The following is a 115343-nucleotide window of genomic DNA, read 5'->3' on the forward strand; positions in this document are numbered from 1 at the left end:
AATATTATTTTCTACAATAGCTTTGTCCTCTTTATAAGTCATACCAAACCATTTTGCATTGGTCGGTAAAACGGTAACAGCACTTTGATTTCGTGCAATTAAATTATTGATTACTGTAGGCAGGTAAAACTCCGATTTTAGTTCTGAACCACGATCCGCTAAAAAGGATTTGAAGTCGTTTTCAAAAGCTTGAAAAGTAGCCGGTGTTAATCCGAACATGTTCATAGACGCAATATCGTCAGCACTTAGAATGGTTTCTTTGTTGTCTTCAGTGAAAACGATAGTATCATTTTTCTTCTCTATTTGAGTACGTTCAGTAATTGAAGTTACTTGATGTTCTGAGTTTACTTTGCAAATCCCTCTCGAAACACTTCCATTGTCAGAAAGTGTATTAATCAATTTATAACCTACCATGCACTGATTTTGTAGCTCTGATGTTTTTAGCGTATTTAAATGCTTTGCAATTACTTTAAAGGATTCACTTCCGTAAAAATCATCGGCATTGATAACTGCAAAATTATCAGATATGTTTTTTCGACAACACCATATTGCATGTCCTGTTCCCCAAGGTTTTTCTCTATTGGGGTTTGTGTCAAAACCTCGAGGTAGATCTTTTGTGTTTTGGTACACAAAATCTACCTCAATATGATTTTTATATTTATGGGTGATTAAATTCTTAAAGTCATCTTCAAATTCTTTACGAATTACAAAAACAACCTTAGTAAACCCTGCACGTTTAGCATCGAAAACAGAGTAGTCAATAATAGTTTCATTAAAATTATTAATTGGGCTTAATTGTTTTAAGCCACCAAAACGACTACCCATACCAGCAGCCATTACTAAAAGTGTTAATCCCATTTGTTTTTCAATTTAAAAGTCTCTCATAATTTCAAGAGGGTTCTCCTTTTTCCACTGTCCATTGGTAAAATCAGGAACAGGAATAGACATACTTTTACTGGCAACAGAAATTTCTGATAAAGGCGTAATAGCACTCCACATAACACTGTCGTAAGCATTGATGTCAAGAGGTAACCCTAAGTTTAAACATCTTATTAATCGGTATATCATTACAAAATCCATACCACCATGCCCTTGCTTAAAACCTTGACTTATTTTTTTTAGTTTATTAATTATTGGATGTGTGTATTTACTTTGATAAGTTTTATAATCATCTTCAGTAAGCCATTTATGTCCCCAGAAAGCTAATTCCTCTTTGTCTATGTATAATCGACTAGGATACCCATCGTGTGTTGCTTTCGTTCCAACAACTTTATTTATTCTTGAATAGGGACGTCCAGTATGAACATCAAATTGTAACAAAATAGATTTCCCTTTAGCAGTTTTAATCATGGTTGAATTCATGTCGCCACATTTAAAATCTGTGTAAGGAGACCCAAGTCTTTTTGCCGTTTCACTTAAGTTGAGTTCTCTTGAACTCATAGAAGTTAAGTGATCAAAGGTATCGCCTCTACCAATATTCAGGTAAAAACTAATAGGACCTAAGCCGTGAGTTGTATAAAAGTTACCATCTCTTTCTACATGATGCTTTAACCTCCATTGATTTTCATAGTAATCATTGCTAAGCATATGTGCTCTTAAATCGTGAAGATAAGCTCCTTCTGTGTGCGTAATGTCTCCAAAAACACCATTTTCAATCATGTTTAGCACAAACAGCTCTTCTTCATTATAACAACAGTTTTCAATCATAATACAGTGCTTCTGATTTTTTTCTGCTGTTTCAATCAATTCCCAACATTCACTTAAGGTGTAGGCTAAAGGAACTTCGCAGGCAACATGTTTACCGTTGTTCATTCCGTAGATACACATTGGAGCATGATATTCCCATGGAGTTGTTATAAGAAGTAAATCAATGTCATCGTTTTGTGCAAGTTTTTTCCATTCAGAATCATTTCCAAAATATTGTTTTGGTTTCTTTTTTTGCCATTGCTTTAATCTTTCCGCGGCTTTTTGTACTTTTTTTTCTTGTAAATCCGAAAGTCCAACAATTTCGCAATGACCTTGTGCAACTAGCCATTCAAACATTTGAAGCAAAGTTGTCCCTCGATTACCTAAACCAATTATTCCAACTTTTACTTTTTTTACAGGAGAGGTTTTAAAACCGAATAAGTTTCCTTTGGTGGTTTTTGATGTCGACTTGATAGCTTCTGACAAAGCGTCGTGGTCGTTGGCATATGAAGAAAAGGGAAGCGAAATAAATGCAGAAGCCCCAAGTAAGGATTGTATAAAGTTCTTTCTATTCATAAATAGGTAGTTATTTATAACTTATTAATACTAACGTAAAAATTAGTATCAACAGTTATGCTATTAGTGTTTGTTTTTAAAGTTTGCCATTTCTGAGTAGGCTTAATTAATCTCTCATTTTTACCAATATAAATCTTTATAGGCATGTTAAAACCTTCAACCACATTTGTCCATCTATATTTTAACTGTCCTTTTTTTAGTTTATACTCAAAATTCGGAATTTTGATGGTTCTTAAATATTGGTCAAATATTTTCGATAGATCAATTCCAGACTCTTCAATCAAATAATTTTCTATTTGCTCTGTAGTTACGGTTTGATGATAAAAAGTTTTATTCAAACCTCTTAAAATCTGACGCCATTTTTCGTCATTATTAATTAATTGTCGAATGATATGAAGCATATTGGCTCCTTTATAATACATGTCTCCAGAACCTTCACTATTTACATTGTATTGACCAATGATAGGGATGTCGTTTTGAATGGATCTTCTGGTTCCAATAACATATTCAGCCGAAGCCTTTTTTCCATAATAATAATCTAAGAACAGATTTTCAGAATAGGCAGTAAAACTTTCATGAATCCACATGTCCGCAATATCTTTATTGGTAATATTGTTAGCAAACCATTCATGTCCGGCTTCGTGAATGATGATGAAGTCGAATTTTAACCCCCAGCCGGTTCCAGAAAGATCACTTCCTAAATATCCTTTTTTATATTGATTTCCATAGGTAACTGAACTTTGGTGCTCCATCCCTAAATAAGGAACTTCAACCAGTTTAAAGCTGTCTTCGTAAAAAGGATATTTTCCAAACCAATGCTCAAAAGCTTTCAACATTTTGGGAGCATCATTAAAATGTTCTTTAGCTTTCTCTAAATTATCTCTTAATACATAATATTCTAGATCCAATTCCCCGCCTTCACCTTTATATTTTTCAGAGAAATGTACATAATCACCAATATTTACGTTTACTCCGTAATTGTTAATAGGGTTATTTACGAACCAATGATATGTGGTTGTTTTATCAGAATGCTTTTCAATTTTTCGAAGTCTACCATTTGAAATATCCATAAGGTTACTAGGAACTCTAACACTTATTGCCATACTGTCAACTTCATCGTACATATGGTCTTTGTTTGGCCACCAAACGCTGGCTCCTAAACCTTGGCAAGAAGTAGCAACAAAGTGTTTTCCATTACTGTCTTTTTTCCAAGAAAATCCTCCGTCCCATGGAGCTCTGATTGCTTCTTTAGGATTCCCTTCATAATAAACATCAACGGAATTTATATCTCCTATTGCCTGAATTTCTTTCAATTCAATGAAATGAGCATTTCTTCCTGATTGGATATTTAACTCCTTACCATTTTGAATAGCTTTTGTGATTTTTAACGGAGGCTGCAGGTCTATTTGAAGTGTTGATGCAGCTTTTAAAACTTTATAATGAATGGTGTTTTTTCCTTTAATGAATTTTTTATCAGGATTTACAGATAGGTTTAAATGGTAGTAAGTTAGGTCCCACCACGATCTTTCGGGAGTGATTGATCCTCGGAGAGAGTCTTGTCGCGTAAACGTTTTCGTATGATTAAAAAGGGATGTTTGCGAAAAACCAGAAAGCCCAACAAACATTAAAAAACAAGTAGTAATAATTTTTTTTAACATAATTTTCAAGGTATCGGGACGCTAATATAAGTTTTTAAATGGGAATGATACTTGTTTGAAATAAATTGAAGAGTTAAAAAAGCTTGAAATTAATACCGAGTACATTACCAATATTTTCAATGAAATATAGAGGAATAAAGTCTTTTATTTTGACCTTAACTTTTAGATATTTGCTTAAAATTATTTAAAATGTCAAAGGTTGTATTTATTACAGGAGCGTCATCGGGAATAGGAAAATCTATTGCTAATTATTTACATGAGAGAAACTATAAAGTTTATGGAACGAGCAGAAACCCTAAGAATATTGAAGTTCCTTTTAGTATGGTTGCGTTAGATGTGACAAAGGAAGAAACCATAAAAACAGCCATTGAACAGGTGATCAAGATAGAAGGAAAGATTGATGTATTAATTAACAATGCGGGGAAAGGAATAACAGGACCAATTGAAGATACACCGACGAGCGAAATGCGAGACAATTTTGAAACTAATTTTTTTGGAGTCATCAATGTTATAAAAGAGGTTTTGCCGTACATGCGAAAGCAACATCAAGGGCTTATTATTAATACGACATCTATTGCCGCTTATATGGGATTGCCGTTTAGAGGAATTTATTCTGCTAGTAAGGGAGCCTTAGAATTGATTACAGAAAGTTTGAGCATGGAGGTTAAAGCTTTTGGAATTAATGTGGTAAATATTGCTCCTGGAGATTTTTCAACAAACATAGCCGCAGGAAGATATCATACCCCTGTTTTTGAAAATTCGGCTTACAAAGAAAAATATGCTGAGAATTTAGCTCTGATGGATAACCATGTTAATTCGGGTGCTGACCCTATTCAAATGGCTGAAAAAATACAAGCAATTATAGAGAATAAAAACCCAAGAATCCATTACAAGGTAGGAGCTTTTATGGAAAAATTTTCGATTGTTTTAAAGAGAATTTTACCAGATAAAGTTTACGAAAAACTCTTAATGAATCATTATAAATTGTAAATTCGCAGCGGATTATAAAGAATACTTTGTAACAAAACACAACATTATAAATAAAAACACATGAAATTTTTTATTGACACGGCTAATCTTGATCAAATTAAAGAAGCACAGGCTTTAGGTATTTTAGATGGAGTTACTACCAATCCGTCATTAATGGCAAAGGAAGGAATTACAGGAGAAGAAAATATTATAAATCATTATAAAGCAATTTGTGAAGTTGTTGAAGGTGATGTTTCTGCTGAGGTTATTTCGACTGATTTCGAAGGAATGGTGAAGGAAGGAGAAGCTTTGGCTGCATTAAACCCTCAGATTGTTGTTAAATTACCAATGATAGCAGATGGTATTAAAGCGTGTAAATATTTTTCTGATAAAGGAATTAAAACAAATGTAACTTTAGTGTTTTCTGCAGGACAGGCGTTGTTAGCTGCAAAAGCAGGTGCAACATATGTATCTCCTTTTATTGGACGTTTAGATGATATTTCAACAGATGGATTAAATTTAATCTCTGAAATTCGTCATATTTATGATAATTATATGTTCGAAACTCAAATTTTAGCAGCTTCTGTGCGTCATACGATGCACGTGATTGATTGTGCTAAGATTGGTGCTGATGTTATGACTGGACCTCTAAGTGCTATTTCTGGATTATTAAAGCACCCATTAACTGATAGCGGTTTAGAAAAGTTTTTAGCTGATTATAAAAAAGGAAATTAATTTCCTTTTAAACCATATTAAAAAGTCAGTAAGTTGAAAAGATTATCTTGGATACTTCTGACTTTTTCTGTTTAAAATTAACGTTATTAAATAATACCCTTTCCTGAAAATAAGCAATGTATCCCAAAAAAGAATTAGCACAACTAGTTATTGCAGCATGTGATTATTACGAGATCAGTACTGTGGTAATATCTCCTGGTTCAAGAAATGCGCCTTTAACGATTGGTTTTTCAAATCATTCAAAAATAAAGGCATATAGTATAGTAGATGAACGTTCTGCTGCTTTTTTTGCAATGGGAATAGCACAGCAAACAAAAAAACCGGTTGCTTTAGTATGTACATCGGGGTCCGCCTTACTTAACTATCATCCTGCTATTGCTGAGGCATTTTACAGTAAAATTCCATTGGTGATTATTTCGGCGGACAGACCAAAACACTTAATTGATATTGGTGATGGTCAAACAATAAGACAGGAATATGTGTTTAATAATCATATTCTTTTTTCAGCCAACTTAAAGGAAGGTGATGAAAAGAAAAATGAAAACATTCAACTTGCCAGTGAGGCAATAAAAAAAGCTATAGAAGGAAGAGGTCCCGTGCATATTAATGTTCCGTTTGATGAGCCATTGTATGAAACTGTGGATACAATTTCTGATTTTGATTTTCCTGAATTAACTGCGCATCAAGAGCTATTGAATTTACAATATGATGGAGCTGTTAATGTTTGGAATGCTTCAAAAAAAATCATGATTTTAATTGGAGAAAATTTTCCTTCTGAAGAAATAAATAATTCCTTAAAAGATTATTTGAACGATGAAAAGGTGATTGTTTTGACTGAAACAATTTCGAATATTTATCATCCGAACATAATCAATGCAATCGATAAAGTAATTACCCCTTTTACTGAAACAAATTTTGAATCATTGAAACCTGATCTCCTAATTACTCTTGGAGGAATGGTTGTTTCAAAGAGAATAAAGCAGTTTTTACGCAAATATTCTCCCGAACATCATTGGCATATTGGTGAGCATAAGGCAATGAATACTTATTTTTGTTTAACGGGGCATATTACACTTGAACCAGAAAAGTTTTTGACAGAACTTTATCAGAAAGTTAATAAGGAGAAAAATAAAAGTAGCTATCAGAAGGATTGGTTAAAGATTAAATCGGTAAGAAATACAAAACACTCTGAATTTTTAGCAAAAGTTGAGTATTCAGATTTAAAGGCTAGTGAGGCTATATTATCATCGATACCAAATAATTGTCAATTGCAGGTGAGCAATAGTTCTGTTATTCGATATACTCAATTGTTTGACTTAAACCCCACATTAAAAGTTTTTTGTAATAGAGGAACAAGTGGGATTGATGGGAGTACAAGCACCGCTATAGGAGCTTCTATTGAAGTTAAAGAGCAAACGGTTTTTGTAACTGGAGATATTAGCTTTTATTATGACAGCAATGCTTTATGGAATTCTTATATTCCTAAAAGTTTTAGGATAATTATTTTGAATAATTCTGGAGGAGGAATCTTTAAAATAATACCAGGACCAAAGTCTACAAATGCTTTGGATTATTTTGAAACTCCCCATAATTTAACTGCTGAGCATTTGGCAAAAACCTACGGGTTTGGATATAGTTCAGCTAAAAACATGGAGGAGTTAAAACATGGCTTAACTGATTTTTATAAAGAATCGGATCAGCCTAAAATTCTTGAAGTTTTCACACCTTCAGATATAAATGATGTAATTTTAAAGGAATATTTTAAAAATTTATAATGGATTTAAAAGTAGGAGATAAGGTAGATTTAGTTATTGGGGTACAAACGAATTTAGGGTTTACCGTTTTAATTAATGAGGAATATGAAGGGTTACTTTATAAGAATGAAGTGTTCACTGAGCTAGAAGAGGGAGTGGAGATAAAGGGATACATTAAAAAAATAAGAGAAGATGAAAGGATTGATGTGTCGTTGCAACCTCAAGGTTTTAAAAATGTAATTGATAAAGACGTTGAGATAGTTTATAATAAACTTAAGGAAAAAGGAACGTTAATGTTAACAGACAAGAGTTCACCTGAGTCTATAAAATTTCATTTACAAATGAGTAAAAAAGCTTTTAAAAGGGCTATTGGAAGTTTGTATAAACAAGAGTTAATAGAGCTTAAAGAAGATAGGATTGAATTAAAATAGGAATTTTATTTTCTGAAAAGACAAGAGGCCTCTATCAAAAATGATAGAGGCTTTTTAGTTGCAATTTTTAGGATGTTCTTATAAAAGAAGCCCGAAATGAGGTCATGAAAGAAATTAAAAAACCTCCTGAAATTAATCAGGAGGCTTGGTATTATATATTTTCTTGAGAAGTTATAAAAAATTAGTTGTCTTCATTATCATCGTTTTCCTCCTCTTGTTCTTCTTCTTCTTCTTGCTCCTCTTCTTCAATCGGGGTGTCTTCTTCTAATTTTTGATTTTCTAATAAGTCGTTTACACGTTTAATATTCTCATAAAAAGCATTGGTGTTAGGGTCGGAAAGGTTCATTTTACCATAGGCCGCTTTATAGTAAAAATCGGCTTTTTCATAATCTTTACCTAGCTCATAATATTTTCCAACATAATAATCTCCTAAATGGAGGTCTGGATATTTAATAGATACAAAATCACCTAGAACTCTAAGGTAATCCCCGTCTTGTTTGTCCATGACAATTCCTTCAATTGCATAAACATCATCCAAACGAACATTTAAATTAGAACCATAAAGGTATTGTATGTCAAGATATTTATTTTCAAGGTATTTAATTGCTTCTAAAGGCTCTAATTCCTTAATGTTTTTTTCAAACTCAGATTTCGAAATTTTAGAATAAAGAGCGAAAATTTGTGTCATTGCTCTAGGGATAGTTTCAGCAATGGTTGATAAAAAACCAGGTGAATTTTCAAACTTGTCAAAAGTAAAATTTAAATTTTCAGCCTCAAACGAAGTTAAATAGGTTCCTATTTCACTAAATCTACCGAATAAATCACTTGTAGTTTGTTCCTTAGTGTTACTGGCATAAATAAAATAAGTATTGTCAATAGTTTCCAACCTTTTAAGAGAGTACGACTTTATAATTTCAGGAGAGTAATTCGCAAATTCAGGAGTAGCACAAATATAAGCGTTAAAAACAGGCTCAGGCTCCTTTAAGAAGTGAGTGGCAAAATTGGCTCCTTTTCCTTCACCAATAATGGTCATAAAAGGAGAAGTTTTAAAACTTCCTTCTAAGTAAGGTATTAACTCATGTTTAATAAAATTATAAAAATGAATTCCATTTGTAGTTAACAAATTAGTGGCAGGAACAATTGAGATGTCCTTTACAAAGGTCGATTTCATATCAATTCCAACAACAATTTGCTTAGGAGCTTTGTCAGCATTGGCAAAAAGCTTCGCGTTACCAACACATAAGTCAAATAAATATTCATCTCCTAAAACAATGGCAACTGGATAGTTCGTGTTTAAATCTTTATCATAATTTTTAGGTAGGTATACCTTAATGTTTCTGTTTTTCTTTAACTCTTTAGAATCAATGGATTTTGTGATGATTTTTTGAGAAAAAGCTGATAATGATAAACAAAATACAAGGAAAATTGATAGATGTCTCATAGGGAATAATTTATAACGGTCAAATATAAAAAGAAAATAAAGTTAATATGTTATTTTTGCTTCTTATATAACGACAATAGTATAAAATTATGATACAACCCGAGTGGAAAACTTCGAAGGAATACGACGATATTACCTACAGGAAATCTAATGGAGTAGCAAGAATTGCATTTAATAGACCAAATGTTAGAAATGCTTTTAGACCAAAAACAACAAGTGAATTGTTAGATGCTTTTAAAGATGCACATGAAGATACGTCTATAGGGGTTGTGTTACTTTCCGCAGAAGGGCCTTCAACTAAAGATGGAATATGGAGTTTTTGTTCAGGAGGAGATCAAAAAGCAAGAGGTCATCAAGGATATGTTGGAGAAGATGGATATCATAGACTAAATATTTTAGAAGTTCAACGTTTAATACGTTTTATACCTAAAGCAGTAATTTGCGTTGTCCCTGGATGGGCAGTAGGAGGAGGGCATAGCTTGCATGTGGTTTGTGATTTAACTTTAGCAAGTAAAGAGCATGCTATTTTTAAGCAAACGGATGCTGATGTTACTTCATTTGATGCTGGTTATGGTTCTGCTTATTTAGCTAAAATGGTTGGACAAAAAAAAGCTCGTGAGATTTTCTTTTTAGGAAGAAATTATTCGGCACAAGAAGCTTATGAAATGGGAATGGTAAACGCAGTAATTCCTCATAATGAGTTAGAGTCTACCGCTTATGAATGGGCTCAAGAAATACTAGAAAAATCTCCAACGTCAATAAAAATGTTAAAGTTTGCAATGAATTTAACGGATGACGGAATGGTTGGACAGCAGGTTTTTGCAGGAGAAGCTACCAGATTAGCATATATGACTGATGAAGCAAAAGAAGGAAGAGATGCGTTTTTAGAAAAACGTAAACCAAATTTTGAGAAAAAGTGGATTCCATAGCAGTCGGTCGGTTATGAATTTGTAGCTTCGAGTTTTATGTTATCAAATAAAAATTCCTTGAAGCCGATTACTAAAAAGAATCTTTTAGAATTAATAATTTAAATAGAGTGTGAAAATAATTTGTATTGGGCGAAATTATGCCAAGCATATTGAAGAGTTGGCTAATGAGAAGCCTGAGAGTCCAGTTGTATTTTTAAAACCTGATTCGGCTATTTTACCAAAGAAAATGCCCTTTTTTATACCATCGTTTTCTAATGATATTCATTATGAAGTGGAAGTTTTGGTAAAAATCAACAAAGTAGGAAAACATATTTCTCCTAAGTTTGCTCATAAATATTATGATGAAGTTGGGTTGGGGATCGATTTTACGGCTCGTGATGTACAAACGGAGTGCAAAGAAAAAGGATTGCCTTGGGAAAAAGCGAAAGCTTTTGACGGAAGTGCGATAATAGGCCAATTCTTCGCTAAAGAAGAGTTTGATGTTAATAATATTTCTTTTCAACTAAAGAAAAACGATCAATTGGTACAAGATGGCAATACCCAGTCGATGTTATGGAAAGTAGACGAATTAATTGGCTATGTATCGCAGTATTTTACTCTAAAAAAGGGAGATGTCATTTTTACAGGAACTCCAGCTGGAGTTGGTAGAGTTGAAGAAAATGATATTCTTACAGGAATAATTGAAAACAAAGAAGCTTTTCAGATTAAGATAAAATAGACAATGCTCGTACTAATATTAATTTTTGTAGTTGGTCAAAAATTTTACGAATTAGCGGCCAGCTATAACAAAAGCAAATGGAGCTATGCTATAGCAGGAGCGTTGAGTTATTATGTTGGCGCTTTTATTCTGGGATTAGTACTAGGTGGTATATTGTTGATTTTTGAATCAGATTTCTTAGAAAACGCAAGCAATTTAGTATTAACCTTAATAACGATACCTGTGGGTGTTTTAAGTTGTTACTTGTTTTATGTTTTCTTGGAAAGAAAATGGAAAAAAGAAACTCCAGATAAAGGCAAACTTATCGACCAAATAGGAAACTCATAAATTAATGAAAGCAGAAATTATTACGATAGGAGATGAAATCCTAATCGGTCAAATAGTAGATACTAATTCTCAATGGATTGGTCAAGAGTTAAATAAAATTGGAGTTTCTGTACATCAGATATCTTCTATTCAGGATGAACGAAATCATATTTTAGACGCTTTAAAAGAGGCTGAGGATAGAGCCGATATCGTTGTTGTGACTGGTGGTTTAGGTCCAACAAAAGATGATATTACAAAGAAAACGATTGCTCATTACTTTAATGACAATGAACTTGTTGAATACCCTCAAGTAGTTGAGCATATAAAGAAATTGTTTCAAAAAGTGAATCACCCTTTTAACGAAGTTCAAAGGTATCAAGCACAATTACCATCTAAGGCAACGTTGTTAATGAATAGTTTTGGGACGGCTCCAGGAATGTGGTTTGAAGAAAATAATACTGTTTTTATTTCTATGCCTGGTGTTCCTTATGAAATGAAAGGTCTTATGAAAGAGGAAGTGCTGCCAAAACTTCAAGAGAAATTTGAGCTCCCACATATTATCCACAAGACAATTATGACTTATGGAACAGGGGAGAGTATTATAGCAGAAAGAATTGAAGACTGGGAAAACAATTTACCTTCATGTATTAAATTGGCGTATTTGCCTTCTTTTGGAAGAGTCAGATTGAGACTTTCTGGAAAGGGCCCCGATAGAAGTCAATTAGAAGAAGCCTTGGCTACTCAGGTAAGTCAATTACAAGAATTGATTTTTGATATTATAGCTGGAATTGATGATGATTCTTCTCTTGAAAAGCAGGTGGGAGAATTATTGAAAAGCAAAGGAGAAACTATCAGTACAGCAGAAAGCTTAACAGGAGGGAAAATAGCCTCTACTATGGTTTCTGTTCCAGGATCGTCCTCGTATTACAAAGGAAGTTTTGTAACCTATACCGCTGAGTTAAAACAAGAGTTATTAGGAGTTTCTGAGGACACTATAAATGCATATAGTGTTGTGAGTGCAGAGGTAGCCAAAGAGATGGTTCAAGGTACAATCAGGAATTTAAAAACTGATTATGCAATTGCTGTTACAGGAAATGCAGGGCCAACACAAGATAATAATGATAAAAGCGTTGGAATCGTGTATATTGCACTAGCGTATGGTGATGAGGTTGATGTTCAGGAGTTTAATTTTGGACAACCTAGAGAAAAGGTGATAAATAGAACGGTCACAAAGGCTTTAGAATTATTGCAAAAAAAGATTCTAAAAAATTAATACAGAATATTTTGTTTAATTCTGTCAAAAACTCGTATATTTGCACCTCGTTTAGAAATAACACTATAAAACTGTCAAGAAGATGTCTAGAGTTTGTGAATTAACAGGAAAAAAAGCGATGGTGGGTAACAACGTATCGCATGCCTTAAATAGAACTAAAAGAAAGTTTAACGCTAATTTAATGACTAAGCGTTTTTATATTCCAGAAGAAGATAAGTGGATTACATTGAAAGTATCAGCTTCTGCATTAAAAAATATTAATAAAAAAGGAATCTCTGCTGTTCTTAAAGAAGCTAGAGAAAAAGGTTTCTTAACGAAGTAATTCCTTTCCAGATAAAAATTTTATAGAGATGGCAAAAAAAGGAAACAGAGTTCAGGTTATATTAGAATGTACTGAGCACAAAGCTACAGGACAACCTGGAACTTCACGTTATATCACTACGAAAAACAAGAAAAATACTCCAGACAGAATGGAATTAAAGAAATTTAATTCAGTCTTAAAGAGAATGACAGTTCATAAAGAAATTAAATAATTAGCTACGGCATAAATTTTATATAAAATGGCAAAGAAATCAGTAGCAACGTTACAAACAGGTTCTAAAAGATTAACTAAAGCAATCAAAATGGTAAAATCTCCAAAGAGTGGAGCTTATACTTTTGTTGAAGCAATTATGGATCCTACACAAGTAAACGGCTTTTTAGCGAAAAAGTAATTCTTGTATACAGTTTTAAAAAAAGCTACTTTCAATATTGAAAGTAGCTTTTTTTGTATAAAAAAATGAGTATTTTTGAATTCGATAGCTCACTTTATGTAATTTTTTTAATGTGAAGTATTTCGAATTAATGACAATATGACTCTAAAGTGAATTTGGTATGGTTTTTACCATTACTTGAGTGATTATAAAATTTAACCATGAGTTTTTTTAAGAAAATATTCTCCAAAGAGAAAAAAGAAACATTAGATAAAGGCTTAGAAAAAACTAAATCCAGCTTTTTTTCGAAACTATCGAAGGCTGTTGCAGGAAAATCGAAAGTAGATGATGATGTATTAGATAATTTAGAGGAAGTTTTAGTCTCTTCAGATGTTGGAGTGGATACCACATTAAAAATTATTGAAAGAATTGAAGAAAGAGTCTCTCGTGATAAATATTTAGGTACTGAAGAGCTTAATCAAATATTAAGAGAAGAAATTGCAGCTTTACTCTCAGAAACAAATTCTGGAGATGATTCTGATTTTAACGTACCTAAAAACACCAAACCTTATGTTTTAATGGTTGTTGGTGTAAACGGTGTGGGAAAAACAACTACAATTGGAAAATTAGCTTCTCAGTTTAAAAAGAAAGGATTGAAAGTGGTTCTTGGAGCTGCCGATACTTTTAGGGCTGCTGCCATTGATCAATTGCAAGTATGGGCAGATAGAACAGATGTTCCAATAATTCGTCAAGAAATGGGGTCTGATCCAGCGTCAGTGGCATATGACACGGTAAAATCAGGGATGAACCAAGATGCTGATGTTATTATTATTGATACGGCAGGTCGTTTACATAATAAAGTAAATTTGATGAACGAGTTATCAAAAATCAAGCGAGTAATGCAAAAGGTAGTACCCGATTCACCGCATGATGTGTTATTGGTTTTAGATGGTTCAACTGGACAAAATGCTTTTGAACAAGCGAAGCAATTTACAAAAGCAACAGAAGTAACATCTTTAGCAGTGACAAAATTAGATGGAACGGCTAAAGGAGGAGTTGTTATAGGTATTTCAGATCAGTTTCAAATTCCAGTGAAGTATATAGGAGTTGGAGAAGGAATTGATGATTTACAAGTGTTTAATAAATTCGAATTTATAGATAGTTTTTTTAAATAAAAAACACAAATTTTATAGCATTGAGAACCTTTCTTTTTAGAGAGGTTTTTTTTATGGATATGATTTAATATAAATATTTGTAAATAAGATACTTTGTGTTAGCTTTGGTTTGAAATCCATAGTATTGATTGGGACTTCGCTATGAGTATTGAAAGCGCAATTAAGCTAAATACTTTCTTGCTTCCTGAAGGGCACTTCTACGGGGAAAGCGAAGATACTAGTCTTATAATATTCTGAAGTATGTTCCATTTGAAATAAACTTTGTACTGAGCACTGTGGGGTAAACTAATCAAAATGTTTTCTAAATGAAAAAAATATATTATTTATTAGCTGTTGTCTTTATAATAGGCTGTAAGAAAAAAGTTCAAAAAACTAGTTATTTTAAAAAGTATATCGAAGATTCTGAAATATTAAATCAACAAGATCATGAGAATCCAAGAATGAAGTTTAAGCTGTTGCAATCCAAGTATCTCGATTTGAATAAGGAGTTTGAACCATTCCGGGAAGATTTAATTGAATTTTCTGATGAAGAATATGGTTCCTTGAAAACTTTGATATTGGAGCAGGATATTCCATCGATACAGAATAACATCAAGAAGGGCTTATTAACCTATGAAAAATTGACATTATTCTATTTATATAGAATTTTAAAGTTTGAGAGTGACAGTACAAAACATCTAAATGCCATTATTAGTTTAAATCCGAACGTATTGAATGAAGCCAGGCAAATGGATGAATCTAAAGAGCATGAGTTTACCGAATTTTCTTTATATGGAATGCCTATTCTTTTAAAAGATAACATAAATACCAAAAATATGTTTACAACAGCTGGGGCTGCTGTATTGAAAAATAACCTTCCTTCGGAAGATGCTCATATTGTTGAAAGATTGAAAGAATCTGGTGCTTTAATTTTGGGTAAAGCTAATTTAAGTGAATGGGCGTATTTTTTCTGTAATGGATGCCCTTTAGGCTATAGTGCTATTGGAGGTCAAACATTAAATCCATACGGACGTAAAATATTTGAAACAGGAGGATCTAGCTCAGGAAGTGGAGTTGCCATAGCGTCTAATTACGCCGTAGCCGCAATTGGAACTGAGACAGCAGGATCGATAACTTCACCTTCCAGTAAGAATTCACTTGTTGGTTTAAAACCTACTACTGGAGTATTAAGTAGATCAGGAATTGTTCCCATTTCTGGTTATTTAGATACACCCGGTCCCATGACAAAAAATGTAATAGATAACGCCATATTATTTAAGGCTATGGTTCATAAAGATGATAAAGATTCGTCTACTGAGATAATAAATAAATTGCCCATGGATTATTTCAATTATACTTGGGATTCTTCTTATTTTAAAAACAAGAATATAGGAGTTCTTAAGGCCTTACTTGAGGATCCTATTTATAAAAAAACTGTTGAAGATATTGAAAAGGAAGGGGGAAATTTAGTTTACTTAACACCTGAAGAAATGGATTATAATGGTTTTCTAAATTTATTAACTACTGAAATGAAACATGATTTACCTAAGTATTTGAAATCATATACTAGTGATTCAATAACTGTAAAATCGGTAAAAGAAGTGGTTGATTTTAATACAAAGGATAGTGTAAAAAGAGCTCCTTATGGACAAGAATTATTCGAGAATATTGCTAGAGATACGACTTCTGTTGAAAAGTTAGCAGAATTAAAAAAAGGATTAAAAAGGGAAGGTGAAAATTTTTTAAAAGCTTTAGATAATAGTATGGTAGATGTTATTTTGTCTATCGATAATTATCATTCTGCTGTTGCCGCAGTAGCTCATTACCCAACTATAACAGTTCCTATGGGGTATAAAAACTCTGGAGAGCCAACTGGGTTAACTTTTGTAGGAAAGCCTTTGTCGGAAAAGAAGTTGTTGGAGTTTGCATATGCCTTTGAGAAATTAATTAAAGCTAGAAGAACACCTAAGAATTATCAATAAGAAGTGTTTTAAAAATCTAAAGTTTGCGTACCATTAAATTATAGACTATAAAAATTATTATTCTTTATAAAACGCTTATTATTTGAGAGTCTATATAGGGGATCACAATTAAAAAAGCTTTATTTTTGCCAATCGAATTTTTTTAAGATGCGCACAAAAACAATAAAGCAAAACAAGATTAATGTTGTTACCTTAGGCTGTTCTAAGAATGTATATGACAGTGAGGTTTTAATGGGACAATTAAAAGCCAATGGTAAAAACGTTGTTCATGAGGATGAAAATGATGAAGGAAACATCGTAGTAATTAATACTTGTGGGTTTATTGGCAAGGCAAAAGAGGAGAGTGTTGATACTATATTACATTATGCTCAGAAAAAAGAGGCTGGCGAGGTTGATCAGGTTTTTGTAACAGGTTGTTTAAGTGAACGCTATAAGCCAGATTTAGAAAAAGAGATAACGAACGTAGATCAATATTTTGGAACACACGATTTACCGAATCTACTAAAAGTTTTAGAGGCAAACTATAAACATGAATTAATTGGAGAGCGATTAACGACAACTCCTAAACATTATGCTTATTTAAAAATAGCTGAAGGATGCGATAGACCTTGCTCTTTTTGCGCTATTCCTTTAATGAGAGGAAAACATAAATCCACTCCTATAGAGAATTTAGTAATTGAGGCTCAAAAATTGGCGGCTAATGGGATTAAAGAAATTATGCTAATTGCTCAAGATTTAACGTATTATGGGTTAGATATTTATAAAAAAAGAGCATTGGCTGATTTATTGAGAGAATTGGTGAAAGTGGAAGGAATAGAATGGATTCGTTTGCATTATGCATTTCCAACTGGGTTTCCAATAGATGTACTTGAAGTTATGAGAAATGAACCGAAAGTATGTAACTACCTTGATATTCCTCTTCAGCATATAAATACCGAGATACTAAAATCTATGAAGCGAGGAACGACTCACGAGAAAACTACTGATTTAATCAGAAAGTTCAGGGAGTATGTTCCAAATATGGCAATCAGAACAACTTTAATTGTTGGTTATCCAGGAGAAACTGAAGAACAATTCCAAGAGTTAAAAGATTGGGTAGAAGAAATGCGTTTTGAAAGGTTAGGGGCGTTTGAGTATTCACATGAAGAAAATACTGGAGCTTATGACTTAGAGGATAATGTTCCTGATGATGTTAAATTCCGAAGAGTAAACGAAATTATGGAAGTTCAATCACAAATTTCATGGGAATTAAATCAGCAAAAAATTGGGAATACATATCGTTGTCTTTTCGATAGAAAGGATGGTGAATATTATTATGGTAGAACAGAGTTTGATTCACCTGATGTAGATAACGATGTAATTGTAAATGCGAAAGATCATTATGTTAAACTTGGCGAGTTTATAGATATTGAGATATTCGAGGCTGGTGATTTCGATTTATATGGAAAGCCAGTAAATCAGTAATTGTATTTTTTGAAGTGAAACCTTTAATGGATAAACTAACTACCTATATTAATAAATATATTTCTTTAGATCAGGATGAGTTGAATGAGATTTTACCTTTTTTTGAAAGAAAGGTTTTTTCCAAAAATAAATTCTTGATTAAAAAAGAACAAGTAGTAACACATTATTATTTTATAGCTTCAGGAGGTGTAATGATTTATGATATTGTGGACGATATTCAATATACACGATACTTTGCTTTCGAAAATGAATTTATAGCCGACATAACCAAAATTAAAAGTAAACAACGTTCCACTTCTTTTATAAAAACTATTGAAGAAACAGAAGTGTTTACAATATCTTATGAAGATATGGAGCATTTATATGATAAACTCCCAAAGTGGCAGAAATTTGGACGATTAATTTGGGAGGATGCCTTTACAAGCGTATTATATGGAATTCATAATTTTCAATCTTTAACAGCTAAAGAGCGGTATTTAGATTTGTTAAATAGGTCAGATTTAATTTTCCGAGTACCTTTAAAAGATTTATCCGTATTTCTTGGAATTACGCCCCAATCCCTAAGTCGAATTAGAAAAGAAATTAGTACAGATAAGACATCAGCAAAAAACTAACAGATGTCGCGATTTTATGTCGTCTACTAATTGAAATCATCGTGATAAAACACTTTTTTAGCCTATGCTTCTTCTTTTGAAAAAGAAATAAGTAGCTAAGGTTAGGCTTTGTTTTTAAAATCGAATAAAGAGAAAAACCATTGTTTTCTTTTACAGTAATTTTCAAATTGTAACTAGTGTTATTTTAATAAACTCTTAACATAGTTTGAAATGCTAATTATCATTTGGTAATTTCAACAAAGCTATTTAAACCAATATTTGTATCGAAATAATAATACAAATATCATGGTCAGAAAAACAACCACTTTAATTTTATTTTTGTTCATAGCCAATATCTATGGTCAAGTAACTGGTGACGTCTTTGTAGTTAATAAAGATAGGGATGCCTTTTACGTACATTATACGCCCGAAGTTAATAATTCCGATGCATTCGATTATCAAAGAGTCAGTTCAAAGCTGAGTTTTCCTTTGATGAAAAAAAGGCTTTCTTTATTTAATACTATTGGAATGGATTATCATTCTTTTTCGTTCGGGGCGCAGAAACAACCTTCTATTTTAGATTCTAGAGAAGAGTATTTTAATATAAATTATAGTTTACTCGCAAATTACAAAATCTCTAAAAACTGGTCATTAAATGCCTTATTGATGCCACATGCGAATGGAAGCTTTAATAGAGGTTTAGAGTCAGATGATTTCCACTTTAACGGAATATTATTTGCAGAAAAAAGGTTTACTAGTAAAAACAAACAAAACACTTATCTCTTAAGTTTTGGTGTTGGATACCTTACGTTATCTGGAGAGAAAAGGGTGAATCCGGTAGTCAATTTTATGGGGTCTATTGGTCATAAATTGACTTTTGCAGTTGGATTACCAAATACTTATGTGAAATATGATTTCAACAGAAAACATTCTATCAAAGTTTTGGGAGATTTAAATGATTTTTCTTTGCAATTAACCAATGAAAGAGATAATGGTCAGTATGCAAATGTATCGCAATCCATTTTTACAACTGTATCAGCTGGATTAGAATATAATTATTGGTTTTCAAAATCTATCGGGGTTTTAGTGAGAGGAACACATTCGGTTTTTGAGAAGTATGAATTTCAAGACAGCAATGAAGAGGTAATTTATGATATGGACATTCCCTTGAAAGCATATATTTCTGTAGGTTTAAAAGTAAATCCATTTAGAGGTAGAAAACCAAGGATTCAGAAATAGTAAAGTTTTAAATATCAATAAAGTGAAGTCTCTTCAACTTGTAACTAATTATTATTTAGCGAAGAGGTATTACAATGACCAAATAAATTTATAAGAAGCACATGAAAAACAAAGAGATCGTAACAAATGCTTTTTCATTGAAGTCAATGATGTTAATGGCGTTACCATCATATTTTTTTCCAGGAGTTACAGCTTGGTTATCGGGTTGGTTTTTGCAAAAGGTCGATTTAATGAATGCTAGTTTTGTGAGTATTGCTATTCCATCTTTAATAGCAACTATAATAACATATAGTTTCTTTTGGGGTACCAAGAATAGATTTAAATTAGAAAATAAGCTAATAAGAATTTTATTAATGCTTTTTCTTAATCTATTCTTAGCATATTTTTTAATCGTCTTTCTTAAACTGAATAAATATCAATTTGATATCATGCTATCGACTGTAATTGGAACTGTAATAACCGCATGGAAAGTACCAACTCAAAAAAGTAACAATGAAATTAGATAAACCGACTATAATTGTTTTTGGCGCAACAGGAACTGTTGGAGCTGAAGTGTTAAAATTAATAAGTAAGAAACACTGTTTTGTTAGGGGGGTACTTAGGGTTCCAGAAAGAAAGCCTCCGATTACATTGGGTACTTTTAATCAGAATATTTCCTACGTATCGGCCGATTTAAACTCAAAAGATCAATTAAGAGCCATTTGTAAAAGAGGAGATGCAATTTTTCTATTAACAGCTACATCTCCCAGTCAAATTATTTATGAAACAAATATTATTGAAGTAGCTGAGGAATTAGGTATTAAAAGGGTTGTTAAACTTTCAGCACCAGTAGTTCCGAATTCAATTTTTGTTGAAGTAAGTGACTGGCATAGAAGAATAGAAAGAGTGTTGCAAAAAAGTACTTTAGATTACTGCCTTTTACAACCTCATTCATTCATGCAAAACTGGGAGCGAAATACATTTACGATAAAGTATTTGGGGAAAATATTTGGAGTTATGGGGGACGCAGAAAGAAATTATGTAGATGCTAGAGATGTAGCTGAAGTAGCAGTAAAGTATTTACTTAAAGAGGAAATTTTGCATGGAGAGGCTATTGTTATTACAGGTCCTGAAGCCTTGTCGAATGCTTCTATGGCTGAAAGAATATCATATGTAATTGGTAAAAAGGTGATGTATGAAGATATTTCAAGAGAAGAATTTCTGAAACAGTTAACTAAAAAGGCTAGAATGCCAGAATGGTTAGCGAGGCATTTGGTTGAAATTGATTTACTTGCACAGAAACATCCTGAGCCAAAATCCGATACGATAGAAAGTATATTGAATAGAAAGCCGAGAATTATGAATGCCTATTTACAAGAGTCTAGAGAAAAGTTCCTTCCTAAAAAATGGATGTTTTTTAGATAACTTAAACCAATGTTCTTAAAAACTTACAAAAATTGCTTTTGTAAGTTTTTACTTTGATAACCTTTTAGGTTGATTTAAATCGAAATTAATGTCTATATTTTTAAGTAAAAAATTGTTTTCACCAACTTTAGAATTTTTTGAAGGGATAAAAAGAGTATAAAATTGAAATGATTTGCGCATTTTTGTATTCATCAAAATACTTCTAAGAGATAACATATTAGAAAAACATACAAATGAAAAAAGCATATTTTAATTGGAGTACAGGCAAGGATTCTGCTTTAGCCTTGTACAAGGTATTAAATGAAGGAAACTATAAAGTTGAAAGGTTAATAACTAATATTAATGAGGAATACAAGCGTGTTTCTATGCACGGACTGCATGAAAGCTTGTTAGAAGATCAAATAGATAGTATTGGTATTCCTCTTGAAAAGATTCAATTTCCAGCTGATGTTACTATGTCTATGTATGATGAAAAGATGAAAGAAAAGACAGGGAGGCTTAAAAATAAAGGATTTCATCATGCCATTTTTGGAGACATTTTTTTGGAAGATTTAAGAAAGTATAGAGATACGAAACTAGGCGAAGTTGGAATTTCAGGAGTGTATCCGTTATGGAAACAAAATACCAAGGATTTATTGAAAGAATTTCTAGATCTAGGATTTAAAACAATAACTGTTTGTGTAAATGCTGATTTATTGGGGAAGGAGTTTGTAGGGAGAATTATTGATGAAGATTTTATTAAAGAACTACCAGAAAATGTTGATGTTTGTGGAGAAAACGGTGAGTTTCATACATTCTGTTTTGATGGGCCAATTTTTTCAAAACCTATAGAGTTTGAAATAGGAGAGAAGGTTTTAAGGTCATATAAACTTCATGACGATAATGAGGATAATTGTCATCAAAAATCAGAAAAACAAAGAAGTAAAAATTATAGTTCTAGTTTTTGGTATTGCGATTTAAAAAAGAAATAATGCTACTTTGATAGTGTAAAAAAGAAAGTAGTTCCTTTTTTAAGCTCTGAGGTTAACCAGATTTTCCCTCCGTAGTTATTTATTATTTTTTCTACAATTGAAAGTCCTATTCCAGTGGAGTTTTTGTTACTCTCTAGTTTTTGGAAAACATTGAATATCTTAGTGTGATATTTTTCCTCGATACCCTTACCGTTATCTTTTACGTAATAAACAATTGTCTTTCCTTCTTTTTTGAATCCAACATCGATCTTACCTATTTCCTTATCATTATATTTAACAGCATTACTCATTAGGTTTTGAAATAACTGTTGTAATCGGTAGGTGTCTCCTTTTATGGTTGGGAAATTCTTTGAGAGAGTTATATGAATGTGTTTTGGGATGTAAATATGACTAACAATATCTTTTAAAATAATGTTTAAATCTATAAATGAATTCCTGAAGTCTTTAAGTCCTATGGTTGAGTATTCCAGTATGCCGCTAATAAGAGATTCCATTCTTGAGATGTTTTCTCCGACTAAATCCACGTAGTTTGAGGCATCTTCGGAAAAATCTTTTCCATGATCTTCTTTTAACCAAGTAACGAGAGCGTCCATATTCCTTAAAGGAGATTTCAAATCATGAGAAACAATATGAGCGTAGTTGTTCAATTCTTCATTACGTTCTTCTAGTCTTTGAAGCAGAATATTTTGATTCTCGTTGGCTTTGCAAGCTTCTAGAGTAATAGAAAACTTACTAATTACCGGAAGTAATTGGTTTAAATCTTTGTGGGATAAGTTTTTCTCTATTGAATACAAAAATAGAAAGCTGCTTTTATCTAATCGGATGATTGCCAATATTCCATTATTAATAGATATGGTAGATAGTTCATCGAACAAATTATTATATTCTTCAAGGGAGTATTTATCTATGGCATTTAAATAATCATATGCCCAAGTAGAAATTTCTTGTTTAGTGTTATTGTCGCCAAAAGGAATAGAATATTCCGTGATTAAATTATTCTGATCTAGTCTGAGAATCCAGCAAGCATTTAAATTTTTCCTTTTTAGTAAAAGTTTTAGGAAGTTGTCACAATTACTATTGTAGTCAAGTGATTTTCCTATACTCATTGAATATTCATATAACCTAAGAATATCAAGTATTTGATTTCCACTTTCCATTATTCAAGTAAACCTACAACAATTGTTCTATTATAAAATTCGATATATCCATTTCCATATGAGGAAATTTCTCCTAGAGTGAGCGCTCCGTTAACTTGAATGTCAGGATATTTTTCCTGAATGGTTTTATAAACGTTTTCAAGTTCGTATTTAAAATCATCCTTTAACTTAAATACTCTGGTAATACAATCGATAACCATAGCATTCTTGGCATTCTTTGCTTTAGATACAATTTCTTCAGTCGCAACTTTCGCTGCATTAATAAGGGCATCATTCTCACCTTTCATAATATTAATCATGGTGTTTTCTTCGATATGTCCAATGCAAACGATTGCATTATTGTTTTCCACTGTTAATGGGTCTCGAACAATATGGTGGTCAACACCATCCTTAATAATTCCTATTGGATAACATCCAGAGTAATCTAAAAAGTTGTCATTCGTAATAGTACCGCCAGCATCTTTCTCGACAATACTTTTATATATATTAAATGGGTTTTCCCAATTTATTTCTTCTATGGTATTATGATGTGCTTTTGTAACTATAAAAGGCCCATCAAGTTTTTTCCATCCATGCTTTACTCCAATATTTGATTTGGTTTCGGTTAAACATACAACAGCAGCGTCTTGAAAGAATCCATCTTTAGAAAAAACACAAGGAGCTTGTTTTAGGCTTAAGCTTCCTGCTCCTCCACCAATGTAATTAGTGTTCATTCCGTAATTTTCATAGAGATTGCTTAAAAAAACGGAAATATTAGAAGTTAGTCCATCGACATAAGTAATTAAACTATAGTTTGATTCAGGTTTGAAATCAACAGAAGGAATTGTATAATCTTCTTTACTGATGTTTTTTATCATAGATAAATAAACAACGTTACTTAACTTATGAATAACAATCCCTTTTTTACTAGTATGATCATTGTGAATGATCATAGGAAAGATGGCTCCTATAAAGCTAACACCTTCTTTATTAAGTGAATTTATTAATTCGTCAATATTGGTTTGTGTTTCTTCACCAACACTAATTAGAGCAATATCATTTTCAACAAATTTTTTTATGGACAGAGCAACTTCACTTGGGGTTTCGGTGGTTAATAGCATAAAAGGATTTTTTGTTATCGTAATATACTAAAATTACCTAAAAAACCTATTTAAAAAATTGAAAAATAAGGTGTTATGTTTTTTGAAGAGTTACCAAAATAAAGAATGCCATGGTTCACATGGCATTTTTTTATAAAGCTATTTTTTCCAGAGCTAAAAAGTGAGTTGTTGTATCACTCTTTAAAGGAAATATTTTGACTTCGCATTTATAAGTCGATTTGTCTTTTTTATGATTGATGATAATCTCTTTGAAAGGAGTACCTATTAATAATTTTTTCTGGATTCTTTTTCTAACCTCATTGGAGGTTTTTTCGCCTTGAAGAAAACTAGGAGTTCTGTTAACTGCAAATTTTTTAGAGTAACCAGTCATTTCTGTGAAACCTGAATTTACCCATAATATTTTTCTGGATATGTCAGTCAGTACAAGTGCTTCAAAGTTGTTTTCGTTGAATATTTCATCAAAATCATTCGACCATTTAAATATTTGTGACATTTCTTTAATTGCTTCGATATCCTTGTTTTGAGATATTTCCGAACCTATTTGATGAAATTTTTGTAAATAAATATCAAATGACATTAATTCAGAATTAACGAAGTCATTTGGTTGGATTTCATGCTGAACTTCCTTTAACCTCTTATTTGTTAATGAAGAAAGATAAAAATCTAGGCTCTTCATGTTGAATAAATTGCTTTTCATAGTTTAATATTTTGCAGCTCCAATATTTTTAGAACTATTATTTATAAAATGGCGCAAATCCTCATTTGATTTTTGCAAGTCTTCTTTGCGCAAGTACATCATATGACCACCGCGATATGCCTTAAACGAAAAACGATCTTTCATTTTTCCACTTGGGTCAATTTTACTCATAGTATACTTTGCTGCTGAGTATGTAGTAGCACCATCATAATACCCTGATTGAACTAATACTTTTAAGTAAGGGTTTTGTGCCATAGCTTTGCGTAAATTTTCTCTAGCACTATTTTTTGTAAAATCCCATGGGTGAACAGAACCAAACATATTATATTTTACATCAGTTTTAAATTTTAAAACATTTTTTATATAATAGTTCATTGCAGGTGTAAAGGAATGAACCCATGACACCAGTTCAGGACTGTAATCCGGTCTATCTCCTGATTCCTTTCTATCAATACCTAAATACCTACTATCAAGCCTTCCGATAGTTTTTCCTGATTTTTCTCTCAGTAACTCTTTCCAAAAGAAACTATTTGGAACTTCTAAATTATGTTGAAGAATTACCTCTTTTTTAAGACCAGAATAGTAGGCCATTTTTTCGGCAATCGTTTGTCTTTCACTATCAGAAATAAATCCTCCTTTTGCTATTGCAGGTAAAAGCTTGTTAATTGAAAAATTTTCAGATTCAGGTAAAATAGCCTCTAAATCTTGCTGTTGCAGTTGTTTCGGAAGCATTTGATGATACCAAGCGGCAGCTGTAAAATAAGGGAAGTTGATAGCAAAATCCTCAGAGCTCTTTGTTCTTAATAATTGATAATCTGCAGGAGATACCATAATAACTCCATTTAAATATATCCATTGGCTACTTTGTAGTTCATGAGCAAGTTGCATAACACGTGTTCCTCCATAACTTTCACCAATAATATATTTTGGAGATTTCCATCGATTATGTCTCGAAATAAAAGTGTTTAACCAACTAGCTAAGTATTTCGCATCAGCATTAATACCAAAAAAATACTTATGATCTAATTTTTCATCTTTTTTTAATACAGGTCGAGAGTAACCAGTATTCACAGGGTTTACAAATACAATATCTGCAACATCTAAAACTGAGTATGGATTATCTTTAATTCCATATGGTTGAATAGGGTTGCCTTCATCATCAATCTTTAAAACTTTAGGACCAGTATATCCAATATGCATCCAAACAGAAGCGGAACCAGGACCACCATTGAATGACATCAATAAAGGTCTGTTTTCTTTATTCGAAACATCCGTTCTGTAATAGTATGTGTAATAAAGAGTGGCTTTTATCTTTCCGTTTTTATCAAAAACAGGTTGAGTACCAGTCTGGGCGTTGTATTTAATTGATTTTCCTTTAATCGATAAAGAGCCAGAGGTAACGACCGTAGTGTCAATTGGGATTTTTAAATCTTGAGCGCTTAAATAAATACTGAATAATAACGCTGTAAATGAAAATAATTTTTTCATTTTTGGGTACAGTTTTTGGTTGTTTGTTTAATTTATAAAAATACTAAAACTTTCGGAACCAATAATTGATGCGATCGTGTTTTTTTGTTTTTTAAAATTTTTCAAAAACTCCCAATCCAAATAAGGCAAAGTCATATTTAACAGGGTCGTTCGGATCGAATTTTCGTAAGGTAGTATCAAGTTCAATTAAAGCTTTCCAGTCGTTTTGCTTACGTTTTAGTATTCCGAGTTTTCTAGCGACATTTCCGGAGTGAACATCTAGAGGACAATGTAAGTTAGCAGACGAATGAGATTTCCAAATACCCAAATCTACGCCCGATTTATCATTTCTCACCATCCAACGTAAAAACATGTTAATTCGTTTAGATGCTGAGTTCTTTAACGGATCAGAAACATGTTTAAGTGTTCTAGTTTCATGTGGAATTTCAAAAAAAGTCTTTTTGAATTCATGTATCGCGTGTTGATAATTATCAATTCCATCTTTAGGTTTTAAAACATTCTCCAAACCTTGATGATTCGTGTAAATGTTTTTTAAAGATTTTATGAAGAAAGTAATATCCACATTGTTAAATGTTCTATGTACAAAACTTTCAAATCGTTCCAAGTCATCTTCGTTGTGATTCATTACAAAATCGAAAGGAGCGTTCCCCATTAGCTCAACAATTCGTTGTGCATTTTTAATAATCATTTTTCTATTTCCCCAAGCAATAGTCGCGGCTAAAAAACCAGCAATCTCTTGATCTTCTTTTTGATTAAAAGATATAGGTATTTGTACAGGGTCACTATCAATAAAGTTGGTGTTGTTGTATTCAATTACTTTTTCGTCTAAAAAGGCTTTTAATTCTTCTTTTTTCACAGATAGATATATTTGAAAATTATTTATGATTAGGCTACAAAAGTAATAAACATAAAAAAAGCATTATAGCATGCATGTAAAAGAATACTCCATATAAGTCCGAAACGGACTCTTATAAAGCCAAGATACGTTCCTAAGATAAACTGAGGAGCAATTAAAATAGGGGTAAGTAAAATTACGTTAGTAGATACTTCATAGTTTGTAATGTGCACCAATCCAAATAAAAAGGAAAAAGAATAAAATATAAAGCTGAAGTAGCGCGGAGTTTTAAACAATGTAAGTGGAGCTCTAAAAATTAACTCCTCCATAATTGGAGCCATTATAACCACAATAGAAAAAATGGTCAATTTAGATTTGGATTCCAATAATTTTTCAATGGCATGATTCTCTAGATTGATTAGCTCAAATTTTTCAATCAATCCGAAAATTGGACTTAAAATCATTCCAGTGAGAATTGAAATGATAAGCAAGTGTGCTAGTTTCTGTATTCTATAGTTTAAGTCTTGATTGGAGTCTTTTTTTAACGAAGGCGACTTTAAATAAAACAAAAGTTCTCGAAGAGTAGTGTTCATTTAGTAGAAGATATTTCTTACAATTAAATTATAACACCATCTTTCATAACTAACTTTCTGTCTGCCATCGTCGCTAATTCGTTATTATGTGTAACAATTACAAATGTTTGTCCAAATGAATCTCTTAGTTTAAAAAAAAGTTCGTGCAGGTTTTCGGCAGAGCTAGAGTCAAGGTTACCGCTAGGTTCATCAGCAAGAATAACAGCAGGATCATTGATAAGCGCTCGAGCAACCGCTACTCTTTGTTGTTCTCCTCCTGATAATTCATTCGGTTTATGATTTTCCCTATGAGACAAACCTAAAAAATTCAATAGTTCTTTTGCCTTTTTTTCAGTTTCTGCTTTTCCTTTTTTTGCAATAAAAGCAGGAATGCAAACATTTTCAAGAGCTGTGAACTCGGGAAGTAGCTGGTGAAATTGAAAAATGAAGCCAATGTGTTTATTTCTAAATAATGAGATTTCCTTATCTTTTAGGTTTTTTACTGATTTTTCATTTATTGTTAGAGAAAAATCTTTTTGATCATCAGGCGAATCAAGAGTACCTAAAATTTGAAGTAGTGTCGTTTTTCCAGCTCCTGAGGGACCAACAATTGCAATGACTTCCCCTTTTTCAATATGCAGATTTACTCCTTTTAAAATCTCTACACTATCGTAACTTTTATGAATGTTTTCAGCACTGATCATAACAAAAATCTTATAAGACGAATGTATAAAAAAGAAAGGAGATATAGTCTATCATCAGCGTATATCTCCTTTAATAATTTCTTTAAATAATTTTACAATATATTTTTTAGGTTGTTATAATCTATAAAGTAAACAAGTCTGAGTGAAAAAGTATGTTGCATGTCTTGTTCAAATAATCTGCTTAAATTATCGGCAAACCCAATATCCGCTGGAGCGAAATTATCACTTGGGTTAATTGAATTTCTGTAAAAAGCAATTAACTGACTACCAGGGGCAAATTGCCAAACATAGTTTAAATCAATATTCCAGCTATTAAAATTACGGTTATGGTCTTCATTATAAATACTGGTAACTAGGTTTCCGTTGGTTTCATCTAAGCTATAAAAATTATTATTATAATAAGGAACCTTACTCCAATTATGCCTAAAACTTAGAGATAAAGAAGAAAGTGCACTAAAACTATATTTTCCCGTAAGTGTATTATTGTATGTTGTCCAGTCTCTTTCTCCGAAAATAATATCATCTTTTATAGATGTGTATTGAGGGTTGTCATCAACATAACTCTCACTGATTTTTCTGACATAACCTTGATCTCTATTAGTTTGGCTGTATCTAAAGCCATATACTAATGAGAAACGATTATTAAAGCGATATCTTGGTGCAAATCGGAATCCGTATCCTTCTTTAGGATTGTCTCTAAAGAAATTGTAAAACCAATTATAGTCGACTGCAAACTTTTTTCTGTAGTCAGTCGATCCCCAGTGATTAATATTGATTCTTTGTGGGGCTTTGAAGTAAATTCCACTTAGAGTGCCTTGTCTTGGCTCAAAGAAGTCTTTTCTTTCGGTGCTAAAATTTAAGTTTCCTCCGAAACCAAATCTTTTTTTGGTTTGAGACCAAAAGGATAATCCTCCATTAGCGCCAACATAGGTTCCTGGATTGTGTAAAAAGTTTACATTATAATAGAAGTTTACACCATAGTTATTAAAAATTCCTTTGGGTTGTAATAATCGATAGCCTAAAAAACCATAAATTCTTTGTCGATTATTTCTAAAAAATATACCGAAGTCATTTGGGTCGAAGTCTTTATTTTCAAAATTATATCCTATTTCTCCTCTCCAATTCCCAGCATGTTTACCAATACTTGTATCAAAAGTATAACCTGCACTTGGCTTTGTGTCGTCATCGGAGAGATGACTCATGCGAAATGAACCATCAATATTATAGGTACTTTTCTTATCTTCAATGTGCCATAAAACTCCTGATGTATTTGCATCTCTAAATTCACCAACTCGAGTTACATTTGTGTTTATTAATGTTACTGAAGAGTTTTGATTGAATTGTTGATCCAATACAATAATATTATAATTTGAAAATGGATTTGTTACCAGAGTTCTGGTTTCATTCGTAACTTTATTTTTGACTGTAGCTTCTGTTTTGTCAGTAATGGCATTAAAAAAACCGATACCAAGTCCTTTTTTGGTTCGCCCAGATATTTTTACAGCGTTCAGCATGTCAACCTTGTTAGGAGAATCAATGATTTCTTCATCATCGGTTATTTGATCCTTAACTTTGAATTGATCTATAGGACTACCTCCAATTCTCCTTGAATAGAATAAACCTCCTTTCGTAAAAAGTTCTGTCCCTTCTGTGAAAAATTGACGTTGTTCAGTGAATTGTTGCTCAAAAGGACCAAGATTTAAAACAACATTGTCAAAGGCAGCTTGCCCGAAATCAGGTATAAGAGTTGCATCTAATGTGAAGTTTTCGGTAATACCATATTTAATATCCATTCCTACGCTCCAATCAAAACTATTTTCGCTTTTGTTACTTATCACTGTAGAAGACGCGTAAGGATACAATGTTAAACGGGTAGGTGGTTTTATATCTTTTAAATTTTCAAGAAGGCCATCATATTGAGTCCATCTCCCAACTTGATTATCCACATGGTTCCAAGTAAATTGGGCATTTAAGTTTTGAACTCGTCTGTGAAAGTTAATTCCCCAAGACTGAACTGGTTCATTAGCAAACCTAAGTGCTCTATATGGAATTTTCATTTCAACAATCCATGCATTTTCGGTAAAGCGAACACTACTGTCCCAAACAGCACTCCAATTAAAGTCTTCATTTCCGTTCGAAACTTTTGCATCCGCCTGCACTCCTGAACTAGTTACAATAAATTGAAAAGGATTTTGACCGTCATCATTTGGGTTAATAGTCATCAAGAAGAAATCGGCATTTCCAATATTATCTCTATTTGTAAACTCTGCAGGAATTTTACTTGGATCGGGAGCTTCCATTTCAGCACTAACATAAATTGCTTTATCGTCATAGACGAGTTTTACCTTAGTTTTGTGAGTATTAGGTTCGGGCTTACCATTGTCTGGACGCCACATGATAAAGTCAGAGGCTTTTTCGGCCTTATTCCAGGCATCATCATCGATTTTTCCATCTATTTTCGGAGCTTTAGAAACTCTAATAGCGGAAATTTTTTTCCGATCAGCATTTAATGTCTGCGCTTTTGATAGGCGTGGTATAACCAAAAACACTAGCGACAGAAATACAAAATTGTTACGCATAGTTGATTGAATGTAGTGAAATGCTAAATTATTTATGAATTCCTCAATGGATTCATAAAATGTTGTTAATTACTGTAAAGACACGTTAAAAATTGCATCGTTACGATTAAAGTGTTAAAAAAATGTGAAAAAATAAAACACTGAACAGAATATTAATTGTTATAAATCCAGTAAAATAAACTGTAATTTATGATGTTTTACAAATTGAATTTGTATTTTTGTTCGACTTTAAAAACATTCTTATCTAATGAACTTACACGAATATCAAGGTAAAGAAATTTTAAGCAGTTTTGGCGTTCGTACGCAACGCGGAATTGTAGTAAATACTCCAGAAGAAGCTGTTGAAGCAGCAAAGAAACTGACTGAAGAAACAGGAACTGGTTGGCATGTAATAAAAGCTCAAATTCACGCCGGTGGACGTGGAAAAGGAGGTGGAGTGAAGTTAGCAAAGAACTTAGATGAGGTAAATAGTATTTCTAATGATATTTTAGGAATGATGTTGATTACTCCTCAAACTTCAGCAGAAGGAAAATTGGTAAATCAAGTTTTAATTGCTGAGGATGTTTATTATCCTGGTGATAGTGAACCTAATGAGTTTTATATGTCGGTTTTATTAAACCGTGCTTCAGGTAAGAATATGATTATGTATTCTACAGAAGGAGGTATGGATATTGAAGCGGTAGCAGAAGAAACTCCACACTTAATATTTACAGAGGAAGTTGATCCAACAACTGGATTATTGCCTTTCCAAGCTCGTAAGATTGCCTTTAATTTAGGATTATCGGGAGCTGCATTTAAGGATATGACTAAATTTGTAACAGCTTTATACACTGCTTACGTAAAATCAGATTCTTCTTTATTCGAAATTAACCCAGTATTAAAAACATCTGATGATAAAATTTTAGCAGTTGATGCTAAAGTTTCTTTAGATGAAAATGCTTTGTATCGTCATAAAGATTATGCTGAAATGCGTGATTTACGTGAGGAAAATCCAATTGAAGTGGAAGCAAAAGCTGCTGGATTAAACTACGTTGATTTAGACGGAAATGTTGGATGTATGGTAAACGGTGCTGGTTTAGCAATGGGTACTATGGATTTAATTAAGCAAGCAGGAGGAGAGCCAGCTAACTTTTTAGATGTAGGAGGTACTGCAGATGCTCAACGTGTTGAAACTGCATTTGGTATTATTCTAAAAGACCCTAATGTAAAAGCTATTTTAGTAAACATTTTTGGTGGTATTGTGCGTTGTGATCGCGTTGCCCAAGGTGTTGTTGATGCTTACAAAAGCATGGGAGATAAAATAAACGTGCCAATTATTTGTCGTTTACAAGGAACGAATGCAAAAGAAGCAAAAGAATTAATAGATAACAGTGGAATGGAAATTATCTCAGCAACTGAGTTCCAAGAAGCTGCTGATAAAGTACAAGAAGTACTTCAAGTAAAGGCTTAATTGCCGCAATTAATTCTTAGTTAGATAAATAGAATCCCCTCATTGTAAAATGAGGGGATTTGTGTTTTAATCGATATAGGCACTTTCAGAAAACAGTCTATTTTTTAAAATACATTGAAAATAGAGGATAAAATTATATAAATTCTATCCTCTATTTCTGTTTAAAAGAGGTTTTATTGATTGAATCTCCTAAAAACGTACCTACAAGACGTAGCTCTCCCATGAAAAAAATACTAAGATTTTATTTTAGGCTATTTGTTGGTCTGTTTGAGCTATTTTTCTTCGACCAATTTCTAATGCATTTCCTGTGTGTATACCAAAGAATATCCATAGAATTTCATTCTTTTTTGTTTTGGCTTTTATTTTCCGTAGGTGATAATGTTCTTTATCCTTACCAAAAGAGCCTTCTAATCTTGTTGCTCTTTCTTTAGCAATGATAGCCCTAAGTTGCTTTTTCTCTTTATGATTTTTAGGTTTTCTACCCTTGGGGATAAAGTCTGTCTGTATGGTTTTTGAGCTACTATATGTTCTGTTTTTATTGGTAGCATAAATTTTATCTCCACCGGCTACTTTTACCTTTTTTCGAGTTAACCCTTGCGCTTTTTGAACTGTTTGTATAAAACGGTTTCCTTCGTGAAACGCATTAAAATTAATATGTTCTATAAAGCTAATTCCATCAATTTGAACTTTGTTAACTTTTGCTCCAAACTCAACAGGCTTTACTTCTTTTCCGCGAACAATAGGACGGATATAATCCTTATGAATACTTACAATTCTATCTTTGATTTTTTCTCCTGTATCAAAATGATCTTTTTGTTGTTTGTAAATTCTTTGGATTGTGTCGATTCGCTTATAATACAAGGGCTTAAACTCGATATTGTAGGCCTTGGATAATTCCTTTTCAAAATCGATAAACTTACTTAATAGCTTCAGTAAAGCTCGGGTTAATGAAGTACGTTTAGACTTGGTTTTTCTTCGCATTTTACTAAATCCTTGGTAACGTTTTTTCCACTTGTTATATCTACTTCTGATCATCTTAGTTCCTAAGATGGAGCAAGTTTTACGTAATTGATTGTACAACCAGTGAACAGATTCCCAAAGTAATTTCTGGATGGTAGGATAACGAACTTCACTTTCGTAACAAGTAGCATCCATTACGATTTGGTCGGTACTATCAATATGATTTTTCCAAGAATTAAAAAGAACTTTTTCTACTAAATTAATATCTAGTTTCTCTGCTAATTCACAACGTATTTGACTTATTATTTTATAGTTTGTTAAACGTTCAAAACCTAATTCTATATCGCAGAAAAATTGATAGTCTAAATTTGAGTTGAGTTGTTCAATCATTTTCCTATCCGAACAATTGGCATAATGCTTTAAAAACATCAAGCCAAGTCTTCCTTTAGGGCTAAAAAGATAGTTACGCCCTTTTTTTTGTTCAGTAATATTTAAAGTAGTAACCAAGTCATCCCAATCAATAGCAGAATAGATTTTGCCCAAATCTCCCTCTAAAAAACGTGTGTAATGAGCATCATAATTCTCACTGAGGGGAAAAAATTGAAATGCGGTGTTGCATTTCAGAAATTCTTCGTATTTTCATAATTACACAAATGGAAACCCCGTTTTTTACCTTTTTTGGTGATTTTCGGGGTTTATTATGAATATAAGATACAACAAAACCCTCGTAAAAACAAGGGTTTAGCTATTTTATGACAGTGCCGATATAAATAATTATTTCAAGTTTCTTTTCAATAAATCTATCTCATCCCTCAACTGCGCAGCAACAATAAAATCAAGAGCTTTGGCAGCTTCTTCCATTTGTTTACGTTTGTTCCTTATGCGTTTTTCAATTTCTTCCTTTGGTAAATATTCTAAGTCTTGTTCTGCCGCTTTTTGTGCTGCATTATCATATTGATATGTAGTAATGGACTTTTTAGATAGTGTGTCGTCTATTTTTTTCTTAATTTGTGTAGGAGTAATATTGTTTTTGGTATTGTAATTAATTTGCTTTTCTCTTCGACGATTGGTTTCATCAATAGTCAATTGCATACTTTTGGTTACTTTGTCAGCATACATAATTGCTTTACCATTTACATTTCTTGCAGCTCTACCCACAGTTTGAGTTAGTGAACGATGACTACGAAGGAAGCCTTCTTTGTCGGCATCTAAAATTGTTACTAAAGAAACTTCTGGAAGGTCAAGTCCTTCACGCAGTAGGTTGACTCCAATTAAAACATCGAACAATCCTTTTCTCAAATCTTGCATGATCTCAACTCTTTCTAAAGTGTCTACATCGGAATGTATATAACGACAACGGATTTGAATTCTTGTTAAGTATTTGGCAAGTTCTTCTGCCATTCTTTTAGTTAGAGTTGTCACTAAAGTTCGTTCGTCTTTTTCTACACGAATCTGAATTTCTTCTATAAGATCGTCTATTTGATTTTGACTTGGTCTTATTTCTATTTCTGGGTCAAGTAAACCGGTAGGTCGTATAACTTGTTCTACAAACAAGCCTTCCGTTTTTTGTAATTCATAGTCTGCAGGAGTAGCAGAAACGTAAATTACTTGGTTTTGTAAAACCTCAAATTCTTCAAATTTCAAAGGGCGGTTGTCCATTGCCGCAGGTAATCTGAATCCATATTCCACTAGGTTTTCCTTTCTGCTTCGGTCACCTCCATACATGGCATGAACTTGTGGTACAGTAACATGACTTTCATCAATAACCATAATGTAGTCTTCAGGGAAATAATCTAATAAGCAGAAGGGTCTAGTTCCTGCCTCTCGACCATCTAAATAGCGAGAATAGTTTTCAATACCAGAGCAATACCCCAATTCTCGAATCATTTCCAAGTCAAATTCAGTTCGTTCTTTAAGACGCTTGGCTTCAAGATGCTTTCCTATTTCTTTAAAATAATCAAATTGCTTTACTAAGTCATCTTGAATTTGATGAATTGCATTTTGTAAAACATCAGGAGATGTTACAAACAGGTTCGCTGGATAGATATTTAAACTATCCAATCGAGAAATTGTGTCATTACTTTCAATGTCAAAAGTTTCAATTTCTTCAATTTCATCACCAAAAAAGTGAATTCGATATCCACTATCACCATAAGAAGGGTAAATTGTAACAACATCACCTTTTACCTTAAAAGTTCCACTTTTAATTTCTACTTCTGTTCTAGCGTACAAACTAGTAACTAACTGATGTAAGAATTTAGTTCTTGAAATAGGTTGGTCAACTTCAATCGTAATAACATTTTTCTTAAATTCTATTGGATTTCCAATACCATATAAACAGGAAACAGAAGCAACAACTAAAACATCTCTTCTCCCAGATAAAAGAGAAGAGGAGGTGCTAATTCTTAACCTTTCAATTTCATCATTAATAGAAAGATCTTTTTCTATATACGTCCCAGTGACAGGAATATAGGCTTCCGGTTGATAATAATCATAATATGAAACGAAATATTCAACTGCATTATTAGGAAAGAATTGTTTGAACTCTGAGTACAACTGCGCTGCTAAAGTTTTATTATGAGCCAATACCAAAGTGGGTCTGTTAACTTCTGCAATTACATTTGCTACTGAAAAAGTTTTCCCTGATCCAGTAACACCTAGTAGGGTTTGATATTTCTCATCGTTAACAATTCCTTGAGCTAATTGTTTTATTGCTTGAGGTTGATCCCCCGTAGGTTTAAAATCAGATTGTAGTTCGAAATTCATATAACAAAAATACGGATAGTTTTACTTCAAAACTATCCGTATTTTTTAAACTTTTTATTAGAGTTTACTTTCTTAGTAAAGAGAAATGACCATTATGGAAATAGTCTTTTCCTTTTTTATCAGTTAAGTGAATCTTAAACCAATAATCTCCTGAGGAAAGTGTGTTCCCGTTGAAGGTACCATCCCAACCGTCACCATCAACAGGTATGGTGGCAACTGGCTTTCCGTATCTATCGAATATATAAATATTACTAGTTGGATAAAAGCTAGAATTAGCACCCTTTACTTTCCAAGTATCATTGTAGCCATCATTATTTGGTGTCAAGAACTTTGGATATTGAATAACGGATATCGTAAGACTAGCATCCGGTGAACAACCATTTTTATCATTAACAATTACAGTGTAAATTCCACCTGTAATATCAGTGAATAAAGATTCATCCTGAAAAGAGTTTTGATTTCCTGTTTCATCTAGTAAAGAGAATTGATAGTCTCCAATACCTAAATTATTATTTTCTGTAACTATTTTAATTGAGTAGGTGTCTAGACCATTATTGTTGGTATCGTCAACAACGACAATATCATCCTCATTTAGAGTTGGGTTTATCGATTCGTTAACTGTGATTTCGATATTTCTTTCACAATTAGTTCCGTCTTTCATGATCGCCTTAACAACATAAATACCTCCTTCGGTAACATCCAAATAAGACTCATTACTTAAAATAGTATTATTCCCTTTCAGTCTCCATTCATAATCGTAATCGGCCATTGGGTTTAAAGACTCTAATCGAGTTTGAGGATTGTTCAAACAAACAATTACAGGTGAATCAACGGTGAAATTAGGTAATGGATTTATGATAATATTAAAACTCAAATTATCATTTACACATCCAGTTTGATTGTTTACAACACGAACGAAAATTTCTTGATTGTTATTTAAATTTTCATAAGTACTACTGTTGATTGTGTTACTACCTGATTGAGCATCTTCTGAATTTGCATGAAATGTAACGGAATAGTTGGCATGATCTGAAGTAGTGTAATTCGCTAAAATTTCGGGAATTTTAGTTTGAAGTGAGACATCGCCATTAATACCATTTGCGTCATCATTACTGCTATCCGTAGTATTATCGCAATCTACGTAGTTGTTTATATTTAAAGGGATATTGGGTTCTGGGTAAATAACCAGTTGCAAAGTTGAAATACCATACCTACACCCTGATGTTGTATTTAAAATACTAATATATATGATTTCAGTTGCGGGATCATCACTGGTTAAATTTGCAGGGAAGTTGGTAGTTAATGGATCGTTGGAATAATTTGTTTTAGATAGAGGATTGGTTCCATCAAGGGCATCTTGCGCTGTTTTGTGATAACTAACTTCAAATTGACTGGCGTCTCTACCATTTAAAACATCTAAATCTCTATCGCCTAGTGATATGTTTTGAGCAAGTCTATTTCTAGGATCACTATCACTCGATGTAGGAATGTCACATACATCCAAATTGGGTATAGAATTAGAAATTGTGGGTAACGGGTGAATAACGATCTTAAAAGATACATGGTCGTTAAAACAGCCTGTATTATTGTTTTCAATTCTTACATATATTGTTTGGTTGTCTCTAACTGTATTTGTGAAATTTGTATCATTGGCGATGGCGTTGTTGTTAGCGTTTGCATCAGCAGGGCTTGTGTGAAAAGATACTGTATAGTCTAAAGGTGACAAAGATCCAAGAATAGAGTTCACCTGACCTCTAAGGTTAATTCCAATATTTATTCCATCATCAAAAGCTCCACTAAGGAAATCATCACAAAATTCTAAGTCGTTAACATTATTGGCAGAAGGAACAGCGTCTACGTTAAGGGTAATATGGTGTCCTAAACCTAGGCAATCATTATCCAAATCACTATCGACACGGACATAAATTAATTGGGTGTTTGGAGAATTTATATTCCTGAAATTAGAAATGTCTTGAATAGCATTTTGTTCAGCAAGAGCATCTGTTTCATTTTCATAATAGGTGACATTAATCTGTTGCCCTGTAGCCGTAAACATACTTCTTATTTCGGTATCTACTGAGCTAAAATTAAAACTCGTTATACCATCAGTATCACTGTTCGTAGCAGAATTATTTCCGTTAACATCTAAATAATCATCACATGCGTTAAAAGTTCTTTGAAAAGTAGAAGGGATTCCTGTTGTGGAAACGGTTAAGTTTACTTCTGAAATTTTCATACATCCGTTAACGGTTGTTACCGTTGCCCAAACTTTATCGGAGGTAGCTGTTGTGTTTCTATAAACCGTAGGATTGGAAATAGGAGAAATGTTGTTTTGAGCATTGTTTAATGATTCGTAGAAAACAAAAGTCTCATTTTGAAAGTTACTTGAAATATCACTTCTAGCTTCTTCCAAATTAAAATCAGCAAAAGCATCAGTATTATCATCACATTGTTTTAATTCAACAATAGTATTGATGTTTGGAACAGCATTTACAATTAAATTGAAAGAAACAGATGAGTCATTGCAGGCCACATTGGTGTTATTTTCCACTCTGACATAAATCGTTTGTGTATTCGCCATTTCATTCCTGAAAGGAGTGTTCTTGTCAATAATATCAGTTGTATTATCAGTTTGTGCTCCAATTAAGGTCCTATGATAAGTGATGGAGTATAATGTAGCGTTCAAACTTCCTAATATTTCTGAATCTTTAGTGTTTAGAATAAAGTTGTTGTAAAAACCATCCATGTCTCCACCATTGACTATGTCATCACAAACTTCATAATTTGTAGGACTTTGAGGAGTAGGACTTCCAGTAATACTTAGGTTGAATGTTTTTATATCGTAACATGCGCCTGGAGCAATTATATTATGCATTCTTGCATATATTGTTTGATTGCTAAATGCTATTTGATTTGTATAAGGATTTGCCAAAGCATTCGTATTATTGTCAGCATCATTTTGGTTTAGAAAATAGGCTACTTCGAATATTGTGTTACTCTGACCATTTAAAACTTGCGGAGTGACATCATTTTGAAGATCAAAAGAATTAAATCCATCATTGTCAAGATCACAAAAGTTTATATCGTTGGGTTGTGAAGCAGCTGTTGCTTCGTAAACTTCAATTTTAAAAACACCTTCTTGCTCAATAGTATTACCACAGTCATCGGTGCGGGTTACAATCAACTTATATTCACCAGCATCATTCGTTGTTAATGGTCCTAAATTGAGTGCAATATTATTAGAAATGGTAGATGTTGTAGTGCCATTGTTAAAAATCCATTCGTAAGTAACATTTGTTCCAGATACAGGATCGGGAGCTATGGTTTTAGAGTCTCCAATACAAAATTGTAAATCTTGATTGTTAACAGTAGTACCAGTAGTCTCATCTTTGATTTCGATCGGAAGTAATAACGAAGAAATAAAAGGAGGTAACCCTTGAGTAGATTTTCTTCCATTTAAATCAATCGCATCAATTGTGAAAATTACATCATCTGCATCAGAGTCGGGATTCTCTATAACATCAAGGTGAGTTGTAAAACCAGCAGGAGTACTATAAGTTTGAGGTATGGTAGCGTATATTTTTCCATCAGGTCCTAATTGCAAGGCTCCTCTAAAACCATTTTGTTGATGAATTAATTCTTTGGTACCAACAACATTCGTTTGAGTTAAATCAAATTGAAAAAGTTTATAAGTACTCGGAGTATTAATATCATCAGTAAAGAAAGCTGTAGTCGAAATATAGAGTTTTTGAGAGTTTCTAGAAAATTCAACACCATAAGGTTCGCTATCAATAAAGTTCGTAAGAGATGTTCCATCACTAGCTACTTGTCCTGTAGTATTGTTAAATGAGAACAGTAATGATTGATTGTTTCCTTGGTTTGCTACAGCTAATTTTGTTCCATCCGGAGACAGCTTTAGGTAACCTCTTCGAGAAAGGTTAGTAGTTATATTCGAAACAACTGGAGTTAAATCAATTCCATTTTCGGTTATTTTATATGCATAAAATTGAGTGCTTGTTGAAGATACTACCCAAAAAGTATTACACTCTGTACTCCTTACAGCAGCAACTTTTTCAGTCCAATCGTCTTGATTTCCTTGCGATAAGTTTAGAAAAAAGCCACCATTTCCGTTTTCATCAATTAGCTCTCCAAGCCCTGAATTTAATGACATATCAATGGTATACACATTGAATCCTTGTGCAGGCTCAATAATATTACCATTGAGATCCCTGTCTGGACCATCATCAACTGTAAATAGATAATAAATACTGGTTGAATTTGGTTTAGGAATAATCATTCCCGATTGGCTACTCGAAGGGTTACCCTTTAAATTATTTGCAAGGTTACCATTCGAGTATTTCATTACGTTGTGGTTTTTATCCCAAACAGTAATACCATCTGAATAAAATAATAGGTTACCATTAGCATTGGAGAAAGATGAGCAGCCTTCGAGGGTGTTTAAAACACCGTTTGTAATTCCCGTTGGAGGTACTGTATTAAAGTCGATTCCTGCATTTTCTCCAAAGTACCAAATATTAGCTTCTTTTTGAGCGTAGGTAAAAAATGATATAAATAAAGTTAGTGTTAGTAATTGTAGTTTTCTCATTGTTAGTATATCTTCCCAAGATGTATAACAGCTAAACTACTTAAAACCCTTTATAAATCTCTCTTTTTTAACAAAAAATAGGATAAATAGATAAAAATAGCGGTCCAAATTGACACAATTATAATATTTGAGAAACTAACTGAATAGTCTTTCGAGAATTCTGTTCCAATTTGATTCGCTATAGATTTGACGGCGCCTAATCTCGATCCTGGCTCTATTATTAGGTTTTGCATTGCTTCCAAAGGAAGGAGGTTTTTAATACTTTGAGCGGTATCCCAATTTTCGACTACTTTCCATCCAAGTATCCCGTAAATAAGCCATTCAATACAATACCATACTATCATCGCTCCAACGGCAAAAGCAGAACGTTTAATAAGTATTCCTAAAAATAGTCCAAATGAGAAAAAACCAACAAGTTTTACAAAAAATGCTAGGAGGTAATCTAAATCCGATAAAATGATAGATAGTTCATTAAAGTCTGAATAGATAAGTCCTAAAATTAAAGATGTCACAAATACAAATACCATTGAAACAAAGGCAAATGCAACTACAGTATAAAATTTTGAAAGTATAAACTCTTTTTTACTTAAACCATCTATTAGGTTTTGCTTAAGTGTTTTATAGCTATATTCATTGGCCATCATTGATACGATTACTAAAAGTAAAAAGAATTTAAAAATAGCAGCGACATAAGTATTAAAATGCCAGATGTAAGGGAAGTTAAAAATACCTTGTTCGGCCAGGTGGAATTTTATCGGTCCGACATCAAATTTAATTGCCGCAATGAGCGCAATTGATGTTAAAAGAGCAAAGTATATAATTGAAAGAACTTTACTGGCTCTGTTATGTTTTAGTTTATGAAATTCTATAGTTAAAAGTCGAAACATGTGTAATAGTAGTTTAGTTGTTGTTTGTTAAATCCAAAAATTGTTGCTCTAATGTTGGTTTTCTTTTCACTAAATGAGAAACAGCTATATCCTTTTCAAAAAGATATTTGTTCAAAGTTGCTGCTGAAATATCATTTTCAAGTTGAACAATGATAAGATTTCCATCAATGTTAACACTAGCAGTTTCTTCATAATTTTTTAATACATTAACAACATTTTCTGTGTCACCTTCTGTTTTTATTTCAATAATACCATTTGATGCTACCATTGTTTCAACTCTACCGCTGTAAAGCTTTTCTCCTTTTCTAAGAACGATAACATGTGAACAAACTTTTTCAACTTCGTCCAATAAATGAGATGCTAATAAAATAGTAGTTCCGTTTTTAGCAATCGTTTTAATGATTTGACGAATTTCGTGAATTCCTTGAGGATCTAAACCATTTGTCGGTTCATCTAATATTAAAATTTCGGGATCATTTAATAAGGCTGAAGCAATAGCTAAACGCTGTTTCATACCTAAAGAATACGTTCTAAACTTATCATTTTTTCTTTCGAATAAATTTACAGTTTTTAGTTTTTCGTCAATTTTATCATTAGAAACTCCTTTTATTTTACAAATCAATTCTAAGTTTTGCGTTGCTGTCATAAAAGGATAAAAGTTAGGACGTTCAATAATTGCTCCCACTTTTTTTAAAGCTTGATGAGTTGATACGTTCCCGTTAAACCAGCTAAACGAGCCCGAAGTTCTATTTACCACATTTAGTATAATTCCTAGAGTTGTGGATTTTCCGCTCCCATTTGGCCCCAGAATACCATAAATATTACCTTTTTGTATGTCAAAAGTTAAATCTTTTACAGCTTGAATTCGGCCATAATTTTTATTTAGGTTTTTAATTGATAGTATAGTTTCCAAGCTTATGTTTTTATGTTATGTAATTTAGACGACTTATCTCTTTTTTTGTTACAATAAAAAAGCTTCCCGAATATAAGGAAGCTTTTTCAATATGTAGTAGGTAAATAATTTTGAATTAAGATTTTTCGATTAATCTAAAACCTTCTCCGTGGATGTTTAATATTTCAACACCCTCATCGCTTTTCAAGTATTTTCTCAATTTTGCAATGTAAACATCCATACTTCGAGAGGTAAAATAATTATCATCTCTCCATATTTTAGTTAACGCAAGTTCTCGAGGCATTAAGTCGTTTTTGTGAACTGCTAACATTCTCAATAATTTACTTTCTTTTGGAGAAAGTTTTTGAGCTTCAGCTCCATCAAAACTTAAATGACGTAGTTTCGAGTTAAAGTCGAATTTCCCTATTTTAAATTCAAACTCTTCGTTATCTGTTGACTTCTCGCTTTCTTTACGTTGTAAAATTGCTTTTATTTTGTGCAATAATACTTCAGAATCGAAAGGTTTGTTTAAGTAATCATCAGCCCCTACTTGGTATCCTCTTAAAACATCTTCTTTTAATGTTTTTGCAGTTAAGAAAATAATAGGGATTTCTTTATTTGTTGTACGGATGTCCTCTGCTAGAGAGAATCCATCTTTTCTAGGCATCATTACATCTAAAATACATAAGTCATACTCTGTGTTTTTAAACATAATTAATCCATCAATCCCGTCTTTCGCATGTGTTACATTGTAATCGTTGAGGGCTAGATAATCTTTGAGGACGGTTCCAAAATTTGGATCGTCTTCTACTAATAGAATTTTTTTACTTCCCATTGTATCCTTTCATTTTATATTAATGGTAATTTAACTGTAAATGTACTTCCTTTACTTTTTTCACTTTCAACATAAACGGTTCCTTGGTGGCTATCAACAATTTCTTTTACATATGCTAATCCCAAACCATGACCTTTTACATTGTGTATATTTCCTTTATGCTCTCTATAAAATTTATTGAAAACATATTTTTGAGCATTTCTACTCATTCCAATTCCTTCGTCTTTTATCTTTAAAATAAAGTATTTATTGGTACTCTCCGTAAATACATCAATTTTAGGCTCTTCTTCAGAGTATTTGACGGCGTTTTCGAGTATGTTAACAACAACATTGGTTAGGTGAAATTTATTACCTAAGGCTTCATTAGAAATGGCTTCAAAATGAGTTGAGATTGTACCATTTTTATTGGCGACAAGTAATTTGACATGCTCGATAGCTTCAGTAATAATGTCGTGCATATCAATAGCATCCTTACTCATTTCTATTTGATTTTTTTCTAATTTCGATATTCTTAGTACGTTTTCTACCTGTCCATGCATTCGCTTATTTTCATCACGAATCATTTGAACATATCGTTTTACTTTATCTTCATCGGAAATTATTTTAGGATTTTTTATTGCATCTAACGCTAAATTAATTGTAGCTATAGGGGTTTTAAACTCATGAGTCATGTTGTTTATAAAATCCGTTTTAATCTCCGATATCTTTTTTTGTTGCACTAGTTGATAAAGAGATGTAGAAAAAGCTGCAATAATTATACCAATGAATAATAGCGATAACAGCAAAATTTTCATCATTCCTGAAAGAAGGTTTTCATGCCTATTCGGAAATTTTATATATAGTTTGTATTTGCTATTACCATTTCCGTCTTCGAATAAAGGATAATATAAATCTTTGCTTGGCTCAATATTAAAATAACCAGATTTCAAAGGAGTTGCAAAGCCATCATCATAAACGGCATATTTAAAATCTTGCGTGATATTTCTTTTTGCTAACTCTTCTTTTAGTATTGCATAGAGATTATTGTTGGTTATCCTTTTGTGAATAGGATTGAATTTTTGCATTTCCTGATATGCCTTTTCTAATTCTAACCTATTTAAATTATTGTATGAATCATAAGATGAATAGCTTGTTTTTTTTAGTAAAGAAGTTCGAAACTCTTCATTAGACGGGGTAAATGTTCTGGAAATATGGACATCATTCTTTCCAGAAATTTGTCTTATTAGTATTGTATCGTTATTAATGAATTTTGACGGTATCTTGAAGTTTTCTTCTAAAATGGTAGATGAAAAAGTTAGTTTTGATTTCGCAAAAGTATCAATTTGTTGAAAAAAGAAGTTTTTAAATACACTCTCTACCTCAGACTGCTCGTTGTTTACAAACGGTTTAATATAAACTTTAAGGTTATTTAATTCTTTTTCCTTAATTCGTTCCGAGCTTCCGTTCAAAGCAACAGTAACATCATTCTCAAATTGCTTTTGTTTATTACTGATAGCATCTTTAATCCAGTACACTTGTACTGATATTATTCCTACCAATGAGATGCTCATTAAAACAACAATTATAATGAAGATTTTTTTGCCCATTTTTCAAAAATAAATCAATAAACCCAAGTGTAATTTTGTTTTAACTTAGATTAACAAATATTATATAAAATTAAGAAAAAATTAAGAAATATTGTAAACAATGGTTAAATTAATACAAAGTGTTTGTTAAAATATTATGGATTTTAAAAACCTGCTGCTCAGTATCTTCTAGGTTTACGTTGTGAATAACATAGTGAGATTGTAGAGTTTTGAGATTGTCATTCCACTGATTTGTAATTCTGTTTTTAACAGCATTTTTCGTGGTACCATCTCTGTTTATCACACGATCTATCCTTGTTTTTAGAGGGGCGGTAACCGTAATAATTTTATCACAAAACGTATCACTTTTGTTTTCAAAGAGTATCGCATTTTCATAAAGAATATAAGATTTATCTTTATTTTTAGCAATGAAGTTGTTGAGGTGTTTATAAACTTCTGGATGAACAATACCATTGAGTATTTTAAGTTTCGATGGATCTTTAAAAACTATATTGGCTAAATAGGGGCGATTAAGTTCCTTATTTAAATAGGTTTCTTTACCAAATTGATCGATTAAATTTCGTTTAATGGTTTCTGAAGAAGTCATCAATTTCTTCGCTTCAATATCGGCATAGTAAACGACTACATTTCTATAGGATGCAAACATTTTAGCTACTGTTGTTTTTCCACTACCAATTCCACCTGTTAAACCTACAACCATTTTATTTATGAATTAGGAAATCTATTTTATTAGGAACTATTCTTACTGAGGAAGCTATATTAGCTTTTGATTTTAATTTAGGGACTAAATAAGGAAGCTTGTTTTTTAAAGATTCGTTATAATCACAATAAACTTCAAAAAAATTAGAATCTATCTTATTGAAATTCTTAAGCCCTACTTTATAAATTATTGTAACCGTTTTAGGATAAACACTTACTGATTTGTCTTTAGGTAAGTTGGTAATGGAAACAGGAATTTCCATTTTTCCTTCGGTAAACTTATCTACTTTAAATTCCAAAGAAGCTTTTTTGTATTTAGCCTTAATCTTATTAGGTATTAAGATTTCAATTTTGGTATTTACATTGTTAGAAACATTGCTTAACTCTATCTCCTTGGTTTTTACTTTTTCAATAGTGTTTAATAATGTTTGTGCTCCTGAAATTACGATGGAGTCGGGGACAAGAGTAATAGCTGATGCTAGATCAAATCCTTTTTTATAATTTATGTTGATGTTAGGTTCAATAGCAACCTTTTTTGAGTATAGCTTATTAATGCTGAAAAATATAGTATCTGCTTTTACTTTATTCAGAGTCAAACCAGACTTTAATTGGTTTTGAATTTCTGGCATTAAGTTTTTACTAAGAAGATAATATGTAGAGTCCGTTTTTCTGGCAAGATTTTTTAAATCAATAATTATAGGTTTGTGCACAAAGCTTGTTCCCATAAGTTTGAAACCACTAGCTTTTACGGATAAACTGATTTCTTTTGGAGGTTCATTTAATATTAATTTGTCTTGTTCAATGTTTTGATAGGAAACATCCAAGCTAATATCAGTTACATATTCTTTAGAAAGATTCATAAGTAACCAAAAAAGAAGAGAAGCTATTAAAAAGCCCAAGAATGCTTTTGGAATTGTAATGGCTTTAGACAAAACAAAAGTGTGTTAAAGAAAAAGTGAGCAAATTTGCTCACTTTTTGTATTATTTTTTTATTTGAGGGTCGTATTTTTTAGAAAGTTCCATAGAAATGGCCGATCGCTCAAATTTAATTTTTCCAGCTCCAGTTTCAATAGATACTGTATTGTCGTTATCATTTATTTCGACAATTTTTCCGTGAATACCACTTGATGTGATAACTTTGGCTCCTTTTTTAATTGAAGATTGAAACTGCTTTTCTTTTTTTTGTTTGCTCATTTGAGGGCGAATCATAAAAAAGTATAAGACTCCTATCATTAAAATGAAAGGAAGCATACTCATGATACCACCACCTTCAGCTTGTAAAAAAATTACGTTTGTTAACATTATGAGTTGTTTTTTTGTTTTGGTGTAACCATCCCTGTTACTTTCACAACCTCTGTTCCTTTTTCAGTGTTTGTGTAAAGAGTAACAGACTTAGATTGTTTGTTAGGTTTTCCGTTCGTATTAAAGCTTACTTTAATATTTCCTGTAGTTCCTGGAGCGATAGGTTCTTTTGGCCATACTGGTACCGTACAACCACAAGTAGCCTTTGCATCAGTGATAACTAAATCAGATTTTCCATTATTGGTAATTACGAAAGTAGTTTGTACTACTTCTCCTTCAGCAACAGTTCCAAAATCAAAAGTTTCTTTATCGAATAAAGCTATAGGAGCTCCTTTGCTAATTTCACTATCTCTTTTGGTAGCGTTGGCTACATTTTCTTTATTAACTTTTGACTTAGCATTTCCTTTTGTACAAGAAACAAAAGCTAAAGTTGACATTGCAATTGTTAGAGTTACAACTAGTTTTTTCATGATTAAAAATAAATTTAATAAGTGTAAAAATAATAATTTCTTATAACAATCCTCTTCCAATTTTTACCATAGCGTTGGAAGCCAAATATTCTTTAGCTAATTTGTCTAAAACACCATTGATAAAATGCCCACTTTTATTGGTAGAATAATCTTTTGCTAACTCAATATATTCATTAATAGTTACCCTACTAGGAATTGAAGCGAAGTGCAAGAACTCTGTAACGGCCATTTTTATCAGTATCATATCAACATCAGCTATTCTATCGGTTTCCCAATTTGGAGTTTTTTCCTTAATGTCATTTTCATACTTATGATGATTTAAGACTGTTTTATTAAAAAGTTGAGAAACAAATTGTTTGTCATCATCATCTTTATAAAGACTTCCAAGTATAAATGGGTTTTTCGGAGATTGTTTGTTTAATGTTTTTAAAATCCAAGTATTAACAAAAGGCATGTCGTCGACCCAAGAAATCATTTTATCTTCAAAATAGTCTGCTATTTTTTCATTCGGAGCAACAATGTCTCTAAAAAAATTAATAACAAAACTGCGATCAACATTATAGGAATCTTCAACAGTGTCCATGTATTTTTTATAAAGATCACTTTTTAATAATTGATCTAAAATAATATTTACATACTCATTATCTAGCTCCCAGTAGCTTAATTTGTTTAATTCAATATAACCTTCCAGGCTTACACTTTCTGCTAAAATGCTTAATAAGCGGTTATTAATAAATTTTGTGTTTGGATTTAAATCTTCTTCAGTGGCAAGAATTTTCTTTTTTGAAAGCTCTATTCTTTTCCGAGCTAATTTCTGTACTTCAACAAGTAACTGTAAATTTAAAACATACAAATCAAACATTTTTTGAATGCTATGCTTTAAAAATTTTTCTTCTCTAATTAGGTCTTGACTGTTTGATTGCTGCATTGCATAAACAGATTGCATTACCTTAACTCGAATATGTCTTCTATTTATCATTTTAAAGAACTTTAAAAAAAAGAGAGCGATAGATTAATTTCTAACGCTCTGCAAAAGTAAAAATTTTATTTTTTTAAATTAGCTATTTAACTGTTTTTTACGTGCATCAATTCTAGATTGAGCAATGTTAAATGCAGCTTTATGAGTTGTAATGTTTTCTTTTTCGGCAAGATTAAATATTTCTAATGTTGTATTGTAAATATTTTCAGTTCTTTTTAAACTTTCTTCTTTACCATAACCAGCTACTTCAGCATAAACGTTAATAATACCACCAGCGTTAATTAAAAAGTCAGGAGCATAGGCAATTCCTTTTTCTTGTAACAACTTTCCGTGTCTTACTTCGTCTTCTAATTGATTGTTAGCAGCACCAGCAACAACCTTTGCATTTAACTGATGTATACTCTTGTCATTTAAGGTTGCGCCTAAAGCACAAGGAGCATAAATATCAATGTCTAAACCGTAAACATCATCACCTAAAACAACATTAGCATTGTATTTTTTACTTAGTTCCTCTAAACGAGCTTCGTTAATATCGTTAAGGATAACTTGAGCACCTTCTTCAGTTATATGTTTAACTAATGTTTCACCAACATGGCCAACACCTTGAACTAAAACTTTTTTACCATCTAAGTTCTCTGAACCAAATTTATATTTAGCAGCTGCCTTCATACCAACATATACTCCATATGCAGTAACAGGTGATGGATTACCAGAACCACCAATAGATTCAGAAACTCCAGTTACATGAGGAGTTACTTCTCTCATAATGTCCATATCACGAGTTTCCATTCCTACGTCTTCAGCAGTGATATATTTTCCACTTAAAGAATGAACAAATTCACCAAAACGCTTCATTAATTTGTCGTTCTTTTGAGTTTTGGCATCACCAATAATAACAGCTTTTCCTCCACCAAGGTTCAAACCACTAATAGCAGACTTATAAGTCATACCACGAGACAAACGTAAAACATCATTTAAAGCTTCCCATTCGTTTTTATATTGCCACATTCTAGTCCCTCCTAAAGCAGGTCCTAAAGTTGTGTTGTGAATACCAATTATTGCTTTTAAACCTGTATCTTCGTCGTTACAAAAAACGATTTGCTCATGATTGTCGAAAGATAATTGACCGAAGACTGGGTCGTTTTTAAGATCTTTAGTATCAATGATTTCTGATGTCATTTGTTATAAGTTTAGTTTTGAGTTTATTTTGATAATCTCAAAAAATTAGGGGTCAAAAATATGAAATCGTCAAAACATAATCAAAAAAAGGTGAGGTAATTATTAAATCTTTAACGGATTGAAGCCTTTTTTTAAGAAAAAAAGATAGAGTTTGAAAGCATTACAATATTTAAATAAATATTTTTTTAAGTATAAATGGAGGTTATTGGGAGGTGTTGTTATTACCATCTTGTCTAAGTTCTTAGCATTAAAAATTCCAGTAATAATTAGAAACTCACTAAACTCAGTTGAGGACTATTTAAATGGAACAATTACGGATTTAGCTATTGTTAAAAAAGAATTGTTGTATGACGTATTGCTTATTATTGGAGTTACTTTAGTCGCTGGTTTTTTTACGTTTATCATGCGTCAAACTATTATTGTAGTGTCACGGTTGATTGAATTTGATTTGAAAAATGAAATATATCAACAGTATCAAAGACTATCGATCAATTTTTATAAAAAGAATAGGACTGGTGATTTGATGAATCGTATTAGTGAAGACGTAACGAAGGTTCGTATGTATTTTGGACCAGCTATAATGTATAGTTTGAATATGATTTTATCATTTATTGTTGGGTTTACTCAAATGTATAGCATTTCATCCAAGTTAGCTTTGTATACAATGATTCCTTTTCCTGTATTATCTATTTCAATTTTTATTTTAAGCAAGCAAATTAATAAGAGGAGTACCATAGTTCAGCAATATTTGTCTAAACTCACAACATATAATCAAGAATTTTTTTCAGGTATTAATGTTGTAAAATCCTATGCGATAGAAAAAGCTGTGATTGCTAATTTTGATCAACTAGCAGATGTAAGTAAGGAAAGAAATATTGAATTACACAAGGTTCAGGCATTGTTCTTCCCATTAATGATTCTTTTAATTGGAATAAGTAATATTATTGTTTTATATGTTGGAGGACAACTTTACATTGATGGAGAAATTAAAATTGGAGTTGTCGCTGAGTTTTTCTTATATGTTAATATTTTAACTTGGCCAGTGGCAATAGTTGGCTGGGTTACATCAATTGTTCAACAGGCCGAAGCTTCTCAACACAGAATTAATGAATTTTTAGAGCAGGTACCTGAGATTCAAAATACTGTTGAAAAATCAACACCGATTGATGGTCGTATTGAATTTAAGAATGTTTCCTTAACCTATGATGATACAAATATTGAAGCTCTTAAAGATGTGAGTTTCGTTGCTGAAAAGGGGGAGACATTGGCAATTTTAGGGAAAACTGGTAGTGGGAAGTCAACATTGGTAAATTTAATATCGAGGTTATATGATACTTCTCAAGGAGAGGTTTTAGTTGATGGAGTTGATATTAAAAAGTGCAATTTAAACGATATTCGAAGCCAGATTGGTTTTGTACCTCAAGATCCGTTTTTGTTTTCTGATACTATTGAAAACAACATAAAATTTGGAAAGTCTGATGCTAGTCAAGAAGATATAATAGAAGCCGCGAAAAGTGCCGTTATTAATGAGAATATCCTTGGATTTAAGGAAGGGTATCAAACAATCCTAGGAGAGAGAGGGGTAACCTTGTCTGGTGGTCAAAAACAACGTACTTCCATTGCTCGTGCGATTATTAAGGAGCCTAAGATTTTAATTTTTGATGATTGTTTATCGGCTGTAGATACCGAAACTGAAGAAAAAATATTATCGAACTTAGAAAAAGTATCCAAAGAGAAAACTACGTTCATAATTAGTCATAGAATTTCATCCGCTAAAAATGCTGATAAGATTATTGTTTTAGATGGTGGAAGCGTAGTTCAGAAAGGTGCTCATAATCAGTTGATAGAAGCCGAAGGGTACTACAAAGAACTATATGAACAACAACTTTTAGAAAAAGAAATATAGCGAATCGCATTGTCAAGTGAAATATTTTGCTAGATTTGTTGAGCAATTCTAAACAAAACAACTATTATTTATATCACTTAAGATAAAGAATTATGAGCGAGAGAGTAGAACAAGAAGAGATTTTTTCACAGGTTTTAAGAGCAGGAAGAAGAACATATTTTTTTGATGTGAGAGCTACAAAAGCAGACGATTACTACTTAACAATAACTGAGAGTAAAAAATTTACTCATGATGATGGATCTTTCCATTATCAAAAGCATAAAATTTACCTTTATAAAGAAGATTTTACAGATTTTAGAGACATGCTTGAGAAAGCAACTGGATACATTGTAAAAGAAAAAGGTGAAGAGGTTATTAGTGAACGACATCAAAAAGATTACAGGAAAGAAGAAGTAGTAGAGGCTACTGCTGAGAGCTTTACTGATGTTTCTTTTGAAGATATTTAGTAACTATTTACTTAGTTAATACTTACGAAATAGGTCGAAATAACTTCGACTGAAAATTCAATTCAATTTCAATTTACACAATAAAATCACCTTGTGACCATGTCGCTTGGGTGATTTTTTTTATATAATTCTTTTCATAACCATTGCTTTCTCTGTAGTTTCTTCCCATTCTCTATCGGAAATACTATTTTTTGTTATTCCTCCCCCAACATAAATTAAGGCTTCAGAATTTTTTATTTCCATACATCGAAGGTTTACAAAAAGTTCGGTAACATTGTTCATATTTAATTCTCCTAAAAAACCTGTATAAAATGAACGATTGTAGTTTTCGTTTTTGATAATAAATTGCTTAGAAGAATCTTTTGGTAATCCGCAAACTGCAGGTGTTGGGTGCAATGTTTTTATTAACTCTGAATTAGAAACGGCTAGTTTACCTTCAATTTTTGTTTTTAAATGTAATAATGTTCCAGCTTTTATGGTTTCTGTTTTATCTGTATTTAATGTTTTACATAGAGGAGCTAATTTTTCAACGATGTAATCTGTAACAAATTGTTGTTCTTCAATTTCCTTAGAAGTCCATTTAGGAATCGTATTTTCAATATAGGGTAGTGTTCCAGCTAAAGACATGGTTTCGAAATAATCATTATTAATTTTAACCAAAGTTTCTGGAGTAGCTCCTAACCAAAGTCCAATTTTTGGGTGAAACCAAATATATACAAGTGCATTAGAATATGTATTTAATAAAGTTTCAAATAGCTTTATACTATTGAACCCATCTTTGAGATTAACAATTTCTTTTCGAGATAATACAACTTTTTTGAAGTTCTTATTAAGAATAGCATCAATACCTTTGTCAACCAAGTTTACATGAAATTCTCTAGAATCATAATCTTTAGAATTTGTTGTTTTTGTAATGTTAATATTACTTTTTGAAAAGGTTTCTTGTAAGAATGTAGAACTTTCTTTCGGAATGATAATAGTATCATTTCTATCATCAAATGGAGCAAAAACGAAACCACTTGAGTCCAAATTATTATTGGTATGTATGTTGTCGTTATTTTGAAATAACGCTGAAATAATGGTGTCATTAGGTTTTCTATAGCAAACAAAGGAGTGTTTCTTAATCAAAGATTTTTCAATATTCTTAAATATACTCAATATTAAAGGTTTAAAAGTTGTTGTTTTATTTGTGAAAATTGACTCCAAATCAAATCGTGCCCAGCATCTTTTAACGTAATTAGTTGGAATCGTTCTTTAGGGAAATGATGCAATAAATATTCGGAGTTGCTATACGGTACTATCCAATCTGCATCTCCATGGATACTAATTATGGTATTCTGGTTTATCTCCCAATTATTTTCAAAATTAATCAAGTCTTGTTGGTGCGACATTTTCTCTTTTGAAGCTTCTTTCCAAATATCTGGAACTAACCATCTAGTTAATCCCCATTTGTAAAAGTTGAGCATCCACGGCATGGGTTCCACCTTGCTGTAAACTGCAGGTGCAAGTAAAACGAGATTTGTTATTTTTTTATGGCTAGCTAATGCTATGGGGCCACCATACGAATATCCAGTTAGTATTATGGAATTACTGGCGGTTTGCGCGATTAAATCATCTAATAAATCTCTTTCGAAGGCAATACTTTCTTGAACGGAGTTTTGATCGTTATAGTTGTAGCCAATTCTATCATACGAGATCATATTGTAATTTTTAATAAGATCTTCATCCATCATATATCGTGAAAAATCCAAACACGAACCAATAGTTCCATGAACAAATATAATTGTTGGTAAATTCCTGTCGGAAATTACACTAAGAACACGATACGAAAAGTTTTTATAAGTTTTATATGCTAAAATAGGTTTTATTGGAGCTTCGTTAAAACGCTGAATTACTTTTTCATCAGATTTGGGAGCGGTCATGGAAACAAACAATACATACACTCCTACAATTAAAAGTAATAAAACAATACCTGAAATTTTAAAAACTTTTTTTATAGTCTTCATGCCGATTATATTACGTTACAAAAAATACAGTACGTATGTTATTTTTTATCAAGTACAATATTTGTTAGTTTACAAATAGAAATAAGATTCTCATTTTCATCCACAATTTTAATTTCCCATAAATGTGTGGTTCTACCTTTATGAATAGGTTTAGCTGTAGCAAATACAGTTCCTTCTTTTTTACTCTTAATATGATTAATGCTTAATTCTAAGCCTTTAACAACTTGAGTTTTTGTGTCTGCAAATAAAAAACCAGAGGCGCAACTACCAACAGTTTCCGCTAATGCAGCGGTGGCTCCTCCATGAAGTAAACCAAATGGTTGATGTACTTTTGAACTAACTGACATTTTTGCCGTTAAGAAGTTATCTCCTACGTTGGTAAACTCAATTTCTAAGGTTTCCATTAGAGTATTTCTGTTTAAACCATTTAACTTGTCGAGAATTTTTTGCTTATCCATATAACTTGAGAAATATCGTTCAAAAATACGTATTTTTGTAGCTATAAAAAATTACCAACATGTATAAAGTTCGAGCGATATTAGATACGGAGGAAGATGTGATTAGAACCTTGACAATTAATGAAAACGGATCTTTGGAAGATTTGCATTTTTCTTTAGCAAAATCTTTCGGTTTCGACGGTCAAGAAATGGCCTCGTTTTATGTTGCTGATGCCGAATGGAATCAAGGGGAGGAAATACCCTTGTTTAATATGGCAGAAGTAGGAGAGGGAGTATCAATGGCTACTTGTGTTTTAAAAGATACATTGCCAAATAAAAATGATAAACTGATTTATGTTTATGATTTTTTCAATATGTGGACATTTTATATTGAAGTAGTTGATTTCTCAAATGAAACAATAGAAGAATCGAAAGTGATTTTAACTGTTGGCGAAATGCCAAAAGAAAACGAAAATAATACATTTGATATTCAAGATCTTTCAAAAGACTCGGATGATAATTTTAACGATGACTTTGATGATTTTAGTAATTTTCAAAGTTTAGATGATATAGATTTAGATAAATATTAATGGCACAATTTATAAAGCTTTATAACGAGAATCCTAATCCAAAGGAAATAAATAAAATAGTAAAAGTTTTACAACGTGGTGGTATTATAATCTATCCAACGGATACTGTTTATGGATTAGGTTGTGATATTACAAATACAAAAGCTTTAGAAAGGATCGCCAAAATAAAAGGAGTTAAATTAGAAAAAACTAGTTTCTCGTTTGTGTGTAACGATTTAAGTCATTTATCTGACTATGTGAAGCAAATTGATACACCAACGTATAAAATTTTAAAAAGATCTTTACCAGGCCCTTATACTTTTGTTTTGCCTGGAAGTAATTCATTACCAAGAGTGTTCAAGAAAAGAAAAACTGTTGGAATAAGAGTGCCTGACAATAATATTGCGAGAGCAATTGTGAAGGCTCTAGGAAATCCTATTGTTTCAAGTTCAATTCATGATGAAGATGAAATTATAGAATATACCACAGACCCAGAATTGATTTTTGAAAAGTGGCAAAATATAGTAGATGTTGTTGTAGACGGTGGATATGGAGATAACTACCCTTCTACAGTAATAGATTTAACAACGGATGAACCAGAAGTGATTAGAGAGGGAAAAGGTAGTTTAAATGTTTTATAACTTTCCGATAAGGTTTCCAAATGATAGCGGCCCCATTTATCAGGAAACGTTACAGGGGCGTTTACCAGTTGAGCCTTTCAATACGTTTAGTAATCTTATATTTATAGCTATTTTAATTTACTTCGGAAATAAGATTCGTAAAAATCCAAAAAAGCACCCATTTTTTTTATTTGCAATCCCAGTGATATTCTCTAGTTGGATTGGAGGTACCATCTATCATGGAACACGAAGTCATGAATTCTGGTTGGTATTAGACTGGTTACCTATTATGCTCGTTTGTCTTGGAGGTATTGTTTATTTTATTGGGAAGATTAAGAAGAAATGGTGGCAAAGGTTGTTATTGTTTGTAGGTTTTTTAACCCTTTTAATTGTTCCTAGAATGTTACCACTTCCAAAGGAATATAGAATTTCTTTTGGATATTTGGTTACTGCTTTTTCAGTAATCACTCCTTTTTTATGGTATGCTTATTTAACACATTGGAAAAACAGCAGAGACATATTTTTAGGTATTTTAATTTTTGGAATTGCCATTGTTTTTAGAACTCTTGATAATTTAATAGAAATTTTACCGATGGGAACACATTGGTTGTGGCATACCTTTGGTGGTATTGCTGTGTTTTTTATGCTTAATTATGTATATAAAGATAAAGAGTCGGTAGAGTCAATTATTTAAGATCTTCGTATTTTTTTCTACCTAAAATAAAGTGCTGCCAAACTACAGATGAGTGTAAGTTATAATTTGATTTCTTTTGAAGTTTTCTTCTTTTACTTAAAAATTTGAAAAAGTTTTTATAAAAGCTTAAATGCGCTTTTAAAATAGCGAGAGTATGAACAGGACGTAACTCTACAATGAATTTAATTCCTGCAATTCCGTCCAAGATAAGTCTAGAAAAAATCACAAACAAAAACCAACGTTTAGGCACATTTTTAACAACATTTAGTAGACTGTTTCTAAAGTTTAAAAACGTTTTATGCGGATTACTTTCTTGCAAAGTAGCACCACCAACATGATATACGGTAGAACTTCCAACGTATTTTACTTTATGACCTTCATTTTGAGCACGCCAACATAAATCTATTTCTTCTTGATGAGCGAAATAATCTTCGTCAAAACCACCTAATTTGCGATATACTTCTGATCTAATAAACATGCAAGCTCCTGAAGCCCAAAATATCTCGTTAGTATCATTGAATTGACCCGTATCGGTTTCTAAGAAGTTAAACACTCTTCCACGGCAATAAGGATATCCATATAGATCAATAAATCCTCCACCTGCCCCGGCGTATTCAAATTTGGTTTTGTCTTTAAAATCTAAAAGTTTTGGTTGAACTATAGCCGTATTTACTTCGTTTTTAAAAGTGTTAGCAATAGGTGTGAGCCAATTTTCAGTAACCTCTATGTCTGAATTTATTAAACAATATATATCTGCTTGAATATGTTGTAAGGCGTCATTATACCCTTTGGCATAACCTCCGTTAACTTTATTTTGAACAATTTCTACAGATGGAAAGTGTTCTTCTATATAAGTAATGGAAGTATCAGTAGAAGCATTATCTGCCACATAAACTTGAGCCTCTTTCGAGCTGAAATTCACAATGCTAGGTAAAAATTGCTCTAACAATTTTCTACCGTTCCAGTTTAATATGACAATGGCTATTTTCAAGTTGCCAAAAATACATTTTTAAAGTGAGTTATAATCAGAATTAAAGGTTAATTTACTAAAGCTCGTTTTTTGGATGCAACTATTTGTTAGTTACGTTTTTCAATTAAGAGTACTCAGGAATATCTCTTAAAAAAACATAGCGTTCATTTTCTGTATCTAGCATGCAATAAAAATGTTCTAAACCATTGGTTACAACTAAAAAATCAGCATTGAGTTTTAAGTTATATCGGGCAATTTGATCAAAAGTTGCTTGTGTTATTTTAACCTTTGGAGCTTTACATTCTACAATGATGTTGGGAGTACCTTGTTTATCGAAAATCACAATATCCGTCCTTTTTTTCAATTGATTAATAGTCAATTGTTTTTCTACGGCAATTAGTGAAGCGGGATATTTTTTAACCTCCATTAAATACATAACAAAATGCTGTCTTACCCATTCTTCAGGAGTTAATACCAAATATTTTTTTCTTAAGCAATCAAAAATAAGCGTCTTATTTTCGTTACTTTTGAGCTTGAAATTAAAGGTGGGTAGGTTTAATTTTTGCATTGTTCAAAAATACATGAATTTTTCTACTTAACAGTTTTCTTACTTAATGGTATTTATAATATATGAATGAAGTAACGCATCTTATCAACGATATAAAAAATGGCAATTACAAACCTATTTATTTTTTAATGGGAGAGGAGCCTTATTATATCGATAAAATTTCAGAGTATATTGAGAGTAATGTTTTGGATGAATCTGAAAAAGGTTTTAATCAAGTGGTAATGTATGGTCGTGATGTTTCTATCGAAGAAATAGTATCTTCAGCTAAACGATTTCCAATGATGGCGGAGCATCAAGTAATTATTGTGAAAGAAGCGCAAGATTTAAGCAGAACTATTGATAAAATTGAATCCTATGCAAATCAACCTCAGCCTTCAACTATTCTAGTTTTTAACTATAAATACAAAAAGCTAGATAAACGTAAAAAAGCGTATAAAGCAATTTCCAAAAATGGAGTATTGTTTGAAAGCAAAAAATTGTATGAAAACCAAGTGGCCGACTGGATACGTAAGGTTTTAGGTGGTAAGAAGTACAATATAGAGCCTAAAGCATCGCAAATGCTTGTGGAGTTTTTAGGAACTGACTTGAGTAAAATTAGTAACGAATTGGAAAAGTTGGTTTCTGTATTACCAGCTGAAACCATAATCAGTGCTCAACATATTGAAGAGAATATTGGGATTTCGAAAGACTTCAATAATTTTGAATTACGCAAAGCGGTAGGGGAAAAGGATATTGTAAAAGCAAATCGAATTATTACATATTTCGCTCAAAACCCTAAGAATAACCCTTTAGTGATGACAATTTCGTTGCTGAATAGCTTTTTCACACAATTGTTAATGTACCATGGTTTAAAAGATAAATCAAAGGCTTCTGTAGCTAAAAACTTGGGAGTGAATCCTTATTTCGTCGATGATTATGTTACTGCTGCTCGAAATTATCCAATGAGAAAAGTATCACAAGTAATAGCATTATTAAGAGATGCTGATATGAAAAGTAAAGGAGTAGGAGGAAATGCACTATCGCAATCCGATATTTTAAAAGAATTACTTTTTATGATTTTACATTAAGCGAAGTTTTACAGGAAACTTCTTTTAAAAAGTAAGCTCAACTCTTTAAAGATTTTTTAAGAATTGAGCTGAAATACTTTCTCCTGAAACTAGTTTAACCAGTTGTGTTTTTCAAAAATTTCAACGCCTTTGTTTAGTAAGTAACTATAATGATTTAAAGGCCTATTGAAAAGTCCTATGTAGGTAATGTCGTGTTTCGGTAAATATACATGAAAAGCTCTAAAACCTCCTTGAGATCCTGTATGCATTATATATTTAGTATTCACATTGATATGTTTATACTTAAAAGTATTTCCAAGAAACCAGCTATATCCAATTTTGGGATCTTCTTCACTTTTCCAGTTTACTGGTGAGAAAATAGTTCTAGATTCATTTGTCAATTCTTTACTAAGAAAAACATTGTTTTGAATAGCCTTTTCATATTTAACCAAATCTAAAACCGAACACCATATTCCTCCGTTTCCTGCAGCGGCGAATGTTGGGACTTCACCGTAGTCGTATTCTTGAAATACTCCTTTCCTTCCTTCATAATAACCATGTGCCACATTAGAATCAGGGAACGATCCATTGGTAATTTTGCTATGATCCATTCCAGAAGGTTTAAAAATGTTTTCGATAACAAAATCTTGCCAAGGTTGTTTTGTAACCGATTCAATAATTAAAGCTAAACCATTATAAGCAGGATTTGAATAGGTGTATTTTTCTCCTGGTTGAAACAACAGGCTATCCACTTTTTTTAAAGGTTCAAAGTTAGCGGTGTCTTTGGCCGTTATATAAAAGTCTTGATTGTTATAAACATCTCTAGCATCTGGAATTCCAGAGGTATGAGTTAAAAAATGCTTTATTTTTATATCTTTAACAAGTGATTTGTTTTTGAAATCAGGGAAATATTTTAAAATATGATCATTAATATCTAGCTGTTTCCTTTCATGTAAAATTAAGATGGCATTAGATACAAATGTTTTGGAAATAGAACCCGTATTGAATATAGTGTTTTCCGAATTTTTTTCTCCAGATTCTATATCTGAAACTCCATAGCTTTTTGAGAAAATAGTATTCTCTCCTTTTTTTATTATAATGGATCCTCCTGGTTCGTTTTCTAAAAAGAACTCTTTAGTAAATAAGTTCTCCAATTCAGTAGTAATAGTCTTCTTAGATTTTTCTTTATTGCATGAAACTAAAATGAGTAATGCTAGTATTAATAGATTGTGTTTTTTCATTATTAAGTAGGTTAGTAATATTTATTCTCATGGTAAATATAGAAATTTACTGATGTAAAGGACATAAAAAAGGGAACATAGTCTTGTAATTTTTAATTAATAAAAAACTCTGGACTTATGTGTATAAGTCCAGAGTTCTTTGAAGGGGAGAGTTTTGAGTTAGTTTTTTATTTTCCAAAATTATACTTCAGTCTAACCGAAATATATGGAGCTATATCAAAGAAATATGAGTGTTTATAGTCAAAAATAGTACTTAGTTTACGTTCTCTGAATTGGGCATTTCTTCTACCACTAAAACCAATAACAACAGGTATGCTTAACCCTTTACCTATTTTAAATTCTGGTACTAATCCGAAGATTGAGTATTGATGTGAAAACATCATGTTTTTACCCTCTTTTTTTAGGAATGCTCCTTGTCCTTTATTTTCTGCAAGTATGCCGATATTGAATGTTTTATCAATATTGTATTTGATATTTAACTCGGCTCCCCTCAACAACGATAAATCAATTGATAATTTTTTCTGTGTAGTAAGCCACTTTATATATATAACGGGAAGTATCATTGGAAACCCAAAGGTATTGTTAATGGCTACTCCCAGGCCAGCCTTAAAGTTTGGATTAACTTGTTTAACAATAATGGCTGCTAAATTAATTAATGTATTATCGAAATTGATTTGATTTATATTTGAATGTGCCATATTAAGACTTCCACCGAGCACTGCTATCAAAGATAATCGTTCGTTAAGCGGTCTATTGTGGATTAAGCTTAAACTAACGTTTGTAATTTCAGGGATTACTAATTGTTCTGAAAAGTTATAATTGGTCAAGTTGGTATATGCACCTCCAACATTAATTGCCCATAATTTAGGACTACCATTTTTATTAATTGTTAAAGAAAGAGGAAGTGTAATATTGGCTTGGTAAACCGTACTTTTTCCCTGACTATTACCAACTCTATTTTTTTCGCTGGTACCAAAAAAACTTGGTTTTACTTCGTGCATATAATTAGATGTTCCAAAATGTTCAATTTTAAAATCAATTTGTGAGCATACTTTCTGATAGGTTAGTAGAATAAATAATACAAGAACCGTTTTTTTGGTTTGTAAGGTAAATTTGTTGGCCGTGGTAAAAATCATTATTGTTCGTTTTTTAGGCAAACAAATCATAATTAGAGCGAGTAAAAAAAGTATAGTTGTTAGTGGATAAGTTATGTGGTAAATAAACCGTGTTTGGGATGAATTGAATAGATAAATGGGACTAATTGAATAGAGGTTTTACGGTTTTATAAGAAGCTCTTGAAATAGGAATAGTCTCTTCAATACTAGTTAAAGTAAGTGTTGCTTTTTGTGAATTCCCTTGTAGCTTAAATGAATGTTCAGGATTTATTAAATAAGAACGATGGGGCTGGATTAAAAAAGGAGCTTGAGATAAAATATCGCCCAAACGAGCTCGTAATATTTTGCTTTCAATGTTTTTATTTTTGTAGTTAACAACAACGTAATTATCTAATGATTTAACATAGAGTAAATCTTCTTTAAAGAGGGTTAATTCTTCATTGTTATTTTGGCCTTTAAGGGTCAGCTTTTCTTGTTGTTCCTTTATTATAAGTGTCTTTTCTTCCGAGTTTAGTGTGCTGTCTTTAATTAGTAAATAACGGAGAACAACTTTAGGAAAAACTACTAAAGGAAATAGTGGAAGCCCGATATAATAAAAAAATAGAGCTAATCTATTAAAAGAAAGTGGGTGCTTTTCAAAAACAAGATCAAGATAAATATAACTAAAAATCATCCCCATTAAAGAAGAGAGAAGTAGAAAAACTATTTCATTCCATACTGTCCAAGTATTTAATTTTCGATATAAATCATTAGCGATAAAATGACTCGTCAAATAACTAATGAATTTTAAGAATCCAAATCCTACTAGTAAAAGAGCTTTATGCTCTCTGCTGGCAATACTTAAATTGAATGGCTGTAAAGCAATTAAAATAAAACTTAATAAAATACCCAAAACTGCAGCTATTAAAAAGTGCTGTTTAAAAGTTGGGTTATAAGGAAAAGGATTATTTAAATTCATTGATTAAAATCTCGATTTCTTGGTGAACAAATTTAACCCAAATTTTTGTTTGAGTTAGAAGAGAAATTAATGTGTAAATATTTTTAGGAAATATTTATGGTTTTACATCGTATAGACAAGTGTTTTTTACAACTATTTATTAATAGTTTAGTTGTGTAGTTTGTTGTTTTATAGGGGTGAAGGTGTTTTAGTGTTGTTTTTGTTTAATTTTTTATTAAATTTGTTAAACATAAAACATACTTATTATGAAATCAATTCTATTCAAATCTAGTTTTCTTCTGTTGTTTACATTATTATCCTTTAAAACGAGTGTTCAACAGTTTAGAGGACAAGCGATATATTTTTCTAAATCAAAAATGGAATTGGGGCGATGGGGAGCTAGAATGAGTGAAACCCAAAAGAAGCAAATTCAAGCGAGGTTGAAAAATAGACTTGAAAAAACGTATGTTCTAAATTTTAACAAGAAAGAATCGTTTTTTGAAGAAGAAGAAAAATTGGATGCGATATCTGGTGCAACGGATACTTGGGGAAAAAACTTTACTCAAGGTGATCAATACAAAAATGTTCAGGAAAATTCTTTGGTCCAAAGTCAAGAGTTCTACGGTAAAAGGTTTTTGGTTAAGGATCAGCTTCAAAAGATAGAATGGATAATAGGAAAAGAAACGAAGCAGATTGGAAAATATTTATGTTTTAAAGCAACCGCTTCAGTGCCAACTTCAGAATTAAAATGGTATAATTTTTCATGGAGTGATCTCAGAAAAGAAAATCCAAAGAAAACAGATTCATTAGCAACTAAAAATACGGAATCTAAAATAAAAGTGACGGAAATCGAAGCTTGGTATACTCTTCAAATCCCTGTAAGTCATGGCCCTGCTGAATATTGGGGGCTTCCGGGTTTAATATTAGAAGTAAGTGCTGGAAATACGGTTATATTATGTTCTAAAGTTATCATAAATCCTAAAGAAGAAATAGTTATTCAAGCTCCTTCAAAAGGAAAAGAAATAACTAAGGTAGAGTATCAGAAAACCATTCGAGGTAAAATGATAGAAATGAGAAATAATAGAGGACGAAGAAGAGAGTAATAGCTATGGTTATCAATTTACAAGAGATAGGTTGATAGGCTTTTTGAGTTCTTTAAAGAATAAAATCTAATTTATAGTTCAAATAATTATTTATGAAATCATAGTTTATGCTGAAAATACTAACATTTATTTGCTTATTATTTGCAACAAAATTTTACGCCCAATTAAGCATAACTGGTGTTGTAAAAGATAGTTTAAATACACCTCTAGAATTAGCAAATGTAATAGCCATTGATAAGACGACGAATCTCTTAGAATCGTATGCTATTACTGATGAAAAAGGATCGTTTAAATTAAATCTAAAGAAAAATCAAACTTATAATATTCAAATAAGTTATGTTGGGATGAAAACTTATGAAGAACAAATTAAGATTGAAGAGAAGGATATTGTCAAGGATTTTGTGTTGCAAGTTGATAATACTTTAGATGAAGTAGAGGTAACATATGAAATGCCTGTAGTCATAAAAGGAGATACTTTAGTGTATAACGCGGATTCTTTTAAAAATGGAACTGAACGAAAGTTAGAGGATGTTTTGGAAAAGTTACCTGGTATTGAAATTAATGAAGAAGGACAGGTGGAAGTAGAAGGAAAAGTAGTCAATAAATTAATGGTTAATGGGAAAGATTTTTTCGATGGAGATACAAAGTTAGCAACAAAAAATATTCCTTCAAAGGCAGTGGATAAAATTCAAGTATTGAGAAATTATTCTGAGGTTGGTCAACTAAGTAGCGTGAGAAATAACCAAGATAATGTAGCGTTAAATATAAAATTGAAAGAAGGGAAAGAAAATTTTTGGTTTGGTAATGTAACTGTTGGTGCGGGTGCCGCTCCAGAAGATGAGTTATATTTGGTTCAACCCAAATTATTTTATTACGATCCAGCTTACAGTATTAATTTTATAGGCGATTTTAATAATATAGGTGAGTTATCATTAAATAGAAGAGATATTCGAGGTTTTGGAGGAGGATTTCGAACTCCAAGTAAAAGCAGTGGAACGGATATTAATATAGGAGATAATGGACTTAGTTTTTTAACCAATCAAAGCGATGCCTTAAAAATAGAAAACCAACTAGCAACGGCCAATTTCAGTTACTCTCCTAAGAAAACATTGGATTTTAGTGGTTTTTTAGTTTTTAATAGCAGCAAAATAGTGTCTCAAGAATCAAGATTTATTCGATATACCAATGAAGAGTTAGGAGTTCCTGATGAGTCCATAGGGCAGAATGGAGAAGAAAGATCAAATCAAGGAGTTCTAAAGTTGAGTACTTCATATAAACCGAACTATAACAATCAGCTTGATTATAATTTCATAGGTAAATTGTCGAATGATCGTCAGAATCAAAACATATTTTCAAATGTTGTAGGAGGAACAAATCAGGACGAGGAAGCCACACCATATAGTATAAATCAAAATTTGAACTATTATTATACCTTAAATGAAGATAATATTTTTGCTTTTGAAGCTCAGCATTTAATAAGGAATGAAGATCCCTTTTATAGCGCAGTTTTGCAAAACACTACAAGTTTGAATGATCCATTCGACACTACAGCGAACCAGTTAGGGTTGGATGATTCATTAGACAATTATAATTTAGCTCAAAACAGAAGAATTCATTCTAATCAATTAGATACTAAACTTGATTATTATAACATAATAAATACGAAAAGTAATTTAAATTTAACATTAGGTTTCATAGCAAGTTATCAAGAGTTTAATTCTAACATTTTTCAATTTTTAAATAATGGAGCTATTTTTAATCCGACGCCTTTATTTAATAATGGGAAGGCAATGAATGATGTAGAATATCAGTTCAATGATGTTTATTTTGGGGCACATTATCGATTTAGAAAAGGGAAACTTACCATTACTCCTGGGTTTTCCGTACATTCTTATGGTAATAGAAACAGTCAGTTTGGTGTTACTAAAGAAGATAATTTTTTTAGAATACTACCAGATTTTGAAACAAGAATTCAATTCAAAAAAAGTGAAGCACTAACGTTGAGGTATGAGATGCGTAACCAATTTACTGATGTAACACGATTGGCCCAAGGCTTGGTTTTAAATAATTACAATAATATACAATTTGGAGACCCTGAACTACAGAATGCCTTATCTCATAATTTGAGTTTGTTATACAGTAGCTTCAACTTGTTTAATTATACGAATGTTTTTGCAAGAATAAGTTATTCCAGTAATATTGATCAGATAAGAAATCTAACCAATTTTGAAAATGTAATCAGAACAAGTACTTTTTTCAATTCGAATTTTTCGGATGAAAATTTCAATGCTTTTGGTAGAGTTCAAAGAACCTTTGGGAAAATAAGAGCTAGTTTAAATACACGTTTTAATTATAGTAAAATAAATCAGTTCATTCAAGGAGTGCAGTCACTAAATCAAAACTATACTCAGGTTTATGTTCCAGGGATTCGTACCAATTATCTGAAAGCTCCAAATATTAACTTAAGATATAGTTATAGTATTTCGAATAATAACCAAGGGAGTCGAAAAACAACGTTTATTACTAATGCTCCTTCTATTGAAATAGATGCTTATATATGGAATTCAGTAACACTTGTATCTAACTACACTTATACGAATCAAGATTTTGGAGATGGAAATTCTCAATCTTTTCGAAATCTCGAAGCTACCATTTCTTACAGGAAGAACAAAGACGCTAAGTGGGAGTACCAAATTAAAGGAACCAATTTATTAAATATAAATACTCAGGTGAGAAATAGTACAAATGATATTTCTGTTTTTTCTGCAGAAACTTTTATACAACCTCGTTTTATAACTTTCCGTTTTATTTATAATTTGTAGTTTATACTTTCATTATTATTCATCTGTAAAACTTGGGATCTCTAATCAAAATAGTATTTTCGCAAAAAAATAATTTATATGATTACTGTAGATCAGTTGACTGTTGAATTTAGCGGGAAGTCGTTGTTTAGCGATGTTTCTTATGTTATTAATGAAAATGATAAAATTGCCTTAATGGGTAAAAATGGAGCTGGTAAATCTACAATGATGAAAATTATTGCTGGCTTAACAAAACCTACTAAAGGAGGTGTTCGCACACCTAAAGATACCGTTATAGCTTATTTACCTCAGCATTTACTCATGGAGGATGATTGCACTGTTAAAGAAGAGGCAGCTAAAGCTTTCGATACCATTTTCAAAATGAAAACGGAAATGGATTCGTTAAATAAACAGTTGGAAACGAGAACTGATTATGAATCCGATGAGTATATGAAACTCATTGAGCGAGTATCGGATTTAGGAGAAAGCTATTATGCTTTGGAAGAGATTAATTATGAAGCCGAGGTTGAAAAAGCGCTGAAAGGATTGGGTTTTAAGCAAGAAGATTTAAATAGACAAACTTCTGAGTTTAGCGGAGGATGGAGAATGCGCATTGAATTGGCTAAAATTTTATTGCAAAAGCCAGATCTGATTTTGCTAGATGAACCCACAAATCATGTAGATATAGAATCTGTTATTTGGTTAGAAAATTTTTTAAAGAATAAAGCCAAAGCGGTAGTTGTAATTTCACATGATAGAGCTTTTATCGATAATATAACGAACAGAACTATCGAGGTTACGATGGGAACAATTTACGATTACAAAGCGAATTATTCTCATTATTTAGAATTGAGAAAGGAGAGACGAGAGCAACAGTTAAAGGCATACGAAGAGCAGCAAAAGTTTATTGCAGAAACCAGGTCATTTATTGAACGCTTTAAAGGAACTTATTCTAAAACGAACCAAGTAGCTTCTCGTGAGCGCATGCTTGAAAAATTAGTATTAGTTGAAATTGATGAATTAGACAACTCTTCGCTAAAACTTCGTTTCCCTCCATCGCCAAGGTCAGGTGATTACCCCGTTCGTGTGGAAGGACTTACAAAAAAGTATGGTGATTTGACCGTTTTTGAAGACGCTAGCTTTTCTATTTCTAGAGGAGAAAAAGTTGCTTTCGTAGGAAGAAATGGTGAAGGTAAATCAACTATGATTAAAGCAATTATGGGAGAAATAGATTTTGATGGCGAGTGTGGATTAGGGCATAACGCTAAAGTCGGGTATTTTGCTCAAAATCAAGCCTCATTATTAGATCCTGAACTAACTGTATTTGAAACAGTAGACGAAGTTGCAGAGGGAGATGTAAGAACTCAGATAAAGAATATCCTTGGAAGATTTATGTTTGGAGGAGATGATATTGACAAAAAGGTAAAGGTACTTTCAGGAGGAGAAAGAACACGATTGGCAATGGTTAAATTATTGCTTGAGCCCGTTAATTTATTAATTCTCGATGAGCCGACAAACCATTTAGATTTACGATCAAAAGATGTGATTAAAGAGGCTTTAAAACATTTTGACGGTACTCTTATTTTGGTTTCTCATGATAGAGATTTCTTACAAGGACTTTCGCAAAAAGTATTTGAATTTAGAGATAAGCGCGTTATTGAACATTTCGAAACTATCGATGTTTTTTTAGAACGAAATAATATTAAAGCCCTAAAGGAGATAGATTTGTAGTGAGTTTGGAAAATTACTACTATACTAATTTTCAAAAACTACCTCGAGGCTAGGGTGATTGTTTACATGATAGTATGTTTTAATACGTTGATTTTTGGTTAACTCGGAAATGTCATTATGTATAAAAGGAATGGTAAGGCCACTTTCGTTATAATTGAGAATTATATTATCAAATATTTGTATTTCGGTAAGTATGGCAAAATTTTTATAATGGTAAATTTCGTTAGGATCTATTGTAACTGTTTGTAAGGGAAACTTATATTCATTGTTATTGCTAAAGTCTTTAGAATACGTAGTTATGAGTTTTTTATTTAAATCAAATACAGTATCAATAATTTGATATGGTTGCTTTTCTTTTTGAGAGTTATCAAAAGAAGTGATAAGAGCCGCATGAAGCTTAATACTTTGAGGAATCATGATGGTGTCTTTTTTCATTTGACTTAGAATATTCATCATAACAGCAACCTGTTGCTCTTTTTCGAGAGCTCGTTGCATGGTTTCACTAATAACAATGTCAGATTGCTGATTTTTATTGAATTTATATGTAGAAGCATCGGCTTGGATAAATTCTTGCACATAGTTGTCAAAACCTAAAGAACTAATTATCTTTTTCAAGTACAAAGAAGTTTCTTTATTAACTTCTATTAAGATAACGTTCAGTTGTTTTGATGAAAATAAAGGGAGAAGGGGTAGTATTAGAGTGGCAAAAGGTCCAGTACCAGCGTATAAGATTTTTACAGTCTCCTTTTCGTTTAGCTTTTCTTGGATGGCTTTATATATTCCTTGAATAAACTTTTTAGTTCTTAATAAATCATCAAGGCATAAGGCGGCCCATTTTGTACCCAAAGCTTTACCTTTATCAAAAAATAAGTCATTGTTTCCATCCATATCAGAAATGTCTAATTCTGACAGTTCGTAAACTAAAGATTTGAAATTTTCAATTGTACGTTTTAGTTCTGCGAAATCAACTTCCTCTTTAATAAGAACTTCTGCAATTTTCTTTAAATTTTCCATAATTAGTAGTTTATTTCACTAAATATACAAAACCAATATGATTATTTATACAGGTGACTGCTGATCCTTTAAAATTACACAAGTTTCCTTGTATTATATCAAATGAATTTTAAAATGCTGCAAAAAATACGACGTTGCTTTTTTCTTTTTCAAAACTGTAAAACCCTTACATAACATAAGCTACGGGATTGTTTTTCAATGAAGAAAAAGGGAGAATGAACAAGTATTTATGTGGAATTTTATGGGGCGTTTGGTATCAGAATGCTTTACTAGCCCATTGAGTTCTCATTTCGGTTCCAATTTCGATAAACTCATCATCAAAATCATTAATTCGGAAAGAGCCGAAACAAACATCAGGTAAAATAGAATCTACTCGTATATGGAAGTCTTCGAATTTTGTTGAAAATGAAACCCCTTTTTTAATTCCATCTTTTGCTCCTTTATTCAATTTAATTCTCCAAAAAGCGTATTGCTGAAATTTACTGTTTTTTAATTCTTTTTCAGTATCAATAATATTTGCCGAAATAGGTTTGGTTAAAAAGTAGGTTCTCCATTGCTGAGGTATTTGTTCAATATTAAAAGAGGTTTTAACACTATCAGTAGGTTTATAAGTTCTTTTAAAATAATAACCTCCTTCGCTAGGCTCTATTCCTGAATTGAAAAAATAAGCAAAGCGTTGAAAGTCATTTTTTTCGTCATGATTGGAGATGGAATTAAACTGATCAGAAAGTAAATATTCTTTATCATTCCACTTAACGATATAATACCTAGTGTTAATTTTAGAGTCATTTTGTTCATAAGAATATATATTTGATTCTTTTACGTTTTCAAAACGTTTAACAAGAAGAGTCATTTCAGTCTCTTTTGGTTCAAGAGTAATAACGTTGCTTGTTTTTTGGAAAGTACCGTAATGTTTTTTTATAGTAGTATCACCGTTAACTCTATTAATATTTTCGGTAATTACGAATCTATTATCTTTTAAAAGGTTAATGTTTTTCGCATAGTTAATAGCATTAAAAGAATAGTTTGTAACAATTTCGTTATTTTTCGATTTATTGTTAATCTGCGAACTATTCGAGTTCCTGTTAAAAGAACAGGAACTATAGAGCACGGCAGTAGTAAATAAAACTATTGCGGTTAAAGTTTTCATAATCCTTTCGTTATTCCGGTTATCACTTAATATTTATGGATGGAATTCAAAATATTTGCTAGCATTCGTCTTAACTTTAATATAAAAGTTTCGATTTATTTTAAATGGTTATACTAGCAAGTCCCCCTTTGAATTAGATACAAATATATAGTTAAAGTCACGAATATGAGAGTTTTAGTAAGTAAAATCGAGCGTGCAAATGAAAATAGCAGGAAATATAGGTGGTTCTGGAAGAAATAGTATTTAAGATTAATACTTTAATAATTAAAAGCTTATCTAAGAATTTAACCTTATCGGCAAACTAACAAAAAACATTTTTTTAAAATATTTAACCATTGTTAGAGAGGTGGTTACGGTTGGTGAAGGAGCTAATTTATTCTCAAAATGAATAAACTAGCTCCTTTATTTTTTGTTATCTGATATGTTTTAGAAGGTTCTTGGCAATAATATTGGCAGTAACTTTAGAACCTTTTAAAGAAGGGTGGAAACCGTCTTTTCCATAATAATTAAACTTGTTAAAATCGTCAAAGTATTCTTTCCATTCTTTTCCAACAGGTAATAAAATGGCATCATTGATTTTTGCAGCTTCAGAATAGTTTTTGATCACGTTATCAAAACTTTGAAAATGATGGCGTGATGGCCAAACCATGAAATAACAAAGTTTAGAGTTATTTTTCATACAAAGATCTTTAAATTTTTTACCAGTATCGATGAGCATTTTTCTTCCATTAGCTCTTGAAGAAGGTCCTTGTTGAATAATTACAAAATCGAATTTTTTACTCGAAATTAGCCTTTGTACCTTTCCTCCATTCCAATGATCAATTATAGCATAATTTGGATATGCTACCATTTCAACAAACATTTTTACTTTGCTTTGATTGGCAGCTCGTTTTACAAGCTTTGGCAAATTATTATAATAGGTTAAGCTATTACCAATAAATAAAACAGATATTTCTTTTTTCTCGTTGGGATTGTTCTCGGTAGTTTGAGAGAAACCATAGGTGCTTATAAACAGTAATACATAGAGTAAGTTTTTCATAAAATAGGGGAATATAAATAGTGTTATTCGGTAAATTTTTCTTTCAATAGATTCCATAATTCTGGATATCCATGATCATAACCAAGCGCCCAAATTCCAGCACCAGCTAATTGTTTCTCTTTAATCCAGTTATATTTTAAAGAAAGTGATTTTACATCCTCAAACCATAGTTCTTTATAAGCTGAATTTTCGTTGAGAGTAATGTAGGTCGACTCGCTGTTAGTGTTGAATTGAATAGGTGCATTGAGCCCGTCAATATAGTTACTTTTAATAATTCTATATGGAGGATTCGCGATAAATTTAGAAACTTTTGAAGGAATAGTTTTGGTAGTTGTCAACCATTCGGCTCCATAATAAGGAACGCCAACAATTAGTTTATCTGGTTTTACTCCTTTTGAAAGATAATAATTGACAGAGTATTCCATACCATTACCAAACTCCTTACTCGTTTTTAAAGGACTAACCGGTCCGGCTACCTTGCTAAAGCTGCCATAATAGTCGTAAGCCATTAGAGTATAAAAATCAATACTATTATTTATTTTAGGAATGTCAAATACATCATGCCAGTCTTCTGCATATAAGCATAATGAAACCATATATTTAGGGTTTTTAAGTTTTAGTTTTTCCGATATTTTAACAATAAAATCATTAAACTCAGATTTTGAATTGCTGGAAACCTCCTCGAAATCGATGTTAATTCCATCAGCATTTCTGAAGTCTAATAAATCTATGACATTTTGGATTAAATTTTCTTGTGCTGAAGAATTTTTTAAAAATTCCATATTATTTGAAGCACCAAAGTTTGAAATACTTAAAAACACCTTACAGTTATGAGCCTTTGCGCTATCAATTAAAGCCGTAGTTTTCCATTGATGAATGCTTTTATAATCTCCGTTCTCTGGGTTTACAGAGTAGGAGAAATAAGAAATACCCCAGAGGATATCGAAATTATATGCAGTATAGGCTGTTCCGCTGCTGTAAAGATGCCAACCGAAAGTTTTGTATCGTGGGTTTCTCTTTTGATTTTTATACTTGATGGTTAATGAAGTTCTTTTTTTTAAGCTATCCCATTGACTTTCTTTAGTGAAATTGAATTTTTGATGAAGTTTTTCTTGAGAGCTTCTATGACTTTCAAATGGTTTATTTGGCTTGGTTTTACTACAAGAAGCAATAATTAGTACCAAAAAAACGGCATATAATATATTATTTTTCATCTGTTAAGTTTTATACTTACCAGTCGTCATGTACAAATTTTAGAAATGAGTTGTAATAGTTTTGAAGTAACACAATTCATATCCATTTAGTTTAAGGAAGACGTTATAAGTTTTTATTTTATTGTTTGGCTTACAGCTAAAATACATGAAATTTAATTAAAAGTGAGACCTAATTCCTCCCACAGCATTTTTTATATTTTTTTCCACTATTACATGGACAAGAATCATTTCTGCCAACATCGGTTCTAGGGATGAAAAGATTTCGATCATCCATGTCTTGCTTGAAAATCAATTCTAACTTATTATAAAGCCTTGGATGTTTTTTTGCTAGTAATTTCGGTCTTTCGAAAAAATATTCGCCAACAACTGAAAAGAACTCGGCTTTATTGGTGCCTCCATAAGGATTTATATCAGATTCTTCTTCATATATTTCCTCCATTTTATGAGTCATTAAATCTATCCAAGGGAGCACATATTGCTTTTCAAGTAATACTTCAGGTATGCCGTCTATTTTTCCATCCAATTTATCTATTAAATGAATAAATTCATGAATCGCTGTATTTTGTTTATCTGATTCATTTTTGAAGCCAAGATGTAAGGCGTTTTTTGATAGAATCATTTTATTTTCCAGAAAACCATTTCCAACCATGCCTAAAACATTTCTATCAGGCCCAGTTCTTTCCAGGTCTCTATTGAACATACATGGATATAGGAAAATTTCTGAGATATTTGGATAGTTCCAATCAGGAAAGTTAAAAATAGGGATAATAGCACTTGCAGCGATTAAAACTTTATCTATGTTTTCAACCGAAGTATCAACACCTACAATAGAACAATTTAATAGAAATTCTTGAATTTTAAATTCGAATTGATCTTTTTCGTCGAAAGCAAGGGCGTTATAAAAAGCAACGTTTTCAACAAGATACGGTCTCCATTCTGGAGGGAAAGCTACTTGCGGAGTACGATGTTTATCAACTTTTTTTTTAGATTTTTGCCTGTAAATAAGCAATCCAATGAAAAGTACAGCAATTGTAGATGTTAGCATTTTTTCTGTTTAAAAGCCAAAAATAAAGGATTTCTGCCGTTTAGGGTAATTTGCTTAAATCTGATTAAAATCAATATCAATTTCCCATATAAAAAAAACTCACCAGGAGGTGAGCTTTTGAACTATTAATTTAAAACTTGAAGTTCCTAAGTTTTATGGAGTCTTATCTACTTTAATGCGATCGGTTCTATTTGCCACTTCCCAAGCAGTATGAAAAACTAAGCGAGTTCTTGTTTCAAGCATTTCGTAGTTAATTTTATCAGGAGTATCCGTAGACTTATGATAATCAGCATGTGTACCATTGAAATAAAAGATAATAGGAATGTTATGCTTCGCAAAATTATAGTGATCAGATCTGTAATAAAAACGATTAGGATCGTTTTCATCATTGTATTTATAATCTAAATCTATTTGAGTGTATTTTATATTAATAGCTTCTGAAATACTATGTAATTCAGAGCTTAGTTTATCAGAACCAATTAAATACACGTAGTTAGGGTTTCCCTTATGTCGATCGTCAACTCTTCCAATCATATCAATGTTTAAATTAGTAACGGTGTTCGCTAAAGGGAAAATTGGGTTTTCAGTATAGTATTTAGAGCCTAATAAACCTTTTTCTTCTCCTGTAACATGTAAGAATAAGATTGATCGTTTTGGACCTTTTCCGGCATCTGACGCTTTTTTAAAAGCTTCAGCAATTTCCAAAACAGCTACAGTACCTGACCCGTCATCATCAGCCCCATTATATATTTTTCCATTCTTGGTACCAATATGATCTAAGTGTGCTGATATTACAATAATTTCTTCAGGTTTTTCAGTCCCTTCAATAAAAGCAAGAACGTTTTCCGAATCTTTTAAAGCTTTTCTTCCGAAAACATTTTTAGTAAAAAATCGAGAAGGAATTTCTTGAAGATAATCACCTTCACTTATAGGTGATTTAATGCCACTTTTTATATAAAAATCTTTCAAGTATTGAACAGCTTTTTTCTGTCCAGGCTCACCAGTATCTCTTCCTTCAAACTCATCAGAAGCATAAACAAATAAATGTTTTCCTAAATCTTTGGCAGTAATTGTTTCAGCATATTTTAAGGAATGATCGATATTGGATTCGTTTTCAATACCTGTAGCTTCCTTACTTGTACTGCATGCTGCCAAGGCCACAGCACCAGCTATAAGTAGTTTTCTCATCAATAATTGTTAATTTACATGGGTTCGAAAAGCTTAATTTTAAAAATTAAACTGGCTAGCAAAGTTACTTTTTCCTTATGACGAATTGTTCTAATGTTTTGTTAAAACTTATTAATTCCATAGGAAATAGGGAGTTAAAGGCATTTTGATCAATAAGTTTTTTTGCAGATCCTTGGTATAATTGGTCTTTGGTGAGTAAAATAAGTTCATCGGCCAATTGAATAGCAAGGTTTACTTCATGTGTTGAAATAATAATAGTTTTATTGGTAGTCTCAACAAGCTTTTGCAATAATGAAAATACTTTAAATGTGTGGTGAATATCTAAGTGAGCGGTCGGCTCATCAAGGATAATTACTTCGGTATCCTGAGCTAACGCCCGAGCAATTAATACACGTTGTAATTGACCATCGCTAAGTTCGTAAAAAGGTTTGTCCTTTAAATGGGTAATTTCCGTTTGTTCAATTGCCCAAGAAATTTTTTTTAAATGTTTCGAAGATAGCTTATCAATCCAGTTAGTGTAGGGTTGTCTTCCTAAAGCAACAAGTTCAAAAACGGTTAGCTGGCTTAAAGGAAGTCGTTCGGTCAATACCAAGCTTAATTTAGTAGCGAGTTCCTGATGAGAGTATTGTTCAATATCTTTTCCATTAAGATTAATACTACCATCTAATGGCTTTTGAACTTTTGAAATTGAACGTAATAAAGTTGATTTACCTATTCCGTTTCTTCCTAAAAGAGCAATGAATTTTCCTTTTTTAAGTTTTAAATTGATATTAGAAGCAATAATAGTTCGTTTCTTTTTAGAAGAATATCCAATAGATAGGTCTTTGGTTTCTAGTATGTTATTTTTTTTTGTGTTACACATAAATCTTCTTTTTTCTGACTAGTAACCAAATAACAATAGGTGCTCCAAATAATGAGGTAATTGCATTAATTGGTAATATAAAAGAACTATTAGGTAATTGAGCGATACTATCACAAATGAGTAGTATTATTGCTCCAATAATAGCTGTTGAAGGTATTAATATTTTATGGTTTGAACTCATGAAGAAAATTTTAGCTAAATGCGGTACTGCCAAACCAATAAAGGCAATGGGGCCTGAAAAAGCTGTAATAACTCCTGTCAACAAACTCGTTATTAACAAAATAATGTTTCTGCTTTTTTTGATATTCACACCTAAACTTATTGCATAGTTTTCACCTAACAACAAGCTGTTTAAAGGTTTTATAACAAGGGAAGTAGCAGATATGCCGACTAGATAAATAACAAAGAAAATTAGGATTTCATTCCAAGTTAAATTACCTAAACTACCGAAACTCCAGAATTGATATTGCTGAATTTGCTCAGCTTCACTAAAATAAGATAAAACGCTAATAACCGCAGAGGTTAAAGAACCAAACATCAAACCTATAATTAGTATTGACATTGTGTTTCGAATTTTATTAGCAGCGACAATAATAGCTGAAAGAACGATAAACGAACCAATGCTTGCAGCAAATGCCATGGACCAATTAGAGACGATTAAAGATCCAAACAAACCTCCAAACAAACCCGAACCTAATATAAACAAAGCGACACCAAGGCTGGCTCCTGATGATATCCCTAAAACAAAAGGTCCAGCTAAGGGATTTCTAAATAATGTTTGCATCAAAAGGCCACTTATAGATAAACCAGATCCTACCATGATAGCAGTCATTGCTTTGGGAAGTCGATAATTGATGACAATAATGTCCCAACTACTTTTAACGGATTCTCCTCCAGTTAAAATAGAAATGATTTCAGAAATAGGAATACGAACAGAGCCTAAACTAATGTTGATTATTAAAAAACACATCAACAGAGAAATAAGTAGAATAAAATGTTTCGTATATGTTTTAGTAATGCTCAAGAGTTTATGCTAATGATGTTAAGAATGCGACCAATTTTTGAATGGCCAATCCTCGATGACTTATTTTGTTTTTTTCTTCAGAAGACATTTGAGCGAAAGATATTTGATGACCTTCGGGTTTAAAAACTGGATCATATCCAAATCCCTTTTCTCCTTGTTTTTCTTTTAAAATATCTCCTTTACAAACACCATCGAAGAAATGTTGTTTTCCATTTAAATTTAAACAAATGGACGTTCGGAAATGTGCTTGTCTGTTATTTGTGTTTTTTAGTTCATTTAACAGTTTTTGCATGTTGTTTTCTGCATTAGCGGGTTCTCCTGCATATCGAGCGGAATACACTCCAGGGGCTCCATTTAAGGCCGCAACTTCCAATCCAGTGTCGTCAGCAAAACAGTTATACTGATAATTATCGCTAATATGGTTCGCTTTAATTTGAGCATTTCCTTCTAAAGTACTAGAAGTTTCAGCTATATCTTCAAAACAATGAATGTCTTTTAACGATAATAATTCGATGGAGTTGGGTAACATTTTTTGTACTTCAGCTAATTTGTTCAAATTATTGGTAGCAAAAACGAGTTTCATATTTTTCAGTTATTACCTAGTTAAGTGTCGTTGAATTTTTAAAAATGTATCAATTTCCTACTCAAAAAACAGTAGTCAGAACATTTTGTTGTGTTAACAAAAGTAATCTTTTTTATGATGATAGTAGCTTTTTGATAAATATTATGCGTTCTTTACAAATCTCGGGAAGTACTGAAAACAAAGGAATGTCGCCTAAATGTCGGGTAAAATACAGTCTAATTTTTTTATCAATTTAAAAATCGAAATTAACATTGCATGAAAAACGAAAAAATATACATCATGAAACAACCAGATTTAGGCAAGAAGATTTTTGAATTAAGAAAGCAAAAGGGATTTACTCAAGAAGAATTGGTAGAAAAATGCAATATTAATGTACGAACTATTCAACGAATAGAGGCAGGAGAAACTACACCAAGAAGTGTTACGATAAAACTAATATTAGAAGCACTGGATGTAGAAAACGATGAAATTATTAAAGAGAATTATGCAGGAGGAAGGTTTGATAAGTTATTTGGATTTAATTCAGATAATTTTAAAAGTGTATTGAATTTAGCATGGATTTTTGGAGTTGTTTATTTCTTATTTGGATTTGCGGAGGTTGCTGCTGAAACTAATTATTACTTAGATGGTGAAAATTATTTTAACGATTTTAGTTATATTCTTATCAAAATAACTACCGTAGTTTCTTTCACCTTTTTTATGCGAGGATTTGTATTTGTAGGGAGTTATTACAAAAATGGATTGTTAGAGTTCATGTCATTTCTTTTAATTCTTTTAAATTTTGTTTTTGGAATTTCCGATATCCTTTCTTTGTACATTGACGAGAGTTATACGTACTATTTTATGGTAGCAAAGGTTATGACCTTCGGATGTGTAGGTGTGATTTTCGGAATAGGAATTATACGATTAAGAAAATATATTGGTGACTTAGCCATTGCAACGGGTGTTTTAGAAATAGTGACGGGCGTTTTTTTTGCCACTGTAATTTTAGCCATTGTTGGGGTTTTTGCTTTAATTCCATTGGAGTTATTGGAGATTGTAATTCTATACAAAATTGCATCCAAGTTAAATCAATAATTAATCATTGATAATTGTGATTAGTTAAAAAATTATTCATGATGATATGGCTCATTTCTTAAAATGGTAAATCCACGATAAACTTGTTCAACAATAAATAAACGAATCATCTGATGGGAAAATGTCATTTTTGATAATGATAGTTTCCCATTTGCTTTATTATAAACAGCTTCGGAAAAACCGTATGGACCGCCAATAACAAAAACGAGTTGTTTAATACCAGAATTCATTTTTTTCTGTAGATAATGAGAAAATTCTATAGAGGTGTGCTGCTTCCCTTTATCATCTAATAATATTAATTGGTCTGTAGGTTGAAGTTTCCCTAAAATCAAACTACCTTCTTTTTCTTTTTGTTGTTGCTCACTTAGGTTCTTAACGTTTTTTATATCAGGAATAACCTCAAGTTCAAACTTTACATAATGTTTTAATCTATTTTGATATTCGTCTATTAGCTGTTGAAGTTGCTTATTATCGGTTTTCCCTATAGCGAGTAATTTTATTTTCATGGAATTAATTTAGATATAAATGCATGGTTGTATTCATTATGACTGTAATGAACTATTTAACCGAAACCCTCAATGAGAGTTTTATATGGTAAAATTACAAATGTTTTGAGTTTTGTATCCGAGTTTATTTTAAAAACTTAAGACCATTATTTTAGGAATGAATTAATTCATAAGTCTCAATTTCTCCGTAAGTTTTAAAATCGAATTTTAGATATATAGGTTCTCCCATAGCCGATGCATTTAGCACCGCATAATTAGCGTTCTGATTTTTAGCTTCTTGAAGTAATGTTTTTGTAATACTTTTTCCAATACCTTTACCTCTTCCTTCGGGCAGAGTTCCTATCATATGAAGTCCGGCATTATTTTTAGAATCAAAAAAAACGATACCACAACCTAAAGTGTCTTCATTATTTTGAAATAAAAAGAGTTGCGATTTTGTTGATTTATTAGCAAGAGTAAAAATAATATTAGAGTCAATATTGTATCCAAAAGATTTTGAAGCAGTTGTAGCAAAATTAATGGCATCTTGTTTAGAGGTAACTCTTTTAATATTATTGTTTATTGAAGAAGTTTCTGGGAATAGAGATAAATCAAGAGCCATGTTTTTTTGACTCATAGCAAAAGCTACTTTTGAGTTACGATCTAATGAATTGGGTTTCTGAACAGTTATACCTAATAACAACCTAGTTTTGTTGATTTCACATTATCTCTAAAAGTAAAATAGGATTGACTACTTATTAAAGTGATCGATTTTAAAAAGAAAGTTTACATCAATATCTGAGTATTGTTCTTGTCATATAGTTTTTAAAGTAACTATTCTCCGAACATCTTCGACCAGAAGTTTCTTTTTTTGTCTTCTTTAATTTCAGGTCGCTCTTGGGGAACTATTTTTTGTATTTCGAGTAGTTTTTCTTCTAAATCGTAAAACCACTCTTCATATTCAGAATAATCTATTTTGTTTTTATTAAGCACTTTAAATTCACTATTCAATAAATTAATTTGAAAAGAAAGATTTTTTTGGATGTAATCTTTATAAAAAGTGATTTTAGTATTGTCGTCTTTCTCTACATAATATTCTAGAATATCAGAAGTAATTGTATCCCAGTCGTTCATATAATCGTGTTTGATTAAGAGAGAACTTTTATAGGCAACGGATAACTTTTTAAAATTTGGTTTTTCAATATGTGTTAAAACAACTCGAGAATCAATATGTTCTTTAAACATATTGAAATATGCTTTTTCTGCCAGTTCGTAATTCTGATATGATTTTATATGTGAAGTTTTGTTAGGGTCTACTTCCAGAATGAAATAAGGATTTTCATGCGGATTCACAGAAAGCCAGTCATTTCTGAGCTTCATGTAGTTTTTTATAAAAACGTCATTTAGTTTTTTATAGATTTCATATTTAGAGTCAATTTCAATTAGTTGTTCTTTTTGAGAAATGGAAAGATGAGGCTTGTCAGCTAGTAATGATAAGAAGTTTTCAAAATCTGGTTGTTTTTGCTCTTCTTTTATGTTTGTGTTGAAAACGGTATCTATTATTTCAATCAAAGATACCCACTTATGATTTTGAACGGTTTTTATTTGAATTTCTATTATTTTGTCTGTATTAACAGGGCTTTCTATATATATGAAATAACCACCAGCGTCCACTCCTTTATTTTTTTTTAGACAATCATTAGCATGTTTTACCTTAAATGTAGAAGTTAGCGTATCAATGAGTTTTTTAATTGCCGATGAATGATGTACTAAAATTCTGCACCCAGCAATATCTTCCATAGCATCTAAATCAAGGGCAGGCTTTCTTTTAATTTTGGAAAGTATGGATTCGATACCTTTAATACGAAAGCAAATGATACTATCTTTTCTAATGGATTTAGCAATGTTTGAAATGTTTTCAAACACTTCCGATACATCATTTTGAAAAGAAGTTCTATAGATTTGTAAATTATTAAGTAAGGTATTGGAGGGTGTTTCCGAATGTTTTAATTCCTCACGAATCAATTTTCCTAATTTATTTGCTTGCGATTTTGTCATTCTCAAATATATAGCAATATGAAGCATGATGCTTGATATAGGGGTTGACTGGTAGTTATGAGCCGATAAAATGCAGATTTAAGCAATTAGATAGGATTCAATAATACTTAAATTAGGATTATTGTAATTTATAATGTTTTACTGGGATTTATGATTTGACCTAAATCATTTCACGAGTTTTAGGATTTTAATTACAGCGTTGTTAAGTGTTTTATTTTTTGAAGCTTGTTTTGATAATTAAAATGATGATTTCGATAAATACCTTGTATACTTGTATCAAGGTAATTCATTTTTTTCTTATTTGTAGTATAAGGAGTAAAATAGATTATTTTTTGGATAATTTTAGTTTCAAAAATTTAAATTTTGAAGGCCATTTATTATAGCTTAAATTGATATAGAAAATGTTTTGTTTTTCAAATACATCTAGTACTTCCCAATCAGAGCAATGAAAGCCAAAATAAAGATCTTGTTCAATATGATATATTTCAAATTGTGCTTTTTTTAATCTTTTACTAAAAGAGTACATGGTGTTTTCATTCAAAAGGATGGGATAGTTTAGAGAGTAAAAGTGTAATTTAGTTTCAGGATTGTAGCCAATATAAGTGTGTTTTCCGTTATTAAACTCTTTAAAAACTAAATAGTCACCCTGTATCTCTTGTAAATTAAAACTACTTCGTTTTCTGCTATATTTATCCTTTAAGTTACATAATTTAATGTCTTTGTCAATTGCTTTGAGAGTGCAGCAAGAATCTTCAATTATTATGGATTTAGGAAATTCGGTAATTTTTTGTTGTAAGGTAGAAGTAGGATTCCAATCAAGAGGTTCTTCAGTTGGTGGTGGAGGAGCATATATGGTTTTAAATTCTTCGGCTGTTATGCTATCAATAGAAACTTTCCAATTGGAGTTTTCATGTATTTTTAAAATAGAATCAATTTCCGTTTGAGAATGAGTTTTTAAACTTATCGTCAAAACGAGTATAATTGAAATATAGAATGATGAAGATGTTGTTTTCATGGTTGTTTTGTTTTCTTTAAACTAAAAAAGAGAGAATAAGTATACTGATTTGCGAAATAATTAATAACCAAAAGGGTTTTATTGAAGCCTCGGTTTTCTCACTAAGGAAAGTGCTGAATTTGAAAGAAATAACATCAGCGAAGTTCAAGTACTCGTATTGGAAATCTATATCATCCAATCGAATTTTTTTTAAGCCATAACTAATTATTTTCTTTTGAAAGACAGAAGTATCCTTTGAGTTTTTAGTAGTTTGTAATAACTTAGCTTTTAAGAGGATTTCACTTGAAACTTGATGTTGCCAATTTTCTTTCTCTGTTATTTTTAGAGTAATATTTTTAACTATCGTGGTGATATAGTTTTCCACATTTTCTTTCCATATTAAAGAAATGGCATTTTGAAGGGCAATTTTATTGGCTAATAAAATATAAAGAAAAGTGAAAACAGGAGCTCCGAAAACTAAAAAAAATGCAAAGAAATTAGTAGTTAATAAGTCTACAAATAATGAAATAAAACTACCATGTCCGCTACCTGCTAGATCTGCATTGTCAAATAGCGCAATACTAAAAGTTATGATTGTTATTATGATACCAGCAAAGACTATAAAAAACCATTTCAGTCCTGTTTTGTAACTTATTTTGGCTACTGTTTTTAAGTTTTTATTCATAAATAAGGGGAAGAGATTAACTGTTTTCAAACGTAGCATTTGTTTTAAAATGTTCTTTCATGTCTTTTAAGGATTGCTTAAATAAACGTAAGAATTAAAGTTAAGCAACCCAGAACTGCAAATACAATTCCCCAGTACTGCATTTTTATCCAGAATAAACTATGATTTGGTTTTAACAAAACTTCTTGACCGGAAGCTTTGTCTATCATTATTTTTCCGTTAGTATTCCATTTTTTGCCAAAGTACCAACTGAAAGCACCAGTAATAAAAAAACTTAGGGTAAAAATGTATTGTCTAAATTCGAAAGGAATTATAAAATTAAGGATTAGAAAACTTATCAGTAAAATTGCTATAGAGAGTATACCTCTACCAGACCAGATTATCATATTGTTTATTTTATTTGTTGCCTACTTTTGTTTTATGTCGTTATTCGGCTTATTAAGACATGGTTTTATAGTGTTTAACAAAACACTATTAAGTTTTGTTATAGTTAAAATCGTAAGAATTTAATCGTTAACTATTTTTTAGTTTATCTGTTGTATTTCAAGATACATAATGAGTTATTCTGCTTTTGTGAGTAGCATTTTTATTGCCATTCCTGTTAAAACAGAGGCCATAAACCATTTTTGAACTTTTATCCAAATAGGTTTTTTACTGAACCAAAAAGTGATTTTCGCCGTATAAATTACAATTAGAAAGTTGATGGTGAAACTGATAAGTATTTGAATAAAACCAAGTTGAAAACTTTGGATTAAAACTGACCCATTTTCAGGGTTTATAAATTGAGGGAAAAAAGAAAGATAGAATACGGCCATTTTAGGGTTCAGAATATTCGTCATGAGTCCAATATTGAATAATTTCAAAGGTGTATTTGAACCGAGACTTTCATTTATCTTAAAAACTTTATGCTCTGATCTTATGGATTTATAGGCTAGATAAAGAAGGTAAGCGATACCTAAGAACTTTACAACAATGAAAGCGAAGGGTATGGCGAAAAACATGGCAGTTAACCCGAAAGCTACCATAAGTATATGAAAAAGAAATCCGCACATGATTCCAAAGAGAGATATTAACCCCGCATTTTTTCCTTGAGATAATGATCTTGAAATTAAATAAACCATATTAGGTCCAGGTGAAAGTACCATTATTAAAGCCGCTATTCCGAATAAAAATAAATCGTTGAAAGGTATCATATAAAGTTCGTTTTTGATTTTGGTTATTGTGTTTGAAACAATATAGAATAAAGGTATAAGTAAATAACGTTAAACTAAAATTCAATTGATATTCGTAATCCATGAACTCTTATCCGTAAATAATAAATTGTCAGAAAGAATTTCATGCTATTATTCAATTCTAATACTGATCGATGTTTATTAATAATGTTTTTAAAGCGTATTATTGATTAAATAGAATGATCCATTTTTAGGATATTATATTTTAGAGTTACTAATTTTATTATTAAAGAGCTAAAAAGGGAGGTTTTTGAAAGAATAAAAACTGCGTATCAACTCTGTCATGAATGAGGGAATATCGGATAGTTAGTGAAGCTTGGTTAATACGCAGGAAAACTAATCTACTACGGGTCAAATATGTAAATAATTGCTTAGTAATGAAATAGGTAGATTTACTACTCTGAATACAGTAATTTCCAGTACCTCTTCTAAGTAAAAACATGTAGTGAAGTTGGAGGGGTTTATGAATGTTTTTATGATCTATATTTTACAAAAAAAAGCTCCCGAAGGAGCTAATCATCCCAAGTGATGATTTTTGTTATCAGCAATAAGTGAACGTGAAACACTTATTACTGGTCTTGGTGATATAAATAAATAAGTATAAGCAATATTACGTTTTTAGGCGCTTGAATATGAGTGTGTAGTATAAATGAATACACTTGTTCTTATACAGCTTAATAGAAATAAGAAAGTTTAAATGGATTAGGATAGTTGTAAAAACAACAAAAGGTATATAAAATATACCCTTGTTTTCCTTTTGTAATTTATGTTATACCCCTGTATTATGTTTGTAAATATGACACCAATTCCTTAAGAAAGTCACACTTTATAAAATGAAGAAGGAAGAAAGTGAATGGATTATAATTTTTAAAATTATTAGCCAGCAATCAGAGTACCGCAAATACCAAGTCCTACTAACAAGTATAGTCCTGCCAAAATGTATAAAATTTTTGAGCCTTTTGGGTATTTCTTATTAATGGCAAACCCGATAGCCGAAAAAATAATAGGTGGTACAATCATCAATGCAACTAAAGCGGCTACTAAACCGCTTAAATCTCCAACTTCTAGTGCTTTTACCATGGTGTATGTTTTTAAAATTATTTATGTTTTTATACGATTTCAGAACGTAGTTCCTCCAAACGTTTTTGTTTATCATCTCTATAGAAAAGATTCATTGTTTCAAAAGGAATAATTTTATTGTCTTTATTCACAATATGAACACATGATTTTTTTACAGCTCGAACATCGAAATTGTGAGCGTCAATAAATTGCATAATAATGATTCTGAATAAATTATCATATCCAAGGTTAGGAGCTTCTACAAAAGGTAAGCAACATAACAGGTTATGCAGTTTTGAAGAAGCTTTATCAGTGGAGGTTCCTGTGCTAAAGATTTCAAACATTCTTTCATGTAGTTGTTCGTCTTGTTCGTATACAATAGTGTTTTTGCTATTATTTAGTAGGTCAGAAGGATTTATATAACGAGTTAATGGAATATTGCTTCCATTGAGTTTGAGTATATATCCCATAGCGAGTGCATCAGGATTACAGGGAACAGGAATGATATCATCATGTGTGAAAATTTCTGTTTGTTCAAGTATTTTTCTTCGAACTTCTGTTAAGGTTATTCTATCTTTTTCATGATTAAAATTGTCTAGCCTTCCTGCTATTTGTGTAGGTTGAAAAGTTACACCTCGTACACATTTTTGTTGTAAACCGTAATCAATAATAGTTCCAATTTCGTCATCGTTAAGTCCTTTTTGCAGGGTAACCACTAAGGTTGTTGATAGGTTGAGTTGATTTAAATGATCGAGCGCTTTTTTTCTGATTTTTGTTAGGTTGGCTCCTCGCATAGAGGTGAGTACTTCTTGCTTAAAAGAATCGAATTGAAGATAAATCTCAAAATCGGGAGTATAGGTTTTCAGGCGTTTGGCAAATTCGAAATCTTGAGCAATTTTGATTCCGTTAGTATTTATCATTAAATGTTTAATTGGAAGCGATTTTGCATAGTCAAGAATTTGAAAAAACTCAGGATGCAATGTTGGCTCCCCTCCGCTAATTTGAACCACATCAGGCTCTTTTTCATTTTCAACAATTGTATCCAACATCGTTTTTACTTCCTTCAAAGTTCTGTGCCTTCCATAGGTTGGTGAAGAACCAGCATAACAGGTAGGGCAAGTCAGGTTACATCGGTCGGTAATTTCGATGATGGTTAAACAGGAGTGTTGTTCATGATCTGGGCATAGTCCGCAATCATAAGGACAGCCATAATCAGTTTTTGTATTAAATTTATAGGGGGTCTCTGAAGGTTTATTATAATTACGAATGTTTTTATAATAATCGATATCATCGGCAATTAATACTTTTGAAGTACCATGTTCTTTGCAGCGTTTAAGCATATACACCTTGTCGTTTTCAAAAACAATTTTAGCATCTACACGCTTCAAACACTCAGGACATAAGCTTAGCGTATAGTCATAATAAGTATATTTTCTAGTTGGCATTTTTTATCAGTTTTTTTAAGGTAGGTAAATAGTAAGTCCAGCAAATAATACAAAGCCATTGAATACTACTTAAATATAATACATAAAACACGTTTGGTTTTATAAATTCAATACAAAAGCGAAATCCGAAGTAAGAAATCATAAATAGTTTAAATAATAATCCGTTTTCTTTTTGTAAGTATTTTTTTATTTTTTTCAAGAAAATAAAAAGCAATAATAGAAATACAATTTCATACAAGGCGATAGGGTGTCTTAAATAACCATCACCTAAATCCATTCCTGTAATAAAGTTGGTTTTTATTCCGTAGGTAAACTCTTTAATTCCCATTAAAAAGCAACCAATTCTACCAATTATAATTCCAAGAATAATCGGAAAGACAAACAAATCTCCTGAAGAATGTTTTTCGCCTATAATTTTCTTAGCAATTTCGACACCGAGTAATCCTCCGAACATACCGCCCATAATTGATTTAGTATTGAATAAATCGATTATGGTTTTTGTGGAAAAAGTGAGTATTGGATTTTCGAAATAACCACTTAAACGAGATCCTAAAAAGGCTCCTAAAATTGCCCCAAGTATTATTGATAACCTATTTTGAGTAGATATTTTATCTAGTGTGTTTTTTCGCAGCCATGCATAATAGCGATATCCAATGAAAAAAGCCATATATTCTAATATTAAATGAATATTGATTGGAGTACCAAAAAAGGTCGGTTCAAAAGGTATGGTCAATTTTTTAGATTTAAAGTTTGATATAGGTTAGAACTCTTCTTTGTAGAATTAATGATTCTTACTAGTTTTTTTATTCTCTAAAAATAAGCGTTCAAAACGAACCTAACAAAACAATACAACATTCGTAGGAGCACAGTTATTATTTGAAATGAGATATTGATTAAAATTCAAATTATAAAGTAAGTATTTCTTGTTCATGTTATAGAATTCAAAATTGCCAACTTCTAACTAAAAATAGATTACTATTTTTACACAACAATTCAATACTATGATTTCAAAAGAACAATTTAACAAAGAATTAGATTTAATTATTGCTAATGCTATTCGCGAAGATATTGGAGATGGAGACCATACTTCCTTATCATGTATTCCGAAAGAAGCAACAGGAAAAGCTAAACTTTTAGTAAAGGATGAAGGAATTATTGCTGGAGTGGAGTTTGCTAAACAAGTATTTGCTTATGTTGATGAGAACTTAGAAGTAGAAACGTTAATTCAAGATGGAGAAAAAGTAAACTATGGAGATATAGCTTTTTACGTATCGGGTAGTTCTCAATCAATATTGCAGGCTGAGCGTTTGGTATTAAATGCCATGCAACGTATGAGTGCTATTGCTACAAAAACACGTTTTTTTGCTGACCTTTTGGAAGGAACTAAAACCAAAGTATTGGATACTCGTAAAACAACACCAGGAATTAGAGCTTTGGAAAAATGGGCAGTGAAAATTGGAGGAGGTGAAAATCATAGGTTTGCCTTGTATGACATGGTAATGATTAAGGATAATCATATTGATTTCGCTGGCGGAATTACTCAGGCAATAACCAAGACAAAAGCATATTTAGCGGAAAAAGAACTAGACATTAAAATTATTGTTGAAGCCAGAAACCTGGAAGAGATTAAAGAAATTCTTTCTAATGAAGGGGTGTACCGTATTCTCATTGATAATTTTAATTATGAAGATACACGCAAGGCAGTAGCTCTTATAGGAGATACATGTTTGACCGAATCTTCAGGTGGGATTAATGAAAAAACAATAAGAGAATATGCTGAATGTGGAGTAGACTTTATCTCTTCAGGAGCATTAACACATTCGGTATATAATTTAGATTTAAGTTTAAAAGCTGTGGAAGAATAGTTTACATAAGGTTGTTAAAAACTAAGGAAAATTTAACATTTTAGTGCAGGGGAGTTTTGATAAATTGCGAGTACAAATCGTAAATAATCCCCCATGAAGAATAAAGTAATTTTATTTCTAGTGTTTACGTTTAGTTTTTCCCCTATAGTAACAGGTCAAAACCTTGAAATTGGCGACAAAATTGTCGACTTTCGAGGTTATGATGTGAAGTCTAAGAGATATATTAGACTTTCTCAGTTCAAAAAGAAAAAAAACGTACTCTTAAATTTTACCGCAACCTATTGTGGATCATGTTGGAAAACATATCCTCATATGCAAGAACTTCAAAAGAAGTATGCCTCCAAACTTAAAGTCGTTTCCGTACATGGTGATGAAAAAAAAGTCAAGTGGTATGAGATAGCAAAACGCTTGAAAATAGATTTCAAATGCACAACTATGTGGAAAGTAGAAGGTAAAGAGAAAATAAAAAAGGTATACGGTGTAGACAAATATCCAACATTTTTTGCGATTGATAAAAATGGAATTATCATTGATAAATGGGTAGGAAATCAGGAAAAACGTATGAAAACCGTCATAAAAAAGATGGTGAGCCTTTAGAAATACGAAATTAGATTTTAAGAAACTTCATTATGTAAATAATGAAGTTTCTTTTTTTTGAAAAGAATTATACAGACATAAACGGAATAAAACTTTTTTGTTTTCTGACTTGAGAAGAAATTCATGTATATAATACTTTCAAAAAATTCATAAAAATGGTATTATTGTTATGAATTTATAAGCGTTGTATAAACTCTTTACGAAACTAATATCAGTAATTATCAATTGATAAATGGTATACCCTTAACGAGTTTGTTAAATGTAATTATGAGACTACTATCCATTAATTTAAATGCAGAATGAATAAATATATTCTTGTAACAACATTAGCTTTTATGGCAAGTTGTAACACAAATAAAACAAAAAAAGAATCAGAAAATATGGTAAATATTGAGAATCCGTTATTAGTAAAGAGTACTTTAGATTACGGAGCCCCTGATTTTACAAAAATTAAAGATGAGCATTTTATGCCTGCCATTTTAAAAGGAATGGAAGTACAGAATGAGGAGATTGTAAAAATTGTAGAAAATACCGATGCACCAACTTTTGAAAATACGATTTTGGCTTTAGAGGAAAGTGATCGGGTTTTAGATCAAGCAACTTCGGTTTTTTACGCCTTGGCAGGAGCGCATACGAACGATGTAATAAAGGCTAATCAGAAAGAATTGGCACCTAAGTTTTCAACACATAGAGATGAAATTTCATTGAATACAAAGTTGTTTGAGCGTATTAGAACTGTGTATACTAATATAGAAACTTTAGAACTTGATGCGGAATCAAAGCATTTGGTAAAAGAATATTACAAAAACTTTGTTAAGGCGGGTGCAAACCTTTCCGAAGACAAAAAGAAAGAGTTAAAAGATATTAATGCTGAATTAGCTACACTATCAAATGATTTTGGAAAAAAATTACTGGATGCTAGTAAAAAAGGAGGCTTAACCGTTTCAGGTAAGGAACAATTAGCTGGTTTGTCAGAGGAGAAGATAGCATCTTTAGAAAAAGATGGAGCCTTTGAAATTCAGTTGATTAATACAACACAGCAACCTTTACTACAAACCCTAGAAAATAGAGAAACTAGGAAAGCATTATTTGAAAAATCAATTCATAGATCGGATTCAGGAGATTTCGAAACAAGTGAACTGGTTAAAAAAATGGTGTTATTACGAGCTAAAAAAGCAAATATTTTAGGGTTTGATAATTATGCTAGCTGGAGTTTACAAGGAACAATGGCAACGACACCAGATAAGGTTTTTGAAATGTTTAATGGATTAATTCCTGGGGCTGTTGAAAAAGCAACAGCCGAAACAAAAGAAATTCAGGCCGAAATTAAAAAAGAAGGAAAAGGTTTTAAATTGGCTCCTTCTGATTGGAATCATTATGCCGAAAAAGTTCGTAAGTCAAAGTATAGCCTAAACGAAGATGAGGTAAAGCAATACTTCGAATTAACCAATGTATTGGAGAAAGGGGTTTTTTATGCAGCAACAAAATTATATGGACTTTCATTTAAAAAACGTACCGATATACCTACTTATCATCCTGATGTTGTAGTTTATGAAATTTTTGAAGAAGACGGATCTAAACTAGGACTGTTTTACGGTGATTTTTTCGCACGTGATAGTAAAAGAGGAGGAGCATGGATGAGTTCTTTTGTAAAACAATCAAAATTACGTAATCAAAAACCAGTAATTTATAATGTTTGTAATTACCCGAAACCTGCCGAAGGAGAACCTGCTTTAATTAGTTTTGATAATGTGGAAACAACATTTCATGAGTTCGGACACGCTTTACATGGTTTTTTTGCTGATCAAGAGTATGAGTCAATTTCAGGAACGAGCGTTGCTAGAGATTTTGTTGAGTTTCCATCACAGTTCAACGAAAATTGGGCAACACATCCTCAGGTGTTAAATAATTATGCATTACACTATAAAACAGGAGAAGTAATTCCTGATACATTACTCCAAAAAATTAAAAATGCAGGAACATTTAATCAAGGATATTCAATTATTGAAAACTTGTGCTCTTCGAATTTAGATATGCAATGGCATACTATTTCTTCAGAAACAACAGTAGAAAATGTTGCTAAGTTTGAAGAGGAGGCTCTAGCTAAAATGAAGTTAAAAATTGATGAGGTACCACCAAGGTACCGTTCTACTTATTTTGCACATATTTTTGCTGGTGGATACGGAGCTGGTTACTATTCATATTTATGGACGGAAATGTTGAGTCATGATGCTTACGATTGGTTTAAAAATAATGGATTGTTAAATCGTCATAACGGACAAAAGTTCCGTGAGGAAGTATTATCAAAAGGAAATACAATGGATTATTCTGAAATGTATCGTGTTTTTGCAGGACGAGACCCAAAATCAGAACCAATGTTAAAAGCCAGAGGATTAAAATAATTTAGAGTTCTTTTTAATGAACGATTATCATAGTGATAAAGTATATGACAAAGTCAGTTTTACGGGTGAACAACTCAGTAAAACTGATTTTGACTCTTGTATCTTCAAAAATTGCGATTTTTCTGAATTGCATATAAATGGTTCTGAGTTTCTCGAATGCGAGTTTATAGATTGTAATTTAGGGAACTCAAGAATAAAAGGAAGTAGTTTTAAAGAAACTCGTTTTGAAAACTCTAAACTGGTCGGGGTAAAATTTCATGAAATAGATAGCTTTCTGTTTAAAGTGGATTTCATGAAGTGTCAACTTGATTTTTCTTCATTTTATCAAATGTCGATAACGAATTTTCAGTTTTTTGATTGTATCTTAGAGGGAGTGGATTTTACTGAAGCCAATCTTTCAGGGACACATTTTACGAACTGTAACTTAAAAGATGCTATTTTTGATGCGACCAATCTCGAAAATGTTGATTTTAGCACTGCGGAAAATTTTAGAATTGATTTAGATAAAAATCAACTAAAAGGAGCTACATTCTCTAAAAACAATGTTGGTGATTTACTAGCTATATATAAAATTAACATAATTTAAACTTCTACTGTTTTTACTTTTTATAGTATATAGAAAATCGATGAAAACAATTTTAAAGAATACGCTTTAAACCAACCAAAAAATGTCAAAAAGGATAGAAGAAAATTTAAGTAAAATTCCCATTATAAATATTTTAGTAGCCTTTGTAAAAAAGATTAAAATTCCAGGGTTGCAAGGGATGTCCTTATATGATGTTCTTGAAATGTATGTTTTGGGAATTGTGAAAGGAGCACTTACAACCAGAGCTGGAGGGATTGCTTTTAGTTTTTTTATGGCCATTTTCCCTTTTTTACTATTTATACTTACCTTAATTCCATACATTCCTATTGATGGTTTTCAAGAGGGCTTATTTTCTTTAATAAAGGAAGTATTACCACCAAAAACTTTTGAAGCGGTGGATAGTGTTTTACACGATATTTTAAATAATCAATATGGAGGGTTGTTATCTTTTGGTTTTTTAGCCTCAATATTTCTTATGACAAATGGTGTGAATGCTATTTTCGGAGGCTTTGAGTATTCGTATCATGTAAAAGAATACAGGAATATAATACGAGCTTATGTTATTTCATTAGGAGTCTCATTATTAATGTCCTTTTTCTTAATTACAACCGTTGTTTTTGTAATACTTTATCAAGTTGCTTTGGCAAAGATTAATGAAAAAGGATGGTTTAATACAAATGATTTAGACCTGTTTTACTATGGACGAGGTTTCTTGTTTTTATTGATGATTTTTACTATTGTATCTATATTATTTCGATATGGAACGAAACAAGGAAAAGAAATTAAATTCTTTTCTGCAGGAGCTATTTTAACAACAGTGGTTTCAATGTTTTCATTTTACGTATTCGGAATTTATGTAGTGAAGTTTGCCAAATACAACCAATTATATGGTTCTATTGGAACTCTTTTAATTCTAATGTTGTTTGTGTGGTTAAACGCCATAATACTCTTATTAGGCTTTGAATTAAATGCAACAATTTATCAACTAAAACGAAAAAATAAAACTTCAAAAATTCCCGATTAATTCTGATATTTGCAAGTTCAGTTGGCAATGAAGTGTAAATTATGATCATTGATAATTGAATATAGATAAAAGAACACTGATAACTAATAAAATATGAAACCAAGTATCCCAAAAGGAACCAGAGATTTTTCATCAACCGAGGTAGCGAAAAGAAATTATATTTTTTCAACCATAAAGCATTCGTTTGAAAATTTTGGTTTTCAACCAATTGAAACACCAAGTTTTGAAAATTCATCTACCTTAATGGGGAAATATGGAGAAGAAGGTGATCGCTTGATTTTTAAAATTTTGAATTCTGGAGATTATTTAAAAAAGGTAGATGAGAATTTACTGACTGAAAAGAATAGTCAAAAAGTAATTTCAAAAATTTCAGAAAAGGCACTTAGATACGATCTTACGGTGCCATTTGCAAGATATGTGGTACAACACCAAAATGATATTACTTTTCCTTTTAAGCGTTATCAGATTCAGCCAGTATGGAGAGCAGACAGGCCGCAAAAAGGACGTTTTAGGGAATTTTATCAATGTGATGCAGATGTTGTAGGAAGTAAGTCATTATGGCAAGAAGTGGAATTTGTACAATTATACGATACTGTTTTTAGTAAGTTAGGTTTACAGGGAACGACTATCAAGCTTAATAATCGAAAAATTTTGTCGGGTATTGCGGAAGTAATTGGAGCAAAAGATAAATTAATTGACTTTACAGTTGCTTTAGATAAACTAGATAAAATTGGGAAAGAAGGTGTTGTAACGGAAATGCTATCTAAGGGAATTACGCAAGAGGCTATTGACAAAGTGGATCCATTATTCAGTTTTACAGGTTCTAATGAAGATAAATTAACATCTTTAAAAGGAATGTTACAAGCTTCTGAGGAAGGGATGAATGGTGTTGAAGAGCTAAGTTTTATTGTAAAGGCAATCGGTGAATTAGGATTAACCTCTGCCATTTTAGACATAGATGTAACTTTGGCACGAGGATTGAACTACTACACTGGAGCAATTTATGAAGTTGCGGCTCCTAAGGAAGTCAAAATGGGCTCGATAGGAGGAGGAGGTAGATATGACGATCTTACAGGTATATTTGGATTAAAAGATGTTTCTGGTGTTGGAATATCGTTTGGATTGGATAGAATTTATTTAGTGATGGAAGAATTAGAACTGTTTGAAGCGGTAGAACTTCCAAAACCTAAGGTTTTGTTCTTGAATTTTGATGAAGGTGAAAATTTAGCAAAAGTAAAAGCGATAAAGACATTGCGTGAAGCAGATATTAAAACAGAGTTATATCCTGATGTGGCTACTAGTAATAAACAACAAAAGAAACAGTGGAAATATGTAACCAATAGAGTAATTGAATTTGTTGTAACCAAGGTAGATGATGATAAATTTACAATTAAAAACATGCAAACTGGCGATCAAAATTTACTAACAGTAAATGAAATAATTGATTTAGTAAATTAAAATTATGATTGTCGTATCTTTGCAGAATCAATTTTGAAAATTATGTTCGAACTTAATAATAATATGAACGAGGAAAGAATTGACGAAATAGGTGAGAACCATGTAGGAACGTCTGCTGAAACACCAATGAGACCAGATGCTTTTGATATTTCGGATAAAGAAAAAATAGAACGTATACAAGAAAGTGTTAGAGATATTCTTGAAACCTTAGGAATGGATTTAACAGACGATAGTTTAAGTGGTACTCCTAAAAGAGTTGCTAAAGCGTTTGTTAATGAATTGTTCATGGGGTTAAACCCTGCGAATAAACCGAAGGCGTCTACGTTTGATAATAAATATAACTATGGTGAAATGTTAGTAGAGAAGAATATCGTTGTGTATTCTACTTGCGAACATCACTTATTGCCAATTGTGGGAAGAGCTCATGTGGCGTATATTTCAGATGGAAAAGTTATCGGCTTATCTAAAATGAATAGGTTAGTTGATTACTTTGCAAAAAGACCACAGGTACAGGAGCGTTTAACAATGCAAATTGTTCAATCTTTGCAAGAGGCTTTAGGAACTGATGATGTGGCTTGTGTTATTGATGCAAAACATTTATGCGTGAATTCTCGTGGAATAAAAGATATTGAAAGCAGTACTGTTACTGCTGAATTTGGGGGTAAGTTTAAAGAGAAAGATGTTAAAAAAGAATTTCTTGGCTACTTACAAATGGAAACTAATTTTAATTAGTTTTAAAAAGAATGAAGGAAAAAATCAGGCTATACAGCCTGATTTTTTTTTGAAATCTATTCTAGATCAGAACTGATAATGGTTTGTAAATAATTTATTGAGTTATTGTTTTATTTTGAATCCTTTTGCTTGATACAATCGATTTAATACTTATGACTTTTATAAAGTGAAGTTCGTTGGATTTTGTAAGAAGTATGTGTTGTTAACGACATAACTACCAATATAATTAACGGTAATTTTAAAACATGAAAAACCAAATAGAGAATTCACTTTTAGATTTAAAAGAGTTATTAGGTAAAGGACAATTTATTGAAGCAATGGAAAAGTATTTAGCCGATGACGTTGTTTTACAGGAAGCGAATAATGAACCTAAAATAGGAAAGGAAGTTTGTTTACAAGCAGAAAGAGATTTGTTATCTACTGTAACTGAATTTGGTGGATATGAAATAAAAAATATAGTCGTTAATGGAGATATTTCCTATTATGAGGCTATAATGGATTTTACGACCAATGATGGAACAAAACATCACTTTGAGCAAGTAAATCGAACGCAATGGAAAGATGGAAAGATTATCAATGAACGCTATTATCACTCATAATAATTGAATGTTTCATAAGAAAAATACAATTCAGTTTTTTTAAGGTTTATACGTTCCAGCTAAATAGTATGAATTGAAGATTCAAAAGAAAAATAGGTAAAAAAAAACTCGAGTGAAAACTCGAGTTTTTTTTACAATAGAATATTATAATTCTTATTTCATTGATTTGTATAAAGCTCTAAATTCATCAGCCTTATCGCTTATCTCTAAAACTTCATAAAGATTCATTAAAGTCTTAACTGTATCAATATTTCTGTTGATATTATCAGCTTTTTCTAAAAAAGGTAAAGCTTCTTTATAAACTTCCTTTTGCTTTAATGCTAACTCATCATATTTCTTGAAGTTAGAAAGATTCTTGTTCATTTCTTCGACAATCTGCTTGTCTTTATCAAGTACAGAAACTGCTAAGTTCATGTAAGCATCAGCATAATCTGGCTTTAATTCAATAGCTTTTTGGTAATGCTTTTTAGCATCTTCAATTCTTCCTTGGTTATAATTTACAACTCCTAAATTATAATATAATGTAGGATTATCAGGGTCTAAAGAAACCGCTTCGTTCATTAACTCTCCAAACTTATCCATTCTTTTCATCTCAATATACAACTGAGCTTCATTTAAGATAAGGTTTAAATCTTTTGGATTTGATTTACGTGCCTCGGCCATCGCAGCAATAGCTTCTTCATTTTTACCTTGCTCTTTTAAGATTAAAGCAATGTTCTTAACGATAGTAGCCGATTTAGAATCAGTTCTTTTATCAACTGGATTAAGATATTGTTTAGACTTAATCATTAAATCTCTTTGAGATTTTGACCCCAAGTTTTCAACTTTACCAGTTAACTTATTAGTAGCTAAATACTGAGTTTCAATACCAGTATATCCGATTTTTTTTAGCTCGTTATAATAATTTAAAGCCATGTCATAGTCTTTTCCTTGTGTAGCAGCTACGGCTGCATTGTAAGCAAAAGAAGTATCTTTTGGGCTTAATTGATAAGTAAGATAAAAGTTTTCAGCTGCTGCTTTGAAATCTTTACCTTCGTTATATATCTTGATGGCTTTATTAGAAACGTCTTGTATAATTTTGTTTAACACAGGAGCGGCTTCATTAGAATGTCTGGTTTTACCAGTTTTCTTTTCAAAAGCGATTAAGCTATTAAAAGCATCTGCAGCAGTTTTGTAATCTTTCTTTGAAGCGTAAGCTTGACCCTTAAGGAAATAAAATTTAGATTTATACTTATCGTCAGCATTCGCTATTAACTTTTCAGCAGCAGAAATAGAAGAAATGGCTTCATTAAAGTTCTGCTTTTTAATAGCTTTCTCAGCAGCTTTAAGTTCTGCTTTCTGTGCAAAAGCACCCAAAGACGCTACTCCTAAAGAAAGAGCTAAAATCTGTTTTTTCATTATTGTTGTTATTTTATTGTTGTTCTTGATTCTCGTTACTGTCATTTTCAATTTCCATGCCATTTTCATCTATGGTCTCTTCTTCTTCTTCATGCATAACTTTTGCAACGGCTGCAATACTATCGTTATTTTTAATATTTATTAAACGTACACCTTGCGTAGCTCTACCCATTACACGTAAATCCTCAACAGCTAGTCTAATGGTTAGTCCAGATTTATTTATAATCATTAAATCATTAGAGTCATCAACGTTTTTAATAGCGACTAAGTTACCAGTTTTTTCTGAAATGTTCAATGTTTTAACACCTTTACCACCACGATTGGTAATTCTGTAGTCTTCAAGTTTGGAACGTTTACCGTATCCTTTTTCAGAAACTACTAAAATATTACTCTCCATATCATTTACAGAAACCATTCCGATTACTTCGTCATCTTCATGTTGAAGTGTTATTCCTCGCACACCAGAAGCTGTTCTACCCATTGGTCTTGTTTTTTCTTCTTCAAAACGAATGGTTTTACCAGATTTTAAGGCAAGCATAACTTGACTGTCTCCTGAAGTTAGTTTAGCTTCTAGTAACTCATCATTATCTTTAATGGTAATTGCGTTAATTCCATTAGCTCTTGGACGAGAATACTGCTCTAAAGGAGTTTTCTTAACACGTCCTTTTTTGGTAGCCATGATAACAAACTGATTGTTGATGTAGTCTTCATCTTTTAAATCACCAGTTACTAAGAACGCTTTTACCTTATCATCTTGTTCTATATTAATAAGGTTTTGAATTGCTCTACCTTTAGTGTTTTTACCGCCTTCTGGAATCTCAAATACGCGCATCCAGAAAACTTTACCTTTTTGTGTAAAGAACATCATGTATTGATGATTCGTAGCTACGAATAAATGCTCTAAGAAATCTTCATTACGTGTAGTAGCACCTTTTTGACCTCTACCACCACGGTTTTGAACCTTGTACTCGTCTAAGTTAGTACGTTTTAAGTATCCTGCGTTAGAGATTGTAACAACCACTTGAGTGTTTGGAATCATATCCTCAATACGCATATCTCCACCAGCATACTCTATAACAGAACGTCTTTCATCTCCATATTTCTCTTTGATATGAAGTAATTCGTCTTTTATAATGGTATAACGTCTAGGTTCATTAGCTAAAATATCTTTTAAGTCGGCAATAGTTTTTATGATTTCATCATACTCACCTCTTAACTTATCTTGTTCTAGACCTGTTAACTGACGCAAACGCATTTCAACAATAGCTCTTGCTTGAATTTCAGTAAGTTCGAATCGTTCGATTAATTTTTCTCGAGCTTCGTCAGCGTTTGAAGAACCTCTTATTATTTCAATTACTTCGTCGATATTATCAGAAGCAATAATTAGTCCTTCTAAAATATGAGCACGAGCTTCGGCTTTCTTAAGTTCAAACTCTGTTCTACGAACAATTACCTCATGTCTATGCTCAACAAAATAGTGAATTAACTGCTTTAAATTTAATTGTTCAGGACGACCTTTAACTAAAGCAATATTATTAACGCTAAACGATGTTTGAAGTTGTGTATATTTAAACAGTTTATTTAAAACAATATTAGGAACAGCATCACGCTTTAAAATGTAAACAATACGCATTCCTTTTCTGTCAGACTCATCACGAATACTTGCAATTCCATCAAGTTTCTTATCATTCACTAAGTCAGCTGTTTTCTTAATCATTTCAGCCTTATTGACCTGATAAGGAATTTCAGTAACAATAATACACTCTCTGCCCTTAACTTCCTCAATACTAGTTTTAGCACGCATAACAATACGTCCACGTCCTGTATGAAAAGCATCACGAACGCCGTCGTATCCGTATATAATACCACCAGTAGGGAAGTCTGGAGCACTAATGTGCTGCATTAGTTCGTCAATTTCAATATCCCTGTTATCGATATAGGCAATAGTACCATTAATAACTTCAGTTAAGTTATGTGGCGCCATATTTGTTGCCATACCTACAGCAATACCAGAGGCACCATTCACTAATAAATTAGGAATACGTGTTGGTAAAACTGTGGGTTCTTGTAAAGTGTCGTCAAAATTTAATTTATGATCTACAGTGTCTTTTTCAATATCAGATAACATTTCCTCTGATATTTTCTGCATACGTACCTCGGTATAACGCATTGCGGCAGGGCTATCACCATCAACTGAACCAAAATTCCCTTGCCCATCTACCATTAAATAACGTATGTTCCAATCTTGAGCCATACGAACCATAGAATCATATACAGAAGTATCTCCATGTGGGTGATATTTACCCAGTACTTCCCCTACAATTCTCGCCGATTTTTTATAGGCTCCTGTAGCTTTAATTCCTAATTCATGCATTCCAAATAAAACTCTTCTATGTACTGGTTTCATACCATCTCGTACATCAGGTAAAGCCCTCGATACAATCACCGACATTGAATAGTCGATATATGCTGATTTCATTTGTTCTTCAATGTTGATAGGAATCAACTTTTCGCCATCTGCCATATGTTTTCCTTTAAGATGTTAACATTCCGTATCTTACAATAAGAGATTTGTAAAATAAGAAACTCCTTCAAAATTATGTTTAATAAACGATGTGTTTTCTAAATCAGGGCAAGATACAATAATGTCATGTTTTACGCAACGTTTGCTAGTATAGTTTTGTCTTAGTTATCAACAATTTTTAGCACTATATTGTTTTATAAATTGAAATAAAATTCATTTCATAAAGACATATCGTCATGCCTTAGGTATATGGCATCTTTTTTGTATATTTAAAAAAAAATCTAACTAACTTTACAACAAAAGAGACACAAATTAATTTTATGGACGATAATTTTTCACCACAAGTTAGAGATGTGATAACATTTAGTAAAGAAGAAGCCTTACGATTAGGTCACGACTTTATTGGAACGGAGCACTTGCTTTTAGGATTAATAAGAAAAGGAGATGGTAAAGCCATTGAAATCTTAACTACTTTTGATGTGGATTTGGATTTGGTACGTAATAAGTTAGAGAAACTAAACCCGTCATCCCCGTCACTTGGTAATAATCAGAAAAAAAGCTTACATCTAACAAGACAAGCAGAGAAAGCAATAAAAACAACTTTTTTAGAGGCAAAGTTGTATCAAAGCAATGCGATTGATACGGCGCATTTATTATTATGTATTTTACGTAATGAGAATGACCCAACAACAAAGTTGTTACAAAAATATGATATCGATTACGAGCAAGCAAAGGCTCTTTACAAGGAACTTCATGTAGAGGATTATTCAAGTCCGATTGCTGAAACACCTTCTGATGATGAGTTTAGCGATGATAAGTCGAATCCGTTTGGACAACAAACACCAAGAGGAAAACAAAACAAGAAGACTAAAACACCGGTTTTGGATAACTTTGGGCGTGATTTAACAGCGCTTGCCGAAGAGGGAAGGTTAGATCCAGTTGTTGGTCGATTAAAAGAAATTGAGCGTGTTTCTCAAATTTTAAGTCGTCGTAAAAAGAATAACCCAATGCTTATTGGTGAGCCAGGAGTTGGTAAATCTGCAATAGCAGAAGGTTTGGCATTGCGTATTGTAAATAGAAAGGTGTCGAGAATTCTTTTTGATAAGCGAATTGTATCTTTAGATTTAGCAAGTTTGGTTGCTGGAACAAAATACAGAGGGCAGTTTGAAGAGCGTATGAAAGCGTTGATGAATGAACTTGAGAAGAATGAAGATATTATATTATTCATAGATGAAATCCATACAATTGTTGGAGCAGGAGGTGCCACTGGTTCATTAGACGCTTCAAATATGTTGAAACCAGCTTTGGCAAGAGGTGAAATTCAATGTATTGGTGCTACAACACTTGATGAATATAGAACGAATATAGAAAAAGATGGTGCGTTAGAGCGTCGTTTCCAAAAAGTGATAGTAGATCCTACTACCGTTGAAGAAACCGTTCAGATCTTGCATAATATTAAAAGTAAATACGAATCTCATCATCATGTTAATTACACAGATCAAGCAATTGAGGCTTGTGTGAAATTAACCAATCGTTATATGACGGATAGATACCTTCCAGACAAAGCTATTGATGCTTTGGATGAGGCAGGAAGTCGTATTCATATTACAAATATTGTTGTTCCTCAACAAATTTTGGAAATTGAAGCGAAATTAGAAGAAATCAGAGATCGTAAAACTAAGGCTGTAAGCGGACAAAAATATGAAGAGGCAGCGAAGTTACGCGACGATGAGAAGAATTTGGAAATAGCTCTTGAGTCTGCGCAAAATCAATGGGAAGAAGATTCTAAACTTCATAGAGAAATAGTTACAGAAGATAATGTAGCTGAAGTTGTTTCTATGATGACGGGAATACCAGTTAATAGAGTTGCAGAAGCTGAGAGTAATAGATTGGCTGAATTACCAAACATGATTAAAGGAAAAGTTATTGGTCAAGATGAAGCAGTAACTAAGGTGGTAAAAGCAATTCAACGTAATAGAGTTGGACTGAAAGACCCAAATAAACCAATTGGATCTTTTATTTTCTTAGGATCCACTGGGGTTGGAAAAACTCAATTAGCTAAGGTATTAGCGAGAGAATTATTTGATTCAGATGATTCTTTAATAAGAATTGATATGAGTGAATATATGGAGAAGTTCGCTATATCAAGACTAATAGGAGCGCCTCCAGGATACGTTGGATATGAAGAAGGTGGTCAATTAACAGAGAAAGTTAGAAGAAAGCCTTATTCTGTAGTGCTTTTGGATGAAATTGAAAAAGCTCATCCTGACGTGTTTAACATGTTGTTACAAATTTTAGATGATGGACATATTACTGATAGTTTAGGAAGAAAAATAGACTTTAGGAATACGATAATTATTATGACATCAAATATTGGTGTTCGTAAGTTAAAAGATTTTGGAGGAGGAGTTGGATTTGGGACTTCTTCGAAGAAAGATCAGGAAGATGCCCATGCAAAGAGTATTATTGAAGGTGCACTGAAGAAGACGTTTGCTCCTGAATTCTTAAATCGTATTGATGATGTAATTATTTTCAATACTCTTGAACGTGAAGATATTCATAAAATCATTGATATTGAGTTAGAGAAATTATTAGCACGTATTGCTGATTTAGGATATAACTTGACTTTAAGTGAGAAGGCTAAAGATTATATTTCTGATAAAGGGTTTGATAAACAATATGGAGCGAGACCTTTAAAAAGAGCGATTCAGAAGTATATTGAAGATGCCTTAGCAGAAGAAATTGTAAATTCTAAGGTTGATGAAGGAGATTCTATTTTTATGGACTTAGATGACGAAACAAAGCGACTAAGTATTAAAATAGAGAAAGGAGAGAAATCTGAAGAAACTCGAACCGAGATAGACGAAGAATAAATAGAAAAAGCCCGATGAAAATCGGGCTTTTTTATGTTTAAATAAAACGTTTTATAACTCTTAATTTATGCGTGTGTTGATGCGTGTCTATATTATAGATACCACTATGATCTAACTTGTCTATTCTTACTTTGCCATGAGCGTGAATTATATTGTAATCATTCATGATAATCCCTACATGGGTGATCATTCCTTCTTCGTTATCAAAAAAAGCTAAATCACCTGGTTCACTCTCTTCAATAAAACTTAAAACTTCACCTTGAGAGGCCTGTTCTTTGGCGTCTCTTAATAGCTGATAACCACAAAGTTTGTATACAGTTTGCGTAAAGCCAGAACAATCAATACCAAAAGGAGATTTTCCTCCCCATAAATAAGGGACATTTAAAAATAAAAATGCCTTTTCAATAATAGAGCTTTTTGGAAGTTGCTCACCATAAACTTTACCTTCATATGTATAGCTTTGCTCGTGAATCCTTAAATTGTGTTCATTAAAAAAAGGTAGCTGAGCGCCTAAAGGTATTGTGGTGAGGTTATTGGTGTTGTCGGTAATAAAATCAATAAGTTCACCCGCATAATGTTTTTTACTTTTACATAGAGTATGATAGTCTTCTTCTAAAATATCTTTGTATTGTTTATTGTCAATATAGCCCTCATACCCATCAAAAGATAGCTTTATTTTACTCCATTTTTTATCTTTCTCAAGAATAGTAAAATGTTCACCAAAAACAACCTGGTTAACCATTTCTGAAGTGTCCGAAGGGGTTAGTCGTAAAGGGACAATACTAAGGTTACAAATTCCAAACATTAAAATAGGGAGATGATAAATATTAAATTTTTTCTATAACCATTGCACTTGCTCCACCTCCGCCATTGCATATTCCAGCAGCTCCGATCTTAGCATTGTTTTGGTTTAATATAGATGTTAAAGCGATAATTATTCTAGCTCCAGAAACTCCTAATGGATGCCCTAATGAAACGGCTCCACCATTTACATTTACTTTAGTAGCATCTAATCCCAAGATTTTCATGTTGGCTAAACCAACAACAGAAAAAGCTTCGTTTAATTCGAAATAATCAACATCATCAATAGATATTCCCGCTTTATCTAATGCCTTAGGTAAAGCTTTGGCTGGAGCTGTTGTAAACCACTTTGGTTCATGAGCAGCATCAGCGTAACTTTTTATTTTTGCTAGAGGAGTTATACCTAATTCCTTCGCTTTTTCCGATGACATTAAAACTAGGGCAGCACCACCATCATTAATAGTAGAGGCATTTGCAGCAGTTACCGTACCTTCTTTAGTGAAAGCAGGACGTAAAGCTGGAATTTTTTCCATTTTCACATTCTTGTATTCCTCATCTTCACTAAAAATTAAAGGTTCACCTCTTCTTTGCGGAACTTCTACAGGTACTATTTCATCATTAAATTTACCTTCGCTCCAAGCTTTGGCAGATCTATTATATGATTCTATAGCGAAATTATCTTGGTCTTCTCTTGTAAATTCATATTCTGTAGCGCAATCATCGGCACATACACCCATAGCTACTTTGTCATATGCGTCTACAAGTCCATCTCTCTGCATTCCATCTTCCAAGGTAATAGGTCCGAATTTACTTCCATTTCTTGCATGCTGATAGTGAGGTATCATACTCATGTTTTCCATTCCACCAGCTACAACAATATCAGCATCACCTAACGCAATCGTTTGCGCTCCTAACATAATAGATTTCATTCCCGATGCACAAACTTTATTAACGGTTGTACAAGGAGTTGTGTCAGGAATTCCTGCAAACATGGCAGCCTGTCTTGCAGGTGCTTGACCTAATCCAGCAGAAACCACATTTCCCATAAAAACTTCATCAACCAATTCAGGCTTTAAATTAATTTTATCTAAGGCTCCCTTAATGGCAGTAGCACCAAGCTTAGGAGCAGGTATCTTAGATAAAGTACCTAAAAAGCTTCCTATTGGTGTTCTGGCAACCGATGCGATAACTACTTCTTTCATATTTAGATTTTGTATTTGCGTTAAATTAGTCATGCGAAAATAACTATTTTATACCAACTACTCAAATTATACAGAAAGGTTATCTTTACGTTTTAAATCAAAAAAATGAGTCAACTTATAGATAAATTATATAAACACAATGCCATTGTTTATAAGGTATTACTTTTTCTACTAACAGCGGGTTCTATTGTCTATTTATTTCCCAGAGGAGGACAGTTTAAATATGATTTTGCTTTAGGAAAAGCTTGGCAGTATGATAACTTGTATTCCCCTTTTGATTTTGCGATTTATAAAGGTGATGATGAAATTGAAAAGGAAAAAGAGGACTTAACTATTGAAAGTAAAAAATACTTTGCTTTTGATGATGATATTCGACGTGATGTAATAGCTCAATATAAAGAGCAAATTGATAGAGCACCTGCCTCTGATTCCTTAACAGTTAAGGACGTTGAGGAACTTCGCAAGCGTGGCGTTTCCATTGTTAATTTGATTTATCAATATGGGTTTATCAATGAGAGTGCAGTAGAGGCCAATGGTAATAGCAGGGATGAGGTAGTAGTGTTAAGAAAGGGGAATTCTGTAGAGGATATTTTGTTTTCGAAATTGGTGCAATCCGAAGATATATTGCTTGTTATTGATCAAAAAACTCAAGATTTAAGTGAGCACAAGCAGCAACTAATTCTGAATGCTTTGGCTAGTGCCGTTAAACCAAATGTTAGCTTTGATGAAAAGTTTACAAATAAGGAGTTAGAGGAGAAAATAAAAACCATTTCTTATACAAAAGGGATGGTTTCGGAAGGTGAGTTAATTATTGAAAAGGGAGGGATAATTGAAGGTGAACGTTATCATATGTTGAGATCGTATGAACAGGCATCTCAGTCAACTATTTGGTCAAAGTCTAATTATAGCTGGATTTTATCAGGTTATGGAGTGCTGGTCTCGTTAGCCTTATTAATGCTACTCCTATTTTTGATGCGATATCGCCCTGATATTTTTAACAACAACAATAAAGTAACTTTTATCTTCTTTAATGTTTTTGTGATGATTTTAGTCCAAACTCTAGTGGTAAAAGCAAATATCGATTACGTGTATGTAGTTCCTTTAAGTATTTTACCGATTGTATTAAAAGCTTTCTTTGACGCTCGATTAGGATTATTTACGCATGTATTAACCGTACTATTACTTGGATTTATAGTACCGAATAGCTTCGAATTTATCTATCTGCATATAATTGCTGGTATTGTTACTATTTTAACGGTTTCCGAGCTTTATAAAAGGGCAAACCTATTTATTAGTATTGGACAGATTACGTTAATTTATATGATCACGTATTTGGCATTTTCAATAATCAAAGAAGGGAATGCTGATCAGATCAAATGGTTATATTTTGGTCTTTTTGCTGCGAATGGATTGCTTTCGTTTTTGGCAGTATTCTTTATCTATTTTTATGAGAAGTTATTTGGATTGGTCTCTGATGTTACGTTATTGGAACTTTCAAATACAAATTCTAAGCTTTTAAGAGATTTGAATGAGAAAGCCCCAGGAACCTTTCAACATTCAATGCAAGTGGCTAATTTAGCGGAAGCGGCAGCAAATGAAATTGGAGCAAATTCAATGTTAGTTAGAACAGGTGCTTTGTATCATGATATAGGGAAAATGGTAAATCCGATGTATTTTACGGAAAATCAATCCACAGGTGTAAATCCTCATAATGATCTTTCACCAAAAGATAGTGCTCGAATAATTTTGGACCATGTGATCAATGGGATTGAAATTGCCAAGAAAAATAATTTACCAGATAGGATTATAGATTTTATTAGAACTCACCATGGAACGAGTGTTACATATTATTTTTATAAAACGGAATTAGAAAACAATCCGAGTGGAGAAGTAGATATAAAAAAGTTTCAATATCAAGGCCCAATTCCTTTTTCAAAAGAAACAGCTATTTTAATGATGTGTGATGCGGCAGAAGCTGCCTCAAAAAGCATAAAAGAGCCAACGGCTCACAAAATAGACGAACTGATTGATCGCATTATTGAGAAACAAAAAAACGATAATCAGTTCATAAATTCAGATATTACTTTTAGAGAGATAGAAAAAATAAAAAAAATTATTAAGAATAAGTTGATGAATATCTACCACTTACGAGTTGAGTATCCAGATTAGTGAATTTTTTTATTAAAAAAGTTTGTGAGAACGTTTAATAAGTACTAGATTTGCACTCGCAATTTGAGATTCATACATTGAATTTCTAATAGCAAGGAGAGGTGCCAGAGTGGTAATGGAGCAGATTGCTAATCTGTCGACGGGTAACTGTCGCCAGGGTTCGAGTCCCTGTCTCTCCGCAATTAAGATGACTTATCGGGGTGTAGCGTAGCCCGGTCATCGCGCCTCGTTTGGGACGAGGAGGTCGCAGGTTCGAATCCTGCCACCCCGACACTGTTTTCGTAGAAACATAAAAACTACGGGCTCGTAGCTCAGCTGGATAGAGCACCTCCCTTCTAAGGAGGCGGTCATAGGTTCGAATCCTATCGGGCTCACATAAAGCTTCACTTTAATTAGTGAGGCTTTTTTGTTTTTCTAAGAGATTATTCTAATTCTTAAAAGGAATAAAGAATGAGTCTTTTTTTGGATCAAGACTAATAGTTGTGTTTAGGCAAAAATTTGGATTAATCTAAAAAGAAAGAATTCTACGTTTCTTACCCCCCCCTGAACTGCGCTCTAAACGCTTTCACTTTCGCATTAAAAGATTCTGCTGCTGCATTTGTACTTCTGTTGTCAAAATAATTAAGGATGGATTGGTAATTTAAACTAATGGAGTTTGCTACTATATTAAAAGCTTTAAACCCTGAATCTTCAACTTCTTTAAACCATTTAGCAAGTTTTGTATAAGCTACCGCTTTAGTTATTAATCGGTTATTAAATATAGTTCTGAGTTTTTGACATATTACATATGCTTTTCTAATGTCTGGGAATTGTTCAAATAAAATCTGAGCTCTAATCTTTTGTTTAGTTGTCCAGTTTGCTTGCGTCTTATAAAGTAAATAGCGGCTTCTAGCTAAAAGCTGTTTTAAAGTATCTCCGTTACTAAAAGTTATAGGGGTATATGTATTGTTATTGTTTTTAGCATCTTTTATATCATTGTTTTCCTGATCTATTGCTTCCCAACGATGTTTTATGCGTATATCTTGTAAAGCATCTAAAGCCAATTTTTGCACATGAAATCTATCGGTAACCTGCGTGGCTTTAGGAAAGCATGTTTTAGCTATTAGTTTCATGGTATTGGCCATGTCTAAAGTGATTTCCTTAACCTTATTTCGTTTGGAGTTTGGAATTTTAAGGAGCTTACCACTAACGTCTTCAGCTTTGGTTCCAGCAATAATAGCTACAATACTTCCTGCTTTCCCTTTCGCTTTTTTATTAGTAACAATAGTATAAAGCTCTCCTTTAGATAAAGCAACTTCATCAATAGAAAGCTGTTTTCCTATATTTTCAGGAAATAGTAACCAATCTTTAGCATGTGACTTCTCTTTCCACTGTTTAAAATCACTTAAATAATCTTTAAACTGACGTTGTAATTTTTTACCATTGAGCCCGTAAAAACCTGCTATAGTATGACAGTCATTCGCTTTAGTACTGACTAAGTGCTTTTAAAAAAACAGCAAACTCAACGGTCATGCGAGTTCCCTGTGCTACTAAATCCCAATCTCTTTGTACTACTTGTTGAGTTTCTTTATTTAGCCATCTGCGACGTTTAATATGAAGTAATACTGTTTTACCTCTCAAGGGAAAGTCTTCAATAGTGGTTTCTTTATGAAAACCATGAGATATAATTAACCCTTTTGAAAACTCATCTGGAATAGCTTTCTTTTCTTCAAAATAAAGATGTAAATCTTTCCCTTGTACTTTATGAGTTGTTAAATTAAAATGTGTGATTAATAACTCAGGGAGTATAAATTTTAAAACATCTAATGATAAATCCAAATCTCTCTTTTTTGCAAAAATCAACATTTAATATTAATTCACACACAACTTTTGTGACTGATCCCTTTTTTTATCGAAAAATGTTGTTATAAAAAATATATAAATAATTTAAAACCTATGAAAAAAGTATTTTTATTAGTATGTGTGTAGCCTTTCCTTTTTTAGGACACCTCTAAATTCGACAAATAATTATTATTAAGGTCAGATTTGATGAAGAATTTAAATTCTTCATCAAATCTGGGCATAAACTCTTTAGGTGACTTGTATCCCAAAGATTTATGCGGATGATTAAAATTATAGTCTTCTCTCCAGTTATCACTTATCTTTTGAAGTTGATAAGTGTCATTAAAATAATAAGCACTTAATATATCCTCTCTAAAGAAGCGATTGAATCGTTCTATATAGCCATTCTGCATAGGTTTACCGGGTTGTGTATATTTAATTTCTATAAAATTCTTTTTGCACCAGTTGACAAAAATCTTGGAAATAAACTCTGGACCATTATCACATCTCACATACTTAGGTACTCCTATTTCTTCTTTTAGGCATTCCAGTGTTTCGATAACGGCTCTTGCTGGATATGAAAGACCAGCATTTATAGCCAGTGCTTCACGATTGCAATCGTCAATAACATTGAACACACGCACCTTTCTACCGTCAATAAGTGCATCACTCATGAAATCCATGCTCCAACATTCATTGAGTTTTGAAGGTCTTTCCAAAGGTTGTTTTACACGTTTAACCAAACGCTTTTTGTGCTTACGTCTTAAACTGAGTTTCATCTCACGATACACTCGTAACACTCGTTTCCTATTCCATATTAAGCCTTCACGACGGATCTTATGATAATACTCATCAAAACCTCTTGTAGGGTACGATTCAGAAAGTTCGGTTAACTTATCAATAACCTCGCTATCATCTTTTTTACTCTGGTAATACCAAATCGATCTACTAAGGCCTACAACTTTGCAGGCATGGACTATAGAAATCACATACGCTTTGATGAGATACTTTACACGAACTCTTTTGTCGGAAGGCTTTAGAACTTTTTTGATAGTACGTCTTTTAGCATTTTGACATCCAAACTTACATCTGCATACATTTGCTTGAGCCTATTATTCTCTTCCTCTAACTCTTTTAAACGTTTTAGTTGCTGTTGTTCCATACCTCCATACTTTTTTCGCCAGTAATAAAAAGTACTTTTATCGATTCCTAATTCTCTTGATAAATCACCTACAGACCTACCTTGTTCATTTTCCTTGAGAGCCTTGATTATCTGACTCTCGCTAAACTTGCTGATTTTCATTGTGACAGTTTGAGTTTAAAGTTAGTAAATTCGAATTTTAAACTGTCCTGGTTTTGGGGAAGGCTACATGTGTTGTAATACTAATTATCTCGTGTTCCTCTGAAAATATTGAACTTATTGAAAATTATTCGCGTAATTTAATTAGAACTGAGCAGAAAATATTTGAAAATGATGAATTATCGGAAAGGATTGTCACCGAATTTAGCAGTAATAAACCAATAAAATCATCATTTTATGATGAGGATAATGTACTCACATATATTCATGAATGGAATTATTCCAATGGTGATCTCTTGCTCTCTGAAAAAGGATATTTACCAAATGGAGTTGTAGATTATGAGAAGAATATTAATTATGATAATGCCAATCGTGTAAGAGAAACTAAAAGAACAAGAGATAATAATATTACTAGTACAAGTTTCATTTATAACAATGACAATACTGTTGTAAGTGAAACGAATGTAAATGGAAATATTTCGACAAAGGTTTTCGAAATTGGTAGTAGAGGAGTTATTAATAAAGAAATTGTTAATAATAATGTGAGAGTGTCAGTGGAATACGATGACGATTTTAATGTAATTAGTTTAACTTCATTTTTAACAACTTATAATTATTTATATCAAGAAAGTGGTGCTTTTCCATTTTCTTATACGAGTGTTTATGGAGATAACTTATTAAACGCTGTTTTAATTAGTAATTCCTTAGCGGATTCAGCCGGAATTCTCGGTAATAAGTTGATTTCTAAAATTGCTTCACATTCCTCTGAAATTGAATATTTGTATACGTTAAATGAATTTAATCTACCTATAACAAGACAATATTATTCCAACGGAGAATTGTTCGGTGAGTTATATTTTACCTATGAATAGGACTATTCGTGTAAAGTTATAGTTGTTTACTTTGATTAGGTACATTTGGACGTGTTTTTAGAATCTATTACTAGGTGTTTTTAACTGGTTTTAAAAAGTTAGGAAGCAATTAAAAGGAATAAAAAGAGTTCAATAACGAATTGTCCTTTTTATGATATTCTGAATTATTGTTTAGTAGAAAGTTTAATCTTTAGAATAAGAAAATAAGCGTTAAAAAAAGCCACTCGTATTTACGAGTGGCTTTACATTTCATCAAGATTAGAATCGTCTTATCTTACCGCAATAGGGTAGCTTTCACCTCTATTGAATACAGAACCTGACGATCTTGGTCCACTTCCTCTAGCATGCATAATTCCAGCAACGTGTGGAGCTGCCATAGAAGTACCGCTTAAAGTAGCATACCCACCGTTTAAGTAAGTACTATAAACGCTACTTCCAGTTGCTATAAAATCAACAGGATTCATGTTGTAGTTAGAGAATGAAGAGAAACCACGACTACAAGTCATTGAAGCAACAGTGTAAATTCTACTTCCGTTAATACATGCAGGATCATATAAAGCAGCATTTGCACTACTATTTCCTGCAGCAATAGATACGTATGTTCCTCCGTTAGATAAAGCGTTTAACGCGCTTCTATAAGATGAACTACTAGAACATCCAGAACCATGGTATCCGCCTAAACTTAAGTTAGCTACATCTCCAGCGATGTCGTATCTACCAACATGGTTGATACCAGCAAGAATAGTAGAAGTACTACTCCCACCGCTACATCCAAAAACTCTTACAGGAACTACAGATGCACCTGCAGAAACCCCAACAACACCAACACTATTGTTTTTAGCAGCAGCAGTACCTGCTACGTGTGTTCCATGTCCGTTACAGTCGTTAGCAGAACCACCAACAAAAGATTTAGCATAAGTAGAGCTTGTTACAACATTTAAATCTGGATGGTCTAAATCGATTCCACTATCGATAACCCAAACCCAAGTGTTTTTAGAGGCTCCATTGGCAAAACCACCTGCGTTGTTAATTCCACAAGGAGTTGTTTGTGGAGCTCTTTGAGCATCACCTAAAGTAGTAACGTTTTCCACTTCAAACTTTGGAAGCTCAACTCTTCTATCGAATTCGATAGATTCTACATTCTCGTCTTTAGCTATTTTATCAAATTCCGCATCGCTTAATTTGATAGCCATTCCAGAGATTTTAGTGGTGTAATAATTTAATACTTTTGATCTGTCAACATTGTTGTCGGCAAGAATAGCATTAATTTGTTTGATAGAAGTTTCAGTAATTCTATCTACTGAAGCTGCTTTCGATTTTCGATCGGTAAATACGGATTTACCTAATTGTTTCGCAGCAGAAGCGATTTTTGATTCTTTGAAAACAACGATATACTGACCTGGAATGATGTTTTTGTCATCAATTGCCGTGGTAATGTCAGATTGTAAATTGTCTTGTGAAGAATTTTCGTTTTGACATGAAGTCATAACTAGCGCCATCAATGTAGCGCAAAAAATGAATTTAGTTACATTTTTCATTGTTAGAAGGGTTTTTAATTTGGAGCAAATATTAGAAATAATCGCAACATAAAAAAACACTATCAAAACATATAACTCTTTGTTTTGTAGTGTTGTAGGTTGTGTTTTTTTTACCCTTTTTTTATGTTTAAGCAACTGGGTTGCTATACCGAAAATAAAGAGAATATCCTTGCTCGTGTGGAAAATTCTCTTTCCATGAGGTGTAAGAAAAATCAGGGTAAAAGGGGGACATTTTTGGATGGCTTTTTTAACTGAAATTAACTTTTCTTTAACTTTTTAACGGTTTTTTATTGACCTGTTGAAATGTTTAAAATATATGTTTCATTGTTGAATTTGTTGAAAATATACTTTTAAAAAAATATTTATTTAATAATTTAACTAAATAATTAGCAATATTTAAAACAAGTGGTTTTAAACTTTTTGATAAAATTTGTAATGGAAAAAACGTTAAAAACATAAAGTTTTATTTTAATTGCGGGGCGATAGTCTAAGGGTTAATTCGTCGAGGTTTGCCTCGAAATATAAATTATGAATCCAACGGATACCCGGTATGCTTGCATCGGGGCAGTATAATTTAGAAGAAAACAGTTGTCATTTTAAATGGATAACTACAAATGATAATATGTTCTATTATTTCCTTTATGTTCTTTATTTAAGAAGGCTAATCCAGTTAAAGATCTTACAGAAATGAAAGAAGCCTATTTTACATATTTGGATATAAAAAAACCGCTCATCGAGCGGTTTTATAATCTTTATAGATTTAAAATTTATCTTACAGCAATAGGGTAGTTTTCACCTCTATGTCTTACAGAACCAGAGAATCTTGGTCCACTTCCTCTAGCATGCATAATTCCAGCAACGTGAGGAGCTGCCATTGAAGTACCACTTAAAGTAGCATATCCACCGTTTAAGTAAGTACTGTTAACGCTACTACCAGTCGCTATACAGTCAATAGGATTCATGTTGTAATTAGAGAAAGAAGAGAAACCACGACTACAAGTCATTGAAGCAACAGTGTAAATTCTACTTCCGTTAATACAAGCAGGAGCATAGTAGGCAGCATTTGCTGTACTGTTACCTGCAGCAAGAGAAACATAGGTTCCTCCGTTAGATAAAGCAGTTAAAGCACTTCTGTAAGCAGAGCTTGTTGAACATCCTGAACCATGGTAACCACCTAAACTTAAGTTAGCAACATCACCAGCAATATCATATCTACCAACATGATTAATACCAGCAAGAATTCCTGAAGAACTACCGCTACCATTACAACCTAAAACTTTTACAGGAACTACTGGAGCTCCGGCAGAAACACCTACGACTCCGATGCTGTTGTTTTTTGCAGCAGCTGTTCCGGCTACATGTGTACCATGTCCATTACAATCGTTGGCAGAACCACCAGCAAAAGATCTAGCATAAGTAGAGTTTGTAACAACATTTAAATCTGGGTGATCTAAATCGATTCCAGTATCAATAACCCAAACCCACGTATTACCAGATGCATTCGTGTAACCACCTGCACGGTTAATTCCACATGGAGTTGTTTGAGGGGCTCTGCGAGCTTCATTTTCTGTTGTAACAGCCTCCACTTCAAAATCAGGAATCGTAACGATTCTGTCGAAATCAATAGCTTCAACATTTTCATCTTTAGCTAACTTGTTAAATTCCTCATCGGTTAATTTAACAGCCATTCCAGAAATTTTTGTGGTGTAATAATTTAGTACTTTCGATCTATCAACATTATTGTCGGCTAGAATCGAATTAATTTTTTTGATAGATACTTCGGTAATTCTATCAACTGAAGCTGCTTTTGATTTTCTGTCAGTAAAGACGGATTTACCTAACTGTTTAGCAGCTGAAGCGATCTTTGATTCTTTGAAAAGAACAATGTATTGACCAGGTATGATGTTTTTGTCATCAGCTGCCGTGGTCACGTTCGATTGCATGTTCTCATTTGAAGAATTTTCGTTTTGACATGATGTCATAACTAGCGCCATTAATGAAGCGCAAAAAATGAATTTAGTTACATTTTTCATTGTTAGAAGGGTTTTTAATTTGGAGTAAAATTAGAAATAATTGGAATATAAAAAAAAGTAGGTTTTTGCATAATTTACTGTTTAGTAGAGTTTTATTTAGTTGTTTTGCCTTCTGTTTTATGTTTAAATGCAACTTAGTGGTTCTAGTGATTTTAACAGCGATTACTCTACTTATAGTGATAATTATGTAAATAAAAATAACTTAAAAAGTAATTAGAATTTCGTGGAGTTTTGTGTTAATTTCGTTAACTTAAATTAACATTTCTTTAACTTAATATAAGTGTTATGTTGAACGAATGGTTTGTTAAAATTGGTATATTTATTGTTAAATCACCTGTAAATCAACTCTAAAATATTGTTTTGTTTAATAAATTAACAAAATAATTGATTGATTTTTAAAGTAATGTGTTGGTGAATATTTTAGAGAAAACAAATATTTTATATATAAAAACATCTGTATTTTACTTTTAAAAAAGAGGAATGTGTTGATGGTTACATGCAAAAATGAAAAAACCACTTGTCATTATAACAAGCAGTTTTCCATTGATAATTAGTTAGTTCTTATTTAACGGCAACCGGATAATATTCTCCACGATTGTAAACATTACCTCCTGTATTAGGAGCTCCTCCTTTCGCGTGCATTATTCCAGCAACATGAGGAGCAGCCATTGAGGTTCCTCCTAAGGTTGCATAACCTCCATTTAAATAAGTGCTATAAACGTTACTACCAGTGGCAATAAAGTCAATAGGGTTCATGTTGTAATTTGAGAATGAAGAAAAGCTACCGTTACAAGTCATAGAAGCGATAGTAAAAATGTTTGGTCCATTAACACAAGCAGGCTCAAAATAAGAAGCATCTGCACTATCATTACCCGCAGCAATAGAAACATAAGCACCTCCTTGTCCTAAATTTAATAAAGAATTTCTATAAGAAGAATAACTTCCACATCCCCAACCGAAGTAACCACCTAAGCTTAGGTTTACAACATCTCCAGCGATAAAGTATTGTCCAACATGATTAATTCCTGCTAAAATACCAGAGGTACTACCACGGTTACTACAATTTAATACTTTTACTGGTACAACAGGAGCACCGGCTGATACGCCAACAACTCCAAACCCATTATCAATAGCTGCCGCGGTTCCAGCGACATGAGTTCCATGACCATGACAGTCGTTAGGAGTATTGTCTATAAAAGACTTCGCATAAGTACTGTTTGTTACCACATTTAAATCCGGATGATCAAGGTCGATACCACTATCTACAATCCAAATCCATTCACTTTTTCCAGATCCATTAGATGAACCTCCAGCATTGTTAATTCCACAAGGAGTAACCTGAGACATTCTTTGAGCACTCTTCCGTGTAGTTAGATTTTCAACTTCTATTTCAGGAATTTCAACAATTCTGTCAAATTCAATTACTTCTACGTTATCATCTTTGAGTAAACGATCAAATTCAGGATCCGTTAAACGAATAGCAACAC

At 32.0% G+C, this 115343-nt stretch carries 102 protein-coding genes, 3 tRNA genes and 1 pseudogene (2 of these 106 running past the window's edge); 44 read left to right on the forward strand and 62 right to left on the reverse strand.

What is annotated here, in order from left to right; translation table 11 throughout:
- The 3 genes in view from BLW23_RS09115 to BLW23_RS09125 are tightly spaced (at most 14 nt apart) and all read right to left on the reverse strand, a layout consistent with a single transcriptional unit that may run on beyond the window.
- Positions 1-858: the 5' portion of a nucleotidyltransferase family protein gene (locus BLW23_RS09115; protein WP_093669028.1), read on the reverse strand. It extends 51 nt beyond the left edge of the window; 858 of the gene's 909 nt are visible here — the first part of the coding sequence; it begins with the start codon at positions 856-858; its stop codon lies beyond the left edge, outside the window.
- Between the two features lie 12 nt (positions 859-870).
- Positions 871-2262, reverse strand: coding sequence for a Gfo/Idh/MocA family protein (locus BLW23_RS09120; RefSeq protein ID WP_093669030.1), 1392 nt, complete (start codon positions 2260-2262; stop codon positions 871-873).
- Between the two features lie 14 nt (positions 2263-2276).
- Positions 2277-3887 (reverse strand): M1 family metallopeptidase, encoded by a 1611-nt coding sequence (locus tag BLW23_RS09125; RefSeq protein WP_255362776.1) that lies wholly within the window; start codon positions 3885-3887, stop codon positions 2277-2279.
- Between the two features lie 222 nt (positions 3888-4109).
- Between BLW23_RS09125 and BLW23_RS09130 the strand changes: the two genes are divergently transcribed.
- From BLW23_RS09130 to BLW23_RS09145, 4 genes are all read left to right on the forward strand, one after another.
- Positions 4110-4910 carry an SDR family oxidoreductase gene (locus BLW23_RS09130; RefSeq protein WP_093669034.1) on the forward strand — a complete coding sequence of 267 codons (801 nt, stop codon included), beginning with the start codon at positions 4110-4112 and terminating at the stop codon, positions 4908-4910.
- Between the two features lie 60 nt (positions 4911-4970).
- The gene (gene fsa, locus BLW23_RS09135; protein WP_093669036.1) at positions 4971-5624 is read left to right on the forward strand and encodes a fructose-6-phosphate aldolase; all 654 of its coding nucleotides are present in this window, start codon (positions 4971-4973) and stop codon (positions 5622-5624) included.
- A 116-nt stretch (positions 5625-5740) separates the two neighbouring features.
- The gene (menD, locus tag BLW23_RS09140) at positions 5741-7399 is read left to right on the forward strand and encodes a 2-succinyl-5-enolpyruvyl-6-hydroxy-3-cyclohexene-1-carboxylic-acid synthase (protein ID WP_093669038.1); all 1659 of its coding nucleotides are present in this window, start codon (positions 5741-5743) and stop codon (positions 7397-7399) included.
- A complete protein-coding gene (locus tag BLW23_RS09145) occupies positions 7399-7809 on the forward strand; it encodes a S1 RNA-binding domain-containing protein (RefSeq protein ID WP_093669040.1) in 411 nt (136 codons plus the stop codon). The genes menD and BLW23_RS09145 overlap by 1 nt, the downstream gene beginning before the upstream one ends.
- 181 nt (positions 7810-7990) lie before the next feature.
- On the opposite strand, the gene BLW23_RS09150 is transcribed toward BLW23_RS09145, so the two are convergent.
- Positions 7991-9250, reverse strand: a complete 1260-nt coding sequence (locus tag BLW23_RS09150) for an alpha/beta hydrolase (protein ID WP_093669042.1) — start codon at positions 9248-9250, stop codon at positions 7991-7993.
- 89 nt (positions 9251-9339) lie between these two features.
- Between BLW23_RS09150 and BLW23_RS09155 the strand changes: the two genes are divergently transcribed.
- From BLW23_RS09155 to BLW23_RS09225, 15 genes are all read left to right on the forward strand, one after another.
- Positions 9340-10179 carry a 1,4-dihydroxy-2-naphthoyl-CoA synthase gene (locus tag BLW23_RS09155; protein WP_093669044.1) on the forward strand — a complete coding sequence of 280 codons (840 nt, stop codon included), beginning with the start codon at positions 9340-9342 and terminating at the stop codon, positions 10177-10179.
- 109 nt (positions 10180-10288) lie between these two features.
- Positions 10289-10897: a fumarylacetoacetate hydrolase family protein gene (locus tag BLW23_RS09160; RefSeq protein WP_093669046.1), complete on the forward strand. Its 609-nt coding sequence runs from the start codon at positions 10289-10291 to the stop codon at positions 10895-10897.
- A gap of 3 nt (positions 10898-10900) precedes the next feature.
- The gene (locus tag BLW23_RS09165; protein WP_093669048.1) at positions 10901-11224 is read left to right on the forward strand and encodes a hypothetical protein; all 324 of its coding nucleotides are present in this window, start codon (positions 10901-10903) and stop codon (positions 11222-11224) included.
- A 4-nt stretch (positions 11225-11228) separates the two neighbouring features.
- The gene (locus BLW23_RS09170) at positions 11229-12476 is read left to right on the forward strand and encodes a competence/damage-inducible protein A (RefSeq protein WP_093669050.1); all 1248 of its coding nucleotides are present in this window, start codon (positions 11229-11231) and stop codon (positions 12474-12476) included.
- Between the two features lie 82 nt (positions 12477-12558).
- Complete coding sequence (gene rpmB / locus BLW23_RS09175; RefSeq protein WP_093669052.1) at positions 12559-12798, forward strand: 50S ribosomal protein L28; 240 nt, start codon at positions 12559-12561, stop codon at positions 12796-12798.
- A gap of 28 nt (positions 12799-12826) precedes the next feature.
- On the forward strand, positions 12827-13009 hold the full coding sequence (gene rpmG, locus BLW23_RS09180; protein ID WP_093669054.1) for a 50S ribosomal protein L33: 183 nt from the start codon (positions 12827-12829) through the stop codon (positions 13007-13009).
- Positions 13010-13036: 27 nt separating this feature from the next.
- A complete protein-coding gene (locus tag BLW23_RS09185) occupies positions 13037-13189 on the forward strand; it encodes a DUF4295 domain-containing protein (RefSeq protein WP_093669056.1) in 153 nt (50 codons plus the stop codon).
- A 200-nt stretch (positions 13190-13389) separates the two neighbouring features.
- On the forward strand, positions 13390-14343 hold the full coding sequence (ftsY, locus tag BLW23_RS09190; protein ID WP_093669058.1) for a signal recognition particle-docking protein FtsY: 954 nt from the start codon (positions 13390-13392) through the stop codon (positions 14341-14343).
- Positions 14344-14648: 305 nt separating this feature from the next.
- Complete coding sequence (locus BLW23_RS09195) at positions 14649-16304, forward strand: amidase family protein (protein WP_093669060.1); 1656 nt, start codon at positions 14649-14651, stop codon at positions 16302-16304.
- A gap of 147 nt (positions 16305-16451) precedes the next feature.
- Positions 16452-17768: a 30S ribosomal protein S12 methylthiotransferase RimO gene (rimO, locus tag BLW23_RS09200; protein ID WP_093669062.1), complete on the forward strand. Its 1317-nt coding sequence runs from the start codon at positions 16452-16454 to the stop codon at positions 17766-17768.
- 26 nt (positions 17769-17794) lie between these two features.
- Entirely contained in the window at positions 17795-18382 is a 588-nt protein-coding gene (locus BLW23_RS09205) for a Crp/Fnr family transcriptional regulator (RefSeq protein ID WP_093669064.1), read from the forward strand.
- A gap of 285 nt (positions 18383-18667) precedes the next feature.
- Positions 18668-19600, forward strand: a complete 933-nt coding sequence (locus BLW23_RS09210) for a DUF6268 family outer membrane beta-barrel protein (RefSeq protein ID WP_093669066.1) — start codon at positions 18668-18670, stop codon at positions 19598-19600.
- A 101-nt stretch (positions 19601-19701) separates the two neighbouring features.
- Positions 19702-20106, forward strand: a complete 405-nt coding sequence (locus BLW23_RS09215) for a hypothetical protein (protein WP_093669068.1) — start codon at positions 19702-19704, stop codon at positions 20104-20106.
- Positions 20093-21004 (forward strand): NmrA family NAD(P)-binding protein, encoded by a 912-nt coding sequence (locus tag BLW23_RS09220; RefSeq protein ID WP_093669070.1) that lies wholly within the window; start codon positions 20093-20095, stop codon positions 21002-21004. The genes BLW23_RS09215 and BLW23_RS09220 overlap by 14 nt, the downstream gene beginning before the upstream one ends.
- A 233-nt stretch (positions 21005-21237) precedes the next feature.
- Complete coding sequence (locus tag BLW23_RS09225; RefSeq protein WP_093669072.1) at positions 21238-21975, forward strand: Dph6-related ATP pyrophosphatase; 738 nt, start codon at positions 21238-21240, stop codon at positions 21973-21975.
- A 2-nt stretch (positions 21976-21977) separates the two neighbouring features.
- Here the strand turns inward: BLW23_RS09225 and BLW23_RS09230 are convergent, their stop codons facing one another.
- The 8 genes from BLW23_RS09230 to BLW23_RS09265 form a co-directional block, all read right to left on the reverse strand.
- Complete coding sequence (locus BLW23_RS09230) at positions 21978-23081, reverse strand: sensor histidine kinase (protein WP_176829783.1); 1104 nt, start codon at positions 23079-23081, stop codon at positions 21978-21980.
- A gap of 50 nt (positions 23082-23131) precedes the next feature.
- Complete coding sequence (locus BLW23_RS09235) at positions 23132-24232, reverse strand: FIST signal transduction protein (protein WP_093669076.1); 1101 nt, start codon at positions 24230-24232, stop codon at positions 23132-23134.
- A 130-nt stretch (positions 24233-24362) separates the two neighbouring features.
- On the reverse strand, positions 24363-24929 hold the full coding sequence (locus BLW23_RS09240) for a PAS domain-containing protein (RefSeq protein ID WP_093669078.1): 567 nt from the start codon (positions 24927-24929) through the stop codon (positions 24363-24365).
- Positions 24930-24932: 3 nt separating this feature from the next.
- Positions 24933-26417 carry a S10 family peptidase gene (locus BLW23_RS09245; RefSeq protein ID WP_093669080.1) on the reverse strand — a complete coding sequence of 495 codons (1485 nt, stop codon included), beginning with the start codon at positions 26415-26417 and terminating at the stop codon, positions 24933-24935.
- Positions 26418-26508: 91 nt separating this feature from the next.
- A complete protein-coding gene (locus tag BLW23_RS09250) occupies positions 26509-27273 on the reverse strand; it encodes a TIGR02757 family protein (protein WP_093669082.1) in 765 nt (254 codons plus the stop codon).
- Between the two features lie 29 nt (positions 27274-27302).
- Complete coding sequence (locus BLW23_RS09255) at positions 27303-27845, reverse strand: CPBP family intramembrane glutamic endopeptidase (RefSeq protein WP_093669084.1); 543 nt, start codon at positions 27843-27845, stop codon at positions 27303-27305.
- Positions 27846-27868: 23 nt separating this feature from the next.
- Positions 27869-28528: an ABC transporter ATP-binding protein gene (locus BLW23_RS09260; protein WP_093669086.1), complete on the reverse strand. Its 660-nt coding sequence runs from the start codon at positions 28526-28528 to the stop codon at positions 27869-27871.
- Between the two features lie 92 nt (positions 28529-28620).
- Positions 28621-31107, reverse strand: a complete 2487-nt coding sequence (locus tag BLW23_RS09265) for a DUF5916 domain-containing protein (RefSeq protein WP_093669088.1) — start codon at positions 31105-31107, stop codon at positions 28621-28623.
- A 247-nt stretch (positions 31108-31354) separates the two neighbouring features.
- Here BLW23_RS09265 and sucC point away from each other — a divergent pair, with 247 nt between their 5' ends.
- The gene (sucC, locus tag BLW23_RS09270; RefSeq protein ID WP_093669090.1) at positions 31355-32557 is read left to right on the forward strand and encodes an ADP-forming succinate--CoA ligase subunit beta; all 1203 of its coding nucleotides are present in this window, start codon (positions 31355-31357) and stop codon (positions 32555-32557) included.
- 246 nt (positions 32558-32803) lie between these two features.
- Here sucC and BLW23_RS09275 read toward each other — a convergent pair whose 3' ends face one another.
- The 13 genes from BLW23_RS09275 to BLW23_RS09335 form a co-directional block, all read right to left on the reverse strand.
- Entirely contained in the window at positions 32804-34060 is a 1257-nt protein-coding gene (locus tag BLW23_RS09275) for a transposase (protein WP_093668298.1), read from the reverse strand.
- A 231-nt stretch (positions 34061-34291) separates the two neighbouring features.
- Positions 34292-36283 (reverse strand): excinuclease ABC subunit UvrB, encoded by a 1992-nt coding sequence (uvrB, locus tag BLW23_RS09280; protein ID WP_093669092.1) that lies wholly within the window; start codon positions 36281-36283, stop codon positions 34292-34294.
- A gap of 64 nt (positions 36284-36347) precedes the next feature.
- On the reverse strand, positions 36348-40889 hold the full coding sequence (locus tag BLW23_RS09285; RefSeq protein WP_093669094.1) for a T9SS type B sorting domain-containing protein: 4542 nt from the start codon (positions 40887-40889) through the stop codon (positions 36348-36350).
- Between the two features lie 50 nt (positions 40890-40939).
- Positions 40940-41776 carry an ABC transporter permease gene (locus BLW23_RS09290; RefSeq protein ID WP_093669096.1) on the reverse strand — a complete coding sequence of 279 codons (837 nt, stop codon included), beginning with the start codon at positions 41774-41776 and terminating at the stop codon, positions 40940-40942.
- Positions 41777-41789: 13 nt separating this feature from the next.
- The gene (locus tag BLW23_RS09295; RefSeq protein WP_093669098.1) at positions 41790-42689 is read right to left on the reverse strand and encodes an ABC transporter ATP-binding protein; all 900 of its coding nucleotides are present in this window, start codon (positions 42687-42689) and stop codon (positions 41790-41792) included.
- 115 nt (positions 42690-42804) lie between these two features.
- Positions 42805-43503 carry a response regulator transcription factor gene (locus BLW23_RS09300; RefSeq protein WP_093669100.1) on the reverse strand — a complete coding sequence of 233 codons (699 nt, stop codon included), beginning with the start codon at positions 43501-43503 and terminating at the stop codon, positions 42805-42807.
- A gap of 14 nt (positions 43504-43517) precedes the next feature.
- A complete protein-coding gene (locus BLW23_RS09305; protein WP_093669102.1) occupies positions 43518-45089 on the reverse strand; it encodes a sensor histidine kinase in 1572 nt (523 codons plus the stop codon).
- Between the two features lie 109 nt (positions 45090-45198).
- Positions 45199-45789, reverse strand: coding sequence for a dephospho-CoA kinase (gene coaE, locus BLW23_RS09310; RefSeq protein WP_093669104.1), 591 nt, complete (start codon positions 45787-45789; stop codon positions 45199-45201).
- Between the two features lies 1 nt (position 45790).
- On the reverse strand, positions 45791-46720 hold the full coding sequence (locus BLW23_RS09315) for a CdaR family protein (protein WP_093669106.1): 930 nt from the start codon (positions 46718-46720) through the stop codon (positions 45791-45793).
- A 49-nt stretch (positions 46721-46769) separates the two neighbouring features.
- A complete protein-coding gene (gene yajC, locus BLW23_RS09320) occupies positions 46770-47090 on the reverse strand; it encodes a preprotein translocase subunit YajC (RefSeq protein WP_093669108.1) in 321 nt (106 codons plus the stop codon).
- Positions 47090-47560 (reverse strand): DUF1573 domain-containing protein, encoded by a 471-nt coding sequence (locus tag BLW23_RS09325; RefSeq protein WP_093669392.1) that lies wholly within the window; start codon positions 47558-47560, stop codon positions 47090-47092. The genes yajC and BLW23_RS09325 overlap by 1 nt, the downstream gene beginning before the upstream one ends.
- 40 nt (positions 47561-47600) lie before the next feature.
- Positions 47601-48539 carry a transcription antitermination factor NusB gene (nusB, locus tag BLW23_RS09330; RefSeq protein WP_093669110.1) on the reverse strand — a complete coding sequence of 313 codons (939 nt, stop codon included), beginning with the start codon at positions 48537-48539 and terminating at the stop codon, positions 47601-47603.
- A gap of 78 nt (positions 48540-48617) precedes the next feature.
- The gene (locus BLW23_RS09335; RefSeq protein WP_093669112.1) at positions 48618-49718 is read right to left on the reverse strand and encodes a Glu/Leu/Phe/Val family dehydrogenase; all 1101 of its coding nucleotides are present in this window, start codon (positions 49716-49718) and stop codon (positions 48618-48620) included.
- 151 nt (positions 49719-49869) lie between these two features.
- Here BLW23_RS09335 and BLW23_RS09340 point away from each other — a divergent pair, with 151 nt between their 5' ends.
- Complete coding sequence (locus tag BLW23_RS09340; RefSeq protein WP_093669114.1) at positions 49870-51624, forward strand: ABC transporter ATP-binding protein; 1755 nt, start codon at positions 49870-49872, stop codon at positions 51622-51624.
- A 92-nt stretch (positions 51625-51716) separates the two neighbouring features.
- Positions 51717-52070 (forward strand): PUR family DNA/RNA-binding protein, encoded by a 354-nt coding sequence (locus BLW23_RS09345; protein ID WP_093669116.1) that lies wholly within the window; start codon positions 51717-51719, stop codon positions 52068-52070.
- A 120-nt stretch (positions 52071-52190) separates the two neighbouring features.
- On the opposite strand, the gene BLW23_RS09350 is transcribed toward BLW23_RS09345, so the two are convergent.
- Genes BLW23_RS09350 through BLW23_RS09360 form a run of 3 tightly spaced genes read right to left on the reverse strand, consistent with a single transcriptional unit; the run spans position 52191 to position 54534 of the window.
- Positions 52191-53228, reverse strand: coding sequence for a chorismate-binding protein (locus tag BLW23_RS09350; protein ID WP_093669394.1), 1038 nt, complete (start codon positions 53226-53228; stop codon positions 52191-52193).
- Between the two features lie 2 nt (positions 53229-53230).
- Positions 53231-54076, reverse strand: a complete 846-nt coding sequence (locus tag BLW23_RS09355) for an alpha/beta fold hydrolase (RefSeq protein WP_093669118.1) — start codon at positions 54074-54076, stop codon at positions 53231-53233.
- A gap of 38 nt (positions 54077-54114) precedes the next feature.
- On the reverse strand, positions 54115-54534 hold the full coding sequence (locus BLW23_RS09360) for a PaaI family thioesterase (protein WP_093669120.1): 420 nt from the start codon (positions 54532-54534) through the stop codon (positions 54115-54117).
- 59 nt (positions 54535-54593) lie between these two features.
- Between BLW23_RS09360 and BLW23_RS09365 the strand changes: the two genes are divergently transcribed.
- Genes BLW23_RS09365 through BLW23_RS09375 form a run of 3 tightly spaced genes read left to right on the forward strand, consistent with a single transcriptional unit; the run spans position 54594 to position 56396 of the window.
- On the forward strand, positions 54594-55103 hold the full coding sequence (locus BLW23_RS09365) for an IS1096 element passenger TnpR family protein (protein WP_093669122.1): 510 nt from the start codon (positions 54594-54596) through the stop codon (positions 55101-55103).
- Positions 55103-55723 (forward strand): L-threonylcarbamoyladenylate synthase, encoded by a 621-nt coding sequence (locus tag BLW23_RS09370; protein WP_093669124.1) that lies wholly within the window; start codon positions 55103-55105, stop codon positions 55721-55723. The genes BLW23_RS09365 and BLW23_RS09370 overlap by 1 nt, the downstream gene beginning before the upstream one ends.
- Positions 55713-56396 carry a hypothetical protein gene (locus BLW23_RS09375; protein WP_093669126.1) on the forward strand — a complete coding sequence of 228 codons (684 nt, stop codon included), beginning with the start codon at positions 55713-55715 and terminating at the stop codon, positions 56394-56396. The genes BLW23_RS09370 and BLW23_RS09375 overlap by 11 nt, the downstream gene beginning before the upstream one ends.
- Here BLW23_RS09375 and BLW23_RS09380 read toward each other — a convergent pair.
- A complete protein-coding gene (locus tag BLW23_RS09380) occupies positions 56389-57387 on the reverse strand; it encodes a glycosyltransferase family 2 protein (RefSeq protein WP_093669128.1) in 999 nt (332 codons plus the stop codon). The genes BLW23_RS09375 and BLW23_RS09380 overlap by 8 nt on opposite strands.
- A gap of 103 nt (positions 57388-57490) precedes the next feature.
- Positions 57491-57934, reverse strand: coding sequence for a type I restriction enzyme HsdR N-terminal domain-containing protein (locus tag BLW23_RS09385; RefSeq protein WP_093669130.1), 444 nt, complete (start codon positions 57932-57934; stop codon positions 57491-57493).
- Positions 57935-57996: 62 nt separating this feature from the next.
- Here BLW23_RS09385 and holA point away from each other — a divergent pair, with 62 nt between their 5' ends.
- On the forward strand, positions 57997-59001 hold the full coding sequence (holA, locus tag BLW23_RS09390) for a DNA polymerase III subunit delta (protein WP_093669132.1): 1005 nt from the start codon (positions 57997-57999) through the stop codon (positions 58999-59001).
- Between the two features lie 89 nt (positions 59002-59090).
- Here the strand turns inward: holA and BLW23_RS09395 are convergent, their stop codons facing one another.
- The 3 genes from BLW23_RS09395 to BLW23_RS09405 form a co-directional block, all read right to left on the reverse strand.
- Positions 59091-60221, reverse strand: a complete 1131-nt coding sequence (locus BLW23_RS09395; protein WP_093669134.1) for a serine hydrolase domain-containing protein — start codon at positions 60219-60221, stop codon at positions 59091-59093.
- 167 nt (positions 60222-60388) lie between these two features.
- Positions 60389-61357 (reverse strand): DUF6268 family outer membrane beta-barrel protein, encoded by a 969-nt coding sequence (locus BLW23_RS09400; RefSeq protein WP_093669136.1) that lies wholly within the window; start codon positions 61355-61357, stop codon positions 60389-60391.
- 121 nt (positions 61358-61478) lie between these two features.
- Complete coding sequence (locus BLW23_RS09405) at positions 61479-62294, reverse strand: LytTR family DNA-binding domain-containing protein (protein ID WP_093669138.1); 816 nt, start codon at positions 62292-62294, stop codon at positions 61479-61481.
- Positions 62295-62539: 245 nt separating this feature from the next.
- Between BLW23_RS09405 and BLW23_RS09410 the strand changes: the two genes are divergently transcribed.
- The 3 genes from BLW23_RS09410 to BLW23_RS09420 all read left to right on the forward strand — a co-directional run bounded on the left by BLW23_RS09410 (position 62540) and on the right by BLW23_RS09420 (position 67908).
- Positions 62540-63376 (forward strand): GLPGLI family protein, encoded by an 837-nt coding sequence (locus BLW23_RS09410; protein ID WP_093669140.1) that lies wholly within the window; start codon positions 62540-62542, stop codon positions 63374-63376.
- 107 nt (positions 63377-63483) lie between these two features.
- On the forward strand, positions 63484-66198 hold the full coding sequence (locus BLW23_RS09415; RefSeq protein ID WP_093669142.1) for a carboxypeptidase-like regulatory domain-containing protein: 2715 nt from the start codon (positions 63484-63486) through the stop codon (positions 66196-66198).
- 78 nt (positions 66199-66276) lie between these two features.
- Positions 66277-67908 (forward strand): ABC-F family ATP-binding cassette domain-containing protein, encoded by a 1632-nt coding sequence (locus BLW23_RS09420; protein ID WP_093669144.1) that lies wholly within the window; start codon positions 66277-66279, stop codon positions 67906-67908.
- Between the two features lie 24 nt (positions 67909-67932).
- Here BLW23_RS09420 and BLW23_RS09425 read toward each other — a convergent pair whose 3' ends face one another.
- The 9 genes from BLW23_RS09425 to BLW23_RS09465 form a co-directional block, all read right to left on the reverse strand.
- On the reverse strand, positions 67933-68922 hold the full coding sequence (locus BLW23_RS09425; RefSeq protein WP_093669146.1) for an SAM-dependent methyltransferase: 990 nt from the start codon (positions 68920-68922) through the stop codon (positions 67933-67935).
- Between the two features lie 256 nt (positions 68923-69178).
- Positions 69179-70072 carry a hypothetical protein gene (locus tag BLW23_RS09430; protein ID WP_093669148.1) on the reverse strand — a complete coding sequence of 298 codons (894 nt, stop codon included), beginning with the start codon at positions 70070-70072 and terminating at the stop codon, positions 69179-69181.
- A gap of 412 nt (positions 70073-70484) precedes the next feature.
- Positions 70485-71111 (reverse strand): SGNH/GDSL hydrolase family protein, encoded by a 627-nt coding sequence (locus tag BLW23_RS09435; protein WP_093669396.1) that lies wholly within the window; start codon positions 71109-71111, stop codon positions 70485-70487.
- Between the two features lie 23 nt (positions 71112-71134).
- Positions 71135-72325, reverse strand: a complete 1191-nt coding sequence (locus BLW23_RS09440) for a glycosyl hydrolase family 18 protein (protein WP_093669150.1) — start codon at positions 72323-72325, stop codon at positions 71135-71137.
- Between the two features lie 169 nt (positions 72326-72494).
- Positions 72495-73370, reverse strand: a complete 876-nt coding sequence (locus tag BLW23_RS09445) for a M90 family metallopeptidase (protein WP_093669152.1) — start codon at positions 73368-73370, stop codon at positions 72495-72497.
- A 153-nt stretch (positions 73371-73523) separates the two neighbouring features.
- Positions 73524-74558 carry a M28 family metallopeptidase gene (locus BLW23_RS09450; protein ID WP_093669154.1) on the reverse strand — a complete coding sequence of 345 codons (1035 nt, stop codon included), beginning with the start codon at positions 74556-74558 and terminating at the stop codon, positions 73524-73526.
- Between the two features lie 64 nt (positions 74559-74622).
- The gene (locus BLW23_RS09455) at positions 74623-75420 is read right to left on the reverse strand and encodes an ABC transporter ATP-binding protein (RefSeq protein ID WP_093669156.1); all 798 of its coding nucleotides are present in this window, start codon (positions 75418-75420) and stop codon (positions 74623-74625) included.
- On the reverse strand, positions 75413-76390 hold the full coding sequence (locus BLW23_RS09460) for an iron ABC transporter permease (RefSeq protein WP_093669158.1): 978 nt from the start codon (positions 76388-76390) through the stop codon (positions 75413-75415). Before BLW23_RS09460 ends, BLW23_RS09455 begins: the two co-directional genes overlap by 8 nt.
- A 58-nt stretch (positions 76391-76448) precedes the next feature.
- Positions 76449-77027, reverse strand: coding sequence for a non-canonical purine NTP diphosphatase (locus BLW23_RS09465; protein WP_093669160.1), 579 nt, complete (start codon positions 77025-77027; stop codon positions 76449-76451).
- 255 nt (positions 77028-77282) lie between these two features.
- On the opposite strand from BLW23_RS09465, the gene BLW23_RS09470 reads away from it, so the two are divergent.
- Positions 77283-78104 (forward strand): helix-turn-helix domain-containing protein, encoded by an 822-nt coding sequence (locus BLW23_RS09470; RefSeq protein ID WP_218134037.1) that lies wholly within the window; start codon positions 77283-77285, stop codon positions 78102-78104.
- Between the two features lie 32 nt (positions 78105-78136).
- Here BLW23_RS09470 and rlmH read toward each other — a convergent pair whose 3' ends face one another.
- The 9 genes from rlmH to BLW23_RS09520 all read right to left on the reverse strand — a co-directional run bounded on the left by rlmH (position 78137) and on the right by BLW23_RS09520 (position 86795).
- A complete protein-coding gene (rlmH, locus tag BLW23_RS09475) occupies positions 78137-78610 on the reverse strand; it encodes a 23S rRNA (pseudouridine(1915)-N(3))-methyltransferase RlmH (protein WP_093669162.1) in 474 nt (157 codons plus the stop codon).
- 151 nt (positions 78611-78761) lie between these two features.
- On the reverse strand, positions 78762-79226 hold the full coding sequence (locus BLW23_RS09480) for a GNAT family N-acetyltransferase (RefSeq protein ID WP_143032135.1): 465 nt from the start codon (positions 79224-79226) through the stop codon (positions 78762-78764).
- Positions 79227-79423: 197 nt separating this feature from the next.
- Positions 79424-80647 (reverse strand): RelA/SpoT domain-containing protein, encoded by a 1224-nt coding sequence (locus BLW23_RS09485; protein WP_176829784.1) that lies wholly within the window; start codon positions 80645-80647, stop codon positions 79424-79426.
- A 325-nt stretch (positions 80648-80972) separates the two neighbouring features.
- Positions 80973-81662, reverse strand: coding sequence for a hypothetical protein (locus BLW23_RS09490; RefSeq protein WP_093669168.1), 690 nt, complete (start codon positions 81660-81662; stop codon positions 80973-80975).
- Between the two features lie 16 nt (positions 81663-81678).
- Positions 81679-82326: a hypothetical protein gene (locus BLW23_RS09495; RefSeq protein ID WP_093669170.1), complete on the reverse strand. Its 648-nt coding sequence runs from the start codon at positions 82324-82326 to the stop codon at positions 81679-81681.
- Between the two features lie 560 nt (positions 82327-82886).
- Positions 82887-83519 carry a LysE family translocator gene (locus BLW23_RS09505; RefSeq protein WP_093669174.1) on the reverse strand — a complete coding sequence of 211 codons (633 nt, stop codon included), beginning with the start codon at positions 83517-83519 and terminating at the stop codon, positions 82887-82889.
- 915 nt (positions 83520-84434) lie between these two features.
- Complete coding sequence (locus tag BLW23_RS09510; protein ID WP_093669176.1) at positions 84435-84638, reverse strand: hypothetical protein; 204 nt, start codon at positions 84636-84638, stop codon at positions 84435-84437.
- Between the two features lie 29 nt (positions 84639-84667).
- Entirely contained in the window at positions 84668-86062 is a 1395-nt protein-coding gene (locus tag BLW23_RS09515; RefSeq protein WP_093669178.1) for a radical SAM protein, read from the reverse strand.
- Complete coding sequence (locus BLW23_RS09520) at positions 86052-86795, reverse strand: prolipoprotein diacylglyceryl transferase family protein (RefSeq protein ID WP_093669180.1); 744 nt, start codon at positions 86793-86795, stop codon at positions 86052-86054. Before BLW23_RS09520 ends, BLW23_RS09515 begins: the two co-directional genes overlap by 11 nt.
- Positions 86796-87063: 268 nt before the next feature.
- On the opposite strand from BLW23_RS09520, the gene nadC reads away from it, so the two are divergent.
- From nadC to BLW23_RS09560, 8 genes are all read left to right on the forward strand, one after another.
- The gene (gene nadC / locus BLW23_RS09525; protein ID WP_093669182.1) at positions 87064-87927 is read left to right on the forward strand and encodes a carboxylating nicotinate-nucleotide diphosphorylase; all 864 of its coding nucleotides are present in this window, start codon (positions 87064-87066) and stop codon (positions 87925-87927) included.
- A 93-nt stretch (positions 87928-88020) separates the two neighbouring features.
- Positions 88021-88524, forward strand: coding sequence for a TlpA family protein disulfide reductase (locus tag BLW23_RS09530; protein WP_093669184.1), 504 nt, complete (start codon positions 88021-88023; stop codon positions 88522-88524).
- 299 nt (positions 88525-88823) lie between these two features.
- Positions 88824-90926: a M3 family metallopeptidase gene (locus BLW23_RS09535; protein ID WP_093669186.1), complete on the forward strand. Its 2103-nt coding sequence runs from the start codon at positions 88824-88826 to the stop codon at positions 90924-90926.
- 16 nt (positions 90927-90942) lie between these two features.
- The gene (locus BLW23_RS09540) at positions 90943-91512 is read left to right on the forward strand and encodes a pentapeptide repeat-containing protein (protein ID WP_093669188.1); all 570 of its coding nucleotides are present in this window, start codon (positions 90943-90945) and stop codon (positions 91510-91512) included.
- Positions 91513-91594: 82 nt separating this feature from the next.
- Positions 91595-92536, forward strand: a complete 942-nt coding sequence (locus BLW23_RS09545) for a YihY/virulence factor BrkB family protein (protein WP_093669190.1) — start codon at positions 91595-91597, stop codon at positions 92534-92536.
- A gap of 93 nt (positions 92537-92629) precedes the next feature.
- Positions 92630-93994, forward strand: coding sequence for a histidine--tRNA ligase (gene hisS, locus BLW23_RS09550; RefSeq protein ID WP_093669192.1), 1365 nt, complete (start codon positions 92630-92632; stop codon positions 93992-93994).
- Between the two features lie 42 nt (positions 93995-94036).
- The gene (folE, locus tag BLW23_RS09555; protein ID WP_093669194.1) at positions 94037-94726 is read left to right on the forward strand and encodes a GTP cyclohydrolase I FolE; all 690 of its coding nucleotides are present in this window, start codon (positions 94037-94039) and stop codon (positions 94724-94726) included.
- Between the two features lie 245 nt (positions 94727-94971).
- The gene (locus BLW23_RS09560) at positions 94972-95325 is read left to right on the forward strand and encodes a nuclear transport factor 2-like protein (RefSeq protein ID WP_093669196.1); all 354 of its coding nucleotides are present in this window, start codon (positions 94972-94974) and stop codon (positions 95323-95325) included.
- Positions 95326-95478: 153 nt separating this feature from the next.
- Here the strand turns inward: BLW23_RS09560 and BLW23_RS09565 are convergent, their stop codons facing one another.
- Together BLW23_RS09565 and gyrA are read right to left on the reverse strand one after the other, a co-directional pair.
- Positions 95479-96723 carry a tetratricopeptide repeat protein gene (locus BLW23_RS09565; RefSeq protein ID WP_093669400.1) on the reverse strand — a complete coding sequence of 415 codons (1245 nt, stop codon included), beginning with the start codon at positions 96721-96723 and terminating at the stop codon, positions 95479-95481.
- A gap of 13 nt (positions 96724-96736) precedes the next feature.
- Positions 96737-99247: a DNA gyrase subunit A gene (gene gyrA / locus BLW23_RS09570; RefSeq protein WP_093669198.1), complete on the reverse strand. Its 2511-nt coding sequence runs from the start codon at positions 99245-99247 to the stop codon at positions 96737-96739.
- A 320-nt stretch (positions 99248-99567) separates the two neighbouring features.
- Here gyrA and BLW23_RS09575 point away from each other — a divergent pair, with 320 nt between their 5' ends.
- Complete coding sequence (locus BLW23_RS09575; protein WP_093669200.1) at positions 99568-102120, forward strand: ATP-dependent Clp protease ATP-binding subunit; 2553 nt, start codon at positions 99568-99570, stop codon at positions 102118-102120.
- A gap of 37 nt (positions 102121-102157) precedes the next feature.
- On the opposite strand, the gene BLW23_RS09580 is transcribed toward BLW23_RS09575, so the two are convergent.
- Entirely contained in the window at positions 102158-102925 is a 768-nt protein-coding gene (locus tag BLW23_RS09580; protein WP_093669202.1) for a C40 family peptidase, read from the reverse strand.
- Between the two features lie 22 nt (positions 102926-102947).
- Positions 102948-104123, reverse strand: a complete 1176-nt coding sequence (locus BLW23_RS09585; RefSeq protein WP_093669402.1) for an acetyl-CoA C-acyltransferase — start codon at positions 104121-104123, stop codon at positions 102948-102950.
- Positions 104124-104228: 105 nt separating this feature from the next.
- Here BLW23_RS09585 and BLW23_RS09590 point away from each other — a divergent pair, with 105 nt between their 5' ends.
- From BLW23_RS09590 to BLW23_RS09605, 4 genes are all read left to right on the forward strand, one after another.
- Positions 104229-106292 carry an HD family phosphohydrolase gene (locus tag BLW23_RS09590; RefSeq protein ID WP_093669204.1) on the forward strand — a complete coding sequence of 688 codons (2064 nt, stop codon included), beginning with the start codon at positions 104229-104231 and terminating at the stop codon, positions 106290-106292.
- 95 nt (positions 106293-106387) lie between these two features.
- Positions 106388-106471: transfer RNA gene (locus BLW23_RS09595), tRNA-Ser, on the forward strand.
- 17 nt (positions 106472-106488) lie between these two features.
- Positions 106489-106563, forward strand: a tRNA-Pro gene (locus BLW23_RS09600).
- A gap of 29 nt (positions 106564-106592) precedes the next feature.
- Positions 106593-106666, forward strand: a tRNA-Arg gene (locus BLW23_RS09605).
- Positions 106667-106778: 112 nt separating this feature from the next.
- Here BLW23_RS09605 and BLW23_RS09610 read toward each other — a convergent pair.
- From BLW23_RS09610 to BLW23_RS09625, 4 genes and pseudogenes are all read right to left on the reverse strand, one after another.
- A pseudogene (locus BLW23_RS09610) lies at positions 106779-107737 on the reverse strand (ISL3 family transposase).
- Positions 107738-107756: 19 nt separating this feature from the next.
- Complete coding sequence (locus BLW23_RS09615; RefSeq protein WP_093668463.1) at positions 107757-108110, reverse strand: ISAon1 family transposase N-terminal region protein; 354 nt, start codon at positions 108108-108110, stop codon at positions 107757-107759.
- 161 nt (positions 108111-108271) lie between these two features.
- Positions 108272-109165 carry an IS3 family transposase gene (locus tag BLW23_RS09620; protein ID WP_143032094.1) on the reverse strand — a complete coding sequence of 298 codons (894 nt, stop codon included), beginning with the start codon at positions 109163-109165 and terminating at the stop codon, positions 108272-108274.
- The gene (locus BLW23_RS09625) at positions 109150-109416 is read right to left on the reverse strand and encodes a transposase (RefSeq protein WP_093667736.1); all 267 of its coding nucleotides are present in this window, start codon (positions 109414-109416) and stop codon (positions 109150-109152) included. The genes BLW23_RS09620 and BLW23_RS09625 overlap by 16 nt, the downstream gene beginning before the upstream one ends.
- Positions 109417-109469: 53 nt before the next feature.
- Between BLW23_RS09625 and BLW23_RS09630 the strand changes: the two genes are divergently transcribed.
- Positions 109470-110285 (forward strand): hypothetical protein, encoded by an 816-nt coding sequence (locus tag BLW23_RS09630; protein ID WP_093669206.1) that lies wholly within the window; start codon positions 109470-109472, stop codon positions 110283-110285.
- A gap of 269 nt (positions 110286-110554) precedes the next feature.
- Here the strand turns inward: BLW23_RS09630 and BLW23_RS09635 are convergent, their stop codons facing one another.
- The 3 genes from BLW23_RS09635 to BLW23_RS09645 form a co-directional block, all read right to left on the reverse strand.
- Positions 110555-111823 carry a S8 family serine peptidase gene (locus BLW23_RS09635; RefSeq protein ID WP_093669208.1) on the reverse strand — a complete coding sequence of 423 codons (1269 nt, stop codon included), beginning with the start codon at positions 111821-111823 and terminating at the stop codon, positions 110555-110557.
- 767 nt (positions 111824-112590) lie between these two features.
- Positions 112591-113856, reverse strand: coding sequence for a S8 family serine peptidase (locus BLW23_RS09640; RefSeq protein WP_093669210.1), 1266 nt, complete (start codon positions 113854-113856; stop codon positions 112591-112593).
- 561 nt (positions 113857-114417) lie between these two features.
- Positions 114418-115343, reverse strand: partial view of a S8 family serine peptidase gene (locus tag BLW23_RS09645; protein ID WP_093669212.1) — the 3' portion only. It continues 343 nt past the right edge of the window; only the last 926 of its 1269 coding nucleotides appear in the window; its start codon lies off the right edge, out of view — the gene reads right to left on this strand; it ends in the stop codon at positions 114418-114420.

Source organism: Tenacibaculum sp. MAR_2009_124 (genome assembly GCF_900105455.1).
In the GTDB taxonomy this organism is placed as follows: Bacteria; Bacteroidota; Bacteroidia; order Flavobacteriales; family Flavobacteriaceae; genus Polaribacter.

Bases quoted from the DNA above. Each gene is read 5' to 3' on its own strand.
- BLW23_RS09400 (WP_093669136.1), bottom strand. From the start codon at position 61,357: ATGATTTTTACCACGGCCAACAAATTTACCTTACAAACCAAAAAAACG.
- BLW23_RS09255 (WP_093669084.1), bottom strand. From the start codon at position 27,845: ATGAACACTACTCTTCGAGAACTTTTGTTTTATTTAAAGTCGCCTTCG.
- BLW23_RS09335 (WP_093669112.1), bottom strand. From the start codon at position 49,718: ATGACATCAGAAATCATTGATACTAAAGATCTTAAAAACGACCCAGTC.
- BLW23_RS09145 (WP_093669040.1), top strand. From the start codon at position 7,399: ATGGATTTAAAAGTAGGAGATAAGGTAGATTTAGTTATTGGGGTACAA.
- BLW23_RS09485 (WP_176829784.1), bottom strand. From the start codon at position 80,647: ATGACAAAATCGCAAGCAAATAAATTAGGAAAATTGATTCGTGAGGAA.
- BLW23_RS09210 (WP_093669066.1), top strand. From the start codon at position 18,668: ATGGTCAGAAAAACAACCACTTTAATTTTATTTTTGTTCATAGCCAAT.
- BLW23_RS09225 (WP_093669072.1), top strand. From the start codon at position 21,238: ATGAAAAAAGCATATTTTAATTGGAGTACAGGCAAGGATTCTGCTTTA.
- BLW23_RS09205 (WP_093669064.1), top strand. From the start codon at position 17,795: ATGGATAAACTAACTACCTATATTAATAAATATATTTCTTTAGATCAG.
- BLW23_RS09535 (WP_093669186.1), top strand. From the start codon at position 88,824: ATGAATAAATATATTCTTGTAACAACATTAGCTTTTATGGCAAGTTGT.
- BLW23_RS09345 (WP_093669116.1), top strand. From the start codon at position 51,717: ATGAGCGAGAGAGTAGAACAAGAAGAGATTTTTTCACAGGTTTTAAGA.
- menD (WP_093669038.1), top strand. From the start codon at position 5,741: ATGTATCCCAAAAAAGAATTAGCACAACTAGTTATTGCAGCATGTGAT.
- BLW23_RS09385 (WP_093669130.1), bottom strand. From the start codon at position 57,934: ATGCAAAAATTAAACCTACCCACCTTTAATTTCAAGCTCAAAAGTAAC.
- BLW23_RS09395 (WP_093669134.1), bottom strand. From the start codon at position 60,221: ATGAAAAAACACAATCTATTAATACTAGCATTACTCATTTTAGTTTCA.
- BLW23_RS09125 (WP_255362776.1), bottom strand. From the start codon at position 3,887: ATGTTTGTTGGGCTTTCTGGTTTTTCGCAAACATCCCTTTTTAATCAT.
- BLW23_RS09155 (WP_093669044.1), top strand. From the start codon at position 9,340: ATGATACAACCCGAGTGGAAAACTTCGAAGGAATACGACGATATTACC.
- BLW23_RS09410 (WP_093669140.1), top strand. From the start codon at position 62,540: ATGAAATCAATTCTATTCAAATCTAGTTTTCTTCTGTTGTTTACATTA.
- BLW23_RS09195 (WP_093669060.1), top strand. From the start codon at position 14,649: ATGAAAAAAATATATTATTTATTAGCTGTTGTCTTTATAATAGGCTGT.
- BLW23_RS09435 (WP_093669396.1), bottom strand. From the start codon at position 71,111: ATGAAAAACTTACTCTATGTATTACTGTTTATAAGCACCTATGGTTTC.
- BLW23_RS09585 (WP_093669402.1), bottom strand. From the start codon at position 104,123: ATGAAAGAAGTAGTTATCGCATCGGTTGCCAGAACACCAATAGGAAGC.
- BLW23_RS09265 (WP_093669088.1), bottom strand. From the start codon at position 31,107: ATGCGTAACAATTTTGTATTTCTGTCGCTAGTGTTTTTGGTTATACCA.
- sucC (WP_093669090.1), top strand. From the start codon at position 31,355: ATGAACTTACACGAATATCAAGGTAAAGAAATTTTAAGCAGTTTTGGC.
- BLW23_RS09470 (WP_218134037.1), top strand. From the start codon at position 77,283: ATGAAAAACGAAAAAATATACATCATGAAACAACCAGATTTAGGCAAG.
- BLW23_RS09460 (WP_093669158.1), bottom strand. From the start codon at position 76,390: ATGTGTTTTTTAATAATCAACATTAGTTTAGGCTCTGTTCGTATTCCT.
- BLW23_RS09515 (WP_093669178.1), bottom strand. From the start codon at position 86,062: ATGCCAACTAGAAAATATACTTATTATGACTATACGCTAAGCTTATGT.
- rpmB (WP_093669052.1), top strand. From the start codon at position 12,559: ATGTCTAGAGTTTGTGAATTAACAGGAAAAAAAGCGATGGTGGGTAAC.
- BLW23_RS09215 (WP_093669068.1), top strand. From the start codon at position 19,702: ATGAAAAACAAAGAGATCGTAACAAATGCTTTTTCATTGAAGTCAATG.
- hisS (WP_093669192.1), top strand. From the start codon at position 92,630: ATGAAACCAAGTATCCCAAAAGGAACCAGAGATTTTTCATCAACCGAG.
- BLW23_RS09635 (WP_093669208.1), bottom strand. From the start codon at position 111,823: ATGAAAAATGTAACTAAATTCATTTTTTGCGCTACATTGATGGCGCTA.
- BLW23_RS09625 (WP_093667736.1), bottom strand. From the start codon at position 109,416: ATGAAAATCAGCAAGTTTAGCGAGAGTCAGATAATCAAGGCTCTCAAG.
- BLW23_RS09375 (WP_093669126.1), top strand. From the start codon at position 55,713: ATGTTTTATAACTTTCCGATAAGGTTTCCAAATGATAGCGGCCCCATT.
- BLW23_RS09325 (WP_093669392.1), bottom strand. From the start codon at position 47,560: ATGAAAAAACTAGTTGTAACTCTAACAATTGCAATGTCAACTTTAGCT.
- BLW23_RS09245 (WP_093669080.1), bottom strand. From the start codon at position 26,417: ATGAAAAAATTATTTTCATTTACAGCGTTATTATTCAGTATTTATTTA.
- BLW23_RS09440 (WP_093669150.1), bottom strand. From the start codon at position 72,325: ATGAAAAATAATATATTATATGCCGTTTTTTTGGTACTAATTATTGCT.
- BLW23_RS09420 (WP_093669144.1), top strand. From the start codon at position 66,277: ATGATTACTGTAGATCAGTTGACTGTTGAATTTAGCGGGAAGTCGTTG.
- BLW23_RS09365 (WP_093669122.1), top strand. From the start codon at position 54,594: ATGTATAAAGTTCGAGCGATATTAGATACGGAGGAAGATGTGATTAGA.
- BLW23_RS09305 (WP_093669102.1), bottom strand. From the start codon at position 45,089: ATGGGCAAAAAAATCTTCATTATAATTGTTGTTTTAATGAGCATCTCA.
- BLW23_RS09235 (WP_093669076.1), bottom strand. From the start codon at position 24,232: ATGCTATTAACCACCGAAACCCCAAGTGAAGTTGCTCTGTCCATAAAA.
- ftsY (WP_093669058.1), top strand. From the start codon at position 13,390: ATGAGTTTTTTTAAGAAAATATTCTCCAAAGAGAAAAAAGAAACATTA.
- BLW23_RS09530 (WP_093669184.1), top strand. From the start codon at position 88,021: ATGAAGAATAAAGTAATTTTATTTCTAGTGTTTACGTTTAGTTTTTCC.
- BLW23_RS09415 (WP_093669142.1), top strand. From the start codon at position 63,484: ATGCTGAAAATACTAACATTTATTTGCTTATTATTTGCAACAAAATTT.
- BLW23_RS09640 (WP_093669210.1), bottom strand. From the start codon at position 113,856: ATGAAAAATGTAACTAAATTCATTTTTTGCGCTTCATTAATGGCGCTA.
- BLW23_RS09170 (WP_093669050.1), top strand. From the start codon at position 11,229: ATGAAAGCAGAAATTATTACGATAGGAGATGAAATCCTAATCGGTCAA.
- BLW23_RS09405 (WP_093669138.1), bottom strand. From the start codon at position 62,294: ATGAATTTAAATAATCCTTTTCCTTATAACCCAACTTTTAAACAGCAC.
- BLW23_RS09560 (WP_093669196.1), top strand. From the start codon at position 94,972: ATGAAAAACCAAATAGAGAATTCACTTTTAGATTTAAAAGAGTTATTA.
- nusB (WP_093669110.1), bottom strand. From the start codon at position 48,539: ATGATAAATAGAAGACATATTCGAGTTAAGGTAATGCAATCTGTTTAT.
- BLW23_RS09465 (WP_093669160.1), bottom strand. From the start codon at position 77,027: ATGAAACTCGTTTTTGCTACCAATAATTTGAACAAATTAGCTGAAGTA.
- coaE (WP_093669104.1), bottom strand. From the start codon at position 45,789: ATGGTTGTAGGTTTAACAGGTGGAATTGGTAGTGGAAAAACAACAGTA.
- BLW23_RS09360 (WP_093669120.1), bottom strand. From the start codon at position 54,534: ATGGATAAGCAAAAAATTCTCGACAAGTTAAATGGTTTAAACAGAAAT.
- BLW23_RS09575 (WP_093669200.1), top strand. From the start codon at position 99,568: ATGGACGATAATTTTTCACCACAAGTTAGAGATGTGATAACATTTAGT.
- holA (WP_093669132.1), top strand. From the start codon at position 57,997: ATGAATGAAGTAACGCATCTTATCAACGATATAAAAAATGGCAATTAC.
- BLW23_RS09165 (WP_093669048.1), top strand. From the start codon at position 10,901: ATGCTCGTACTAATATTAATTTTTGTAGTTGGTCAAAAATTTTACGAA.
- BLW23_RS09355 (WP_093669118.1), bottom strand. From the start codon at position 54,076: ATGAAGACTATAAAAAAAGTTTTTAAAATTTCAGGTATTGTTTTATTA.
- BLW23_RS09545 (WP_093669190.1), top strand. From the start codon at position 91,595: ATGTCAAAAAGGATAGAAGAAAATTTAAGTAAAATTCCCATTATAAAT.
- BLW23_RS09300 (WP_093669100.1), bottom strand. From the start codon at position 43,503: ATGGGAAGTAAAAAAATTCTATTAGTAGAAGACGATCCAAATTTTGGA.
- BLW23_RS09150 (WP_093669042.1), bottom strand. From the start codon at position 9,250: ATGAGACATCTATCAATTTTCCTTGTATTTTGTTTATCATTATCAGCT.
- BLW23_RS09220 (WP_093669070.1), top strand. From the start codon at position 20,093: ATGAAATTAGATAAACCGACTATAATTGTTTTTGGCGCAACAGGAACT.
- gyrA (WP_093669198.1), bottom strand. From the start codon at position 99,247: ATGGCAGATGGCGAAAAGTTGATTCCTATCAACATTGAAGAACAAATG.
- BLW23_RS09580 (WP_093669202.1), bottom strand. From the start codon at position 102,925: ATGTTTGGAATTTGTAACCTTAGTATTGTCCCTTTACGACTAACCCCT.
- BLW23_RS09505 (WP_093669174.1), bottom strand. From the start codon at position 83,519: ATGATACCTTTCAACGATTTATTTTTATTCGGAATAGCGGCTTTAATA.
- BLW23_RS09425 (WP_093669146.1), bottom strand. From the start codon at position 68,922: ATGGAAAATTTAAAGAAAATTGCAGAAGTTCTTATTAAAGAGGAAGTT.
- rpmG (WP_093669054.1), top strand. From the start codon at position 12,827: ATGGCAAAAAAAGGAAACAGAGTTCAGGTTATATTAGAATGTACTGAG.
- BLW23_RS09445 (WP_093669152.1), bottom strand. From the start codon at position 73,370: ATGCTAACATCTACAATTGCTGTACTTTTCATTGGATTGCTTATTTAC.
- BLW23_RS09260 (WP_093669086.1), bottom strand. From the start codon at position 28,528: ATGATCAGTGCTGAAAACATTCATAAAAGTTACGATAGTGTAGAGATT.
- BLW23_RS09540 (WP_093669188.1), top strand. From the start codon at position 90,943: ATGAACGATTATCATAGTGATAAAGTATATGACAAAGTCAGTTTTACG.
- fsa (WP_093669036.1), top strand. From the start codon at position 4,971: ATGAAATTTTTTATTGACACGGCTAATCTTGATCAAATTAAAGAAGCA.
- BLW23_RS09430 (WP_093669148.1), bottom strand. From the start codon at position 70,072: ATGAAAACTTTAACCGCAATAGTTTTATTTACTACTGCCGTGCTCTAT.
- BLW23_RS09490 (WP_093669168.1), bottom strand. From the start codon at position 81,662: ATGAAAACAACATCTTCATCATTCTATATTTCAATTATACTCGTTTTG.
- BLW23_RS09285 (WP_093669094.1), bottom strand. From the start codon at position 40,889: ATGAGAAAACTACAATTACTAACACTAACTTTATTTATATCATTTTTT.
- BLW23_RS09230 (WP_176829783.1), bottom strand. From the start codon at position 23,081: ATGAGTATAGGAAAATCACTTGACTACAATAGTAATTGTGACAACTTC.
- BLW23_RS09455 (WP_093669156.1), bottom strand. From the start codon at position 75,420: ATGTGTAACACAAAAAAAAATAACATACTAGAAACCAAAGACCTATCT.
- BLW23_RS09185 (WP_093669056.1), top strand. From the start codon at position 13,037: ATGGCAAAGAAATCAGTAGCAACGTTACAAACAGGTTCTAAAAGATTA.
- BLW23_RS09130 (WP_093669034.1), top strand. From the start codon at position 4,110: ATGTCAAAGGTTGTATTTATTACAGGAGCGTCATCGGGAATAGGAAAA.
- BLW23_RS09565 (WP_093669400.1), bottom strand. From the start codon at position 96,723: ATGAAAAAACAGATTTTAGCTCTTTCTTTAGGAGTAGCGTCTTTGGGT.
- BLW23_RS09510 (WP_093669176.1), bottom strand. From the start codon at position 84,638: ATGGTAAAAGCACTAGAAGTTGGAGATTTAAGCGGTTTAGTAGCCGCT.
- nadC (WP_093669182.1), top strand. From the start codon at position 87,064: ATGATTTCAAAAGAACAATTTAACAAAGAATTAGATTTAATTATTGCT.
- rimO (WP_093669062.1), top strand. From the start codon at position 16,452: ATGCGCACAAAAACAATAAAGCAAAACAAGATTAATGTTGTTACCTTA.
- rlmH (WP_093669162.1), bottom strand. From the start codon at position 78,610: ATGAAAATAAAATTACTCGCTATAGGGAAAACCGATAATAAGCAACTT.
- BLW23_RS09495 (WP_093669170.1), bottom strand. From the start codon at position 82,326: ATGAATAAAAACTTAAAAACAGTAGCCAAAATAAGTTACAAAACAGGA.
- BLW23_RS09290 (WP_093669096.1), bottom strand. From the start codon at position 41,776: ATGTTTCGACTTTTAACTATAGAATTTCATAAACTAAAACATAACAGA.
- BLW23_RS09450 (WP_093669154.1), bottom strand. From the start codon at position 74,558: ATGAGAAAACTACTTATAGCTGGTGCTGTGGCCTTGGCAGCATGCAGT.
- folE (WP_093669194.1), top strand. From the start codon at position 94,037: ATGTTCGAACTTAATAATAATATGAACGAGGAAAGAATTGACGAAATA.
- uvrB (WP_093669092.1), bottom strand. From the start codon at position 36,283: ATGAATTTCGAACTACAATCTGATTTTAAACCTACGGGGGATCAACCT.
- BLW23_RS09120 (WP_093669030.1), bottom strand. From the start codon at position 2,262: ATGAATAGAAAGAACTTTATACAATCCTTACTTGGGGCTTCTGCATTT.
- yajC (WP_093669108.1), bottom strand. From the start codon at position 47,090: ATGTTAACAAACGTAATTTTTTTACAAGCTGAAGGTGGTGGTATCATG.
- BLW23_RS09240 (WP_093669078.1), bottom strand. From the start codon at position 24,929: ATGAAAAGCAATTTATTCAACATGAAGAGCCTAGATTTTTATCTTTCT.
- BLW23_RS09370 (WP_093669124.1), top strand. From the start codon at position 55,103: ATGGCACAATTTATAAAGCTTTATAACGAGAATCCTAATCCAAAGGAA.
- BLW23_RS09590 (WP_093669204.1), top strand. From the start codon at position 104,229: ATGAGTCAACTTATAGATAAATTATATAAACACAATGCCATTGTTTAT.
- BLW23_RS09480 (WP_143032135.1), bottom strand. From the start codon at position 79,226: ATGAGTCAAAAAAACATGGCTCTTGATTTATCTCTATTCCCAGAAACT.